Source organism: Acidovorax sp. 210-6 (assembly GCF_010020825.1).
Taxonomy (GTDB): domain Bacteria; phylum Pseudomonadota; class Gammaproteobacteria; order Burkholderiales; family Burkholderiaceae_C; genus Simplicispira; species Simplicispira sedimenti.
In genome coordinates, this window is sequence record NZ_JAACJE010000001.1 from 2,373,530 (window position 1) to 2,486,266 (window position 112,737).

At 64.5% G+C, this 112,737-nt stretch carries 107 protein-coding genes, 4 tRNA genes and 1 riboswitch (2 of these 112 only partly in view); of the genes, 51 read left to right on the forward strand and 60 right to left on the reverse strand.

The features are described from left to right. The 4 genes from kdsA to GWK50_RS10935 form a co-directional block, all read left to right on the forward strand. Positions 1–31 carry the end of a 3-deoxy-8-phosphooctulonate synthase gene (gene kdsA / locus GWK50_RS10920; protein WP_162016535.1) on the forward strand. It extends 827 nt beyond the left edge of the window, so only the last 31 of its 858 coding nucleotides appear in the window; its start codon lies off the left edge, out of view; the stop codon is at positions 29–31. A gap of 4 nt (positions 32–35) precedes the next feature. After that, on the forward strand, positions 36–326 hold the full coding sequence (locus GWK50_RS10925; protein WP_119965937.1) for a DUF1330 domain-containing protein: 291 nt from the start codon (positions 36–38) through the stop codon (positions 324–326). An 84-nt stretch (positions 327–410) separates the two neighbouring features. After that, positions 411–1,697: a phosphopyruvate hydratase gene (eno, locus tag GWK50_RS10930; protein WP_162016536.1), complete on the forward strand. Its 1,287-nt coding sequence runs from the start codon at positions 411–413 to the stop codon at positions 1,695–1,697. A 20-nt stretch (positions 1,698–1,717) separates the two neighbouring features. Next, positions 1,718–1,996 carry a septum formation initiator family protein gene (locus GWK50_RS10935; protein ID WP_162016537.1) on the forward strand — a complete coding sequence of 93 codons (279 nt, stop codon included), beginning with the start codon at positions 1,718–1,720 and terminating at the stop codon, positions 1,994–1,996. A gap of 161 nt (positions 1,997–2,157) precedes the next feature. Here the strand turns inward: GWK50_RS10935 and GWK50_RS10940 are convergent, their stop codons facing one another. Together GWK50_RS10940 and GWK50_RS10945 are read right to left on the reverse strand one after the other, a co-directional pair. Beyond that, positions 2,158–3,159 carry an Hsp33 family molecular chaperone HslO gene (locus GWK50_RS10940; RefSeq protein ID WP_162016538.1) on the reverse strand — a complete coding sequence of 334 codons (1,002 nt, stop codon included), beginning with the start codon at positions 3,157–3,159 and terminating at the stop codon, positions 2,158–2,160. A 19-nt stretch (positions 3,160–3,178) separates the two neighbouring features. Next, positions 3,179–3,703: a gamma carbonic anhydrase family protein gene (locus tag GWK50_RS10945; protein WP_162016539.1), complete on the reverse strand. Its 525-nt coding sequence runs from the start codon at positions 3,701–3,703 to the stop codon at positions 3,179–3,181. A gap of 206 nt (positions 3,704–3,909) precedes the next feature. On the opposite strand from GWK50_RS10945, the gene GWK50_RS10950 reads away from it, so the two are divergent. After that, entirely contained in the window at positions 3,910–5,178 is a 1,269-nt protein-coding gene (locus tag GWK50_RS10950; protein ID WP_162016540.1) for an HDOD domain-containing protein, read from the forward strand. Between the two features lie 38 nt (positions 5,179–5,216). After that, positions 5,217–6,488 (forward strand): HDOD domain-containing protein, encoded by a 1,272-nt coding sequence (locus GWK50_RS10955; RefSeq protein ID WP_162016541.1) that lies wholly within the window; start codon positions 5,217–5,219, stop codon positions 6,486–6,488. 11 nt (positions 6,489–6,499) lie between these two features. On the opposite strand, the gene xerD is transcribed toward GWK50_RS10955, so the two are convergent. Next, the gene (gene xerD / locus GWK50_RS10960; RefSeq protein WP_162016542.1) at positions 6,500–7,426 is read right to left on the reverse strand and encodes a site-specific tyrosine recombinase XerD; all 927 of its coding nucleotides are present in this window, start codon (positions 7,424–7,426) and stop codon (positions 6,500–6,502) included. A gap of 57 nt (positions 7,427–7,483) precedes the next feature. Here xerD and GWK50_RS10965 point away from each other — a divergent pair, with 57 nt between their 5' ends. The 5 genes from GWK50_RS10965 to GWK50_RS10985 all read left to right on the forward strand — a co-directional run bounded on the left by GWK50_RS10965 (position 7,484) and on the right by GWK50_RS10985 (position 12,604). Further along, the gene (locus tag GWK50_RS10965) at positions 7,484–8,443 is read left to right on the forward strand and encodes a TAXI family TRAP transporter solute-binding subunit (RefSeq protein WP_162016543.1); all 960 of its coding nucleotides are present in this window, start codon (positions 7,484–7,486) and stop codon (positions 8,441–8,443) included. A gap of 104 nt (positions 8,444–8,547) precedes the next feature. Further along, positions 8,548–10,593 (forward strand): TRAP transporter permease, encoded by a 2,046-nt coding sequence (locus GWK50_RS10970; RefSeq protein ID WP_162016544.1) that lies wholly within the window; start codon positions 8,548–8,550, stop codon positions 10,591–10,593. A gap of 8 nt (positions 10,594–10,601) precedes the next feature. Continuing rightward, entirely contained in the window at positions 10,602–11,012 is a 411-nt protein-coding gene (locus GWK50_RS10975; RefSeq protein ID WP_162016545.1) for a DUF1850 domain-containing protein, read from the forward strand. Between the two features lie 18 nt (positions 11,013–11,030). Then, on the forward strand, positions 11,031–11,936 hold the full coding sequence (locus GWK50_RS10980) for an AEC family transporter (protein ID WP_162016546.1): 906 nt from the start codon (positions 11,031–11,033) through the stop codon (positions 11,934–11,936). A gap of 59 nt (positions 11,937–11,995) precedes the next feature. Next, positions 11,996–12,604 (forward strand): GDSL-type esterase/lipase family protein, encoded by a 609-nt coding sequence (locus GWK50_RS10985; protein ID WP_207105602.1) that lies wholly within the window; start codon positions 11,996–11,998, stop codon positions 12,602–12,604. A gap of 56 nt (positions 12,605–12,660) precedes the next feature. On the opposite strand, the gene queG is transcribed toward GWK50_RS10985, so the two are convergent. Further along, positions 12,661–13,728, reverse strand: a complete 1,068-nt coding sequence (queG, locus tag GWK50_RS10990; RefSeq protein WP_162018088.1) for a tRNA epoxyqueuosine(34) reductase QueG — start codon at positions 13,726–13,728, stop codon at positions 12,661–12,663. 12 nt (positions 13,729–13,740) lie between these two features. Here queG and tsaE point away from each other — a divergent pair, with 12 nt between their 5' ends. Genes tsaE through GWK50_RS11005 form a run of 3 tightly spaced genes read left to right on the forward strand, consistent with a single transcriptional unit; the run spans position 13,741 to position 16,552 of the window. After that, complete coding sequence (gene tsaE, locus GWK50_RS10995; RefSeq protein WP_162016547.1) at positions 13,741–14,256, forward strand: tRNA (adenosine(37)-N6)-threonylcarbamoyltransferase complex ATPase subunit type 1 TsaE; 516 nt, start codon at positions 13,741–13,743, stop codon at positions 14,254–14,256. Then, entirely contained in the window at positions 14,253–15,677 is a 1,425-nt protein-coding gene (locus GWK50_RS11000) for an N-acetylmuramoyl-L-alanine amidase (protein WP_162016548.1), read from the forward strand. Before tsaE ends, GWK50_RS11000 begins: the two co-directional genes overlap by 4 nt. 32 nt (positions 15,678–15,709) lie before the next feature. Continuing rightward, positions 15,710–16,552 (forward strand): OmpA family protein, encoded by an 843-nt coding sequence (locus GWK50_RS11005; protein ID WP_162016549.1) that lies wholly within the window; start codon positions 15,710–15,712, stop codon positions 16,550–16,552. Between the two features lie 39 nt (positions 16,553–16,591). Here the strand turns inward: GWK50_RS11005 and GWK50_RS11010 are convergent, their stop codons facing one another. Then, the gene (locus GWK50_RS11010; protein ID WP_162016550.1) at positions 16,592–17,245 is read right to left on the reverse strand and encodes a DedA family protein; all 654 of its coding nucleotides are present in this window, start codon (positions 17,243–17,245) and stop codon (positions 16,592–16,594) included. A 58-nt stretch (positions 17,246–17,303) separates the two neighbouring features. Here GWK50_RS11010 and mutL point away from each other — a divergent pair, with 58 nt between their 5' ends. Beyond that, positions 17,304–19,235 (forward strand): DNA mismatch repair endonuclease MutL, encoded by a 1,932-nt coding sequence (mutL, locus tag GWK50_RS11015; RefSeq protein WP_242455355.1) that lies wholly within the window; start codon positions 17,304–17,306, stop codon positions 19,233–19,235. Positions 19,236–19,291: 56 nt separating this feature from the next. Here mutL and GWK50_RS11020 read toward each other — a convergent pair whose 3' ends face one another. Both GWK50_RS11020 and GWK50_RS11025 read right to left on the reverse strand, forming a co-directional pair. Then, positions 19,292–19,546 (reverse strand): hypothetical protein, encoded by a 255-nt coding sequence (locus GWK50_RS11020; protein WP_162016552.1) that lies wholly within the window; start codon positions 19,544–19,546, stop codon positions 19,292–19,294. 87 nt (positions 19,547–19,633) lie between these two features. Then, positions 19,634–20,803, reverse strand: a complete 1,170-nt coding sequence (locus tag GWK50_RS11025) for a glycerophosphodiester phosphodiesterase (protein ID WP_162016553.1) — start codon at positions 20,801–20,803, stop codon at positions 19,634–19,636. A gap of 239 nt (positions 20,804–21,042) precedes the next feature. Here GWK50_RS11025 and gdhA point away from each other — a divergent pair, with 239 nt between their 5' ends. The 4 genes from gdhA to GWK50_RS11045 all read left to right on the forward strand — a co-directional run bounded on the left by gdhA (position 21,043) and on the right by GWK50_RS11045 (position 25,360). Then, positions 21,043–22,386: an NADP-specific glutamate dehydrogenase gene (gene gdhA / locus GWK50_RS11030; RefSeq protein ID WP_162016554.1), complete on the forward strand. Its 1,344-nt coding sequence runs from the start codon at positions 21,043–21,045 to the stop codon at positions 22,384–22,386. 88 nt (positions 22,387–22,474) lie between these two features. Continuing rightward, on the forward strand, positions 22,475–23,728 hold the full coding sequence (locus GWK50_RS11035) for a multidrug effflux MFS transporter (RefSeq protein ID WP_162016555.1): 1,254 nt from the start codon (positions 22,475–22,477) through the stop codon (positions 23,726–23,728). Continuing rightward, entirely contained in the window at positions 23,706–24,713 is a 1,008-nt protein-coding gene (gene miaA / locus GWK50_RS11040; RefSeq protein ID WP_242455356.1) for a tRNA (adenosine(37)-N6)-dimethylallyltransferase MiaA, read from the forward strand. The genes GWK50_RS11035 and miaA overlap by 23 nt, the downstream gene beginning before the upstream one ends. Continuing rightward, positions 24,710–25,360, forward strand: a complete 651-nt coding sequence (locus tag GWK50_RS11045) for an ABC transporter ATP-binding protein (RefSeq protein ID WP_162016557.1) — start codon at positions 24,710–24,712, stop codon at positions 25,358–25,360. Before miaA ends, GWK50_RS11045 begins: the two co-directional genes overlap by 4 nt. A gap of 25 nt (positions 25,361–25,385) precedes the next feature. Here GWK50_RS11045 and GWK50_RS11050 read toward each other — a convergent pair whose 3' ends face one another. Further along, positions 25,386–25,814, reverse strand: coding sequence for an Hsp20/alpha crystallin family protein (locus GWK50_RS11050; RefSeq protein WP_162016558.1), 429 nt, complete (start codon positions 25,812–25,814; stop codon positions 25,386–25,388). Positions 25,815–25,958: 144 nt separating this feature from the next. Between GWK50_RS11050 and GWK50_RS11055 the strand changes: the two genes are divergently transcribed. The 5 genes from GWK50_RS11055 to GWK50_RS11075 all read left to right on the forward strand — a co-directional run bounded on the left by GWK50_RS11055 (position 25,959) and on the right by GWK50_RS11075 (position 33,162). Next, positions 25,959–28,556 carry an ABC transporter permease gene (locus GWK50_RS11055; RefSeq protein WP_162016559.1) on the forward strand — a complete coding sequence of 866 codons (2,598 nt, stop codon included), beginning with the start codon at positions 25,959–25,961 and terminating at the stop codon, positions 28,554–28,556. Between the two features lie 85 nt (positions 28,557–28,641). Further along, the gene (locus GWK50_RS11060) at positions 28,642–28,998 is read left to right on the forward strand and encodes a hypothetical protein (protein ID WP_162016560.1); all 357 of its coding nucleotides are present in this window, start codon (positions 28,642–28,644) and stop codon (positions 28,996–28,998) included. Between the two features lie 74 nt (positions 28,999–29,072). Next, entirely contained in the window at positions 29,073–30,170 is a 1,098-nt protein-coding gene (locus GWK50_RS11065; RefSeq protein ID WP_162016561.1) for a PLP-dependent cysteine synthase family protein, read from the forward strand. A 7-nt stretch (positions 30,171–30,177) separates the two neighbouring features. Continuing rightward, positions 30,178–31,296: a carotenoid 1,2-hydratase gene (locus GWK50_RS11070; RefSeq protein ID WP_162016562.1), complete on the forward strand. Its 1,119-nt coding sequence runs from the start codon at positions 30,178–30,180 to the stop codon at positions 31,294–31,296. A gap of 42 nt (positions 31,297–31,338) precedes the next feature. Further along, positions 31,339–33,162: an ABC transporter transmembrane domain-containing protein gene (locus GWK50_RS11075; RefSeq protein ID WP_162016563.1), complete on the forward strand. Its 1,824-nt coding sequence runs from the start codon at positions 31,339–31,341 to the stop codon at positions 33,160–33,162. Between the two features lie 28 nt (positions 33,163–33,190). Here the strand turns inward: GWK50_RS11075 and GWK50_RS11080 are convergent, their stop codons facing one another. From GWK50_RS11080 to rpsO, 22 genes are all read right to left on the reverse strand, one after another. Further along, positions 33,191–33,664 (reverse strand): DUF1178 family protein, encoded by a 474-nt coding sequence (locus tag GWK50_RS11080; protein ID WP_162016564.1) that lies wholly within the window; start codon positions 33,662–33,664, stop codon positions 33,191–33,193. Positions 33,665–33,688: 24 nt separating this feature from the next. Then, positions 33,689–33,988 (reverse strand): DUF2818 family protein, encoded by a 300-nt coding sequence (locus GWK50_RS11085; RefSeq protein ID WP_162016565.1) that lies wholly within the window; start codon positions 33,986–33,988, stop codon positions 33,689–33,691. Between the two features lie 16 nt (positions 33,989–34,004). Continuing rightward, a complete protein-coding gene (gene nuoN, locus GWK50_RS11090) occupies positions 34,005–35,498 on the reverse strand; it encodes an NADH-quinone oxidoreductase subunit NuoN (RefSeq protein WP_162016566.1) in 1,494 nt (497 codons plus the stop codon). 24 nt (positions 35,499–35,522) lie between these two features. Then, complete coding sequence (locus GWK50_RS11095) at positions 35,523–36,998, reverse strand: NADH-quinone oxidoreductase subunit M (protein ID WP_162016567.1); 1,476 nt, start codon at positions 36,996–36,998, stop codon at positions 35,523–35,525. A gap of 13 nt (positions 36,999–37,011) precedes the next feature. Next, positions 37,012–39,048, reverse strand: a complete 2,037-nt coding sequence (gene nuoL / locus GWK50_RS11100) for an NADH-quinone oxidoreductase subunit L (protein WP_162016568.1) — start codon at positions 39,046–39,048, stop codon at positions 37,012–37,014. Positions 39,049–39,074: 26 nt separating this feature from the next. Then, entirely contained in the window at positions 39,075–39,383 is a 309-nt protein-coding gene (gene nuoK / locus GWK50_RS11105) for an NADH-quinone oxidoreductase subunit NuoK (protein WP_162016569.1), read from the reverse strand. Next, positions 39,380–40,045, reverse strand: coding sequence for an NADH-quinone oxidoreductase subunit J (locus GWK50_RS11110; protein ID WP_162016570.1), 666 nt, complete (start codon positions 40,043–40,045; stop codon positions 39,380–39,382). The genes nuoK and GWK50_RS11110 overlap by 4 nt, the downstream gene beginning before the upstream one ends. Before the next feature lie 29 nt (positions 40,046–40,074). Further along, entirely contained in the window at positions 40,075–40,584 is a 510-nt protein-coding gene (gene nuoI / locus GWK50_RS11115) for an NADH-quinone oxidoreductase subunit NuoI (protein WP_162016571.1), read from the reverse strand. Between the two features lie 15 nt (positions 40,585–40,599). Beyond that, positions 40,600–41,676 (reverse strand): NADH-quinone oxidoreductase subunit NuoH, encoded by a 1,077-nt coding sequence (gene nuoH / locus GWK50_RS11120; protein ID WP_162016572.1) that lies wholly within the window; start codon positions 41,674–41,676, stop codon positions 40,600–40,602. Further along, complete coding sequence (nuoG, locus tag GWK50_RS11125; RefSeq protein WP_162016573.1) at positions 41,673–43,814, reverse strand: NADH-quinone oxidoreductase subunit NuoG; 2,142 nt, start codon at positions 43,812–43,814, stop codon at positions 41,673–41,675. Before nuoG ends, nuoH begins: the two co-directional genes overlap by 4 nt. Positions 43,815–43,829: 15 nt before the next feature. Beyond that, positions 43,830–45,185: an NADH-quinone oxidoreductase subunit NuoF gene (gene nuoF / locus GWK50_RS11130; protein ID WP_162016574.1), complete on the reverse strand. Its 1,356-nt coding sequence runs from the start codon at positions 45,183–45,185 to the stop codon at positions 43,830–43,832. Next, positions 45,185–45,673: an NADH-quinone oxidoreductase subunit NuoE gene (gene nuoE / locus GWK50_RS11135; protein ID WP_162016575.1), complete on the reverse strand. Its 489-nt coding sequence runs from the start codon at positions 45,671–45,673 to the stop codon at positions 45,185–45,187. Before nuoE ends, nuoF begins: the two co-directional genes overlap by 1 nt. Next, positions 45,670–46,923, reverse strand: a complete 1,254-nt coding sequence (locus GWK50_RS11140) for an NADH-quinone oxidoreductase subunit D (RefSeq protein ID WP_162016576.1) — start codon at positions 46,921–46,923, stop codon at positions 45,670–45,672. Before GWK50_RS11140 ends, nuoE begins: the two co-directional genes overlap by 4 nt. 27 nt (positions 46,924–46,950) lie before the next feature. After that, a complete protein-coding gene (locus GWK50_RS11145) occupies positions 46,951–47,559 on the reverse strand; it encodes an NADH-quinone oxidoreductase subunit C (protein WP_162016577.1) in 609 nt (202 codons plus the stop codon). A gap of 10 nt (positions 47,560–47,569) precedes the next feature. Then, a complete protein-coding gene (locus GWK50_RS11150; protein WP_005793239.1) occupies positions 47,570–48,049 on the reverse strand; it encodes an NADH-quinone oxidoreductase subunit B in 480 nt (159 codons plus the stop codon). Between the two features lie 24 nt (positions 48,050–48,073). Next, entirely contained in the window at positions 48,074–48,433 is a 360-nt protein-coding gene (locus tag GWK50_RS11155; RefSeq protein WP_162016578.1) for an NADH-quinone oxidoreductase subunit A, read from the reverse strand. An 81-nt stretch (positions 48,434–48,514) separates the two neighbouring features. Then, positions 48,515–48,599 (reverse strand) — tRNA-Leu (locus GWK50_RS11160). A 112-nt stretch (positions 48,600–48,711) separates the two neighbouring features. After that, positions 48,712–49,107 carry a preprotein translocase subunit SecG gene (gene secG, locus GWK50_RS11165; RefSeq protein ID WP_162016579.1) on the reverse strand — a complete coding sequence of 132 codons (396 nt, stop codon included), beginning with the start codon at positions 49,105–49,107 and terminating at the stop codon, positions 48,712–48,714. Positions 49,108–49,148: 41 nt separating this feature from the next. After that, positions 49,149–49,895 (reverse strand): triose-phosphate isomerase, encoded by a 747-nt coding sequence (gene tpiA, locus GWK50_RS11170; protein WP_162016580.1) that lies wholly within the window; start codon positions 49,893–49,895, stop codon positions 49,149–49,151. Between the two features lie 2 nt (positions 49,896–49,897). Next, positions 49,898–50,884, reverse strand: a complete 987-nt coding sequence (locus GWK50_RS11175) for an NAD(P)H-quinone oxidoreductase (RefSeq protein ID WP_162016581.1) — start codon at positions 50,882–50,884, stop codon at positions 49,898–49,900. 89 nt (positions 50,885–50,973) lie between these two features. After that, a complete protein-coding gene (gene pnp / locus GWK50_RS11180; protein ID WP_162016582.1) occupies positions 50,974–53,223 on the reverse strand; it encodes a polyribonucleotide nucleotidyltransferase in 2,250 nt (749 codons plus the stop codon). Between the two features lie 196 nt (positions 53,224–53,419). After that, positions 53,420–53,686, reverse strand: a complete 267-nt coding sequence (gene rpsO / locus GWK50_RS11185; protein ID WP_162016583.1) for a 30S ribosomal protein S15 — start codon at positions 53,684–53,686, stop codon at positions 53,420–53,422. A gap of 168 nt (positions 53,687–53,854) precedes the next feature. On the opposite strand from rpsO, the gene GWK50_RS11190 reads away from it, so the two are divergent. The 10 genes from GWK50_RS11190 (at position 53,855) to GWK50_RS11235 (ending at position 63,672) form a co-directional block, all read left to right on the forward strand. Beyond that, positions 53,855–54,124, forward strand: a complete 270-nt coding sequence (locus GWK50_RS11190) for a hypothetical protein (RefSeq protein WP_162014696.1) — start codon at positions 53,855–53,857, stop codon at positions 54,122–54,124. A 105-nt stretch (positions 54,125–54,229) separates the two neighbouring features. Continuing rightward, on the forward strand, positions 54,230–54,784 hold the full coding sequence (locus GWK50_RS11195; RefSeq protein ID WP_162016584.1) for a GspH/FimT family pseudopilin: 555 nt from the start codon (positions 54,230–54,232) through the stop codon (positions 54,782–54,784). 19 nt (positions 54,785–54,803) lie between these two features. Then, positions 54,804–55,382 carry a GspH/FimT family pseudopilin gene (locus GWK50_RS11200; protein WP_162016585.1) on the forward strand — a complete coding sequence of 193 codons (579 nt, stop codon included), beginning with the start codon at positions 54,804–54,806 and terminating at the stop codon, positions 55,380–55,382. Positions 55,383–55,387: 5 nt separating this feature from the next. Next, positions 55,388–56,041: a type IV pilus modification protein PilV gene (gene pilV / locus GWK50_RS11205; RefSeq protein ID WP_242455357.1), complete on the forward strand. Its 654-nt coding sequence runs from the start codon at positions 55,388–55,390 to the stop codon at positions 56,039–56,041. 58 nt (positions 56,042–56,099) lie between these two features. Next, on the forward strand, positions 56,100–56,954 hold the full coding sequence (locus tag GWK50_RS11210; protein ID WP_162018089.1) for a PilW family protein: 855 nt from the start codon (positions 56,100–56,102) through the stop codon (positions 56,952–56,954). A 30-nt stretch (positions 56,955–56,984) separates the two neighbouring features. Further along, the gene (locus GWK50_RS11215; RefSeq protein WP_162016587.1) at positions 56,985–57,746 is read left to right on the forward strand and encodes a PilX N-terminal domain-containing pilus assembly protein; all 762 of its coding nucleotides are present in this window, start codon (positions 56,985–56,987) and stop codon (positions 57,744–57,746) included. 84 nt (positions 57,747–57,830) lie between these two features. Next, a complete protein-coding gene (locus GWK50_RS11220; protein ID WP_162016588.1) occupies positions 57,831–61,403 on the forward strand; it encodes a PilC/PilY family type IV pilus protein in 3,573 nt (1,190 codons plus the stop codon). Positions 61,404–61,416: 13 nt separating this feature from the next. After that, entirely contained in the window at positions 61,417–61,857 is a 441-nt protein-coding gene (locus GWK50_RS11225) for a type IV pilin protein (protein ID WP_162016589.1), read from the forward strand. Between the two features lie 31 nt (positions 61,858–61,888). Next, positions 61,889–63,022 (forward strand): bifunctional diaminohydroxyphosphoribosylaminopyrimidine deaminase/5-amino-6-(5-phosphoribosylamino)uracil reductase RibD, encoded by a 1,134-nt coding sequence (ribD, locus tag GWK50_RS11230; protein ID WP_162016590.1) that lies wholly within the window; start codon positions 61,889–61,891, stop codon positions 63,020–63,022. A gap of 26 nt (positions 63,023–63,048) precedes the next feature. Then, positions 63,049–63,672 (forward strand): riboflavin synthase, encoded by a 624-nt coding sequence (locus tag GWK50_RS11235; RefSeq protein WP_162016591.1) that lies wholly within the window; start codon positions 63,049–63,051, stop codon positions 63,670–63,672. 123 nt (positions 63,673–63,795) lie between these two features. On the opposite strand, the gene GWK50_RS11240 is transcribed toward GWK50_RS11235, so the two are convergent. From GWK50_RS11240 to uvrC, 6 genes are all read right to left on the reverse strand, one after another. Beyond that, positions 63,796–63,871 (reverse strand) — tRNA-His (locus GWK50_RS11240). A 40-nt stretch (positions 63,872–63,911) separates the two neighbouring features. After that, positions 63,912–65,834, reverse strand: coding sequence for a SurA N-terminal domain-containing protein (locus tag GWK50_RS11245; RefSeq protein ID WP_162016592.1), 1,923 nt, complete (start codon positions 65,832–65,834; stop codon positions 63,912–63,914). 57 nt (positions 65,835–65,891) lie between these two features. Then, a tRNA-Val gene (locus GWK50_RS11250) sits at positions 65,892–65,967 on the reverse strand. Between the two features lie 16 nt (positions 65,968–65,983). Then, a complete protein-coding gene (locus GWK50_RS11255; protein WP_005793966.1) occupies positions 65,984–66,256 on the reverse strand; it encodes an HU family DNA-binding protein in 273 nt (90 codons plus the stop codon). A gap of 289 nt (positions 66,257–66,545) precedes the next feature. Further along, positions 66,546–67,115 carry a CDP-diacylglycerol--glycerol-3-phosphate 3-phosphatidyltransferase gene (gene pgsA, locus GWK50_RS11260; protein WP_162016593.1) on the reverse strand — a complete coding sequence of 190 codons (570 nt, stop codon included), beginning with the start codon at positions 67,113–67,115 and terminating at the stop codon, positions 66,546–66,548. Positions 67,116–67,174: 59 nt separating this feature from the next. Next, positions 67,175–69,115: an excinuclease ABC subunit UvrC gene (gene uvrC / locus GWK50_RS11265; RefSeq protein WP_162016594.1), complete on the reverse strand. Its 1,941-nt coding sequence runs from the start codon at positions 69,113–69,115 to the stop codon at positions 67,175–67,177. A gap of 29 nt (positions 69,116–69,144) precedes the next feature. Between uvrC and earP the strand changes: the two genes are divergently transcribed. Both earP and efp read left to right on the forward strand, forming a co-directional pair. Continuing rightward, positions 69,145–70,272 carry an elongation factor P maturation arginine rhamnosyltransferase EarP gene (gene earP, locus GWK50_RS11270; RefSeq protein ID WP_162016595.1) on the forward strand — a complete coding sequence of 376 codons (1,128 nt, stop codon included), beginning with the start codon at positions 69,145–69,147 and terminating at the stop codon, positions 70,270–70,272. A gap of 141 nt (positions 70,273–70,413) precedes the next feature. Next, the gene (gene efp / locus GWK50_RS11275) at positions 70,414–70,968 is read left to right on the forward strand and encodes an elongation factor P (protein WP_162016596.1); all 555 of its coding nucleotides are present in this window, start codon (positions 70,414–70,416) and stop codon (positions 70,966–70,968) included. A gap of 111 nt (positions 70,969–71,079) precedes the next feature. Here efp and rimO read toward each other — a convergent pair whose 3' ends face one another. Further along, the gene (gene rimO / locus GWK50_RS11280; protein WP_162016597.1) at positions 71,080–72,471 is read right to left on the reverse strand and encodes a 30S ribosomal protein S12 methylthiotransferase RimO; all 1,392 of its coding nucleotides are present in this window, start codon (positions 72,469–72,471) and stop codon (positions 71,080–71,082) included. 47 nt (positions 72,472–72,518) lie between these two features. Further along, a complete protein-coding gene (gene phaR, locus GWK50_RS11285) occupies positions 72,519–73,055 on the reverse strand; it encodes a polyhydroxyalkanoate synthesis repressor PhaR (RefSeq protein WP_162016598.1) in 537 nt (178 codons plus the stop codon). Between the two features lie 177 nt (positions 73,056–73,232). Between phaR and GWK50_RS11290 the strand changes: the two genes are divergently transcribed. Both GWK50_RS11290 and GWK50_RS11295 read left to right on the forward strand, forming a co-directional pair. Next, a complete protein-coding gene (locus GWK50_RS11290) occupies positions 73,233–74,654 on the forward strand; it encodes a bifunctional enoyl-CoA hydratase/phosphate acetyltransferase (protein WP_162016599.1) in 1,422 nt (473 codons plus the stop codon). Positions 74,655–74,665: 11 nt separating this feature from the next. After that, the gene (locus GWK50_RS11295) at positions 74,666–75,850 is read left to right on the forward strand and encodes an acetate/propionate family kinase (RefSeq protein ID WP_162016600.1); all 1,185 of its coding nucleotides are present in this window, start codon (positions 74,666–74,668) and stop codon (positions 75,848–75,850) included. 88 nt (positions 75,851–75,938) lie between these two features. On the opposite strand, the gene GWK50_RS11300 is transcribed toward GWK50_RS11295, so the two are convergent. From GWK50_RS11300 to GWK50_RS11310, 3 genes are all read right to left on the reverse strand, one after another. Then, positions 75,939–76,015 (reverse strand) — tRNA-Val (locus GWK50_RS11300). A 76-nt stretch (positions 76,016–76,091) separates the two neighbouring features. After that, entirely contained in the window at positions 76,092–78,323 is a 2,232-nt protein-coding gene (locus GWK50_RS11305) for a bifunctional (p)ppGpp synthetase/guanosine-3',5'-bis(diphosphate) 3'-pyrophosphohydrolase (protein WP_162016601.1), read from the reverse strand. Positions 78,324–78,337: 14 nt separating this feature from the next. Then, on the reverse strand, positions 78,338–79,264 hold the full coding sequence (locus GWK50_RS11310) for an alpha/beta hydrolase (protein WP_162016602.1): 927 nt from the start codon (positions 79,262–79,264) through the stop codon (positions 78,338–78,340). A gap of 71 nt (positions 79,265–79,335) precedes the next feature. On the opposite strand from GWK50_RS11310, the gene GWK50_RS11315 reads away from it, so the two are divergent. Further along, positions 79,336–80,124, forward strand: a complete 789-nt coding sequence (locus GWK50_RS11315) for a 3-hydroxybutyrate dehydrogenase (protein ID WP_162016603.1) — start codon at positions 79,336–79,338, stop codon at positions 80,122–80,124. Between the two features lie 69 nt (positions 80,125–80,193). On the opposite strand, the gene GWK50_RS11320 is transcribed toward GWK50_RS11315, so the two are convergent. Next, positions 80,194–80,907 (reverse strand): SIMPL domain-containing protein, encoded by a 714-nt coding sequence (locus GWK50_RS11320; RefSeq protein ID WP_162016604.1) that lies wholly within the window; start codon positions 80,905–80,907, stop codon positions 80,194–80,196. A 219-nt stretch (positions 80,908–81,126) separates the two neighbouring features. Here GWK50_RS11320 and ompR point away from each other — a divergent pair, with 219 nt between their 5' ends. Further along, entirely contained in the window at positions 81,127–81,921 is a 795-nt protein-coding gene (gene ompR / locus GWK50_RS11325) for a two-component system response regulator OmpR (protein WP_162016605.1), read from the forward strand. A gap of 28 nt (positions 81,922–81,949) precedes the next feature. After that, entirely contained in the window at positions 81,950–83,431 is a 1,482-nt protein-coding gene (locus GWK50_RS11330; protein WP_162016606.1) for an ATP-binding protein, read from the forward strand. Between the two features lie 183 nt (positions 83,432–83,614). Here GWK50_RS11330 and ispF read toward each other — a convergent pair whose 3' ends face one another. Together ispF and ispD are read right to left on the reverse strand one after the other, a co-directional pair. After that, a complete protein-coding gene (gene ispF, locus GWK50_RS11335; protein ID WP_162016607.1) occupies positions 83,615–84,094 on the reverse strand; it encodes a 2-C-methyl-D-erythritol 2,4-cyclodiphosphate synthase in 480 nt (159 codons plus the stop codon). Continuing rightward, complete coding sequence (gene ispD, locus GWK50_RS11340; RefSeq protein WP_162016608.1) at positions 84,091–84,924, reverse strand: 2-C-methyl-D-erythritol 4-phosphate cytidylyltransferase; 834 nt, start codon at positions 84,922–84,924, stop codon at positions 84,091–84,093. The genes ispF and ispD overlap by 4 nt, the downstream gene beginning before the upstream one ends. A 77-nt stretch (positions 84,925–85,001) precedes the next feature. Here ispD and mfd point away from each other — a divergent pair, with 77 nt between their 5' ends. Together mfd and GWK50_RS11350 are read left to right on the forward strand one after the other, a co-directional pair. After that, positions 85,002–88,478 carry a transcription-repair coupling factor gene (gene mfd / locus GWK50_RS11345; RefSeq protein WP_162016609.1) on the forward strand — a complete coding sequence of 1,159 codons (3,477 nt, stop codon included), beginning with the start codon at positions 85,002–85,004 and terminating at the stop codon, positions 88,476–88,478. A gap of 77 nt (positions 88,479–88,555) precedes the next feature. Next, on the forward strand, positions 88,556–89,221 hold the full coding sequence (locus GWK50_RS11350) for a hypothetical protein (RefSeq protein WP_162016610.1): 666 nt from the start codon (positions 88,556–88,558) through the stop codon (positions 89,219–89,221). A 14-nt stretch (positions 89,222–89,235) separates the two neighbouring features. Here GWK50_RS11350 and GWK50_RS11355 read toward each other — a convergent pair whose 3' ends face one another. Beyond that, positions 89,236–89,829, reverse strand: a complete 594-nt coding sequence (locus GWK50_RS11355) for a c-type cytochrome (RefSeq protein ID WP_162016611.1) — start codon at positions 89,827–89,829, stop codon at positions 89,236–89,238. A 117-nt stretch (positions 89,830–89,946) separates the two neighbouring features. After that, complete coding sequence (locus GWK50_RS11360; RefSeq protein WP_162016612.1) at positions 89,947–90,774, reverse strand: type IV pili methyl-accepting chemotaxis transducer N-terminal domain-containing protein; 828 nt, start codon at positions 90,772–90,774, stop codon at positions 89,947–89,949. 261 nt (positions 90,775–91,035) lie between these two features. On the opposite strand from GWK50_RS11360, the gene serB reads away from it, so the two are divergent. Next, positions 91,036–91,752 carry a phosphoserine phosphatase SerB gene (gene serB / locus GWK50_RS11365; protein WP_162016613.1) on the forward strand — a complete coding sequence of 239 codons (717 nt, stop codon included), beginning with the start codon at positions 91,036–91,038 and terminating at the stop codon, positions 91,750–91,752. 1 nt (position 91,753) lies between these two features. After that, positions 91,754–92,290: a redoxin domain-containing protein gene (locus tag GWK50_RS11370; RefSeq protein WP_162016614.1), complete on the forward strand. Its 537-nt coding sequence runs from the start codon at positions 91,754–91,756 to the stop codon at positions 92,288–92,290. Positions 92,291–92,318: 28 nt separating this feature from the next. Here the strand turns inward: GWK50_RS11370 and GWK50_RS11375 are convergent, their stop codons facing one another. After that, entirely contained in the window at positions 92,319–92,798 is a 480-nt protein-coding gene (locus GWK50_RS11375) for an Rrf2 family transcriptional regulator (protein WP_162016615.1), read from the reverse strand. Between the two features lie 94 nt (positions 92,799–92,892). Between GWK50_RS11375 and ytfE the strand changes: the two genes are divergently transcribed. Beyond that, complete coding sequence (gene ytfE / locus GWK50_RS11380; RefSeq protein ID WP_162016616.1) at positions 92,893–93,630, forward strand: iron-sulfur cluster repair protein YtfE; 738 nt, start codon at positions 92,893–92,895, stop codon at positions 93,628–93,630. 32 nt (positions 93,631–93,662) lie between these two features. Here the strand turns inward: ytfE and GWK50_RS11385 are convergent, their stop codons facing one another. Beyond that, positions 93,663–94,136, reverse strand: a complete 474-nt coding sequence (locus tag GWK50_RS11385; protein WP_162016617.1) for a DUF2721 domain-containing protein — start codon at positions 94,134–94,136, stop codon at positions 93,663–93,665. Between the two features lie 145 nt (positions 94,137–94,281). On the opposite strand from GWK50_RS11385, the gene GWK50_RS11390 reads away from it, so the two are divergent. After that, positions 94,282–95,532 (forward strand): GGDEF domain-containing protein, encoded by a 1,251-nt coding sequence (locus GWK50_RS11390; RefSeq protein ID WP_162016618.1) that lies wholly within the window; start codon positions 94,282–94,284, stop codon positions 95,530–95,532. A gap of 11 nt (positions 95,533–95,543) precedes the next feature. Here GWK50_RS11390 and GWK50_RS11395 read toward each other — a convergent pair whose 3' ends face one another. After that, positions 95,544–96,734, reverse strand: coding sequence for a PLP-dependent aminotransferase family protein (locus tag GWK50_RS11395; protein WP_162016619.1), 1,191 nt, complete (start codon positions 96,732–96,734; stop codon positions 95,544–95,546). Between the two features lie 113 nt (positions 96,735–96,847). Here GWK50_RS11395 and nth point away from each other — a divergent pair, with 113 nt between their 5' ends. From nth to GWK50_RS11410, 3 genes are all read left to right on the forward strand, one after another. Further along, positions 96,848–97,498, forward strand: a complete 651-nt coding sequence (nth, locus tag GWK50_RS11400; protein WP_162016620.1) for an endonuclease III — start codon at positions 96,848–96,850, stop codon at positions 97,496–97,498. A 132-nt stretch (positions 97,499–97,630) separates the two neighbouring features. Further along, positions 97,631–98,764: a GGDEF domain-containing protein gene (locus tag GWK50_RS11405; protein WP_242455358.1), complete on the forward strand. Its 1,134-nt coding sequence runs from the start codon at positions 97,631–97,633 to the stop codon at positions 98,762–98,764. A gap of 113 nt (positions 98,765–98,877) precedes the next feature. After that, positions 98,878–99,291, forward strand: a complete 414-nt coding sequence (locus GWK50_RS11410; protein ID WP_162016621.1) for a VOC family protein — start codon at positions 98,878–98,880, stop codon at positions 99,289–99,291. 258 nt (positions 99,292–99,549) lie between these two features. Here the strand turns inward: GWK50_RS11410 and GWK50_RS11415 are convergent, their stop codons facing one another. From GWK50_RS11415 to GWK50_RS11430, 4 genes are all read right to left on the reverse strand, one after another. After that, positions 99,550–100,542 (reverse strand): DUF4365 domain-containing protein, encoded by a 993-nt coding sequence (locus GWK50_RS11415; protein WP_162016622.1) that lies wholly within the window; start codon positions 100,540–100,542, stop codon positions 99,550–99,552. A 300-nt stretch (positions 100,543–100,842) separates the two neighbouring features. After that, positions 100,843–101,904 carry a nicotinate-nucleotide--dimethylbenzimidazole phosphoribosyltransferase gene (gene cobT, locus GWK50_RS11420; RefSeq protein WP_162016623.1) on the reverse strand — a complete coding sequence of 354 codons (1,062 nt, stop codon included), beginning with the start codon at positions 101,902–101,904 and terminating at the stop codon, positions 100,843–100,845. A gap of 97 nt (positions 101,905–102,001) precedes the next feature. Then, positions 102,002–102,763 carry a 5,6-dimethylbenzimidazole synthase gene (gene bluB / locus GWK50_RS11425; protein WP_162016624.1) on the reverse strand — a complete coding sequence of 254 codons (762 nt, stop codon included), beginning with the start codon at positions 102,761–102,763 and terminating at the stop codon, positions 102,002–102,004. A 45-nt stretch (positions 102,764–102,808) separates the two neighbouring features. After that, positions 102,809–102,999: riboswitch (cobalamin riboswitch) on the reverse strand. A gap of 21 nt (positions 103,000–103,020) precedes the next feature. Further along, positions 103,021–104,472: a cobyric acid synthase gene (locus tag GWK50_RS11430; protein WP_162018091.1), complete on the reverse strand. Its 1,452-nt coding sequence runs from the start codon at positions 104,470–104,472 to the stop codon at positions 103,021–103,023. A gap of 230 nt (positions 104,473–104,702) precedes the next feature. Between GWK50_RS11430 and GWK50_RS11435 the strand changes: the two genes are divergently transcribed. Beyond that, a complete protein-coding gene (locus GWK50_RS11435; RefSeq protein ID WP_162016625.1) occupies positions 104,703–105,011 on the forward strand; it encodes a cyclic-phosphate processing receiver domain-containing protein in 309 nt (102 codons plus the stop codon). An 87-nt stretch (positions 105,012–105,098) separates the two neighbouring features. Here the strand turns inward: GWK50_RS11435 and GWK50_RS11440 are convergent, their stop codons facing one another. The 7 genes from GWK50_RS11440 to cobN form a co-directional block, all read right to left on the reverse strand. Further along, positions 105,099–105,536, reverse strand: coding sequence for a hypothetical protein (locus tag GWK50_RS11440; RefSeq protein WP_162016626.1), 438 nt, complete (start codon positions 105,534–105,536; stop codon positions 105,099–105,101). Continuing rightward, positions 105,533–106,327 (reverse strand): protein phosphatase 2C domain-containing protein, encoded by a 795-nt coding sequence (locus tag GWK50_RS11445; RefSeq protein ID WP_162016627.1) that lies wholly within the window; start codon positions 106,325–106,327, stop codon positions 105,533–105,535. Before GWK50_RS11445 ends, GWK50_RS11440 begins: the two co-directional genes overlap by 4 nt. Positions 106,328–106,612: 285 nt before the next feature. Further along, positions 106,613–107,116 (reverse strand): DnaA/Hda family protein, encoded by a 504-nt coding sequence (locus tag GWK50_RS11450; protein ID WP_162016628.1) that lies wholly within the window; start codon positions 107,114–107,116, stop codon positions 106,613–106,615. Between the two features lie 61 nt (positions 107,117–107,177). Beyond that, positions 107,178–108,179 (reverse strand): aminotransferase class I/II-fold pyridoxal phosphate-dependent enzyme, encoded by a 1,002-nt coding sequence (locus GWK50_RS11455; protein WP_162016629.1) that lies wholly within the window; start codon positions 108,177–108,179, stop codon positions 107,178–107,180. After that, positions 108,172–109,257, reverse strand: coding sequence for an adenosylcobinamide-phosphate synthase CbiB (gene cbiB / locus GWK50_RS11460; protein WP_162016630.1), 1,086 nt, complete (start codon positions 109,255–109,257; stop codon positions 108,172–108,174). Before cbiB ends, GWK50_RS11455 begins: the two co-directional genes overlap by 8 nt. A gap of 18 nt (positions 109,258–109,275) precedes the next feature. Beyond that, positions 109,276–109,845, reverse strand: a complete 570-nt coding sequence (gene cobO / locus GWK50_RS11465) for a cob(I)yrinic acid a,c-diamide adenosyltransferase (RefSeq protein WP_162016631.1) — start codon at positions 109,843–109,845, stop codon at positions 109,276–109,278. 21 nt (positions 109,846–109,866) lie between these two features. Then, a protein-coding gene (gene cobN / locus GWK50_RS11470; RefSeq protein WP_162016632.1) for a cobaltochelatase subunit CobN crosses the window boundary here: on the reverse strand, positions 109,867–112,737 show its 3' portion. The gene runs 1,272 nt beyond the window's last position; 2,871 of the gene's 4,143 nt are visible here — the last part of the coding sequence; its start codon lies beyond the right edge, outside the window; it ends in the stop codon at positions 109,867–109,869.

Below are 112,737 nucleotides of genomic sequence, written 5' to 3' on the forward strand. Positions count from 1 at the left end.
CGGTTTTCTCGAAAACAACTTTGGAGCCTGAGAACATGCCCAGTGGCTACGTCATCGCCAACGTGCGCGTCACCAACCCCGCGCAGTACGAGGAATACAAGAAATGGTCCACCGCGGCCTTCCAGGCCCACAACGCCGAGATCTGCGTGCGCGGTGGCCAGGTCGAGGTGATGGAAGGCGACTGGACGCCCGAGCGCCTGGTGATCGCCAAGTTCCCCAGCTTCGAGGCGGCCAAGGCCTTCTACCATTCGCCCGAGTACGGCAAGGCCCGCGCCGCGCGCGAGGGTGCCGCCATCATGCGCCTGGTCTGCGTCGAAGGCCTTTGATACTCCCAATTTGATAGCTTCCAGCGCTCACCCGATAAGGGCTGGATGCCGATTTGATTTGAAACTCCCGCAAAAAGGAAACCCATGAGTGCCATCGTTGACATCGTAGGCCGCGAAGTGCTGGACAGCCGCGGCAACCCCACCGTCGAATGCGACGTGCTGCTGGAATCGGGCGTGATGGGCCGCGCCGCCGTGCCCTCGGGCGCCTCCACCGGCTCGCGCGAAGCCATCGAGCTGCGCGACGGCGACAAAGCCCGCTACTTGGGCAAGGGCGTGCTCAAGGCCGTGGAGCACATCAACACCGAAATCTCCGAGGCCGTGCTCGGCCTGGACGCCTCCGAGCAGGCCTTCCTCGACAAGACCCTGATCGACCTCGACGGCACCGACAACAAGAGCCGCCTGGGCGCCAATGCCATGCTGGCCGTCTCCATGGCAGTGGCCCGCGCCGCCGCCGAAGAGTCCGGCCTGCCGCTGTACCGCTACCTCGGCGGCATGGGCGGCATGCAGCTGCCCGTGCCGATGATGAACGTCATCAACGGCGGCGCGCACGCCAACAACAGTCTGGACCTGCAGGAGTTCATGATCATCCCCGTGGGCGCCCCCTCCTTCCGCGAGGCCGTGCGCTGGGGCGCCGAGGTGTTCCACGCCCTGAAGAAGATCATCCACGACAAGGGCATGAGCACCGCCGTGGGTGATGAAGGCGGCTTTGCGCCTTCCGTGGAGAACCACGAAGCCGCCATCCAACTCATCCTGCAAGCCATCGACGCCGCCGGCTACACCGCCGGTGAACAGATCGCCCTGGGCCTGGACTGCGCCGCCAGCGAGTTCTACAAGGACGGCATGTACGTGCTCGAAGGCGAAGGCGGCCTGCGCCTGACCGCCCAGCAGTGGACCGACATGCTCGCCACCTGGTGCGACAAGTACCCCATCATCTCCATCGAGGACGGCATGCACGAGGGCGACTGGGACGGCTGGAAGATCCTGACCGAGCGCCTGGGCAAGAACGTACAGCTGGTGGGCGACGACCTTTTCGTCACCAACACCAAGATCCTCAAGGAAGGCATCGACAAGCGCATCGCCAACTCGATCCTCATCAAGATCAACCAGATCGGCACGCTGACCGAAACCTTCTCCGCGATCGAGATGGCCAAGCGCGCGGGCTACACCGCCGTGATTTCGCACCGCTCGGGCGAAACCGAAGACAGCACCATCGCCGACATCGCCGTGGGCACCAACGCCGGCCAGATCAAGACCGGCTCGCTCTCGCGCTCGGACCGCATCGCCAAGTACAACCAGCTGCTGCGCATCGAGGAAGACCTGGGCGACATCGCGCACTACCCTGGCCGCGCTGCTTTCTACAACCTGCGCTGAGCGCGCTGTAGCGCTGTCCCATGGGCACACGATTGCTGCCATTGGTGCTGCTGGCCTTGCTGGTAGCCGTACACGCCCAGCTCTGGCTGGGCCGTGGCAGCCTTCCGCGCGTCCAGGAAATGCAGCGCCAGATCGACGCCCAAAAGGCCGCCAATGCCCAGGCCAGCCAGGCCAACGAGCGCCTGGCCTCTGAGGTGCAGGACCTCAAGGAGGGCCTGGACATGGTCGAGGAAAAAGCCCGCAGCGAGCTGGGCATGGTCAAGCAGGGAGAGGTGTACGTACAGTACACACAGAAATAAGGGTATCCCCCTGGGGCGCTTCGCGCCTTGCGCCTTCTCCCGAATGGCTGCGCCATTCGGGAAGAGGTACGCCACCAGCGCGGCGGGGGGCCCTTGCGCGGTGGCTGCTGGCCTGACCGCGCCCGCTTCACACAAGTCGGGCTGAACCTCGGTGTCAGTGGTCAGTGCAGCGTGGGAGAGGCCGGAGAATCCGACGGCTGCGCCACGGGCGCTGCCGTGAACAGGCTGGCAGCATCCACAGCGTCAAAGCGGTATTGCTGACCGCAGTATTCGCAACCCACTTCAATATGGCCTTGCTCGGCCACGATGCCTTCGGCTTCGGCCTGGCCCAGGCCCTGGAGCATGCGGCCCACGCGCTCGCGTGAGCAGGTGCACGCAAAGCGTGGGCCTTGCGCGCCCTGCAGGGGCTCGAAGCGCACCAGTTTTTCTTCCCAGAACAGCCGACGCAGGATGGTGTCGGCATCGAGCGTGAGGAGTTCCTCGCGCGTCAGGCTCGCGGCCAGGTGCGCAATCCGGTTGTAGTCCTCGTTGCGACCGATCTGGTCTTCGTTCTCGCTGTGGCTGAATGAGCCCGCCAGGTTGCCCTCGCCCTTGACCGGCATGCGCTGGATCAGCAGACCTGCGGCCACCTTGTCGTCGGCCGCCAGCACCAGCACGGTATCGAGCTGCTCGGACTGCAGCATGTAGTGCTGCAGCACGTCGGACAGGCGCTCAAGCTTTTCGTGCTGGTCGCCGTGCAGCGGCACCACGCCTTGGTAAGGCTGCTGGCCCGGCAGGCGGTCTTTGGGATCCAGCGTGATGGCGCAGCGCCCGCCGCCATGCAGGTTGACCATCTGGCTCAGGCGCGCATCCTCGGGCACCTCACCCAGCACCGTGGCCGTGGCACGCAGGCTCAGGTCGGGCTGCACCTCGGCCACCGCCAACTTGATCGGGCCGTCGCCAAACACCTGCAACACCAAAGCACCATTGAACTTGATGTTGGCCTCCATCAGCACGGCAGCAGCGGCCATTTCTCCCAGCAGCGCACGCACCGGCTCCGGGTACGGCCCAGTGGCCGTGTTGCCCGCGCGGCGTGCCAGGATCTCGCTCCAGGCATCGGTCAGGCGCACCAGCATGCCGCGCACGGGCAGGCCGTCGAAAAGAAACTTATGTAGTTCAGACACGAAGGGGTTCCAGAAAGGTTCAGCCGATCTTGCGCAGGCCGCTCTTGAAGCGGCGGGCGTTCTCGATGTAATGCAGCGCGCTCAGGCGCAGGCCCTCCATCTGCTCGGGCGTCAGTTGGCGCACCACCTTGGCAGGGCTGCCGATGATCATGGAGCCGTCGGGAAATTCCTTGCCCTCGGTCACCAGCGCACCAGCACCCACCAGGCAGTTCTTGCCGATCTTGGCACCATTGAGAATGACGGCACCAATGCCGATGAGCGATTCATCGCCGATGGTGCAGCCATGCAGCATGACCTGGTGGCCCACGGTCACGCGCTCGCCCACCACCAGGGGCTTGCCGTAGTCGGCGTGCAGCACACTGGCGTCCTGGATGTTGGAGCCCGCGCCGATGGTGATGCTCTCGGTATCCCCGCGCACCACGGTGCCAAACCACACGCTGGCGTCCTCGCCCAGCACCACCCGGCCCATGACCTGGGCGCTGTCCGCCACCCAGCTACTGGCAGCCATCTGGGGCGCCACACCGTCGAGTTCGTAGATTGCCATGTCCAGCACTCCCAAGCTGCCCTTGGTTACACAAAGCCCTGCCAACGGGCTTGGCAGCAGGGCCTAGAATTGTAAGGATCACGCGCAACCCCGGCTGCGGGCAGGTTATGCAGGGCACTTTCTCGGCGACAGTCCCTTGGTGCCCACCATCTTTACAATCTGCGCCCTCCCGCACGCATCGCACCTCCCTCTTGGAAAGCCTTTTCATGTCAAGCACCCCAGTTCCCGCCGGTCAAGCGACCACCTCGCAGGACGCCAGCCTGACATCCGTGGCGCTGATCGCGCGCCAGGCGATCGTGAACTCCCAGCACGTCGTCATCGGCTACGAGCTGTTCAACCGTTCGCGCTCAGGCCAGGCCCACACCGCCGCCAGCGATGTGGCGCTGGTGTTCACGGCCCTGTCGCACGCTGGTTCGGATGAGCTGGTCGGCAAGAAGCTCATCTTCGTCAATTGCACCCACGAGAGTCTGACCGGCGGCCACCTGGAGTTGGTCGACCCCGAGAAGGTGGTACTCGAAATCTCCCCGCTGGGCCATGCGGCCTCCGAGGAAGTGGCTGCGCGACTGCCCATCCTGCAAGGCCTGCGCGACCGCGGATTCCACCTGGCGTTCAACCATACGGTGCTGCAGTCGCCCTATGCAGCCTGGCTGCCCTTGGCCGACTACATCAAGTTCGATCTGTCGGTGCTGGCCCAGGACCAGCTGGCCGTACTCCTCAACTATGCCAACCGCCGCAGCCAAGCGGAGCTGATTGCCGAAAAGATCGAGAACGCGCAACAGTACGACTTTGCATCCAGCCAGGGCGTGCAGATGTTTCAGGGCTATTGGTTTGCGCGCCCTTCCCTGGTGCAGACCAAGCTGGTGGCGCCGTCACAGGCGGCCATTCTGGAACTCATCAATCTGGTGCGCAAACAGGCCAGCACGGACGAGATCGAAGAAGTGCTCAAAAAGGACGCCGGCCTGGCCTTCAACCTCATGCGTCTCATCAACTCTGCAGGTTTGGGCATCTCGCGTGAGATCACTTCGTTCCGCCAGGCCGTCATGCTGCTGGGCCTGAAAAAGCTGTTCCGCTGGGCCGCATTGCTGCTGACGGCCTCGCGCGCCAACGGCACGCCATCGTCTGTGGGGCAGACCGCCGTCGTGCGCGGCCGCCTGATGGAGCTGCTGGCCCTGGAAACCGTCTCCCAGGAAGAGGCCGACGAGGCCTTTGTGGTTGGTATCTTTTCGCTGCTGGACGTCATGCTTCGCATGCCCATGGAAGAAGCGCTCGCTCTGTTGAGCGTTCCGGAAGCAGTGCGCGCCGCATTGCTGCACCGGGAGGGCTTTCTGGGCGATCTGCTCAAGCTGGCCGAGGCCTGTGAGTCCAGCGATGACGACGCCTTCCACCATGCCGCCAGCACCTTGCACCTGAGCAGCGCACAGATCAATGGCGCCCACCTCCAAGCCCTGGCCTGGGCCGACCATGTGACCGACTGAAGCGCCTAGAATTGAAGGGTTCCATCGACCCAAGCACCATGTCCAGCACCCAAGAAGAATCCCCCTCCACGCCAGAGCTGCCGCCGGAAGACGGACTGGCCGCACTGATCGCCCGCCAGGCCATCGTGGATGAACACCGTGCCGTCTTTGGCTACGAGCTGTTTGACCGCACCACGGCGCTGGATTCGCACACCGCCGCCAGCGATGCCGCACTGCTGTTCAACGCCTTGTCGCATGGCGGCGCAGAGGCCTTGGTGGGCAAGAAGCTGGTGTTCATCAACTGCACCCACGAAAGCCTGGCCAGCGGCCACCTGGAACTGGTGCATCCGGACAAGGTGGTGCTGGAGATTCCCCCGCTGCCGGACGGTGCCACCCCCGAAGACATCGAAGCCTGCGTGGTCCAGTTCGAGGCCTTGAACAAGCGCGGGTTCAAGCTGGCGTTCAACCAGAATGTGCTGCGCAAAGCGTATGCGTGCTGGTTGCCGCGCGCCGCTTACATCAAGCTGGACATGAAGGCCTTCAAGCCCGAGCTGGCGGCTCCCCTGGTCAAATTTGCCAGCACCAACAGCCAGGCCAAACTGGTGGCCGAAAAGGTGGAAACGGCCGAGCAGTACCAGCTCATGGCAGACCTGGGTGTCAAGCTGTTCCAGGGCTTCTGGTTTGCGCAGCCCTCGCTGGTGCAGACCAAAACGCTGCGGCCATCGCAGGCCATCATCATCCAGTTGATCAACCTGATCCGCAAACAGGCCAGCTCTTCCGAAATCGAGGATCTGCTCAAAAAGGATCCGACACTCTCGTTCAACCTGCTGCGCTTCATCAATTCCTCGGGCTTTGGTCTGCAGTGCGAAATCACCTCCTTCAAACATGCGGTGATGATCCTGGGCCTCAAAAAGCTGTTCCGCTGGGCAGCCCTGCTGCTGACCACCTCGCGCAACAGCGGATCGGCACCGGCCATAGGCACCACGGCGGTGGTGCGCGGGCGCCTGATGGAACTGCTGGCGACCGAACTGCTGTCCCCCGAGGAATGCGACAACGCCTTTGTGGTCGGTGTGTTTTCGCTGCTCGACGCCATGCTGGGCATACCGCTGGACAAAGCCCTGGAATCCGTGGCGCTGCCCCAGCCCGTGATCGATGCCTTGCTGCACAACTCGGGCGTGTACGCCCCCTTCCTGGCATTGACCAAAGCCTGTGAGAGTGGCGACGAAGCCGCCTTTGCCCACAACACCGAGCTGCTGCACCTCTCCGGCCGCCAGGTCAACATGGCCCACCTGGAAGCGCTGGCCTGGGCCGACAGCCTGGAAGCCGCGTAATCACTGCACACTCACCCGCGTGGGTGGTGCTGCGCGTGCAACTGGCGCAGGCGCTCACGCGCCACATGGGTATAGATGGTGGTGGTGGAAATATCCGCATGCCCCAACAGCAACTGCACCACGCGCAGATCAGCCCCATGGTTGAGCAAATGGGTGGCAAAGGCATGGCGCAGCGTGTGGGGTGACAGCGGTGCGGTAATGCCCGCCAAGCCCGCGTACTTCTTGACCAGCATCCAGAACATCACGCGTGTCATGCCCGCCCCACGGGCAGTCACAAACAGGTCGTCAGTTTGCTGCCCGGCCAGTATGGCCGATCGCGCCTCCTGCAGATAGCGCTCCAGCCACTGGCGCGCCACCTCGCCAAAGGGCACCAGGCGCTCCTTGCTGCCCTTGCCCAGCACGCGCAGCACACCCTCGTTCATGCCCAGGTGCCAGGTCTTGAGCGCCACCAACTCCGACACCCGCAGTCCACTGGCGTACATCAGTTCCAGCATGGCACGGTCACGCAGGCCCAAGGGCGTGCCCACATCGGGCGCAGCCAGCAGGGCCTCCACCTGCGCTTGCGACAGCGTCTTGGGCACACGCAAGGGCTGGCGCGCTGCCTGCAAGCGCAGCGTAGGGTCTTGCGCCACAAGGCGCTCGCGCAGCGCCCAGCCAAAAAATCGCTTGAACACCGTGAGCCGCCGGTTGGCCGTGGTGGCCCGGGTCTGCGCATGGCGATAGGCAAAGTACGCCTGCAAATCGGTCTCCTGCACCTGCAGCAGGCCCTTGCCGTGCGGTGCCAGCCAGCGCACGAGCGCGATCAGGTCACGCCGGTAGGCATCCAACGTATTGCGTGCCAGGCCCTCTTCGAGCCACAGCGCATCGGCAAAGGCGTCGATCTGCGATCCGTCGGGAATGCCAGAAAGGGCGGAGTCAGCGTGGGGCGTGGGCGGCATACAAAAGCAAGTTGCGCTATTCTGCCTTTTTTCACTCAACAGACAGGAGACAAAACAATGCGCTGGATTCAGAAAATCAGCTTGTGTCTGGGACTGGGGGCCGTCGCCATGGCCTCGGTGACCCACGCCCAACAACAGCAGTTTGTCAACGTGCTCACGGGCGGCCAAAGCGGCGTGTACTACCCGCTCGGGGTAGCACTGTCGCAGGTGTATGCCAAGTCCATTCCCAATGCACGCGCCACTGCGCAGGTGACCAAGGCTTCGGCCGAGAACCTCAATCTGCTGCAGGCCGGGCGCGGTGAGCTGGCCTTCACCCTGGGCGATGCACTGTCCGATGCCTGGAAGGGCGACGCCGAGGCCGGTTTCCCCAAAAAGCTGGACAAGTTGCGGGGCCTTTCCGCCACCTACAACAACTACATCCAGATCGTGGCCAATGCCGACGCAGGCATCAAGACGCTGGCCGATCTCAAGGGCAAGCGCATTTCGGTGGGCGCGGCCAAGTCGGGCACAGAACTCAACGCGCGCGCCATTTTCAAGGCCGCCGGCATGAGCTACGCCGATCTGGCCAAGGTGGAATACCTGCCCTTTGGCGAGTCGGTGGAACTGATCAAGAACCGCCAGCTTGACGCCACGCTGCAGTCGGCGGGCCTGGGCGTGGCCTCCATCCGTGACCTGGCCACAGCCGTCAAGATCGTGGTGGTTCCGGTACCTGCCGATGTGGTGGCCAAGGTGGGTGATGCGGCCTACCAAGGCGCGGTGATTCCAGCCAATACCTACACGGGCCAGACGCAGGACGTACCCACGGCCGCCATTCCCAACTTTCTGGTGACGCACAGTGGTGTCTCCGACGAGCTGGCCTACCAGATGGCCAAGCAGATGTACGAGAACCTGGACACACTGCACGCCGCCCACAATGCCGCGAAGGCCATTGCACGCGACAACGCCATCAAGGGCATGCCCGTGCCGTTGCACCCAGGTGCGGAGCGCTATTACAAGGAAGTGGGGCTGATCAAGTAAGCAACCCCAGCGAGCCCCTCCCCCCGGCGCATCCCCCTGCCGGGGGGCTCCCATGGAAACGGCCCTGTCAGAGCCGTTCTTTGTCTTGACTTCAAGAGACGCCGATGACCGCTGCGCCCCCAACGCAACCCGACAGCCATGGCTCCCCACTGCGCGGTGCGCTGTTCGGGGTGGCCATCCTTTTTTCAAGCTATCAGCTCTGGATGGCAGCCTTCCATCCGCTGTCCAGCCAGGTGATCCGTGCCATCCATGTGGGCTTTGTGCTGCTCATGGTATTTGCGCTGTCGCCCCCCTTCAAAAACGCATCGCCCACCCTGGCACGCTGGGGCCGGATCCTGGGCTGGGTGCTGGGGATCACAGGCTTTGTTTTCAGCCTGTACCACTGGGTGTACGAGGCCAACCTGACGCAGCGCGCAGGTGAGCTCATCCCCATGGACTGGGTCGTTGGCGTAACGCTGGTGCTCCTGGTCTTCGAGGCCGCGCGCCGCGCCATGGGCTGGGGGCTGCCGCTGATCTGCGCGACGTTCCTGCTGTATGCGTTGTTCGGCCAACACCTGCCGGGCATGCTGGCACACAGGGGCTTTGGCATCGACCAGATCGTGAGCACGTTGGCCTTTGGCACCGAAGGCATCTACGGCACGCCCACGTATGTGTCATCCAGCTACATCTTCCTGTTCATCCTGTTCGGTGCCTTTCTGGAACAGGCGGGCATGATCCGCCTGTTCAACGACTTTGCGCTGGGCACCGTGGGCCACACGCGCGGCGGCCCGGCCAAGGTGTCGGTGATTTCATCGGCGCTGATGGGCACCATCAACGGCTCGGGCGTGGCCAACGTGGTCACCACCGGCCAGTTCACCATTCCGCTGATGAAGCGCTTTGGTTACAGCCCCGCGTTTGCGGGCGGCGTGGAAGCCACAGCGAGCATGGGCGGGCAGATCATGCCGCCGGTGATGGGCGCCGTCGCATTCATCATGGCAGAAACGATCAATGTGCCCTATGTGGACATCGTCAAGGCCGCCGTCATCCCAGCCATTCTGTACTTCTTCACCGCCTTCTGGATGGTGCACCTGGAAGCTGGGCGCAAGGGCCTGATGGGCCTGCCCAAGGACGAATGCCCCAACCCCTGGACGGCCGTGCGCGAGCGCTGGTACCTGCTGCTGCCGCTGGCCGGGCTGGTGGCGCTGCTGTTCTCCGGCTACACGCCCATGTTCTCGGGCACGGTGGGGCTGGCGCTCACGGTGGTGTTGATCTTTGGCGCGGCCGTCATCAGCGGGGTCAAGGGTCTCACGCTGCGTGGCTTGTTCTGGGTGCTGCTGGGCCTGGCCTGTGGGGGGTTCTTTCACTTTGGCGTGGGCACCTTCATGGTGGTCGTCGCGTTGCTGGTGGCATTGACCTACATCCGCCGCACCGGGCAGGATGCCCGCCAACTGGCCGTGACCGCCCTGGCCGACGGCGCCCGCCACGCGCTGCCCGTGGCCATTGCCTGCGCGCTGGTGGGGGTGATCATCGGTGTCATCAACCTCACCGGCGTGGCGGCCGAACTGGGCGGGCGCATCATCGCGGTGGGCGAGAAAAGCCTGTTCCTGGCGCTGTTCCTGACCATGGTCACCTGCCTGGTGCTGGGCATGGGCATTCCCACCATTCCCAACTACATCATCACCAGCTCGCTCGCCGCGCCGGTGCTGCTGCAACTGGGCGTGCCGCTGATCGTCTCGCACATGTTTGTCTTCTACTTCGGCATCATGGCCGACCTGACGCCGCCTGTGGCCCTGGCAGCCTTTGCCGCGGCGCCCATCGCACGCGAGTCCGGGCTCAAGATCGGGCTGCAGGCGGTGCGCATCGCCATTGCGGGCTTCATCGTTCCCTACATGGCCGTGTACAGCCCTGCACTCATGCTGCAGGGCGGCGACTGGCTGGCCACCGCCTGGGTGGTGTTCAAGGCGCTGGTGGCCATCGGCATGTGGGGCGCGGGTGCCATCGGCTTCCTGCTGGGGCCGCTGAACTGGCTGGAGCGCTGTGTGGCCATCGGTTCGGCCAGCTTCCTGGTGGTAGCCGTGCCGCTGACGGACGAAATCGGTCTGGCGGCGGTCTCCCTGTTCCTGGTCTGGCATGTCTGGCGCAAGCGCCAGCGGGCCGCGCAGCCGGCCTGACACAGCACATGCCAGCCCTGGGCCTGTGCCTCGCACTTGCGGCATCTGCGGCAGCGCCGGTGTTCGTGCCCGGCACGCAGTTCACCCTGGCCTGGACGCATTCCATCGAAAAAGTGCGCTGGGAGGAGGACTACGCCGTACTACCCGCCCCTGCGCCCGGCGCGGCGCCGGTACTGCAGGCCACGGCGGCGCGTGTGCAAGGCTCGGCCGCAGGCATGGAGCCGCCGCCCGGCGCACGCCTGCGCGGCGGCTGGTACCACTACCACCCTGCGCAGACCACCCACACCGAGCTGACCCTGACGCGCTCGGAGTTCACGGCCGACTACGAACTCTGCCCGCAAGGCGCCTGCCAGCCCCTGGGGTACTGGCTGACATCCGACGGCCACACCACGCGCCTGTGGGCCTGCGCGGCCTCCTGACCACTCTCTGCCCACACCTTGAACTACGCCCAACTGCTGCTGCCGGACTTCAGCATCATCCTTGCCGGTTACCTCATCTGCCGCTACACGGCGCTCAACCGCTCGGTGTGGCAGCCGGTGGAGAGCCTGGTGTACTTCCTGCTGTTCCCGGTGCTGCTGTTCCAGTCCATCGTCAAAAGCCCCATCCACCTGGGTGAGGCCTCGGGCCTGATGGCCGCCGGGCTGTTGTTGAGCCTGGGCGGCATTGCCCTGGCCTACGCCCTTCCCAGGCTGCCTGGCCTGCGCACGCACCTGGGCGCGCGCGAGCACGCAGCGGCTGCGCAGGTGGCCTTTCGCTTCAACTCCTTCATTGGCCTGGCGCTGGCCGAGCGTGTGGCGGGAAGCCAGGGGCTGCAGATGATTGCCGTGCTCATCGGCGTGTGCGTGCCGCTGCTCAACGTGGCCGCCGTGTGGCCCATGGCGCGCCAGGGCGAGCACCATTTTGTGCGCGAACTGCTGCGCAACCCCCTGATCCTGGCCACTGTGGCCGGCCTGGCCTGCAACCTGCTGGGGGTGCGGATTCCCGGCTGGATGGAGCCCACCGTGCAGCGCGTGGGCGCGGCCTCGCTGGTGCTGGGCCTGATGGCCGCCGGGGCAGGCATGCAACTGGGCCAGTTGCAGCAGGCGCGCATGCTGTCGGCTGCGGTGCTGGGCATTCGCCACCTGCTGCTGCCGTTGCTGGCCTGGGCACTGGCGCGCGCGCTGGGGCTGGATACCACGCAGACTGCCGTACTGCTGGCCTTCTCGGCCCTGCCCACCGCGTCGAGCTGCTACGTGCTGGCCGCACGCATGGGCTACAACGGGCCGTATGTGGCGGGCCTGGTCACGCTGTCCACCCTGCTGGGACTGGCGAGCCTGCCGCTGGCGCTGGGGGTGCTGCGGTGAGCCATGCCGCACGGCCAGCAATGGTGTCGCCGGGCCGACGCCGGGTCTGTGGCAGCCTGATGCTCCTTTCATTCCTGCCGCTGGCGGGCTGCGGCCGCAAGGCGCCGCGTGCGCAGGCCGTGCCGCGCGATGCCACGGTGCTGGCGCTGGGCGACTCGCTGACCTCGGGCGTGGGCGCATCTGCCGACACGGCCTACCCGGCCGTGCTGCAGCGCCTGACCGGCTGGAAGGTGGTGAATGCTGGCGTACCGGGCGACACCTCCACACAGGCACTGGCGCGATTGCCCGGTCTGCTGCAGCAGCACCAGCCGGCGCTGGTGGTCGTCAGCATCGGCGGCAACGATTTTTTGCGCCGCCAGGGCGCCAGCACCACCCGCGCACAGGTGCGCCAGATCTGCGAGCTGGTCCGCGCCAGTGGGGCCCAGGTGCTGCTGGTGGCCGTGCCCGAGCTGTCCTTGCTGGCCGCCGCAGGCCGACTGAGCGACCACGCACTGTATGCAGACATCGCCGACGAACTGAAGATTCCGCTGCACCGCAAAGGCTGGTCTGCCGTGCTGGCCGATGCCCGCCTGCGGTCCGACCAGATCCATGCCAATGCGACAGGCTACGCAGAATTTGCGCAGGGTCTGGTGAAAACGCTGCGGGACAGCGGCTTTCTCGTCCACTGATTTGCTATATTTTTGATAGCTTGCATCGCTTATAGATAAAGCGCTTGAAGCCATTTTCATTCAAATTTTCTTTGTTCCAATGCCCAGGCCACATGCTCGCGCACCAGGGCGCTGTCATGCGCTGCGCGTGTCTGCAGGGCTGCACGCAGCAGCGGGGCCTGCGTGGCGTCAGCACCGCGCAGTGCGTTGCCCAGCGCCACCGCAATGTTGCGCAGCCAGCGCTCGTGGCCGATGCGGCGGATGGGCCCGCCTTCGGTCTGGCGCAGAAAGGTGGCCTCGTCCCACGCGAACAGGTGCACCAGTTGCTGGCCCGTGAGCCCCGCGCGCGCGTCGAAGTCGGGCAACTGGCTGGGCCGGGCGTATTTGTTCCACGGACAGACGAGCTGGCAGTCGTCGCAGCCGTAGATGCGGTTGGCCAGCAAGGGCCGCAGCTCCAGCGGGATGGGGCCGGAATGCTCGATGGTGAGGTAGGAGATGCAGCGCCGCGCATCGAGCCGGTAGGGGGCAATGATGGCCTGCGTGGGGCACACGTCGATACAGGCCTGGCATGAGCCGCAGTGCGCCGTCACGGGCTCGCTCGGTTCCAGGGGCATGTCCACGTAGATCTCGCCCAGGAAGAACATCGAGCCCCCCTCGCGGTTGAGCACCAGCGTGTGCTTGCCGCGCCAACCCTGGCCGCTGCGCCGGGCCAGCTCGGCCTCCAGCACCGGGGCCGAGTCGGTGAACACGCGGTGACCCAGCGGCCCCACCGCCTCGGCAATGCGGTCGCACAGCTTTTGCAGCCGCGCGCGCAGCACCTTGTGGTAGTCCCGCCCCCGGGCATAGACCGAGACGATGGCTTCATCCGGGCGCCACAGCCGCTCGAACTCGATGGCCTGCCAGCCCGGCGGCACATCGATGGGCGTGTCGCGCGGCAGGTAGTCCATGCGCGCCGTGATCACGCTCACCGTGCCCGGCACCAGCTCGGCCGGGCGCGCGCGCTTGAGGCCGTGCGCTTCCATGTAATGCATCTCGCCATGGAACCCCTGGGCCAGCCATTGCATCAACCCCTCCTCCGCGGACGAGAGATCCACGCCGGCCACGCCGATTTGGGAGAATCCCAGCTCGCGCGCCCACTGCTGAATTTGAGGAACCCATTGACTGCTGCCGACCACCATCGCCCGATTGTAGAAAGCCCCCCCGCGCTGGCGACGCAACAAGCCACCTGGCACAGTGAGGACGATACGGCTGCGTTCGCGGGCCAGTTGGCCGCGCAGCCGCTGCTGGCCAACGCCTTCCTCACCCTGCACGGCGACCTGGGCGCGGGCAAGACCACGCTGGTACGCCACCTGCTGCGCGCGCTGGGCGTGCAGGGCCGCATCAAGAGCCCGACCTACGCCGTGGTCGAGCCGCACGAAGCGCCGGGCCTGAATATTTGGCACTTCGACTTCTACCGCTTCAACGACCCGCGCGAGTGGGAAGACGCCGGTTTTCGCGACGTGTTTGCCAGCCCCGGCCTCAAGCTGGCAGAATGGCCAGAAAAGGCCGCAGCGCTCATCCCTGCTGCGGATGTTGCTATCTTCATTGAAGCACTGGACGAAGAGGCGCGGCGCGTGACCCTGCACGCGCACACGCCCCTGGGCCAGCAACTGCTGCAAGGATTGCACCCATGACGCCTGCGCTGCACCACCGCCATGCCACGCAAACCGCCGCTGCCCCCACGCGGCGTGCGCTGCTGCGGGCGGGCACCCTGGTGCTGTTGCTGGGCACGCAGCACATTGCACGCGGCGCCACCATCGTGGCCGTGCGTGTGTGGCCTGCGCCAGAGTACTCGCGCGTCACGCTCGAATCGGACCAGCCGCTGCGCGTGCGCAAGCACTTTGTGAGCGACCCGCCGCGCCTGGCGGTGGACATCGAAGGCATTGACCTGAGCCCCGAACTGCGCGAACTGGTGGCCAAGGTGCGGCCCGACGACCCCAACATCGCAGGCATCCGCGTGGGCCAGAACACCCCCAACGTGGTGCGCCTGGTGGTGGATCTGAAGCAGGCCGCGCAGCCCCAGGTCTTTTCGCTCGACCCCGTGGCCGCCTATGGCCACCGGCTGGTGTTCGACCTGTATCCCGAGAAAGCCATCGATCCGCTCGAAGCGCTGATTGCCGAGCGCCTGCGCGACATGGGCGCAGACACCCCACCACCCAAAGCCTCGTCCCCCACCGGGCACGCCCTGGCCCTTCCCTCCACTGCCGAGCTGACCGACCCGCTGGGCGATCTCATCGCCCGCACCGAAACCGAGCGCAAGCCCCCAGCCCCCGCCATCGCCAGCGCACCGGCGGCACCGCCCCCCATCACCCCCCGGCCCACACCCCATACCGATCGCCTCATCATCATTGCCCTGGACCCCGGCCACGGCGGTGAAGACCCCGGCGCCGTGGGCCCCAGCGGCACGCGCGAGAAGGACGTGGTGCTGAAGGTGGCCCACATGCTGCGCGAGCGCATCAACGCCACCACCGTGGGCGGCAACCCCATGCGGGCCTACCTCACACGCGACGGCGACTATTTCGTGCCCCTGGCCACCCGCGTGCAGAAAGCCCGGCGCGTGCAGGCCGACCTGTTCGTGAGCATCCACGCCGATGCCTTCACCAACCCCGATGCACGCGGTGCCAGCGTGTTTGCACTGAGCCAGGGCGCGGCCTCCAGTTCAGCGGCCCGCTGGCTGGCCAACAAGGAAAACCAGGCCGACCTGGTGGGTGGCCTCAACGTGCGCGCCAAGGACCGCGAGGTGCAACGTGCCCTGCTGGATATGAGCACCACGGCACAAATCAAGGACAGCCTGCAACTGGGCGGCGTGCTGCTGGGCGAAATCGGCAACGTGGGCAAGCTGCACAAGCCGCGCGTGGAACAGGCCGGCTTTGCCGTGCTCAAGGCGCCCGACATTCCCAGCGTTCTGGTGGAAACCGCCTTCATCAGCAACCCGCAGGAAGAAGCCAAGCTGCGCACCAGCGCCTACCAGGAGCAACTGGCCGACGCGCTGATGCGCGGCATCGTGCGCTACTTTGCCAAGAACCCACCGCTGGCACGCAGCCGCACGGTGTAAATTCATCCTCCCGCCCCACAGGAAAACCTCCCATGAAAGCCCTGCTGCGCCTGCTGCTGCCCCTGCTGACCCTTGCCCTGCTGTGCACCGCCGCCCGCGCCGAGCCCGACGCCAAGGGCAGCAAGGACCCCTCGGTCTTCACCCGCATGCAGGGGTTTCACATCAACCGCTACGACGAGCTGGCCTTTGGCAAGCACGACTTCCCCATCGCCCAAGGCAAGACCGAAACGGTGGAAGGCCGCTACTTCAAGGTCATCTACTACGCCAACAGCGGCATCACCCAGCCCAGCGGCCTGCAAATTACACGCAACTACGTCAACGCCGCCAAGGCCCTGGGCGGCAAGGCGGTGTACGAGTTCGAAGACGGCGGCACGCAGTACGCCGTGGTGCACATTCCGCACAAGGACGCCGACATTTGGGCCGAAGTGTCCGGCGCCAACAACGGCATGTACCACGTGAACCTGATCGAGAAGCAGCGCATGGCCCAGGAAGTGCGCACCACCGCGCTGGTGCTGGGCAACGACATCAAGACCACCGGCCACGCCACGGTGTACGGCATTTACTTCGACACCGGCAAGGCCATCGTCAAGCCCGAATCCGACGCCGCCCTGGTGGAAATCGCCAAGATGCTCAAGGCAGACCCCACGCTCAAGCTCAACGTGGTGGGCCACACCGACAACGTGGGCGGCATGGACAGCAACATGAAGCTCTCCATGGCGCGCGGCGAAGCCGTGGTGCAGGCCCTGGTGGCACGCTACGGCATTGCGGCCGACCGGCTCAAGGGCTATGGCGTATCGTCGCTGGCCCCCGTGGCCAGCAATGACTCCGACGCAGGCCGCGCCAAGAACCGGCGGGTGGAACTGGTCAAGCAGTAAGCCACGGCGCGGGTGCTGCGCTCTGGCGCCACAGCAGCTTCAACCCGCTGCCACCTTGCCCTGCCGCCCCGCGCGCCAGGCGCCAAAAATGGCGATCAGGCCCGGCACGATGATCAGCGCCCAGATGATCTTGTCCAGGTGTTCGCGCACCCACGGCAGGTTGCCGAAGAAGTAACCTGCCGTGCAGATGCCCAGCACCCACAGCAGCGCGCCCCCCACGTTGTAGGCCGTGAACTTGCTGCGCCCCATGGCGGCCACACCCGCCACAAAGGGCGCAAAGGTGCGGATGAACGGCATGAAACGCGCCAGCACGATGGTGATGCCGCCGTAGCGCTCGTAAAAGTCGTGCGCCTGGTCGAAGGCACGGCGGTTGAACCAGCGCGAGTTCTCCCAGCCAAAAACCTTGGGGCCGAAGTAGCGGCCGATCGAGTAGTTGCACTGGTCCCCCAGAACGGCGGCCACCAACAGCACGGTGACGGCCAGCCCGTAGTCCATAAGCCCCGCGCCGCACAGCGCCCCCACGATGAACAGCAGCGAATCCCCCGGCAGGAAGGGCATGACGACCACGCCCGTTTCCACGAACACGATGATGAACAGCAGCGCATACACCCACACGCCATAGGCGGCCACGAAGGCTTCGAGGTGTTTGTCCACATGCAGGATGAAGTCGATCAGGAAGGCAATGATTTCCATGGGGCTCTCAGAGGATTGGGGCGCATTATCCCCAGCCACGGCCCCTAGAATCCGGCAGGTGACCCAAACCCCTGCAAACCCTCCGGCGCGCCGCCCCATCCGCGACCTGCCCGACGAACTCATCAGCCAGATCGCTGCCGGCGAAGTGGTGGAGCGCCCCGCCTCGGTGGTGCGCGAACTGGTGGACAACGCGCTCGATTCCGGCGCCAGCCAGATCACCGTGCGCCTGCTCGCCGGCGGCGTGCGCCTGATCGCCGTGGAGGACGACGGCTGCGGCATCCCCCAGGCCGAGCTGCCGGTCGCCCTGCGCCGCCACGCCACCAGCAAGATCACCAACCTGCACGACCTGGAAACCGTGGCCACCATGGGCTTTCGGGGCGAGGCGCTGGCAGCCATTGCATCGGTGTCCGAAACCGCCCTGCTCTCGCGCCCTGCCGACCAGCCCCACGCCTATCTGCTGGACGCGCGCAGCGGCGAACTGCGTCCTGTGGCGCGCAGCAGCGGCACCACCGTGGAGGTGAAGGAGCTGTTCTTCAGCACCCCCGCGCGGCGCAAGTTCCTCAAGACCGACGCCACCGAGCTGGCCCACTGCGTGGAGGCCGTGCGCCGCCACGCGCTGGCGCGGCCCGATGTGGGCTTTGCCATCTGGCACGAGGGCAAGCTGGTGGAGCAGTGGCGCGCCACCTTCCTGCCCGGCCAGGGGGATGTGCAGGACGCCCTGGCCCGCCGCCTGGCCGACGTGCTGGGCGAGGACTTTGTGGCCCAGTCACTGCCCGTGCAGCACACCGAAGGCGCCATCACCGTGACCGGCCGCGCGGGCCTGCCCGACGCCGCACGCTCGCGCGCGGACCAGCAGTACTGCTATGTCAACGGCCGCTTCGTGCGCGACAAGGTGGTCACACACGCCGCACGCAGCGCCTACGAGGACGTGCTGCACGGCCAGCGCCAGCCGGTGTATGCGCTCTACATCGAGATCGACCCGGCGCGCGTGGATGTGAACGTGCACCCCACCAAGATCGAGGTGCGCTTTCGCGACAGCCGCGAGGTGCACCAGGCCGTGCGCCACGCTGTGGAAAATGCCCTGGCCGCACCCCGTGCCCAGGCGCTGGCGGCGCCCGCCGAGGCGCCAGCGCAGCCTTCCACGGCCTCATTTTTAGAGCAAAAAGTGCCTGCAACGCCCATGTGGCAAGCGCAGGCAGCTATGAAATTTGATGATCGTCCAGGCCACCGCGTGGCCGACCTCGGGGCGCTGTGGGGCACGCCCAGCCCCGCCAGCGCCAGCCCGGCCCTGGAACCGGCACCCTGGATGCCGGCGGCAGCGGCCCTGGCCACGCCCGAGCCGACCGAAGCGTCGGCCATGGTCTCTGAAACCGCCTTGCCCAGCGCCCCCGCCGCCGAGCAGCCCTGGCCCCTGGGCCGCGCACTGGCGCAATTGCACGGCGTGTACATCCTGGCCGAGAACGCCCACGGCATGGTGCTGGTGGACATGCACGCGGCGCACGAGCGCATCGTCTATGAACGGCTCAAGGCCCAGGCCGACACCGGCCAGCACATCGCCAGCCAGCCGCTGCTGATCCCCGCCACCTTCGCCGCCACGCCCGAAGAGGTGGCCACGGCCGAGGCCCATGTCGACACCCTGCTGCACCTGGGCCTGGAGGTCTCGCCCTTCTCCCCGCGCACCCTGGCCGTGCGTGCCGTGCCTACCCAGCTCGCCCACGGCAACGCCGTGGAGCTGGCGCGCAGCGTGCTGGCCGACCTGGCCGCGCACGACGCCAGCACCGTGGTGCAGCGCGCCAAGAACGAAATCCTGGCCACCATGGCCTGCCACGGCGCCGTGCGCGCCCACCGCAAGCTCACGTTGGACGAAATGAACGCCCTGCTGCGCCAGATGGAGGTGACCGAGCGCAGCGACCAGTGCAACCACGGCCGGCCCACCTGGCGCCAGCTCACGATGAAAGAGCTGGACGGGTTGTTTTTGCGTGGGAGATAGCCAACTAGGATGCACTGGAGTGGCCAAGCAAACCCCACGTGATTGGCTATTCAGGGTCAGACCAAGCAACTCCAGCCGAGGATCGCCAAGGCTATCCCGCTGAAGAAAACTATGGCTCCTTGGCGGCACATCTTTTTACCAGTGTCGTTGTAGCGAGAAGCTTCCAAAAACCACCATAACGTCCAACCATACGTCCTGTCCGATTCGGTGGATTCATGCATGTGCTTCAACGCGGCAATGCCCAACATGCAGCCGTAGAGACCCGCAACCACTGACGCGGCTATCAATAACAAGCAGATCGCACTGTGCATGAAGTGCAGTATGAATCATCCGGTACCTGCATGAATGCAAAGGCCCGCAGTCGCGGGCCTTTGCACATGCACCTCGCCGACGGCCTCTCAGTTATCCCGCGCCGCCTTGGCGTGGTCCGGGAAGTCGCTGAACACGCCGTCCACCCCCAGGTCGTAGAACAGCTTGTATTCGGCCTTAGGGTCGCCCTTGAAATCCGAGGCCAGGCGACGTGCCTCGCTGCGGAAGGTGTAGGCGTGCACGAACAGGCCGGCGGCGTGGGCGTTTTTCACCACGGCGGTGGGGGGCAGCATCACGCGGTCGCGCTCGTCGATCTTGCCGTCGCCGTTCAGGTCGTCGGGCTTGCCGTCGTTGTTGGCGTCCACCTGCTTCGAGGGGATCAGGTAGGGCTTCCAGGGGCCGATGCCGTCGGCGTAGGTCTTCACCTCCTTCAACCCCTCCGGCGTGAGCAGGCTGGCGAAGGTGCGCGGGTCGCCCGCCACGGCGAAGTCGTAGGGCTTGTCGTAGGGCGCCACGAGCGACATGCTGCCGTCGGGCTTCACGTCGTCGGCATCCACCAGTTGCACCAGGCGCACCTGCGTCTTGGTGCGCAGGTACTTGAGGTTGGACACCTCGAACGACTGCACGATCACGGGCGAGGTCTTGCTGGTGTAGCCGTACTTGGCCAGCACGGCCAGCAGGCGGTTTTCGAGCTTGAGCCCCAGGTTCCCGTGGTAGGTGGGGTGCTTGGTTTCGGGGTACACACCCACGGTGCGACCCACGCGCGCGCCCTCGGTCTTGGCCAGGTCCAGCACTTCTTCGAGCGTGGGGATGGGGTACTTGCCGTTGTGGCTCTGGTCACGCTCGGCCAGCGGCTGAACGGCGCGCAGGGTCTTGATCTCTGCCAAGGTGAAGTCAGAAGCAAACCAGCCCTCCTCCTCGACGCCATCAACCACCTTCTTGGTCTTGCGCGCGGCAAATTCGGGGCGCTGGGCCACGTCGGTGGTGCTTGTGATGTTGGGCTCGTGGCGGGCGATCAGCGCGCCGTCCTTGGTGGCGACCAGGTCGGGCTCGATGAAGTCGGCCCCCAGTTCAATCGCCTTTTTGTAGCCTTCCAGCGTGTGGTCTGGCAGGTAGCCGCTGGCACCACGGTGGCCCAGCACCAGGGGCTTGTCGCCGGTGAGGGTGGGATACGCGTCGTCACCATCGCCGCCGCAGGCGGTCAGCAGCGCGATGGAGGCCAGCGCCAGCAGGCCGACCTTGGTATGGAATGGGGACATAGGGGGTTTTCCTCCGATCAAAATCGCCCACTCTGCCGCCGCCCCGTGACAGCGGCGTGACCCCGCGCCACCGCACCAAAACAGATCGCATACCCGTACCAACGCACATTTTTCGTGCATTCTTTGCACCGTATCAGGTATTCGTGCATAGCTTTGGTGCATTTTCCCATGTTCTTTTGGCATAATTTCGTGCTGCGGTGCCGCATTGCCCGCGTTTTTCCACCCACATAGGCCCTGATATGAAGTACGAGTCCGTAGGCAGCTTCCTGGAGCAGGTAGCACAGCGCAACCCCGGCCAGCCTGAATTCCTCCAGGCGGTCACCGAAGTGATGGAGAGCCTGTGGCCCTTCATCGAAAAGCATCCGCGCTATGCCGATCACGGCCTGCTGGAGCGCCTGGTGGAGCCCGAGCGCATCGTCATGTTCCGCGTGTCCTGGGTGGACGACCACGGCACGGTGCAGGTCAACCGTGGCTACCGCATCCAGCACAGCATGGCCATCGGCCCCTACAAGGGCGGCTTGCGCTTCCACCCCTCGGTCAACCTGTCGGTGCTGAAGTTCCTGGCCTTCGAGCAGACCTTCAAGAACGCGCTGACCACGCTGCCCATGGGCGGCGGCAAGGGCGGCTCGGACTTCGACCCCAAGGGCAAGAGCCCTGCTGAAATCATGCGCTTCTGCCAGGCCTTCGCCAGCGAGCTGTTCCGCCACGTGGGCGCCGACACCGACGTGCCCGCGGGCGACATCGGCGTGGGCGGTCGTGAGGTGGGCTTCATCGCCGGCATGGTCAAGAAGCTCAGCAACCGCGCCGATTGCGTGTTCACCGGCAAGGGCCTGTCGTTCGGCGGCTCGCTGATCCGCCCCGAAGCCACTGGCTACGGCACGGTCTATTTCGCTGACGAAATGCTCAAGACCCGCGGCCGCAGCTTTGACGGCCTGCGCGTGTCGGTCTCCGGCTCGGGCAACGTGGCGCAGTACGCCGTGGAAAAGGCCATGCAGCTGGGCGCCAAGGTCATCACCGTGTCGGATTCGAGCGGCACCATCATCGACGAGGACGGTTTCACCCCCGAGAAGCTGGCCGTCCTGATGGACGTGAAGAACCACCACTATGGCCGCGTGAGCGACTATGCCCAGCGCACCGGCGTGAAGTTCGAGGCCGGCGTGCGCCCCTGGCACGTCAAGGTGGACGTGGCCCTGCCCTGCGCCACGCAGAACGAACTGGACGAGAACGACGCCAAGACGCTCATCCAGAACGGCGTGCTGTGCGTGGCCGAAGGCGCCAACATGCCCTCGACCATCGAAGCCGCCAAGGCCTTCGAGGCCGCAGGCGTGCTGTATGCGCCCGGCAAGGCATCCAACGCCGGTGGCGTGGCCACCTCGGGCCTGGAAATGAGCCAGAACGCCATGCGCCTGAGCTGGACGGCTGAAGAAGTGGACAACCGCCTGCTGATGATCATGCAAGGCATCCATGCCGCCTGCCTGAAGTATGGCAAGCGTGCCGATGGCTCGGTCAGCTACATCGACGGTGCCAACGTGGCCGGTTTCGTGAAAGTGGCCGACGCCATGATCGCGCAGGGCGTGATCTGAGCGTCCCGCACGCACCAACGGCAAAGGGGCTTCGGCCCCTTTTTTTGCGCCCGGCTTGCGCGCCCGCATCTGGTACGCTCAAACGGATATGTCTGCCCGCTCCGATTCCGCCCCTCCCGCAGCCGCCCCGCCCGTGGCCGTGTCCCAGGGACTGGCCATCGTGGTGCTCGCGCTGCTGCTGTCCATCCAGCCCGTCACCACCGATCTGTACCTGCCCGCCCTGCCCGCGCTCACGCGCGACCTGGGCGCCAGCGTGGCGACGGGGCAGCTCACGCTCAGCGCGCTGCTGCTGGCGTTTGGCTGCTCGCAACTGGTGTGGGGGCCGCTGTCCGACCGCTTTGGCCGCCGCCCAGTGCTGCTGGCGGGGCTGTGCATCTACACCGCTGCGTCCCTCGCCAGCGCCTTCGCGCCGTCCATGGCGCTGCTGATCGCCTGGCGCGCCGCGCAGGGCGCGGCCATGGGCGCGGTGGTGATGTGCGCGCGCGCCATCGTCCGCGACCTGTACACCCCGCTGGCCGGGGCACGCGCCATGTCCAAGGCGCTCACCGGCCTGGGCCTGGTGGCCTGCCTGTGCGCCCCACTGGGCGGGCTGCTGACGGTATGGCTGGGCTGGCGCGCGGCGCTGCTGGCGCTCACCGCCTACGCCGTGGCCACGCTGGCCCTGGTGGCGCTGCGCATGCCCGAGACACTGGCCCGGCCCAACCCGCAGGCCCTGCAGCCCGGCATGCTGCTGCGCACCTGGGGCACCGTGCTTCGCCACCCCACGTTCTGGGCGTTCTCGCTGCTGACCACGGCGGCCTATGGCGGGCTGTTCACCTTCCTGGCGGCGTCCTCATTCGTGTTCATCGAGGTGCTGGGCCTGTCGCGCACGCAATACGGCTGGGTGCTGCTGTCCACCGCGCTGGCGTACTTTGTGGGCACCTTCGTTTGCCGCCGCCTGCTGGCACGCCACGGCCTGCGCCGCACGGTGGCACTGGCAGGTGGCCTGAGCCTGGGCGGCTGCACGTTGATGGCGCTGGTGGCCTGGATGGGCTGGCACCAGCCCTGGGCGTTGCTGGCGCCGTTCTACCTGTTCATGCTGGGGCACGGCATCCACCAGCCCTGTGGGCAGACGGGCGCCGTGGGGCCGTTTCCGCAGGCGGCGGGCGTGGCCTCTGCACTCAATGGTTTCATGATGATGCTGGCCGCCTTTGCCATTGGCGGCTGGGTAGGTACGCACCTGGACGGCACGGTGTGGCCGCTGGTGCATGGGGTGTGGTTCTGGTCCGTGCTGCTGGCCGCCATCGCCTGGACATTGGTACAGAAATTTGGAGAACCGCGTGAGCCGCGTGAACCCCGTTGATGCCCCGCAAGCCCTTGCCCTGGCAGGCCCCACGGCCTCGGGCAAGACCGCTGGGGCCCTGGCCCTGGCCGCCGTGATCGGCAAGCGCATGCCGGTGGAAATCATCAGCGTCGATTCCGCCCTGGTGTACCGGGGCATGGACATCGGCACCGCCAAACCCACAGCGCAGGAACTGGCCTGCGTGCCCCACCACCTGATCGACATCCACGACCCGCTGCAGGCCTACAGCGCCGCCGAGTTCGTGCAGGACGCCACCCGGCTCATTGCCGAGATCCGCGCGCGCGGCGCGCTGCCACTGTTGGTGGGCGGCACCATGCTGTACTTCAAGGCGCTGCTGGACGGCATCGACGACATGCCCGCTGCCGACCCCGCTGTGCGCGCCCAGCTCGAAGCCCAGGCCGCCGAGATCGGCTGGCCCGGCATGCACGCCGAGCTGGCGCGCGTGGACCCGGTCACCGCCGCCCGCCTGGCGCCCGGCGACAGCCAGCGCATCCAGCGCGCGCTGGAGGTGTGGCAGGTGTCGGGCCGCCCGCTGTCGAGCTTTCACACTATCAAAAAAATAGCTGACAGCGCAAGCCCCATAAGCGCTGGAGCCCTTTTTTCCTTGGAGCCCGACAACCGGGCCTGGCTGCATGAGCGCATCGCCCAGCGCTTTGACGCCATGCTGGCCTCGGGCTTTGTGGACGAGGTGCGTACCCTGCGCGCGCGCGGTGACCTGCACGCCGACCTGCCATCGATGCGCTGCGTGGGCTACCGCCAAGTGTGGGAGGAACTGGACTTTCAGGCCACGCGCCCCGAGGGCACACCATTGAACACCGCCCTGCTGCGCGAGCGCGGCATTGCCGCCACGCGGCAACTCGCCAAGCGCCAGATCACCTGGCTGCGCGGCATGCCCCAGCGCCACACCATCGCCTGCGACCGGCCCACCGCTGTGGCCGACCTGGTGCACGCCGTGCTGGCACGGCTGGATGGACGCACACCATGAGCCTGCTGGTGGTGGACGGCCTGGCCAAGCGCTATGGCGAGGCCACGGTGTTCGAGAACGTGCACCTCACCGTTGCGCCGGGTGAATTTGTCGCCATCGTGGGTGATTCGGGCGTGGGCAAGTCCACCCTGCTCAACTGCATGGCGGGGCTGGACCACTGGGATGCCGGGCGCATCGTGCACGGAGGCACCGACCTGGGCTTGCTGGACGACGCCCAACGCGCCCTGTGGCGCCGTGCGCAGGTGGGCTTTGTGTTCCAGGCCTTTCACGTGCTGCCGCACCTGGACGTGGCGCAGAACGTGGCCCTGCCGCTGATGCTGCTGGGCCGCCCCGACGCCGCACGGGTGCAAGCCATGCTGGACGCCGTGGGCCTGCAGGGCCTGGGCCCACGGCTGCCGCAGCAGCTCAGCGGCGGGCAGTTGCAGCGCGTGGCCATCGCCCGCGCCCTGGTGCACCGACCCGGCCTGCTGCTGGCCGACGAGCCCACCGGCAACCTCGACCCCACCACGGCGGCGCGCGCAATGGAGGTGCTGGTGGCGCAGACGCGCGAACAGGGCGCGGCGCTGGTGCTGGTCACCCACTCCGCCAGCGCCGCAGCACGCGCCGACCGGGTGCTGCACCTCACGGCCAGCGGCATCGTCGGCTGACAGGCCGGAGCCGCGGCGCGACAGCTCACTCGATGTTGAGCCGCTGTGAGCTGTTGTTCAACTTCTTGGGCAGGGTGAGTGTGAGGATGCCGTTGTCGTACTTGGCCTTGGCCTGGGCGGCGTCGATGTCGGCGGGCAGCTGGAAGCTGCGGGCCACCGAACCGTAGTAGCGCTCGGAGCGCAGCACCTTCTCGCCCTCGGTCTTCTGGTCGAGCTGGCGCACCTCGGCGCGCAGGCTCACCACATTGCCTTCGACGGACACATGGATGTCTTCCTTGGGCACGCCTGGCACCTCGGCCTGCACGGTGTAGCCGCCCTCGGTTTCCTTCACGTCCACCTTGATCTGCGAGGGCGCAGGCAGGCTGTCGCCATGCAGCGGGCGCACGTAGAAGCCGGGCGCAATGTCCTTGAAAAAGTCATCGAACAGGCTGCCGCGCGATACGAGAGAGTTCATGGTCAAGCTCCTTGTCACTACAGGTTGGGAGGGTTTGCGAAGGGGCCGCTGGTGCAGCGGCTTCTGGTTTCCAGTGTGGGATCGGGGGTGCCTGTTTTCAAGGGCCAACCCCACGGACTGCACAGGGCACATTCCGCCCGCACAATGCGCCCCATGTGGACCTTGCTGCGCACCTTCTCCTGGCAGGAACTGCGCCACCACCCCTGGCGCAGTGCGGCGGCCGTGGTGGCGGTGATGCTGGGCGTTGCGCTGGCGTTTGCCGTGCAGCTCATCAACAGCTCGGCGCTCGATGAATTTGCCCAGGCGGTGCGCAGCGTCAACGGCCAGCCCGACCTGGAGGTGCGCGCCATGCAGGGCGCGCTGGATGAGGCCCTGTACACCCCCTTGGCCACGCACCCCCAGGTGCGCCAGGCCAGCCCGGTGCTGGAGCTCACCGCCATGACGCGCAGCGCCAGCGGCGGCACCGCTACCCCGCTGCGCGTGCTGGGTGCCGACGCCCTGGTGCTGCCCGGCATGGCCCCCGCCCTCATGCCCCGGCCCTGGGATGGCAGCCAGCGGTTTGCGCTGTTCGAGCCCGCCACCGTGTTCCTCAACGCGGCGGCATTCCAGGCGCTGGGCCTGCCCACGCAGGCGGCACAGCCCGCCCCCACACTGGTGCTGCAGGCAGGCAGCCAGAGCCATGTGGTGCGCGTGGCTGGCAGCGTGGCAGCCGGCGGCAGCGCCCTGGCCGTGATGGACCTGGGCGCCGCGCAAGACCTGTTCGGGCGCGGCGGCGCGCTCAGCCGCATCGACCTGCGCCTGCAGCCCGGCACCGACCGCAGCGCCTTCGCGCAGGCGCTGCGCAGCCAGCCCTGGTGGCCCGCCCACGCCATGGCGGTGCAGCCGGGGGATGTCGCCGAGCGCATCAGCCTGCTGTCGCGCGCGTACCGCGTCAACCTCACGGTGCTGGCGCTGGTGGCCTTGTTCACAGGGGCGTTTCTGGTGTTTTCGGTGCTGGCGCTGAGCGTGGCACAGCGCGCGCCGCAGTTTGCGCTGCTGGCGGTGCTGGGTGCCACGCCAGGGCAGCGGCTGGCGCTGGTGCTGCTCGAATCGGGCCTGCTGGGGCTGGCGGGCAGCGTGGCAGGCATCGCCCTGGGCACGCTGCTGGCCCAGGCCGCGCTGCACCTGCTGGGCGGCGACCTGGGCGGAGGCTACTTTGCCGGTGTGCAGCCCGCGCTGCGCTGGAGCACCGCCACCGCCCTGCTGTACGGCAGCCTGGGCCTGGTGGCGGCGCTGGCGGGCGGCTGGTGGCCCGCACGCAACGCGCAAGCCCTGCCCCCAGCGCAAACCCTCAAGGGCCTGGGCCAGGCGGCCAGCGCCCCCAACCGGGCCACCGCTGGCCTGGCGCTGCTGGCCGCCGCTGCACTGCTGGCACTGGCCCCACCGATTGCGGGCGTGCCGATAGCAGCCTATGTGTCGGTGGGGCTGCTGCTGGTGGGTGGCATGGCGCTGCTGCCCTGGGCCGTGGCCCTGCTGCTGCGCTTGTTGCACCCGTTGGCGGCATCCCGCGCCTTGCCCCTGCTGGCACTGGAACGCGCGCGGCGCATGCGCGGCAGCGCCGCCATCGCCATTGGCGGCGTGGTGGCCAGCCTGAGCCTGGCCGTGGCGCTCACCGTGATGGTGGCCAGCTTTCGCGGCTCGGTCATGCAATGGCTGGATGCCGTGCTGCCCGCGCCGCTGTACCTGCGCTCGTCGCTACAAGCTGCCGGGGGCGATGCCGCCCTGCTGCCCGCCACACTGGCGCAAGACGTCGCCCGCCTGAGCGGCGTGCAGCGTGTGGAGCCCCTGCGCGCCAGCCCGGTGCAACTGGATCCGGCACGCCCCGCCCTCACGCTGCTGGCCCGCCCCCTGGGCAGCGACCCCGCCCAGCGCCTGCCGCTGGTGGACGCCGCGCTCCCCGTACCGCCGGGGCGCATGGGCATCTATATCAGCGAGGCGGTGGTGGATTTGTACGGCCTGCAGCCTGGCATGGACTGGCCTGCACTTTCAAGGTCTTTTAGGGCTCCAGGGCAAGATGGGCAAGCGCAAGACGCTCTCTTTTTCATAGCAGGCGTGTGGCGCGACTATGCCCGCCAAAGCGGCGCCGTGGCCCTGGACCTGGCCGACTACGAGCGCCTGACCGGCGACGCCCGCCCCAGCGACCTGGCTCTGTGGCCCCAGCCGGGCGCCGACAGCGCCACGCTGCGCCAGGCCATCGAGGCGCTGTTGCCACCCGGCACGGCGGACGGCGCGCCCCGGCTGGAGCTGGTGTCGGCCGACGCCATCCGCGCCCGCTCGCTGCGCATCTTCGACCGCAGCTTCGCCGTCACCTACTGGTTGCAGGCTGTGGCCATTGGCATAGGCCTCTTCGGCGTGGCGGCCAGCTTTGGCGCACAGGTGCTGGCGCGGCGCAAGGAATTCGGCCTGCTCGCCCACCTGGGCCTCACGCGCCGCCAGATTCTGGCCGTGGTCGCTGGCGAAGGCGCCGCCTGGACAGGAGTGGGCGCCGCCGCCGGCCTGCTGCTGGGCCTGGCCGTATCGGTGGTGCTGGTGCATGTGGTCAACCCACAGAGCTTTCACTGGACCATGGATATGCGGGTACCGCTGGGGCGGCTGCTGGCGCTGTGCGCTGCCGTGGTGCTGGCGGGCACGGTGACGGCCTGGGTGGCCGGGCGGGCGGCTGCGGGGCGGGATGCGGTGTTGGCGGTGAAGGAGGATTGGTAGGTCCAGACTGCCGGGGTCTTTCCGATTGACTGCTATTGACCAACCGGATAGCGTCCAACATTCATCAACAAAGAAAGGGTCAGCGATGTACCTCCACCGTGCTCTCCTCTGTGCTGCACTGCTCGCGAGCAGCAGCTACGCTGCAGATACTTCTGTGTCCAAGGATGAATTCGAAAAGATCATTGCTGCTCCCTTCAAGGTCACCAACATCAAGAGTGGCCTGGTTGTTGAAATCCATTTGAAGGCTGACGGTTACGCCACTGCCAGTCAAGGCTACAACGACGTCGGTCCCTGGCGCCGCCAAGGCGATGCCGGGTACTGCGTGCGTTGGAACAAACGCAGGCTGGACGATCGCTGTGTCAGCTTTGTCAAGCAGGATGGCAAATACGCCGTCACAGAACCCAATGGCGAAGTTGCCTGGTGGCTGGAAAGCGCTCAGTAACGGCACCCACCACTCCATCCAGTCGCCGATCCGTGGTGGGTCAAGGACTGCGACGGGCTGCGACAATCTGGCGCATGAAGCATCAGCCCCTCGCACCCTTTGCCCCATCTTCGGATGCGTGCACTTCTTCCCATTGGCTCCACGAAGCCATCGCCCGCATCGAAGCCGATTACCAACGCAGCGCCGATACCCACCTGATCCCGCTGCGCCTGCCCGCCTTTGAGCACAGCGGCATCGACCTGTACCTCAAGGACGAATCCACCCACCCCACGGGCAGCCTCAAGCACCGGCTGGCGCGCTCGCTGTTCCTCTATGCGCTGTGCAACGGCTGGGTGCGCGAGGGCTCGACCATCGTCGAGGCATCAAGCGGCTCCACGGCAGTGAGCGAGGCCTATTTCGCGCGCCTGCTGGGCCTGCCGTTCGTGGCGGTGATGCCGCGCAGCACCTCGCCCGAGAAGGTGGCGCAGATCGAGTTCCACGGCGGGCGCTGCCATTTCGTGGACAGCGCGGGCGCGGTGTACGACGCCGCCCGAGAAGTGGCTGCGCAGACCGGCGGGCACTACATGGACCAGTTCACCTACGCTGAGCGCGCCACCGACTGGCGTGGCAACAACAACATTGCCGAGAGCATGTTCACGCAAATGCAGCGCGAGCGGCACCCCGTGCCGCGCTGGATTGTGGTGGGCGCGGGCACGGGGGGCACCAGCGCCACCATAGGTCGCTATGTGCGCTACCAGCGCCACGCCACGCAGGTGTGCGTGGCCGACCCGGCGGGCTCGGTGTTCAGCGCCTACCACCGCACGGGCGACGCCACGCTCACGGCGCCGGGTTCGCGCATCGAGGGCATTGGCCGCCCGCGCGTGGAGCCGAGCTTCATCCGCACGCTGGTGGACCGCATGGTCGAGGTGCCCGACGTGGAGTCGGTGGCCGCCATGCGCGCGCTGTCGCAACTGCTGGGGCGGCGCGTGGGGCCGTCCACGGGTACCAACTTTGTCGCCATGCTGGCGCTGGCGCACGAGATGCGCGCGCGCGGCGAGCGGGGCTCCATCCTGTCGCTGCTGTGTGATGCGGGCGAGCGCTACCTGCCCACCTACTGCGACGCGGGCTGGGTGGAGCGCAGTTTTGGCGACTGCACGGCGGCGCAGCAGAAGATCGACGCCTTGCTGACCTGAACCTGCCATGCCCCCCACCCTGCCCCCCACCCTGCCCACCACGCCGCCCAGCCTGCGCCGCAGGACGCTGGCCCTGGGCTTGGGTGCGCTGGGGCTGTGGCCCGGCGCTGCGCCGGGCTTGAGCGCGCGACGGCTGGAGTTCCCGCGCGACCATGGCAGCCACCCCGAGTTGCGTACCGAGTGGTGGTACATGACCGGGCACGCCCAGACGGCGGGGCGGCTGTGGGGGTTTCAGGTCACGTTTTTTCGCTCGCGGGTGGATGGCACGCAGGGCCTGCGCTCGGCATTTGCGGCCAAGCAGTTGCTGTTTGCGCACGCGGCCATCACCGATGTGACCCATGCCAAGCTGCACCACGACCAGCGCATTGCCCGCGCCTGGCCGGGCCTGGCCGAAGCCAGCGAGGCCGATACCGGGCTGCGGCTGCAAGGCTGGTCGCTCACCCGCAGCGCACTGGGCCAGGGCAGCCGTTACACGGCAAGGGTAGAGGGCGACACGCTGGGCCTGCACCTGGACTGCGACACCACCCAGCCTGTGTTGTTGCAGGGCCGCGAGGGCCTCTCGCGCAAGGGCCCCGAGGCAGTGCAGGCCAGCCACTACTACAGCCAGCCCCAATTGGCCGTGCAGGGCGAGTTGGTGCTGGGCGGCCAGCGCTGGCGCATTGCCCCCGGCCAGGGCCGCGCCTGGCTGGACCACGAATGGAGCGAGGCCCTGATGCACCCCCAGGCCGTGGGCTGGGACTGGATCGGCATGAACCTGCACGACGGCGCGGCGCTCACGGCGTTTCGGCTGCGCCGGGCCGATGGATCGGCGCTGTGGGCGGGCGGCTCCTGGCGGCCTGGTGGGGGTGCGGTGCAGGTGTTTGACGAAGGCAGCGTGGCCTTCACCGCGGTGCGGCACTGGACCAGCCCGCACAGCGGCGCCCGCTACCCGGTGCAATGGAGGGTGGAGACGCCCGCCGGACGCTTTGAGGTGCGCGCGCTGGTGGACGACCAGGAGCTGGACAGCAGTGCATCGACGGGCGCCATTTATTGGGAGGGCCTGTCGGATCTGCACGACGCCTCGGGCCAGTCGGTGGGTCGGGGGTACCTGGAGATGACGGGCTACGCCCGCGCATTGCGGTTGTAGGAAGCCTGCACCGACGGCCCGAGCGGCCTACACTGGAAGGCTATGTCGTCTTCTCCGAACCCACGCGAGCTGCAGGGCAAGGCCCGCTCGCTCAGCGGCCTGCTGCCCTTTTTGCGCCCCTACCGCACGCGCATGCTGCTGGCCTTGGCTTTTTTGCTGCTGGCAGCGGCGGCCACGCTGGCGTTTCCGCTGGCGCTGCGCACCCTGATCGACGGCAGCCTGGCCGCCAGCGACCGGGGCGCCCAGGCCATGGCCTTGCGCGGTAACTTTGGTCTGCTGTTTGCCGTGGCCGTGGCCTTGGGGCTGTTCACCTCGGTGCGCTTTTACCTGGTGAGCTGGCTGGGAGAGCGCGTGACCGCCGATCTGCGCAACGCCGTGTACGCCCATGTGCTGCGCCAGAGTCCTCAGTTTTTCGAGACCACGCAGACGGGCGAGGTGCTTTCACGCCTGACCACCGACACCACGCTGGTGCAGACGGTGGTGGGCTCGTCACTGTCCATGGGCCTGCGCAATGCGGTGGTGGGTGGCGGGGCCGTCATCATGCTGGTGTGGACCAATCCACGCGTGATGGGCATAGTCATGCTCATGCTGGTGGCGGTGGTATTGCCCGCGCTGTGGATTGGCAGGCGGGTGCGCAAGCTCTCGCGGGCCAGCCAGGACCGGGTGGCCGACTCCAGCGCCATTGCGGGCGAAATCCTGAATGCCACCCCGGTGGTGCAAAGCTACACCGCCGAGGACCGCGAAGCGCAGCGCTTCACCCAGGCCACACAACATGCCTTTGACACGGCGGAACGGCGCTCACGCACCCGCGCGATGCTGGTGGCGTTCATCATCATTGCCAATGCGGGGCTGCTGCTGTGGGGCCTGTACCGTGGCACCCAGGCGGTGCTGGCGGACCAGATGAGCGCGGGCCACCTGGGGCAAACGGTGGTGTACGTGATGCTGCTGGCCGGTGCCGCCGCCGTGCTGGGAGAGGTGTATGGCGACCTGCTGCGCGCCGCAGGGGCCACCGAGCGGCTCATGGAACTGCTGGCCACCCAGTCGCCCGTGCACGAACCGTCCCAGCCGCTGGCCTTGCCCGACACCGGGCGGGGGCTGGCGGTGCGGTTTGAGCATGTGGATTTCCACTACCCCTCACGCCCCACGCAGGCAGCGCTGCAGGGCTTCGATCTGGAACTGCAGCCCGGCGAAACCGTGGCCCTGGTGGGCGCCAGCGGGGCGGGCAAGACGACGGTGTTCCAGTTGCTGCAGCGCTTTTACGATGTCGATGCTGTACCGCCCCAAGCGCCCGAGGGCAGTGGCCGCATCTGCGTTGAGGGCATTGATCTGCGCCACCTCTCTCTGCAGGCGCTGCGTAGCCGCATCGGCACGGTGCCCCAGGACCCGGTGATCTTTTCAGCCAGTGCCATGGACAACATCCGTTACGGCCGCCCGGACGCGAGCGACGACGAGGTGGTGGCCGCAACACGTGCGGCGTTTGCACACGACTTTCTCAGCGCGCTGCCCGACGGCTACAACACCTTTCTGGGCGAGCGCGGCGTGCGCCTGTCGGGCGGCCAGCGCCAGCGCATCGCCATTGCACGGGCATTGCTCAAGAACCCGCCATTGCTCTTGCTGGACGAGGCCACCAGCGCACTGGACGCCGAGAGCGAGCGCATGGTGCAGGCGGCGCTCGACAGCGCGCTGCACAGCCACAAGGGCCAGCGCACGACGCTGGTCATTGCGCACCGCCTGTCCACCGTGCAGAACGCCGACCGGATCGTGGTGATGGAGCACGGCCGGATCGTCGAACAAGGCACCCATGCCGAACTGCTGGCGCGCGGTGGAGTGTATGCGCGCCTGGCGGCGCTGCAGTTTGCGGCTTGAAAGGCCCCAGGGGCTGCTCGCCGCCCGCTCAGTGCAGCGTGTCGGTCGCCGTGGCAGGCAGCGCCAGCACGGGGATGCCCTCTTCCAGCAACTCCAGGGTCTGGGCCGGGCTGGCCTGGCCACGGATGGGCCGTTCGGGGCTGTCGCCACGGTGGATGCTGCGCGCTTCCTGGGCAAAGCGCTCGCCCACGTCCTCTGACTTCGCAACGACCTGGCGTGCCCATTGCAGCCAAGCAGCCTGCACGCTGGCAGGCAGCCCGTCGGGCACATCGGAGGCATGGGGGGCTGGGGCGGACTCTTGCGGTGTCACACCGGTGGGAGGACGCTCCTGCATCGCACTGCGCTGGATGCGGGGCGCACTCAAGGTCTTGCGGATCTGGCCATCCCCACAGACGGGGCACTGGAGCAAGCCGCGCACCAACTGCCCCTGAAAATCCTCTTCGTTGGCAAACCAGCCTTCAAAGGCATGGTCATGCGCACAACGCAAGTCCAGCACTTTCATGGGTGTGTTGCCCCAAAGATGCGATCAGCGCCTGCGAAGCAGGTAGCGGTACACGAAACCGGGAAATGCCAGCGTCAGGAAGAGTGCCGCCGTGATGGCAAAGAACTCCCAGCCCTGAGGGGCCACCTGCCCCACCCGTCCTTCCAGGACATAGGCCAGCCCGCCCACCGCGAAGTACAAGACCAGCAACTCGGCCAAACGCAGCCACAGTGGCTTGCCGGACACGCGCACCGGGCCCAAGGCCAGGACGCGCTGATTGAAGAAAGGCAGATTGGCGGCCACGCAGGCCGCCACGATCACAATCCAGATGAAGCTGTCTTGCATCTTCTGGCGGGCAAGCTCAGGAAGCCAGCGAACGCATGATGGCGTCTGCGCACAGCGACATCAGACCACCAGGCAAGATGCCCAGAATGAGCACCAGCGCACCGTTGAGCGTGAGAACCATCCGCACGTCCAGCGGCGCAGACACAGTGGTGGCGGTCAGTGGCTCATCAAAGTACATGACCTTGACCACACGCAGATAGTAGAAGGCGCCAATCAAGGACATCAGTACGGCAAACACGGCCATGGCGATATATGCCGTCTGGCCCGAGGCCAGCAGGGCCTGCAGGACCGCCAGCTTGGCATAGAAGCCCACCAGGGGCGGGATGCCGGCCAGCGAGAACAGGCACACCGCCAGCACGCCGGCATACAGCGGGCTGCGCCGGTTCAGGCCAGCCATGTCGGCAATCTCCTCGCTCTCGAAGCCCTCGCGCGCCAGCAACAGGATCACGCCGAAGGTGGCCAGCGTCGTCAGCACATAGGTGACGATGTAGAACATCGACGCGGCATAGGCGGCTTCAGCCGTGGAAGCGTCCACGTGCCCACTGACGACACCCGACATCAGGCCCAGCAGCACGAAACCCATTTGTGCAATGGTGGAGTAGGCCAGCATGCGCTTGAGATTGGTCTGTGCGATGGCCGCCAGGTTGCCCACCAGCAACGATCCAATGGCCAGCACCGCAAGCATCTGTTGCCAATCCCGGGCCAGCGGCAGCAGGCCATCGACCAACAGACGAATCACGATGGCAAAGGCGGCGAACTTGGGCGCACCAGCAATCATCAGCGTAACGGCCGTGGGGGCGCCCTGGTACACGTCAGGTACCCACATATGGAACGGCACTGCACCCAGCTTGAACGCAAGCCCGGCCACGATGAAGACCACGCCAAACACCAGCACCTGGTGACGCAGCTGGCCAGAATCGATGGCCTTGAAGACTTCGCCGATATCCAGCGAACCCGTCGCACCGTACAACATGGACAGGCCATACAGCAGGAAGCCGCTGGCCATGGCACCCAGCACAAAGTACTTCATGGCAGCCTCGGTGGCCACGGCATTGTCTCGGCGCATGCCCACCAGCGCATAGCCGGAGAGCGTGAGCAGCTCCAGACCCAGGTAAATAATCAGGAAGTTGTTGCCACCGATCATGATGAACATGCCCAGCAGCGAGAACATGGCCAGCACAAACATCTCGCCACCGCGCAGCATGCTGCGATCGGCGGCATAGGGGCGGCTGTACACCAGGGTCACCATCATGGCCACCGTGGCAAAGCACTTGAGCCAGTTGCCCATGGCATCGCTCACCACCATGTTGCCAAAGCCGTAGAAGGTGTTGCCACTGCTGGCATACACGCCCTGCAGCACGGCCACCACCGCCAGTGTGAGCATGCTCAGCACGTAGGTTGCCGTACGCTGCGGGCTCTTCACGCCCAGGTCCACCAGCGCGATCACGCAGGTCATGACCAGCAGAACGATCTCCGGGTAAATCGCCAGCCAACTGATGTTGTCAATCATCTCGGGTCTCTCTGTTCGGTCAGGTCAGTTCAGCTTGCTCAAGGCCACATGGCGCAGCAGTTCAGCCACGGATGCATCCATCACGTCCGTGAACGGGCGTGGGTACAGGCCCATGTACAGCACGGCAATGGCGAGCAGCGCCATGACGAAGAATTCACGGCTGCCGATGTCGAGCAAGGCTCGGACGTTGGCGTTGCTCACCGGGCCCAGGTACACGCGCTTGAACATCCACAGGCTGTAGGCAGCGCCCCAGATCAAGGCCGTGGCAGCGAGCAGGCCCACCCAGAAGTTGGCCTGCACGGCACCCAGGATCACCATCCACTCGCCCACGAAACCGGCCGTTCCCGGCAGGCCGCAGTTGGCCATGGTGAACAACAACACGTAGGCAGAGAACTTGGGCATGGTGTTGACCACGCCACCGTAGGCAGCAATGTCACGCGAATGCACGCGGTCGTAGAGCACGCCGATGGAAAGGAACATGGCCGCCGAGACAAAGCCGTGCGCAATCATCTGCACGATGCCGCCGGACACACCCAGGCCGTTGAAGATGAAGAAGCCCAGCGTCACAAAACCCATGTGCGCCACCGACGAGTAGGCCACCAGCTTCTTCATGTCCTTCTGGACCATGGCGACCAGGCCCACGTAGATCACGGCGATGAGCGACAGGGCAATCATCAGCCATGCCCATTCACGCGAGGCGTCGGGTGCAATGGGCAGCGAGAAGCGCAGGAAGCCGTAGGCACCCAGCTTCAGCATGATGGCCGCCAGCACCGCAGAACCACCTGTGGGCGCTTCGACGTGCACGTCGGGCAGCCACGTGTGCACAGGCCACATGGGCACCTTGACGGCAAAGGCCGCAAAGAAGGCAAAGAACAGCAGCGTTTGCGCCGTGCGGCTCAGTGGCAGTTGGTGCCAGGTGGCAATGTCGAAACTGCCGCTGGACTGGTTGTACAGGTAGATCAACGCCACCAGCATGAGCAGCGAGCCCAGCAAGGTGTAGAGGAAGAACTTGAAGGCGGCATAGATCTTGTTCGGCCCCCCCCAGATACCGATGATCAGGTACATGGGGATCAGGGTGGCCTCGAAGAACACGTAGAACAGCATGCCGTCGAGGGATGCGAACACACCGATCATCAGCCCCGACAGGATCAGGAAGGCGCCCATGTACTGGTACACGCGCTCGGTGATGGATTCCCATGACGCAATCACCACGATCACCGTGATAAATGCCGTGAGCGGCACGAACCAGAACGAGATGCCATCCACACCAAGGTGGTAGTGGATATTGAAGCCCTCAATCCACACGGCCTTCTCGACGAACTGCATCGCCGCAGTGCCCAGCTTGAAGCCTTCATATAGCGGCAAGGTCACAGCAAACCCGATCAGAGCACCGATCAGGGCCAGCCAGCGGACAGCGCCCGCATGCTTGTCACTGCCAAAGGCCAGCAACAGCGCACCGAACGCGATAGGCGTCCAGATAGCAAGACTCAACAAACCCATTTTTGTTGTTCTCCTACTTGTTGAGCAAGACGAAGTACGTCATGAGCACGAAGATGCCCAGGATCATCACCAGCGCGTAGTGGAAGACGTAGCCCGTCTGCACCTTGCGCACCAGACCGGCAACCCAGCCCACGATCTTCCAGGAACCATTGACCAGCGTGCCGTCGATCACGGCCTGGTCGCCACCCTTCCAGAGCCCCACGCCCAGCGCACGGGCACCACGGGCAATCACGTTCTCGTTGAACCAGTCCATGTAGTACTTGTTTTCAAGCAACGTGTGCAGCGGCTGGAACATGCGCTGGATAGCCGCAGGTAACGCTGGATTGACCATGTACATGTAGTACGAAGCAGCCACACCCGCGACCGCAAGCCAGAAAGGCAGCGTCTGCAGACCATGCAAGGCCATGGCCACCGGACCGTGGAAGATTTCTGCCAACTTGGCCATGGCCGGATGCCGCACCGCATCAACAAAGATCACGTCCTTGAAGAAATCACCAAACAGCATGGGCTGGATGGTCATGTAGCCGATCACGACCGAGGGAATGGCCAACAGGACCAGTGGCACTGTCACCACCCAGGGCGACTCATGCGGAGCATGGTGGTCATCATGGCCGTGGTGGCCATGGTCGTCATGGTGGTGCGCATCGGGGTTCTGGTCATAGCGCTCCTTGCCATGGAAGACCAGGAAGTACATGCGGAACGAATAGAAGGCGGTGATGAACACACCTGCCAGCACCGCAAAGTGCGCAAACCCGGCCGCCGGCAACTGGCTGAAATGCACAGCCTCGATGATGCTGTCCTTGGAGTAAAAGCCCGAGAACAGCGGCGTACCGATCAGGGCCAGCGAACCCAGCAGCGAGGTGATCCAGGTGATGGGCATGTATTTGCGCACCCCACCCATCCAACGGATGTCCTGGTTGTGGTGCATGCCCATGATCACCGAGCCAGCGCCCAGGAACAACAGCGCCTTGAAGAACGCGTGGGTCATCAGGTGGAACACTGCCACCGAGTAGGCCGACGCACCCAGAGCCACCGTCATGTAACCCAGCTGCGAGAGCGTGGAGTACGCCACCACGCGCTTGATGTCGTTCTGGATGATGCCCAGAAAGCCCATGAACAACGCGGTGATGGAACCAATGACCAGGATGAAGTTCAGAGCAGCATCCGACAGCTCAAACAGCGGCGACATGCGCGCCACCATGAAGATGCCGGCCGTCACCATGGTGGCGGCGTGGATCAGCGCGGAAATGGGCGTGGGGCCTTCCATCGAATCGGGCAGCCAGACATGCAGCGGGAACTGCGCCGACTTGCCCATGGCGCCGATGAACAGGCAGATGCAGATCACGGTGATGAGCATGACGTCCTGGCCCATCACGTACCAGGGGAACTCGATCGCCCCCAACTGCGTGGCCTTGGCAAAGACCTCGCCGTAGTTCAGCGTGCCAGTGTAGGCGGCAATCAAGCCGATGCCCAGGATGAAGCCGAAGTCACCCACACGGTTGACCAGAAAGGCCTTCATGTTGGCGAAGATGGCCGTGGGCTTGTTGAACCAGAAGCCGATCAGCAAATAGGACACCAGGCCCACTGCCTCCCAACCGAAGAACAACTGCAGCAGGTTGTTGCTCATGACGAGCATGAGCATGGAGAAGGTGAACAGAGAGATGTAGGCAAAGAAGCGGTTGTAGCCTTCGTCCTCTTCCATGTAGCCGATGGTGTAGATGTGCACCATGAGCGACACGAAGGTGACCACGCACATCATCATGGCGGTAAGGCTGTCGATCAAAAAGCCCACCTCCATCTTGAGTCCGCCGACCACCATCCAGGTGTAGATGGTCTCGTTGAAACGCGCGCCATCCACGGCGACGCTCTTGAGCGTCATTGCCGACAGGATGAAGGCGACCAGCACCCCGAGGATGGTAAGACTGTGGCTCAGGCGGCGACCGATCCAGTTGCCGCCGAAGGTCGTGCCGAAGATGCCCGCCAGCGCGGCGCCCACCAGTGGCGCGAGCGGAACGGCCAGGAGCGTTGAAGCAGAAAGGGTTTGACTCATTGTGGAGAACCTTGGCTTTCGGAGACTCAACCCTGGAGGGTGTCGAGGGATTCCGCGTCGATGTTGGCCTTGTTGCGGAACAGCAGCACCAGGATGGCCAGACCAATGGCCGACTCAGCCGCCGCCACGGTCAGGATGAAGAACACGAACACCTGTCCGTGCATATCACCCAGGTAATGCGAGAAGGCTACGAAGTTCATGTTGACGGCCAACAGCATCAGTTCAATGGCCATCAGCAACACAATGAGGTTGCGGCGATTCATGAAAATGCCGACCACGGCCAGGGCGAACAGCATGGCGCCCAGCGTCAGAAAATGTCCCAGTGTGGGCGTCATGCTTTCTTCTCCTCGGCATTGGCGGCTGGCTCAGGTACCGGAGCCTGGCGTGTGGCAGCCATCTTGACGACCGTCAGACGGTCCGCGGCACGCACATGCACCTGCTGCGACGGATTGATGGTCTTGGTGTCTTTGCGGGTACGCAGGGTCAGGGCAATGGCAGCAATCATGGCCACCAAAAGGATGACGGCAGCGATTTCCACCGGATAGAGGTACTTGGTGTACATCAGCTCACCCAGGGCCTTGGCATTGGAAACCACGACCGGTTGGCCCGCCGCATCCAGCACAGCGGCCACGGCCTTGGGCTCCTCCATGCCACGGAAGCCGCCCATGAGCACTGCCGCCATTTCCAGGGCAACGAGTGCACCAATGGTGGCGGCCAGCGGGAAATGCTTCCAGAAACCCTGGCGCATGCCCTCGACATCCACGTCAAGCATCATCACCACGAAGAGGAACAGCACCATCACCGCACCCAGGTACACCAGCACCAGGGCAATGGCAAGAAACTCTGCCTTGAGCAGCAGCCACAGGCCTGAAGCCTGGGAAAAAGCCAGCATGAGGTGCAGCACCGCGTGCACCGGGTTGCGGGCGCTGATGACCCGGAAGGCTGCGTACAGCAGCACGAACGAGAACAGATAGAAAAAACCAGTCTTGGCGTCCATGAATCGGTTCTTTGTAGTGGTCTGCCGCGTCAGCGGTACTGGGCGTCCGCAGCCTTGGCAGCAGCGATGTCGCCTTCGAAGCGGTCTCCCACGGCCAGCAGCATTTCCTTGGTGAAGTAAAGGTCGCCGCGCTTTTCGCCGTGGTATTCAAAGATGGAAGTCTCCACGATGGAGTCCACCGGGCAGCTTTCTTCGCAGAAACCGCAGAAGATGCACTTGGTCAGGTCGATGTCATAGCGCGTGGTGCGACGTGTGCCGTCCTCGCGCACATCCGACTCGATGGTGATGGCCATCGCGGGGCACACGGCCTCGCACAGCTTGCAGGCGATGCAACGCTCTTCGCCGTTTTCATAGCGGCGCAGGGCGTGCAACCCCCGAAAACGGGGCGACAGCGGTGTTTTTTCCTCAGGGTACTGGACGGTAACCTTGCGGCGCAGGGCGTAGCGCCCGGTCAGGGACATGCCCTTGACCAGCTCGACCAGCAGAAAGCTCTTGACGAAATCGCGGAGCGAAAAAGAAGCAGCAGCAACGGAAGCCATGGGTATGTCCCCGCCTTATTTCCAGATATTCCACGGCGAGAGCAACCAGCCCCCGACGATCAGCAGCCACACCAGGGTGACCGGAATGAAGATCTTCCAGCCCAGACGCATGATCTGGTCATAGCGGAACCGGGGGAAGGTGGCCCGGATCCAGATGAACATGGAGATCATCACAAAGGTCTTGATGCCCAGCCAGATCCAGCCTGGGATGAAGTCCAGTGCAGCGACAGGAGCCTGCCAGCCACCAAAGAACATCAGCACGGCCAGAATCGACACCAGCCACATGCTGGCGTACTCGGCCAGGAAGAAGATGGCAAAGCCCATGCCCGAATACTCGACCATGTGACCGGCGACGATCTCGGCCTCGCCTTCCACCACGTCGAAGGGATGGCGGTTGGTCTCCGCCACTGCCGAAATCATGTACACCACGCAGATGGGCAGCAGCGGCAGCCAGTTCCAGGACAGGAAGGACAGCCCCATGTTGGCAGCCATGCCACGCGTCTGGCTCAGCACAATCTCGGTCAGGTTCATGCTGCCCGTGACCATGATGACCACCAGGAAGCAGAAGCCCATGGCGATTTCATAGCTCACCATCTGGGCCGAAGCACGCAGCGCACCCAGGAAGGCGTACTTGGAGTTGGAGGCCCAACCTGCAATGATCACACCATAGACCTCGATCGAGGTGATGGCCATCAACAGCAGCAGACCCGCATTGACGTTGGCCAGTGCCAGCTCAGGGCCGAAGGGGATGACCACCCAGGCCGCCAGAGCGGGCATGATGGCCATGACGGGCCCGAGAATGAACAGGCCCTTGGAGGCTGCACTGGGCTGGATGATTTCCTTGGTCAGCAGCTTGAGCGCATCGGCAATGGGCTGCAGCAGACCGAACGGGCCAACGCGGTTGGGGCCATGGCGCACCTGCATGAAGCCCAGAAGCTTGCGCTCCCACAGCGTGATGTAAGCCACGGCACCCATCAGGGGCAGAAGCACCACCACAATCTTGATGAGGTTCCAGATGACCGGCCAGGCCGCGCCCGTCCACCATCCCTGGGCCAGCAGATTGAGGCCGAAGTTGTAGATTGCATCGATCACGCTGCTACTCCTTCACGGGCCAGGCGGGCATCGGTGGTCAATTGCAGAGAGGTCGCACGGCGCACCAGACCATCGAGCTGGTAGAGGGAGGCGACCGCCGGAGCGGGAACATCCACCACTTGCACGGACTGGGGCATGTCGGCCACGGCATTGCTCAGCAGCTCTTGGGGAACATGGGATACCGAGCCGACAGCCGCACCGGTGGCGCGCCCCAGCACGTCTTGCGAAGTCTCGAAATCGAAACCCTGCAGACCCAGGAGATTGCCCAGCACACGCAGCACCTTCCAACCCGGGCGGGTCTCGCCCAGTGGACGAACCACAGCGTGGAAGCTTTGCAGACGCCCTTCGGCATTCACGAAGCTGCCCGATGTTTCGGTGAACGGTGCAATGGGCAACAGCACATCGCTGAATTCGAGGTTGGTCTTGAAGGGACTCAGTGTCACCACCATTTCCACCTTGCCCAACGCAGCAACTGCCTGTGCACCAGCAGCACTGTCAAACTCCGGCTCGTTGTTCAACAGGAACAGACCCTTGAGCTTGCCTTGCAACATTTGCGCAGCGTCCATTCCGCCTTCGCCAGGCAATGCTTGCATCCATTGTGCGCCCACCGTGTTGGCCGCCTCGGTCAGGTAGCCCACGGTGGCATCGGCCTGCTGTGCAATCCAACCGGCCAAGGCCAGCAGCTCGCTGGCCTGGGCATGGTGAGCGGCTGCATTACCGAGCAACACGGCCTTGTGTTCGCCGCGTAGCAGCGCCTGGGCGATGGCACGGGCTGTGGGCTCGTCGGCACGACCTTGCGCCACAGGTGCGCTCACATCCTTTTCCTGCGCCAAGGCAGCCGCGACGTCGGCCAATGCTTGCAGCCATGCACCATGATTGGCCACCAGGGTCTGTGCCACAGGCATGGCCCAGTCACGTACCGCGTTGTCGATGGACAGCACCGTGCAACCCTTGCGCGCCGCCTGGCGGATACGCTGGGCAAACAGCGGATGGTCCTTGCGCAGGTTCGAGCCCACGACCAGCACCGATTGCAGCTGCGACAGCGAGGACACCGATCGGCCCAGCCAGCGCACGCCTTGCGGCTTGCGCAGATCGGCATGGCGCAGGCGGTAATCCAGGTTGGGGCTGCCCAGGCCGCGCATCAGCGCGCCGGCAAGATACAACTCTTCGACCGTGCTGTGCGGGCTGACCAACGCACCCAGAGCACCGGCACCGTTTTCCTTGGTGATGCATTGCACACCATTGGCGATGTACTCCAGAGCGGTCTGCCAATCGACCTCGACCCACTGGCCACCCTGCTTGAGCATGGGCTTTGTCAGTCGCTCGGCACTGTCCAGGGCCTCGTAGGAAAAACGGTCACGGTCGGCAATCCAGCATTCGTTGACGTCGTCATTCTCGAACGGCAGCACGCGCATGACCTTGTGGTTTTTGACGTGCACGATCAGGTTGGCACCCGTGGAGTCGTGCGGGCTGACCGACTTGCGGCGCGACAACTCCCAGGTACGGGCGCTGTAGCGGAAGGGCTTGCTGGTGAGCGCGCCGACCGGACAGATGTCGATCATGTTGCCCGACAGCTCCGAGTCGATCGTGTCGTCCTTGACGGTGGTGATTTCGGCATGCTCGCCGCGATGCACCATGCCCAGTTCCATGACACCGGCAATTTCCTGACCGAAGCGCACACAACGGGTGCAATGGATGCAGCGGGTCATTTCCTGCATGGAAATGAGCGGGCTCACATCCTTGGGCTTGACCACGCGCTTTTCTTCTTCATAGCGTGTGGACGAAGCACCGTAACCCACCGCAAGGTCCTGCAGCTGACACTCACCACCTTGGTCGCAAATGGGGCAGTCCAGCGGGTGATTGATGAGCAGGAATTCCATGACCGACTTCTGGGCATGGATGGCCTTGTCGCTCTTGGTGCGCACGATCATGCCTTGCGTCACGGGTGTGGCGCAGGCCGGCATGGGCTTGGGGGCTTTTTCAACCTCCACCAGGCACATGCGGCAGCTGGCGGCGATAGAAAGTTTCTTGTGGTAGCAGAAGTGCGGAATGTAGGTGCCCGCCTTTTCGGCCGCATGCATCACCATGCTGCCTTCGGCAACCTCCACCTTCTGCCCGTCCAGTTCGATTTCAACCATATGCTTTTCTCGCGATCAGGCAGAAGTGGTGGCCTGAGGACTCGTGGTGCGGATCATTGCCGCAAATTCGTGCCGGTAATGCTTGAGCATCGCACGCACCGGCATGGCCGCTGCATCACCCAGGGCGCAGATGGTGCGGCCCATGATGTTGCTGGCCACGTTGTCGAGCAGGTCCATGTCGGCAGGACGCCCCTCACCACGGTGGATGCGGTCCACCAGGCGCCAGAGCCAGCCTGTGCCTTCACGGCAAGGCGTGCACTGGCCACAGGACTCGTGCATGTAGAAGTACGACAGGCGCTTGAGCGACTCCACCATGCAGCGGCTGTCGTCCATGACGATTACAGCGCCCGAACCCAGCATGGAACCTGCCTTGGCGATGGAGTCATAGTCCATGGTGCACTCCATGATCACGGAGGCAGGCAGCACGGGCGAAGAAGAACCGCCAGGAATCACGGCCTTGAGTTGGCGCCCCTTGCGCACGCCACCGGCAAGTTCCAACAGCTTGGCAAACGGGGTGCCCAAGGGAATTTCGTAGTTGCCTGGACGCTCGACATCGCCGCTGACCGAGAAGATCTTGGTGCCACCGTTGTTGGGCTTGCCACAGGCCAAGTAGGCTGCGCCACCGTTGCGGATGATCCAGGGCACCGCAGCAAAGGTCTCGGTGTTGTTGATGGTGGTGGGCTTGCCATACAAACCGAAGCTGGCAGGGAATGGCGGCTTGAAGCGCGGCTGGCCCTTTTTGCCTTCCAGCGATTCGAGCAGAGCGGTTTCCTCGCCGCAGATGTAGGCACCGAAACCATGGTGGGCATGCAACTGGAAGCTGAAGTTGCTGCCCAGGATGTTGCTGCCCAGGTAGCCCGCTGCGCGCGCCTCTTCCAACGCCGCCTCAAAGCGCTCGTACACTTGGAAAATCTCGCCGTGGATGTAGTTGTAACCCACGCTGATGCCCATCGCAAAGCCGGCAATGATCATGCCTTCAATCACGATGTGGGGGTTGAACATCAGGATGTCGCGGTCCTTGCAGGTCCCCGGCTCTCCCTCGTCGGAGTTGCACACCAGGTACTTCTGACCCGGGAACTGGCGCGGCATGAAGCTCCACTTCAGCCCGGTGGGAAAACCAGCGCCCCCCCGACCGCGCAGGCCGGACTCCTTGACGGTGGCAATCACCTGATCCTGATTGAGGCCTTCGCCCCCATCCTTGCCCAGAATTTTCTTCAGTGCCTGGTAGCCACCGCGCGCCTCATAGTCCTGCAGACGCCAGTTGGAGCCATTCAGGCCAGCGTAAATTTGCGGATCAATGTGCCGATCGTGGAAGCAGGTTTCCACACCGGTGGCCTGAAACTGGGAGAGCACCTGTGCTGCCGTGGTCATTATTTGCCCTCCGCAGTACGCAGGTTGTCGACCAACTGGTCGAGCTTTTCGCCACTCATGAAACTGCACATGCTGCGGTCATTGACGAGCATGACGGGCGCATCGGCGCAGGCGCCCAGGCACTCGCACTCTTGCAGGGTGAACATGCCGTCGGCGGTGGTCTCGCCTGCCGCAATGCCGAGCTTGTGTTCCAGATGTTCCAGGGCCTTGCCACCATCGCGCAGCAGACAAGGCAGGTTGGTACAGACGTTGAGCTTGTACTTGCCCACCGGCTGCTGGTTGTACATGTTGTAGAAGGTCGTCACTTCGTGGACGGCGATCTCGGGCATGCCCAGGTACTCGGCAATGCCCGCTTCGCTCTCCTGGCTCACATAGCCCTGCTCTTGCTGCACGATGGCCAGGCAGGCCATCACGGCAGACTGCTTCTGCTCTGCCGGGTACTTGGCCACTTCACGCGCAAAGCGCGCCTTGGTCGCTTCAGAAATCATCGGTCAATCTCCCCGAACACGATATCCATGGTGCCGATGATGGCGATCACGTCGGCCAGCATGTGGCCGCGCGCCATTTCGTCCATGGTGGCCAGGTGTGCGAAACCGGGGGCGCGGATCTTCATGCGGTAAGGCTTGTTCGCACCGTCACTGACCAGATAAATACCAAACTCACCCTTGGGGTGCTCCACGGCAGCGTAAGCCTCGCCCTCGGGCACATGGAAACCTTCGGAGAACAGCTTGAAGTGGTGGATCAGGTCTTCCATGCCGAACTTCATGCGATCCCGTGCGGGTGGCGCCACCTTGTGGTTGTCGGTGATGACCGGACCGGGATTGGCACGCAGCCAGTCCACGCACTGCTTGATGATGCGGTTGGACTCGCGCATTTCCTGCACACGCACCAGGTAACGGTCGTAGCAGTCACCCGTCTTGCCCAGGGGGATGTCGAAATCGACACGGTCGTAAACCTCGTAGGGCTGGGTCTTGCGCAGGTCCCAGGCAATGCCGGAGCCGCGCAGCATGGGGCCGGTCATGCCCAGGTTCAGGGCGCGCTCGGGGGTGACCACGCCAATGCCCACGGTTCGCTGCTTCCAGATGCGGTTGTCGGTGAGCAGGGTTTCATACTCATCCACATAGCCGGGGAAGCGGCGGGTGAAATCCTCGATGAAGTCCAGCAGCGAACCCTGGCGGTTGGCGTTGCGCTCCTGCACTGCTTTGGCACTGCGGATACGGCTTTCCTGGTGCTGGGGCATGGAATCGGGAAGATCGCGGTACACGCCGCCCGGCCGGAAATACGCTGCGTGCATGCGCGCGCCCGACACGGCTTCGTACATGTCGAACAGGTCTTCACGCTCGCGGAAGGTGTAAATCAGGATGGTGGAACTGCCGCAGTCGTTGCCGTGCGAACCCAGCCACATCAGGTGGTTGAGCAAGCGCGTGATCTCCGAGAACATCACACGGATGTACTGCGCACGCAGCGGTACCTCTATGCCCAGCAACTTTTCAATGGCCAGGCAGTAGGCATGCTCGTTGCACATCATGGACACGTAGTCCAAACGGTCCATGTAAGGCAGCGATTGCAGGAAAGTCTTGTGCTCGGCCAGCTTTTCGGTGCCGCGGTGCAGCAGACCGATGTGCGGGTCGGCGCGCTGGACGACCTCGCCGTCGAGTTCCAGCACCAAGCGCAGCACGCCGTGGGCTGCAGGGTGCTGCGGACCGAGGTTGAGAGAGTAGTTCTTGATTTCAGCCATGATGGATCACTGAAAAGCACTCAGGCCTCAGTGCAGGCCTCCGTAGTTTTCTTCGCGGATGATGCGTGGCGTGATCTCACGCGGCTCGATGCTGACTGGCTCATACATCACGCGGCGTTGATCGGCGTCGTAGCGCATTTCCACATGACCCGACAGCGGGAAGTCCTTGCGGAACGGGTGGCCGATGAAACCATAGTCCGTGAGGATACGGCGCAGGTCGTTGTGCCCTTCGAACACGACACCGAACAGGTCGAACGCCTCGCGCTCAAACCATGCTGCAGAAGCCCACAGGCCCGTGACCGACGCCACCACCGGCATATCGTCCTGAGGACAGAACACACGCACACGCACACGCTGGTTGAGGGAGACAGACAACAGGTGCGATACCACGGCGTAGCGCGGACCCTCGTTCACGCGATCCGCATACGCAGAATAGTCGAGGCCGCACAGGTCAATGAGCTGTTCGAAGCGGCAGGTGGGCGCATCGCGCAGCAACTGCATGGCTTGCAAATACTGGTCGGCGGCAACCACCACGGTGACTTCACCACGGGCCAGGGTCACAGAACGGGCCAGCGCACCCAGCGCCTGGGCAATGTGATCCCTGAGTTCCTCGGGTCGAATGGCAACAGATGTCATGGCCCTCCCCTCAGGCGCGTGCAATGGTGTTGGTGCGGCGGATCTTCTGCTGCAGCTGGATGATGCCGTAGATCAGCGCCTCGGCCGTGGGCGGGCAGCCCGGCACGTACACGTCCACCGGCACGATGCGATCGCAGCCACGCACCACGGAATAGCTGTAGTGGTAGTAGCCACCACCGTTGGCGCAAGAGCCCATGGAGAGCACCCAGCGCGGCTCGCTCATCTGGTCGTACACCTTGCGCAGTGCAGGCGCCATCTTGTTGCACAGCGTGCCCGCCACGATCATCAGATCGGACTGGCGAGGGCTGGCACGGAACACCTCGGCACCAAAGCGGCCGATGTCGTAGCGCGCTGCAGCGGCATGCATCATCTCGACCGCACAGCACGCCAAGCCAAACGTCATGGGCCAGAGCGAACCCGTCTTGGCCCAGTTCACCACGGAGTCATAGCTCGTGGTGATGAAGCCTTCCTTCATCACGCCTTCAATCATTGCGTCGTTCCTCGTGCTAGCCGATCATTCCCAGTCCAGGGCGCCCTTTTTCCACTCGTAGGCAAAACCCACGACCAGAACGGCCAGAAAAATCACCACGGCCACAAAGCCGGTCACGCCCACCTCCTGCAGCGAGACCGCCCAGGGGAACAGGAAGGCAATTTCCAGATCGAAAAGAATGAAAAGAATAGCGACGAGGTAGTAGCGCACATCGAATTTCATGCGCGCATCTTCGAAGGCTTCGAAGCCACACTCGTAGGGGGAGTTTTTGGCAGGATCAGGGCGGTTGGGTCCGAGGATGTACCCCAGAACCAGGGGCACGATACCCACCGCAATGCCAATCAAGATGAACAGGAGGACGGGGAGATATTGATCGAGGTTCATCTTGTGGATGCGCTCACCGTGGAGCCTCGCCCGTCATGTCCGCAGGACGGAACACGCGGACAGGCCTGTTTGTATGTTGTTTGGTGCCGTCGGCGAGACTCGAACTCGCACAGCTTTCGCCACTACCCCCTCAAGATAGCGTGTCTACCAATTTCACCACGACGGCTTGTCGTGTCTGGGTGGCATGAGGAACCACTTGGTTTTGGCTTCCCAGACAGACTCAAATTCTACTCCGGAAAAACCCTGTTACGGTGTCCGGCGTCGCATTTCTTGTGTTTTTATTTCACAGGAATTTGACCTGCACCAGAAGCCGGAACCACAGGTGCGGTAGCTGGTGCTGCGGCACCTGGAATGGCCGCCGCAGAGCCCGCGTCGGGCGCCGCCGCAGGAGCAACGGCAGCCGGCGTCTCCAGCACACTTCCCGTGCTGGCCGGACGTGCATTGCCAAAGTAGGCCAGCATCAGCGTGCAGACAAAAAACACCGCCGCCAACACCCCCGTGGTGCGCGACAGGAAGTTGGCACCACCCGACGCACCGAACAGACTGCCCGAGCTGCCGCTGCCAAACGCAGCACCCATATCGGCACCTTTGCCGTGCTGAACGAGGATCAGCCCAATCATGCCCAAAGCGGCCAGGATCTGGACCGTCAACAACAAGTTCACTAGCAAGTTCATTCTTGAAATACTCCTGATTGAATAGCGTGTACCGTCCGCCGTTATTGGGCTGCGGCAATAATTTGCAAAAAGTCTGCAGCCTTGAGCGAAGCACCGCCCACCAGACCGCCGTCGATATCGGGCTGGGCCAGCAACTGCGCCGCATTCGCGGCATTCATGCTGCCGCCGTACAGCAAGCGAATCTTGGCCGCATGGGGGCTGGCCGCTGCAAGCTGCGCACGCAACACGGCATGCACCTGCTGCGCCTGCTCAGGCGTGGCGGTCTTGCCCGTGCCAATGGCCCAGACCGGCTCGTAGGCCACCACCACCTCGCTGATGCAATGGCCGTTGAGGTGAATCACCGCCGCCAGTTGGCGACGCACCACCGCTTCGGTTTGCCCTGCTTCGCGTTCTTCCAGCGTTTCACCCACACACACAATGGGGGTGATACCCGCGGCCAGGGCGCGCTGGGCCTTCACGGCCACATGCACATCGGTCTCGCCATGGTACTGGCGGCGCTCCGAATGCCCCACCAACACATAACGTACCGCAAAGTCGCGCAGCATGGCTGCCGAGAACTCGCCCGTGTAGGCGCCGGACTCGTGTTGCGACACGTCCTGTGCCGCCAACGCCAGACAGGAGCCCGCCGCCAGCGCCTGCACCTGCGCCAGGTAGGGCGCAGGCACGGCCAGCGCCACATCACAGGCGGGGGCTGCGCCCACGCCATCGCGCAGCGCATGCACCAGCGCCTCGTTGGCAGCCAGGCTGCCGTTCATCTTCCAGTTGCCTGCAATGAGTTTTTTCATCATGGTCACCAGGTCAAAACAATCTTGCCGATGTGCCGGTTGGACTCCATCAGCGCATGGGCCTGTGCCGCCTCATGGGCAGCAAAGCTGCGGTACACCACCGGACGCACGGCGCCCGATGCAAGCAAGGGCCACACGCGCTCGCGCAAGGCGCGGGCGATGGCACCCTTGAACGCCGTGGAGCGCGCCCGCAGCGTGGAGCCGGTTATGGTCAGACGCCTGCGCAGCAGCTTGCCTGCATCAAATGCGGCCTGCACCCCGCCCTGCACCGCGATGATGGCAATGCGCCCGTCTTCGGCAAGGCAATCGACCTCGCGCGCTACGTAATCGCCCGCCACCATGTCCAGCACCACATCAGCCCCCCTGCCCTGCGTGATGCGCATCACCTCGGCCACGAAGTCCTGGCTGCGGTAAACGATGGCGTGATGCGCCCCCAAGGCCAGACAGGCAGCGCATTTGTCCTCGCTCCCCGCCGTCGCGATGACGGTGGCACCGAATGCACGCCCGAGCTGGATGGCCGCCACGCCAATGCCGCTGCTCCCACCCTGCACCAGCAAGGTTTCGCCCGTCTGCAAACGCGCGCGGTCAAAAACATTGCTCCAGACAGTGAAGAAGGTTTCAGGCAACGAGGCCGCCTCGGCATCGGTCAAGCCCGCAGGGACCGGAAGGCACTGCTCCACCGGCGCCACGCACCACTGGGCATAGCCACCACCGGCCAACAGGGCACAGACACGATCCCCCGGCTGCAAGCCGTGGGCCGCCATGGCCTGCACATCCCCGGACTCGATCACACCCGCCACCTCCAGTCCCGGCAGATCGCTCGCGCCCGGCGGGGCGGGATAGTGGCCCTTGCGTTGCAGCACATCGGGGCGGTTCACCCCGCTGGCCGCCACGCGGATCAGCACCTCGCCCACGCCCGGCACGGGCTGCGCGCGTTCGCACACGCGCAGCACCTCAGGGGCGCCAAAGGCGGAGATTTCGATGGCCTGCATGGAGGGCTCAGACTTGATGCTATTTTTGCCACTAGCGCCCGTGGATAGAGCGCAAACAGCTATCAAAATAATAGCATTCCATCAATGGATCAGGACTGCATCTGGTCCTGGTTGCCGACCGTTTGCTGCTGTTGCTGCTGATCGGCACCCGGATCGCGGGGCTCGCGGGGCTCGCGGGGCTCGCGCGGGGCTCGCGGCTCGCGCTCACGGCGCTCTGCGGGGGCCGGGCGGTCGCTGAAGCCTGCAGGGCGCTCGGCCAGAGCCTTCATGGACAGCTTGACACGGCCCTTCTCGTCGGTCTCCAGCACCTTGACCTTGACGATCTGGCCTTCGGTCAGATAGTCGGTGACCTTCTCCACGCGCTCGTGGGCGATCTGGCTGATGTGCAGCAGACCATCCTTGCCGGGCAGCAGATTGATGAGGGCGCCGAAGTCCAGGATCTTGGTGACCGGGCCTTCATAGACCTTGCCGATTTCCACTTCGGCCGTGATCTGCTCGATGCGGCGCTTGGCTTCATCGGCCTTGGCGGCTTCGGTGGCGGCGATGGTGATGGTGCCGTCTTCCTCGATGTTGATCTGGCAGCCGGTCTCTTCGGTAAGCGCGCGGATCACGGCGCCACCCTTGCCGATCACGTCGCGGATCTTCTCGGGGTTGATCTTCATGGTGTAGAGCTTGGGCGCGAAGTTGGACACTTCGGTCTTGGCTTCGCCCATGGCTTCTTGCATCTTGCCCAGGATGTGCATGCGCGCTTCCTTGGCCTGGGCCAGTGCCACCTGCATGATTTCCTTGGTGATGCCCTGGATCTTGATGTCCATCTGCAGTGCGGTGATGCCGTTGGTCGTGCCGGCCACCTTGAAGTCCATGTCACCCAGGTGGTCCTCATCGCCCAGGATGTCGGTCAGCACGGCAAAACGGTTGCCGTCCTTGATCAGGCCCATGGCGATGCCGGCCACGTGCGCCTTCATGGGCACGCCGGCGTCCATCAGCGACAGGCAGCCGCCGCAGACGGAAGCCATCGACGAGGAGCCGTTGGATTCGGTGATTTCCGACACCACGCGCATGGTGTAGGGGAATTCTTCCTTGCTCGGCAGGCAGGCCACCAGAGCGCGCTTGGCCAAGCGGCCGTGACCGATCTCGCGGCGCTTGGTGCTGCCCATGCGGCCCACTTCGCCAGTGGCAAAGGGAGGCATGTTGTAGTGCAGCATGAAGCGGTCTTCGTACTCGCCGGCCAGCGCATCGATGCGCTGCGCATCGCGCTCGGTGCCCAGCGTGGTCACTACCAGCGCCTGGGTTTCACCGCGGGTGAACAGCGAGGAGCCGTGTGCGCGCGGCAGCACACTGCCACGGATTTCGATGGGGCGCACGGTGCGCGTGTCGCGGCCGTCGATGCGGGGTTCGCCCGCCAGAATCTGGCTGCGCACGATGCGCGCTTCGATGTCGAACAGCATGCCTTCGACCTTGACGGCGTCGAACTCGACACCGGCTTCCTTCAGGTCAGCCATGACCACGGCATAGGCTTCGCGGCAAGCGTGCGTGCGGGCCTGCTTGTTGCGGATCTGGTAGGCGGCGCGCAGCTTGTCCTCGGCCAGTTGGGTGACCTTGGCGATCAGCGCCTCGTCCTTGGCAGGGGCTTGCCACTCCCAGGCGGGCTTGCCAGCGTCACGCACCAGCTCGTGGATGGCGTTGATGGCGATCTTGCCCTGCTCGTGGCCAAACACCACGGCGCCCAGCATCACGTCCTCGGGCAGCTGCTGCGCTTCGGATTCGACCATCAGCACGGCGGCCTCGGTGCCTGCCACGACCAGATCCATCTGGCTGTTCTTGCGCGCCGTCTGGCCAGGGTTGAGCACGTATTCCCCATTGATGTAACCCACGCGGGCCGCGCCGATGGGACCGCTGAAGGGAATGCCGGAGACCGCCAGGGCAGCGCTCGAAGCGATCATGGCGGCAATGTCGGCATCGACCTCAGGGTTGAGCGACAGGGTGTGGATGACCACATGCACTTCGTTGAAGAAGCCTTCGGGGAACAGCGGACGGATCGGACGGTCGATCAGGCGGCTGGTCAGCGTTTCCAGTTCGCTGGGCTTGGCTTCACGCTTGAAGAAGCTGCCAGGGATCTTGCCGGCGGCGTAGGTCTTCTCGATGTAGTCCACCGTCAGCGGGAAGAAATCCTGGCCCGGCTTGGCCGACTTGGAGGCCACCACGGTGGCCAGCACCACGGTGTCGTCGATGTTCACCAGCACGGCGCCGGAGGCCTGGCGGGCGATTTCACCCGTTTCCATGACGACGGTCTTGTCGCCCCACTGGAAAGACTTGGTAACTTTGTTGAAAATGCTCATAGTTGCTCCTGATTTAATAGCTGGTTACGCAATACCAGCGGGCTCTGGCGGCCAATTCAGCAAACGATGCCATTCCAGTGAAACCGCCCGCGGAGTTCATTGGAATGACACAGCTTCGATCTGCTCGGCACACCAGCAAAAGTAAAAAACGCCTGAGCTAGCGTGCTAACCCAGGCGTTCATGCGTGCAATGCGGCTTACTTGCGCAGACCCAGTTTGGCGATCAGCGCGGTGTAACGGTCGGCGTCCTTGGCCTTGAGGTAATCCAGCAGCTTGCGGCGACGGCTCACCATGCGCAGCAGGCCACGGCGACCATGGTGGTCCTTGGCGTGCTCCTTGAAGTGAGGCATCAGTTCGTTGATGCGGGCAGTCAGCAGCGCCACCTGGACTTCGGGGCTGCCGGTATCATTGGCAGCACGTTGGTTGGCCTTGACGACTTCGGCCTTGACAGAAGAGGCGATCATTGGAAATGTCCTTGAATGAACGGCGGGCCCACTCTTGAAAAAAGCGTGCACACCTTGGTTTTACTTGCGCCAGGAGCCGGAACAAGCCCTGACGTGCGTCTTGCACCATGCAAAACAGGTGGATTATAACTGCACAAGGCAACCCGCCCCTCACCCACCCCGCACGCCATGACCACACCACGCAGAAACCACCACCCCTTGTTCGCCTGCACCCTTGTCGTTTGCCTGGCATTGGTCACCTATCCGGCAGACACCTGGGCCAAGCGCAAGGCCAATGACCAGAACAGCACCCAGACAGAAAAACCCCGCAAGGGTGTCAGCAAGATCACCTACCACCGCAGCCCCTCGGAAGAAACACCCGCCCAGCGCGACAAACGCCTGAAACGGGAATGCAAGGGCATGCACAATGCGGGCGCCTGCCTGGGATACACACGCTGATCGATAGATCAAGTCAATCACCGGGGATTGACCGCTTGTCAGCACCAACATGCCATTCGTCGGCACCGCTCGGCCGCCCTCCTTTACAGCACCTAGGATGATCCTATGCGACCCTTGACCCCATTGCGCACGCTCCCACTCCTGGCTACCACCCGGGTTGCTGGTGCGCACCAAAGTGGTTTTACTGCCATTGAATTAATGGTGGTGGTGTCCATTGTGGCCATCCTGGCGGCACTGGCTGCACCCAGCTTCACTCCACTGATTGAACGCTGGCGCGTGCGACAGACCGCAGAAAACCTCACATCCAGCCTCTACTTTGCACGCTCTGAGGCTATCAAGCGCGGAGGCGGTGTGGCGCTCGACGCTACAGGGGGATGGGATCAAGGATGGAAAATTACCCACACTCAGAATGGCGCGACCACCGACCTACAAGTCAATCTGACGCCAAATAAAACGGCCATGACCCAGAACAACGGCACAACAATGTTGTTTATTGATCGTTGGGGAATGATCTCGGAAACCAATGGCGGAGTCCCCGCCGCCATGAGTTTCCCGATTTTCCCTACAGGCAAGACAGACACTCACAGTAGCGCTATCCGACTTTGCGTGACCAGCGGCGGTCGAATCACGCAGATGAAGCAAGGTGCCGCTTGCCCCTAAGTACATTGGAAGCGATGCCATGTCTTTTCAATCAAACAGCACCGTCGCTCTCCCAGCTCACCGGGCAGGTGGATTCACGGCGATCGAGTTGTTGGTTACGGTTTCCATCGTAGCCATATTGGCAGCCTTGGCGGCACCCAGCTTTACCCCTCTGATTGAAAGCTGGAGAGTCCGCCAAGCTACAGAGCAACTCAGTTCAAGTTTGTACTTCGCCCGATCTGAGGCAATTAAACGTGGTGGACAAATCGCAATCCAAAAATTACCCAACAACACCAACGGCTGTACCACTGCCACAGGAAACCGTGATTGGGATTGCGGATGGTTTGTCTGCCATGACACCAACAACAACGGCACATGCAATGTAAATGAGCCGGTGCTACAAAGGGCAGATGCTCCGGCACGTGTGCAGATAACGCGTACTAGTGGCGGTGCGAGTATCAAACTCAATCGCTGGGGCCTTGTCGATGGTACTTGGCTAGGCTTCAGCTTAGTGCCACTAGACAAAACTACGACCCACTACGGCGCACGCGGCGTCTGCGTCAGCTCCGGTGGTCGCATCCGCGTGATCCCTCCCCAAGACATTCCATGCACCGGTTAAACACCATGACCACGATCTACGCAAACACTCTCCCTTTGAGGCGACAACGCGGCATCTCGCTAATCGAATCACTGATCGCCATCGTCGTCACTGCCCTGGGCATCCTCGGCATCCTGGGCGTGCAAATGCGCACACTCAGTGACACATCCACCACAGTGCGCCGAGCGCAAGCGATCCGACTGATCGAAGATTTGGGAGAGCGCATGAAAGCCAACCCCAACGCGCTCGCCAACATCAACGCCTACACCACCACCTTTTCGGACGCACCAGCACCTGGCAGTTGCACCACTGGCTGCAACCACTCACAGTTGGCCACGTATGACATGCAGGTCTGGAAGAAGGCCGTTCGAGACAACCTTCCCATCGGGAAGGCCGCCATTTTCGTTCCCCCTGCAGAAGCAGGACTGCCCCCTGGCCAAGGTCGGCAACTTGGCATCATGGTGGCTTGGCGCGAAAACGAACGAGACACCAGTGCAGCATACAAAGACGACATCGACGCCACCAAAGTACGCGCCAATGACGGCTCATTGAGCGCGGGCGCCGCCTTGGCCTGCCCTGCTGACCATATTTGTCATTTGCAGTACATCCCCGTGACGGGCCGTTGTGCACCCTACGCACCCGGCGCATCCTCAACAACCTACTATTGCCCGGGAGCCTGATATGCGCTCTATGCACATCACTGGAGGCTGTCGCCACCACATCGGCATCAACCGACTGATGCGGACAAACCAACTCCGTCAGCGCGGTGTGACCCTGATTGAGTTGATGGTTGGCATTGCCATCGGCCTTCTCGTCATTGCAGTGGCCATGGGGGCCCTCATGGTGTCGCGCGGAGTATCCGGCACCGTCACGGACGCCAGCGGCATCCAACAACAGGCCTCCTATGCAATGCGTGTGATTGGTCAGCAATTGCGGCAATCCGGATCGCTTCGCCTGAACCTGAATCCTGGAACAGTAGCCACTGCCGAGCCCCACTTGGCTCCAGTTGCTTTCGAAGTCAAATCAGGCGATATGGACATGACCAAGCCTGAATGGAAAGTTATCGAAGGCAAAGACAACCCGGGAAGTAGTGAATACAAATTGAGCACACGGTTCAGTAACTATGCAGAGCCCGTTTTTACCAGTGCATCTGAACAATCCCAGGCACGCGATTGTCTTGGAGCCAATCCCAGCGCCACCCTGATCGAAAGCCATTTTAGGCTTGAAAGCAATGAATTACGGTGCGCAAGTTTCGGTGGAGGAGCTGCGCAAGCCATCGTGCAAAACGTAGCAAATTTTCAAGTTAACTATCTAACTCAAGACATTACCACCACACCGGGCATACCCACCATCAAGTCTGTGAACGCCGCAGGCGTTACCAACTGGGGCCAGGTGCAGGCTGTAGAGGTGTGCCTGGTGATCTACGGCTCAGAACCCATCGATCTGCCAGCGGGAAGCAACTATACCGACTGCGACGGTGCCACCTTGGTGGACATGAGCACCCTGACCGGTACGCGTGCAAAACGCATGCACATGGTCTTCCGCAACGTCTTTCAACTTCGCAGTCAGGGCCTCATTGGCACTGTGCTCTAACCACTTGCCGAGCAAATCATCATGCAAAGCATGTCAATTTCATCCCACCACCGCTCAGGCAGTCGGCAGCAAGGCGTCGCGCTGTTTGTCGTGATTGTGTTTGTCATGTTGTCCATGCTGCTCGCACTGTGGGCTTCTCGCACCTCGCTGTTCAACGAGATGATCGTCGGCAACGATGCGGACTACCAGCGCGCATTCGAAGCAGCACAGGCACTGCTGCAAGATGCGGAGCTCGATATTCGACGAGAAAACCCCGACGGCTCCTCCTGTACCGCAGCCAATTGCCGTGACAGCATTCCCTCGGCCTTTCAGATACCTATTGATGCTCAAGAGGTAACACCGCTGCTGGCCAAACTTGACCAGCACACCACCAAATGCGCGAATGGTCTGTGCCTCAAACGTGCTGGCCGCCAGGACTTTTGGAACACCACCAGTTCCACCACCCTGCAGCCAGGGGAAGTGAAGCTTGAAGACATGACCAAGACGAACGTGGGTGCACGTTACGGACAGTACTCCGGTGCAATCGTAGGCGGTGCCGGCACGGCCAACCCCATCTTGGCCGACACAAGCGCAGACAACCGCGGCGGCTGGTATTGGATCGAAGTCTTGCGTTACGACGAAAGCAGCAAAAATTCGGGCGTGATCGTCGGTGGAACCAACACAGACCACCTCCTGCGCCTCAACCTCAAGCCAAACCTAGCCTATCGCATTACCGCGCTCGCATTTGGTCGCAAGCCAGGAACCGTGGCGGTGCTGCAACAGACCTATGTTCGTCAGACCCGCAAAGACTGACCCTCAAAAAATACTGCACTTGTTGCTTTGCTATTCAGCCATCAAGGCCTATTAACCCAAAACTTTTCAGCCAAGGAGCATCCCATGGCCCGCAAGACCAATCCCCGTTTTCGCAAATCTCTGCTTGCCTTGGCCGCAAGCACAGCCCTTGCGCCTTACTCTTCATGGGCCTTGGATTTGGCTGAATCCCCTCCCGGCACCGTAGAACCCTACGTCCGACCTAACGTCATCATTTCGGTGGACGATTCAGGTAGTATGGACTGGCAGGTCACCAACACCAGCACAGGCAGTTCGACCATTACCGAACCAAATGCCGACGGAAGCTGGCCCACCAATGCCAAGCGCATCAATATTCTGAAATACGCGCTCAGATCAATCTTTGACACCACACATCCCAAATACGACCCCAGCTTGATGCCTGACAAGAAGGTGCGCATTGCCTGGCAAACCATGTGGAATAACGGCGGTGCGCCAGACGCGAAAAACGTCAACAGTGCCACCATGAAGACCAATTCGATGCGCATTTTGCAGGGTAGCCACCGCACGAATTTTCTGAATTTTGTCAACAGCCTGAAGGCAAATAATGGCACACCATCCCACTTGATGTTCAGTCAGGCCGATGCCTATATGCGCCAGCCACTGGGGACCAGCAGTGCGTGGGCCAGCGATCCCGGCACCACCGGATCTCCCTATTTGGCCTGCAGACGCAGTTACCACATCTTCATGTCGGACGGTCGCTGGAACGGCACCGATTCGGGTGGCGCACAGGACAATGCCACCAATAAGACCCTGCCCGACGGCATGGTGTACGGCGGCGCCACCGCAGCGGATCGCGCGAAAACAGCGCTCTACCGCGATACAGACCCGAACAATTTGGCCGACTGGGCCTTCTACAGTTGGTCGACGGCCATGCAAACCAGTGGCATGACCGGAACCATGCAACCTGCTGCCGACTACCGCGCGGCACCTGCGACCGAGAACTTTGGCAAGGACAGCGCCAACAAGGACGCCATCCTGGAACGGTACTGGAACCCACGCTACAACCCGGCGACATGGCCCCACATGGTGACCTATACCATCGGTTTCAGTAACGATGCCGTCACCTGGCCATACGGTGCTGGCGCCAGCATCGAGCCGCCTACCCAACAACTGCCGTTTGGCTATGACAACAGTTTTCTCAACTTTGTCACCGGCAACCAGACTTGGCCCACGCTGGATGACGGCGACCATAACCAGAACAACAACCATGCCCTGGATCTCTGGCACTCTGCCCTCAACGGTCGCGGTCGGTTCTATGCCGTGAGGAAGGGCGATGACCTTGAAAAAGCCTTCCGTGAAATTTTTGGTCAAATCAATACAGGTTCAGACCCCGACTTGAGTGCCAGCGCCACCAGTGGCTCTAACGTATCTCGAAGCGAAGTCGGCAAATACACTGCAGGCTATGAACCAGAAAATTTCTGGAAGGGATATGTTTCGGCGGACAAGGTCAAGAAAGATGGCACAACTTACCCCGATCCAGGTTGGGGTGGAAAGAATACTGCCGACAAATTGGACGCATTGACCAGCATATCGAGCCGCTTGGTGCTGGGCTGGAGCGATACATGGGAAAGCACAAAGTACAAGGGCGGCATATCGTTCAAGTGGACTTCCGACCTGAGTAGCACACAGAAAGTTTGGCTGCAAAAAAATGTGCTGGGAACAGACGAAGGGCCAACAAAAGGCGAGCAACGGCTTAACTACATCCGCGGAGACAAGAGCCTAGAGGGTGTTGCCCCGAGCAACTACCCCCCTGCAACACCTTTCCGTCAGCGCAAAAGTCGCCAAGGGGACATCATCAACTCTGATGTCTGGTACACAGGCGCACCTTCTGCAGACTATTTACTCAAGGGTTATACCTCTTTCGTTCTAAGTAACGCGTCCCGCCCTGGCATGCTTTACGTAGGCGGGAACGATGGCATGCTCCACGGCTTTGCCGCGGCTGATGGCGAGGAGAAGCTGGCGTATGTCCCGCGTGGTGTCGTTCCGAACCTCACTTTGCTGACCGACCCTCAGTACAACAACAAACACAAGTATTTTGTGGATGGTTCGCCGATGACTGGCGATGTGGACATGAACGGGGGTATTCAGGACCCTACCGATCCCAACTACGGCACCTACACCCCCGACTGGCGTACCATGCTTGTAGGCACCCTTGGACTGGGCGGCAAAGGCTACTTCGTCCTGGATGTGACCAACCCCAGCGCGACCACCACGCCCAGCGGTGTACTGGGTTTTGCAGAAGGCAACGCGCAGCATTTGGTCAAACTGGATCGTACCCGCGGCCCGTCTGAGCCTGCGCCCAACTGCGCTGCAATGACTGGCGCAGAGCAAACCACTTGCATCAAGGTTGTTGACGAAGACAAAGACATCGGCCATATCACCGCTCGCCCTGTGCGTGATGACAACGATGCCATGCGTAGCACGCAAATCACTCGGATGAACAACAACCGCTGGGCTGTAGTTCTGGGCAATGGTTACAACAGTGCCAATCAACGGCCTGTGTTGCTGGTGCAGTACTTGGATGGCACTAAGGAGTTGGTGCGCCTTCCGGTCACGACTGATGCGCCAGGCACCGGCAATGCCAAGGACAATGGTCTTGGCGCTCCACGGGTTGTGGATATCAATGGCGATGGTATGACTGATGTGGTCTATGCAGGCGACAACCTAGGCAACATGTGGAAGTTTGACCTGACCGACTCCAACGCCAGCAATTGGAAGGTGGCTTTCAACGGTACGCCACTGTTCACAGCACAAGGCCCTGCTGCGCTGGGTTCGTCTTCGCGCACCAAGATTCAGCCCATTTCAACAGCGCCAACCGTGCGTGCAAATGACCGCACCATGACTATAGGCAGTGGCCCTACCGCCAAGACTGTGCGGGTAGGTGGAATGATGGTCGCCTTTGGTACGGGCCGTAACGTCACCAAAGACGACCCATCCAGTATTGACGTCCAAACAATTTACTCCGTATTGGACAATACCCGATATCGTACAGTCGCATCTGCCTTGGGCGCTAGATTGGAAGTTCATCCAGGTGGCGGCACATGCCCCGGCGGAGCCGATTGTGTGCCAGCGCCAGCAGCTTTGGGAACTGGCGTTGCGTCTGCCAAGCTGGCGCAGCAAAAATTCACCGAACTGAGCGGTGGGGATTTTGCAACTGTGGATATCGTTGATGAATTGAAAAAGGAAACGTGGGCCAACTTCAACGGTTGGTACCTTGATTTGCCCTCAGTGGGCGAGCGTTTGCTCAAGCCGATGGATTTTTATGATGCCAGCAACCTGTTGACCGTTTGGTCACAAGTGCCCGCAAAGGGTTCCGATGTTGACCCGAATGTGGAAAGCTGCGAATCCACATCAGTGGATGGAGAGCGCCAATACCGAACCTTTGTCAATATCATGGATGGAAAACGCCCCTCAGTGCAGATTGTGGACATGAACAACGATGATAAGTACACAGCTCTTGATGCTGGCGTATCTCGAAGAAAAGTAGCCAAAGGTCCGCACAGCATCATCAAGAAGGATAAGTTCCAGAATGTCGATATTGATGCCAAGAACAACAAGGAAAACCTAGCCGCAATGCCTGAAGAGTCCTTGCGCCCAAGTTGGAGGCAGATCCAGTAAGTGAGGAACCACGATGCATTCGAAGAAACACAACCACCATCCGCAGCAGCACGGTTTCACCCTGATCGAATTGATGATCGTGGTGGCCATTGTTGGCATTCTTTCTGCCATTGCATACCCCAGCTACACCGAATACATTCGCCGGGGGCATCGGGCCGATGCACGCGCTGGATTGCTGCAGGCCCAGCAGTGGATGGAGCGCTCAGCAACGGCAACGGGCGTTTACCCCACAACCCTTTCTCCCGCACTTACTTGGTCTGCAGACACCAATAAGCGATACACCATTGGTTTTTTTGGAGTGAATTCCAACGCCGCTTTCACTTTGGTGGCTACACGAAAGGCAGGCCCTCAGGCCAGCGACAAATGTGGTGACTACACCATTACCAACACCGGGCAACGTGGAAACAACAATCTGTCAGGTGGAGCAACAGTCGCTGATTGCTGGGGCAAATAGCCCTCAACCATCCGTTACCATCCAGGGCGCCATGACAACACCAGCGCCTCCCATGATCCAAGCGCTTGGGCTAGCCGCCCAGGCGCTTTTTCTTTCCAACCCCAACCCCCGTGTAGGCTGCGTCATCACCGCGCCCGATGGGCAGGTGCTGGGTGAAGGATTTACCCAGCAGGCTGGCGGCCCGCATGCCGAGGTGATGGCGCTGCGTGATGCCGAAGCACGGGGCAACAATGTACGAGGTGCCACGGCCTGGGTCACGCTGGAGCCGTGCGCTCACCAGGGGCGCACCGGGCCATGTTGCGATGCGCTGATTGCCGCAGGCATTGGCAAGGTCATGGCCAGCCTGGAAGATCCCAACCCCCTGGTAGCGGGCCAGGGCTTTGCCCGGCTGCGTGCTGCGGGGGTAACCGTGGAGGTTGGCCAGGGTGCTGCACAGTCGCGCGAGCTGAACCTGGGTTTTTTCAGCCGCATGGTGCGCGGCACGCCCTGGGTGCGGCTCAAGGTGGCAGCGTCGCTGGACGGCACCACAGCGCTGCACAACGGCGCCAGCCAATGGATTACATCAGATGCGGCACGGGCCGATGGACATGCCTGGCGCGCCCGTGCATGTGCTGTGTTGACGGGTGTAGGCACGGTGCTGGCAGACCACCCACGACTGGATGTGCGCGCTGTGTCCACGCCACGCCAGCCCCATGTGGTGGTGCTGGATAGTCACTTGCAGACGCCGCCAGATGCTCCTATTTTTATAGCTGGACGCGCTTGCTGGATATACGCTGCAGGCCAATTTGATACCGAAGCAGACCGTTCCGCCTTTGCCACCCGCCGCCAGACCCTGGAGGCACGCGGCGCCGCGGTGGCACTGCTGCCTGGTGCCGATGGACGGGCGGACCTGAAGGCCGTTTTACACGACCTGGCTCGCCGTGGCGTGAACGAGCTGCATGTGGAGGCAGGGCACACGCTCAATGGCGCCTTGCTCGACGCCGGGCTGGTGGACGAACTATTGCTGTACCTGGCGCCTACCCTGCTCGGCCCAGGGCGCGGCATGGCGGACCGTGCGCCATTGGCCGATCTGGCCCAGGGCATCCCCCTGGAATTTGGGGCCGTGCAAGCCGTAGGGCCTGACCTGCGCGTGCTGGCCCGCGTCAACGGACGCGACCGGTTTTGATCGAAAAGCCTGCCACAATCCACACCATGTTTACTGGAATCATCACCGGCACGGGGCATATTGCCGCCGTGCAACCCTTGGGCGAATCTGCCACCCACGGCAAGCGGCTGAGCGTGGTCCCACCCGCTGGCTACCTGGACGATGTGGGTTTGGGCGATAGCATCGCCCTCAACGGCGCCTGCATGACAGTGACTGGCATGGACACGGCACGCACCACCTTCACCGTGGACATTTCCGCCGAGTCGCTGGACAAGACGACCGGGCTGGATCAGTGTGGCCCCATCAACCTGGAAAAAGCCCTGCGCGCCAATGACCGCCTGGGCGGGCATCTGGTGTCTGGCCATGTGGACGGTATCGGCGAGGTGACCCACTTCGCGCAGGTAGGTGAGAGCTGGGAGTTGCGTGTGCTGGCCCCGCAAGCCCTGGCACGCTTCCTGGCGACCAAAGGCTCCGTCACAGTCAACGGCGCGAGCCTGACCGTCAACCGCGTGGCTGATTTGCCCGAGGGCTGCGAGGTGAGCATCAACCTCATTCCCCATACGGTGCAGAACACCGCGCTGGGTCACCTACGCAACGGTTCCAAAGTGAATCTGGAGATCGACCTGATCGCGCGCTATTGCGAACGGATGCTGCATTTGGAGCCGCGCTAGCCAACACGCTGAGCCAGCACCCCAAAACAAAAGTCCCTTGAAACAGAAAGGCCCCCGTGATTTCCCACGGAGGCCTTTTATTTTTCATTGCTATTTTTTAGATAGCCAATGTTCTAGTGTTTATGGGGTGGCTGATGGGACTCGAACCCACGACGACAGGAATCACAATCCTGGACTCTACCAACTGAGCTACAGCCACCGTAGAGCCTGAAATTATAACTCGAATTTCAGGCCTTGCTTCAATTTTCCGAACTTGTTTGTGATGATGGGCGAGGAACCTTGATCTGCGCCTGGTAGCGGGATTTCAGGGTTTCATAGTAGGCCAGCCCTTCTGCGCTGGACCACCACTGGGTGTATTGCTGACGCATCTGCGAAATGAGTTGCTGATCGATGCCGTCACTGGGCATGATGCGAATGACCTTGAGCACAGCGTAGCCCGCCGACCCCAGATCCACGCCCGTCCACAAGGGCAGCGCATCCGGTTTGGCGGAAAGTACGGCATCAACGATGGCCCGCGATTGGCCTTGCGCTTGGTCACGCGAGAGCACGATGGGTGCAGCAAGCCCCGTTGCCTGTGCAGGCTTTTCTGCCCATGCATCACGCTTGGCCTGCCCTTCCTGGCGGGCAAGCTCCGCAGCCTTGTCGGCCACAAAACGTTGACGGACCTGCGCCTTGACTTCGTCATAGGCCTGGACTCGTGCACTTTGGTGCTCGATGACGCGGGCAGCGGCCATCTGGTTGGAGCCCAGTTCCACCGCCTCGGTATTGCGTTTGCTCTGCAAAGATTCCGACGCAAACAGTGCCTCCAGTAATTTGGGGTTGGCCAACGCGCCCACCACATTCGGCTGAGGAATACGGGTCACCCCTTGTGCCGTCTGGATCTTGAGCTTGAGCTTGTCGGCCACAGGCTGCAGGCTGTCGGCTTGTTCATACACGGTGTTGGCAAAAATCTCTGCCGTTTCAGCGTATTTGCGCTGTGCTTGCTGCTGCTTGAGCTCGGCTTCCAGCTTGGGGCGCAGTTCCTCGAAGCTGGGCTCACGAGCCGCTTTGATATCTGCCAATTGGATGATGTGGTAGCCAAAATCGGTTTCCACCACATCACTGATGGCGCCCTTGGCCAGCCCAAATGCAGCTTCCTCAAAGGGCTTGACCATGGCTCCCCGGGCAAAGAACCCCAGGTCTCCCCCTTGCGGCGCGGAGCCTGGATCCTGCGAGTGCTTCTTGGCAAGCGCAGCAAATTCGGCAGGGCTCTTGCGCAACTGCTCCAACAGTTCCGCAGCGCGGGCCTTGGCCTTCTCACGCTCTGCAGCCGGTGCGTCCTTGGCAGCGGCAATCAGGATGTGGCTCGCACGACGCTCTTCCTTGCCCATGTGGCGCGAGAGATTTTCCTTGTAGTAGGTCCGCAGATCGTCTTCGTTGAGGGTGATGCCTGCTCGCACCGAGTCGATATCAAACACCACGTATTCGATGCTGACCTGCTCGGGCAGCTGGAAAGAGCTGCTGTGCTTCTGGTAGTAGGCCTGAAGCTCTTCGTCGGTGGGACGCACCTTGGCTTCGTAATCTGCCGCCTTGAAGAGCGCCACCTGCACTTCACGTCGTTGGAACAGCGGATCGATCGCGGCCATTCCTTGCGAGGAAGTGGCAAAGCTGCTGCCCACCACGCCGCCGAGCACCTGGTTCAAGGACAGGTTGCGCCGCATCGAGGCCTCAAAGCCTTCGGGCGTCATGCCCTGGGTGGCCACCAGTGCACGGTAGCCTTCCGCATCAAGACTGCCATCGGGCTTGCGCAAGGCTGCGACCTGTGGAATCTCCTGCAGGCTGCGGGCGAGGCGAGCATCGGTGGTCACCAGGTGCATCTTTTGTGCGGCCACCTGAAGCACCCGATCACGCACCAGTTTTTCCAGCGTGGCGTAGCGGGCCTGGGGCGTATCCAACAGCTTGGCATCCATCTGGGGCTGCTCGCTGCGCTGGCGATCCGATTCAACCTTGTGGGCATTGTCCCAATCGTTTTGCGTGATGTCCTGGCCATCCACCCGCGCCACCACGGGGCTGCTGCCTGAGAAGTAGCTGGAATCAATGCCCACCAGCACGAACGAGGGGATGATCAGCAAGAACAGCAAGATCATTGCGATCTTGGTGTGCTTGCGGATGGATTCGAACATGGTCAATCTTTCTGAGACATAAAACAAAAGGCGAACTTTTGTTCGCCTTTGCATCAGTGGTGGGTGCTGACGGGGTCGAACCGCCGACCTACGCCTTGTAAGGGCGCCGCTCTACCAACTGAGCTAAGCACCCACTGAATATCCGATGGTCAGTTCAGGGCGTCTTTGAGGGCTTTGCCCGGGCGGAACTTGGGCACCTTGGCAGCCTTGATTTTAATCGCAGCGCCCGTGCGGGGGTTGCGGCCAGTGCGTGCAGCGCGCTTGCCCACAGCAAACGTACCAAAACCGACGAGCGACACCGTGCCGCCTTTTTTCAGTGTCTTCTTGACCGCTTCGATCGTGGACTCCAGTGCTCGCGCAGCGGCTGCCTTGGAGATATCGGCATTGTTTGCAATGTGCTCAATCAGTTCGGTTTTGTTCACAAGAAGCCTCTCGGGAATGTGGTTGGGTTGTCTCTGTGCTTATTCAACTCGCCCAGCCCGGCATGCGCTGGGGGCGGGTGGCTGGCGCTGGCAGCTGGCACTGCCACTCTCGATTAAAGCCATCGACTCTCCGGGTGTCAATACAACACGCCGGATTGCAACGGCGCGACAGGCGATTCTAGTCGCATTTGCGCCTGCATACGAACCAAACAGCCGCATTTTTGCCATTGCAGACCTTACGCATCTTTACCGATTGACAGGCACCCGCAAAGACGCACCAACAACCCACTCAGTCTTTGACGCGCGCACGGATTTCCGGCAGCGCCTTTTGCAGGTAGTACACCATGGACCACACCGTGAGCACAGCTGCAAGCCAGATCAGCCAAGTGCCCCACACCCCTGTATCGACGAGCCCCCATACGTGCCCGTCGTACAACAGGAAGGGGATGGCCACCATCTGGACCGTGGTCTTGACTTTGCCCAGCATGTGCACGGCCACGCTCTTGCTGGCACCGATCTGCGCCATCCATTCACGCAGGGCCGAAATGGCGATTTCGCGGCCGATGATGATGAGCGCCACGAACACATCGGCGCGCTGCAAGTGCACCAACACCAGCAGCGATGCACAAACCAGAAACTTGTCGGCCACAGGGTCCAGAAATGCACCAAACGACGAGGTCTGGTTGAGCTTGCGCGCCAGGAACCCGTCGAGCCAGTCCGTTGCCGCAAACACAATGAACATCAGCGCGGCGACGAGGTTTCGCGTGGGTTCGTCCAGCGGAGCGTAGAACACCCCGACGATCAAGGGGATCGCGACAATGCGCGTCCAGGTCATGAGGGTGGGAATGGTCCAGAACATGGCGCGATTGTGTCATGCCCTGGATGCGGCAGACACCTGCGGACCTCCTCCATCCACACTCAGCGCAAAGCGCGGTAGATTTCCTCGGCCAGTTCGCGCGAGATGCCTTCCACACTGGCCAAGTCCTCCACGCTGGCGTCCTGCACGCCACGCACGCCGCCAAAGCGCTGTAGCAAGCGCGCGCGTTTTATCGGGCCGATACCGGGGATGTCTTCCAGCCGACTGCCGCCCACGCGTACCTTGGCGCGCGCTGCGCGCATGCCGGTGATGGCGAAGCGGTGCGCCTCGTCGCGGATCTGCGCCACCAGCATGAGTGCGGCCGAATCCCGGCCCAGATAGACCTTCTCGCGCCCATCGGCAAACACCAACTCCTCCAGCCCCACCTTGCGCCCCTCGCCCTTCTCCACACCGACGATGCGCGCCAGGTCCAGACCCAGTTCGGTAAACACGTCGCGCGCCATGGCGACCTGGCCCTTGCCACCATCGACCAGCACCAGGTCGGGGAGCCGCGCCTGGCCGGCAGCGGGCTCGGCGCCACCAGCCTCGCGCAGGGCCTGCGCCACCTTGGCGTAGCGACGCTGCAGCACCTGGCGCATGGCGGCATAGTCGTCGCCGCCGGTGATGCCTTCGATCTTGTACCGACGGTACTCGCTGCCCTGCATCTTGTGGTGGTGAAACACCACACAGGAGGCCTGCGTGGCCTCGCCCGCCGTGTGCGAAATGTCGAAGCACTCGATCGTCAGGGTATCGAGGTCTTCCTGCGGCAGATCCAGCGCCTCGGCCAAGGCGCGCGTGCGCGCCTGTTGCGAGCCCTCCTCGGCCAGCAGGCGTGCCAGCTGCAGGTCGGCATTCTGGCGCGCCATGTCGAGCCAGGTGCGGTGCTGACCACGCGGCTGGTGCACCACGCCCACGCGCTGTCCGGCCTGCTCCGTCAGCGCCTGCGCCAGCACCTTGTCCACCGGCTCGCTGGCGATCAGCAGGGGCGGCACGGGCACGCCGATGTAGTGCTGCGCGATGAAGGCCTCCAGCACCTGCTGCTCCACCGCCGGGGGCGCAGCCGCAGCATCCTCGGCGGCATAGACACCGGCGGCATCCTCCACATGCACCGGGAAGTAGGCCCGGTCGCCCAGGTGGCGGCCGCCGCGCACCATGGCCAGGTTCACGCAGGCGCGGCCACCCTGCACGCGCACGGCAAGAATGTCCACGTCCTTGTCCGAGGTGGTTTCCACCGCCTGCTGGTGCAGCACGCGCGAGAGCGCCGTGATCTGGTTGCGCAGCTCGGCCGCCTGCTCGAACTCCAGCTGCTGCGCATGCGCCATCATGCGCGACTCCAGCTCCTGCAAGAGCGCCTGGGTTTCGCCGCGCAACAGCGCCTCGGCGTGCGCCACGTCGCGGGCATAGGCCTCGGGGGCGATCAGGCCCACACAGGGCGCGGTGCAGCGCTTGATCTGGTAAAGCAGGCACGGCCGCGTGCGGTTGGCGAACACCGTGTCCTCGCAGGTGCGCAGGCGGAACACCTTCTGCAGCAGCTGGATGGTCTCCTTCACGGCCCAACTGTTCGGGTAAGGCCCGAAGTAGCGGTGGCGCTTGTCAATGCTGCCCCGGTAGTAGGCCATGCGCGGAAAGCGCTGGAGTGCCGCCTCGCCCTGCCCGTCCTTGGCAGCCACGCCGGTAATCTTGAGGAAAGGGTAGCTCTTGTCGTCGCGGAACAGGATGTTGTACCTGGGGTTCTGCGACTTGATGAGGTTGTTTTCCAGCAGCAACGCCTCGGCCTCGGAGCGCACCACCGTGGTCTCCAGGCGCGCGATCTTGCCCACCATGTGGCCGATGCGCGTGCCCCCGTGCTGCTTGGTGAAATAGCTCGAAACGCGCTTCTTGAGGTTGCGCGCCTTGCCCACGTAAAGCAGCGCGCCTTCGGCGTCGAAATAGCGGTACACGCCCGGCAGGGGTGGCAGCGCGGCCACCTGCGCCAGCAGTTCTTCGGAATGCCCTTCTTGCATGGCGCTATTGTGCGCAGACAATGCGGGCCATGCGCTTGCAAACCTTTCCCACCCCGCTGCAATGGGACATCTTCTGCCGCGTGATCGACAACTTTGGCGACATCGGCGTGTGCTGGCGCCTGTCCGCCGACTTGGCGGCGCGCGGCCAGCAGGTGCGCCTGTGGGTGGACGACGCTTCGGCCCTGGCCTGGCTGGCGCCGCAAGGCCACCCCGACGTGCAGGTGCGCGCCTGGGGCAGCCTGCCCGCCGTGCACGAAGCCCCCACACAGGTGCTGGTGGAAGCCTTCGGTTGCGATATTGCTCCTGAATTCATAGCTAACAGCGCCTGTATTTCAAGCGCCACAGGCGAAAAATACCTTTGGATCAACCTCGAATACCTCTCGGCCGAAGCCTATGTGGAGCGCTGCCACCGCCTGCCCTCGCCCGTGCGCGAGGGCGCGGCGCTGGGCGCAGTCAAATGGTTTTTCTACCCTGGCTTCACCCCGGCCACTGGCGGCTTGCTGCGCGAGACCGGGCTGATGGAGCGCCAGGCACGCTTTGACGCCGCCGCCTGGCGCGCGGCCCAGGGGCCCGGCACGCCCGACGATGCACCCGACGCCTGCTGGATCTCGCTGTTCTGCTACGAGCCCACCGCCCTGCCCGCGCTGCTGCAGCAGTGCATGCAGCGCCACACGCGGCTGCTCGTCACACCGGGCCGGGCCACGGCCGCCACGCAGGCCGCGTTGAAAACTTTGGATCAAAATGACCCGCAGGGCTCACCAGATAAGCGCGGGCAGCTATCGATTTCATACCGCAACACCTGCCCCCAAGCGGCCTTTGACGAGATGCTCTGGGCCTGCGACCTGAACCTGGTGCGCGGTGAAGATTCGCTGGTGCGCGCGCTGTGGGCCGGCCGGCCGCTGGTCTGGCAGATTTACCCGCAGCACGACAACGCGCACCACGACAAGTTGCACGCCTTTCTGGACTGGCTGCAGGCGCCCGAATCGCTGCGCCGCTTCCACGCCACCTGGAACGGCCTGGACAACGCGCCCCTGGTGCTGCCCGACAAAACCCTGCTCGCACAATGGGCAGCCTGCGTGCAGGCTGCGCGCGCGCGCCTGCTGGCACAGGACGACCTGGTGACACAAATTTTGGGGTTCGTGCAGGAAAAACGGTAAAATCCAAGGCTTTGCGCAAATCGGCAGGCGCTTTTACAGCGGCCGCCACAGCGCATTCCCGCCGCGGAACATGCATCGGCACGGCAGCCCCCTGGGCTACAGGCCCGCGCATTGAGCGGCCCCAACCCCAGGCAACATGCTATGAAAATCGCTCAAGAAATCCGCGCCGGCAACGTCATCATGCACGGCAAGGATCCCATGGTCGTGCTCAAGACCGAATACGCACGCGGTGGCCGCAACGCCGCCACCGTGCGCATGAAGCTCAAGAGCCTGATCGCCAACTTCGGTACCGAAGTGGTGTTCAAGGCCGACGACAAGATGGACCAGATCATTCTGGACAAGAAGGAGTGCACTTACTCCTACTTCGCCGACCCCCTGTACGTCTGGATGGACGCCGACTACAACCAGTACGAAGTCGAAGCCGAGAACATGGGCGACGCCCTGAACTACCTCGAAGACGGCATGGCCGCCGAAGTGGTGTTCTACGACGGCAAGGCCATCTCGGTCGAACTGCCCACCAGCGTCGAGCGCGAAATCACCTGGACCGAACCCGCCGTCAAGGGCGACACGTCCGGCAAGGTGATGAAGCCCGCCAAGATCGCCACCGGCTTCGAAGTGCCCGTGCCCCTGTTCGTGGACCAGGGCGACAAGATCGAAATCGACACCCGCACCGGCGAGTACCGCAAGCGTGTCTGAAGCAGCTTGGCCCCAGCAAAAAGGCTTCCCTCGGGAAGCCTTTTTGTTTTTGAGCCTTTTGCGGCTCTGGCGCCCGTCCAGCGGGCGTCATAAGCTATCAATTCAATAGCATCAAATGGGCTGCGCCACCAGATCGTGGCCCTGCACGCCAACGATGCGCGCCTTGGTGAATTCGCCCACCTTCAGCTGCTTGCTGATCTTCTCGGGCGGCAGCAACTGCACGGTGCCGTCGATCTCGGGCGCATCGGCATAGCTGCGGCCCACGCCGCCCTTGCGGCCCATGGCGGGGGCATGGTCCACCAGCACCTGCATGGTCGCGCCCACGCGGCCCTGCAGCTTGGCCACCGACACCTCCTCGGCCACGGCCATGAAGCGCGCGCGGCGCTCCTCGCGTTCCTCCAGCGGCAGCATGCCGGGCAGGTTGTTGGCCTCGGCGCCGGTCACATCGCTGTAGGCGAAGCAGCCGGCGCGGTCGATCTGCGCCTCGCGCATGAAGTCGAGCAGGTGCAGGAACTCTTCTTCGGTCTCGCCGGGGAAGCCGGCGATGAAGGTGCTGCGGATCACGATGTCGGGGCAGGCCTCACGCCAGCGCTGGATGCGCTCCAGGTTCTTCTCGCCGCTGGCCGGGCGCTTCATGCGCTTGAGCACGTCCGGGTGGCTGTGCTGGAAGGGCACGTCCAGGTACGGCAGCACCAGCCCCTGCGCCATCAGTGGAATGATCTCGTCCACGCTGGGGTAGGGGTACACGTAGTGCAGGCGCACCCAGGCACCGTAGGGCGCTGCCATTTCGCCCAGCGACTGCACCAGCTCCAGCAAGCGCGTCTTGACGGGCTTGCCGTCCCAGAAGCCCGTGCGGTACTTCACGTCCACGCCATAGGCCGAGGTGTCCTGGCTGATGACCAGCAGTTCCTTCACGCCGCCCTCGAACAAGGCCTTGGCCTCTTTCAGCACGTCGCCGATGGGGCGCGACACGAGGTCGCCGCGCATCGAGGGGATGATGCAGAAGGTGCAGCGGTGGTTGCAGCCCTCGCTGATCTTGAGGTAGGCATAGTGGCGCGGCGTGAGCTTGATGCCCGCCTCGCCGAAGGCGCCGGGCACCAGGTCGATGAAAGGATCGTGCGGCTTGGGCAGGTGGCGGTGCACGGCATCCATCACGTCCTGCGTGGCCTGCGGGCCGGTCACGGCCAGCACGCTGGGGTGCATCTGCTGCACGAAATTGCCGCCGCCATCGCCCGAACGCGCGCCCAGGCAGCCGGTGACAATGACTTTGCCGTTTTCGGCCAGCGCGTCACCGATGGTGTCCAGGCTTTCCTTGACGGCGTCGTCGATGAAACCGCAGGTGTTGACGATGACCAGGTCAGCGCCCTCGAAGGACTTGGCGGTCTGGTAGCCCTCGGCGCTGAGTTGCGTGAGGATGAGTTCGGAGTCGGTCAGATTCTTCGGGCAGCCGAGGCTGACGAAGCCGACCTTGGGAGGTTGGGTGGGGGAGAGTGCTTCGCTCATCCCCCGTATTGTCCCAGCATTGGGACTTCGGGGTGCCGCCCCTGATTTCAGCGCTTGAGGCCGAAGGCGCCGAGCATCTGCTCGGTCTGTTTCTGCATCTGCTCCTGCATCTGCGTGAAAAGGGTGCGCGACTGCTCGGTGTAGTTGCCCATCAGCCCCTGCACCATGGGCGACTGCGCCCCCATGAACTTGGCCCAGGCCTCGGGCGTCATGCCCGGCGACTGCTCGGCCAGGCGCGCCTGCATGTCGGTGAACATCTGGATGTTCTTCTCCAGGTAGCTGCCCATGAAGCCCTGCATGGCATGGCCGTAAAAACGGATGATGTTGGCCAGCACCGCCTCGCTGAACATGGGCGCGCCGCCCGCCTCTTCTTCCAGGATGATCTGCAGCAGGATGCTGCGCGTGATGTCCTCGCCCGTCTTGGCGTCGCGCACCACCAGGTTCTCGCTCGCCATCACCAGTTGCTTGACCTCGGCCAGTGTGATGTAGGTGGACGTGGTGGTGTCGTAGAGGCGCCGGTTGGGGTATTTCTTGATCACGCGCTGCGCCGACTTGGCGGCGGATGCGGCTTGGGTTTCTGGCACGGAAGAGGCTCCTCGGGGATGACTGGGCAGCAGTGTTTTGCAGTGCAGCAGATTTTAGAGGGAGCACTCAAGGCTCCATGCAGAGGAATACCCTGAGAACCCTTGCTGCAACGCAGCATCAGTGCAGCCATATCGTGCTACCGTTGGGTCTGTTTATTGCTCACAACGCACCTGAACATGACACCCACCACCGAATGGCTTGAGAACATCACTTACGACGAGCTGCAGGTAGGCCAGAGCGCAAGACTCTTGCGCACCCTGAGCATGGCCGACATCCAGGCCTTTGCAGCCGTTTCTGGCGACACCAACCCCGCCCACCTCAACAGCGACTACGCCAACGACACCTTGTTCCACGGGGTGATTGCGCACGGCATGTGGGGTGGCGCACTGATCTCCGCCCTGCTGGGCACACAGTTTCCCGGGCCGGGCACCATCTATGTGTCGCAGGACCTGCATTTCACCCGCCCGGTGCGCGTGGGCGACACCCTGACCGTGACCGCCACCGTGCTGCGCAAAATCGAAGAGCGCAAGCAAGTGGAACTCGATTGCAAGGCCGTGAACCAGAAAGGCGAACCCGTGCTGCACGGCTTGGCCCGGGTGCTGGCGCCGCAGAAGAAAGTGCGCCTGCCCCAATCGCACGCGCCGCAGATCCAGCTCTTCGACCCGCAGGCGCGACTGCGCGACCTGCTGGCCATGGGCCAGGGACTGGCGCCAGAGCGCTGTGCAGTGGTGCACCCCTGCGACCCCGAGTCCCTGCGCGGCGCCATGGATGCGGCAGCCCACGGCCTGATCGCACCGGTGTTGATCGCCCCCGAAGCCCGCCTGCGCGCCATAGCCGAACAGGCAGGCATCAACCTGCACGGCGCCGAGATCCTGGCCGTAGAGCACAGCCACGCCGCAGCCGCCAAGGCCGCCGAGCTGGCGGCACTGGGACAGGTGGGCATGTTGATGAAAGGCAGCCTGCACACCGATGAGTTGATGCAGGCAGTGCTCGCGCAGCGCGCATTGCGCACCGGGCGCCGCATGTCGCATGTGTTCCGGTTTGACGTTCCGCTGTATCCCAAGCAGCTGCTGATCACCGACGCTGCACTCAACATCCGCCCCACCCTCGCGGAAAAAGCCGACATCATCAGCAACGCGATCGACTTTGCCCGCATCCTGGGCGTGGAAGTACCGCGCGTGGCCATCCTCTCTGCGGTGGAGACCGTCAATCCCAGCATTCCCTCGACCCTGGATGCTGCAGCCCTGTGCAAGATGGCCGACCGGCGCCAGATCTCAGGCGGCATCCTCGACGGCCCACTGGCCTTCGACAACGCCATCTCGATGCAGGCCGCACAGATCAAGGACATCAACTCACCGGTGGCGGGTCAGGCAGACATTCTGGCCGTACCCGACCTGGAGAGCGGCAACATGTTGGCCAAGCAACTGGACTACCTGGCTGGCGCTTCGAGTTCCGGCATCGTGCTGGGCGCCCGCGTACCCATTGCCCTGACGAGCCGCGCCGAAGGCCCCCAGGCCAGAGTGGCGTCTGCACTGCTGTCGCGGCTGGTGGCACACCACCGCTCCCGCACGGCGGCCAGTGAATCCTCGGTGGGCTGAAGGGCAGCAGCATGGCCATTCTCGCAGTCAACGCCGGCTCTTCCACGCTCAAGTTTTCGGTTCACCCCTTGCAGAACCAGGGGGTCCTCGACCCCGTTCTGATCGGCAACATCCAGGGTCTGGAACCCGCAGGCCAGCCCCGCATGGACTGGACCTGGCAGGGCCAACGCCACCAACGCGCGCTGCCCACCGTGGAAGGAACCCCCTTCGAGAGAGCGCTGCACGCGCTGCACGGTTTGCTGGCCGAACTGCCCGCCCTGCCCCCGCTGCGCGCCGTGGCGCACCGCGTGGTGCATGGCGGCCACCAGTACCAGCACAGCGTACGCATCACACCCGAGGTACTGCGTGCACTGGAGCAGCTCAACTCGCTGGCTCCGCTGCACCAGCCGCACAATCTGGCCGGCATCCGGGCCTTCACCGCGGCCTTTCCGGAACTGCCCCAGGTGGCCTGCTTTGACACGGCCTTTCACGCCACGCTGCCGCGCGAGGAATCCCACTACGCACTGCCCCAGACACTGGCGGACCAGGGCGTGCGCAGGTACGGCTTCCATGGGTTGTCGTACCAGTCCATCATGGGCACGCTGCAATCGTGCAGCGCACGGGCCCACGGGCGCACCCTCATGGCCCACTTGGGTAACGGCGCCAGCCTGTGCGCCACACTGCAAGGGCGCAGCCAGGCAACGACCATGGGGTTCTCGGCACTCGACGGGCTGGTGATGGGCACACGCTGCGGATCCATTGACCCCGGCGTACTGCTGTACCTGCTGGAGCAAGGCTGGGACCACGACCGCATCCAGGCCCTGCTGTACCGCCAGAGCGGCCTGCTGGGCGTTTCCGGCATTGCCGCCGACATGCGCACCCTGCGCGCCAGCACCGCGCCTGCAGCGCAGTTCGCCATTGAACTGTTCACACGACGCGTGGTGCGTGCCACGGGTGAACTCAGCGCCTGCATTGGCGGACTGGATGTACTGGCCTTCAGTGGCGGCATTGGCGAAAACGACAGCCTGCTGCGCGCCGACGTGGCCCAGCGCCTGGCCTACCTGGGCGTGCGGGTGGATGCCACACTGAACGCACGGCCCGCGCATGGCCATGCAGCCTGGGCCATCCACGCACCGGACAGCGCCGTGGAAGTCTGGGTTGTACCCACCGACGAAGGCCGCGTGGCCGCAGCCGAAGCGGCTGCGCTGGTGCTGTGATGCGGTGATTCAGGGCCTGTGGGTGTGAACAGGCCCACCCCAAAAGCCCAAACAAAAACGGGGTCTGCACGAATGCAGACCCCGATGTTGGTAGGCGCGATTGGACTCGAACCAACGACCCCCACCATGTCAAGGTGGTGCTCTAACCAGCTGAGCTACGCGCCTGTGTTTGTTCGAGAGATGGGATTGTAGCAGCAAATTTGGCCCGTCTTGGCCAAATTGCAAAAAACCCGATTTCTGATCAACGCCTGCGCGCCGAGCGCACACCGGCCACGCTGGCCACGGTGCCCAGCACCTTGTTCAGACGGCCAGAATCGGCCACCTCGACGGTGAAGGTCATCCAGGCCGTGCCCTTGACCGATTGCGTCTGCACGCCGATCACGTTCATCTTTTCCTTGGCGAACACTTCCGAAATGTCGCGCAGCAGGCCCTGGCGGTCGGCCGCCTCGATGGCCACATCCACCGGGTACACCGAACCCACGGCGCCCTTGGGCACGCCCCACTCCACGTCAATGACACGCTCGACGCTGCGTGCAGCCATTTCGCGGAAGTTGCTGCAATCCGCACGGTGGATGCTGACGCCCTTGCCGCGTGTGACAAAGCCCCGGATATCGTCGGGCGGTGCAGGCTTGCAGCACTTGGCCAGCTGCGTCATGAGCGATTCAACGCCCACCACCAGAACCCCCCCCTTGGGGATGCTGCCGGTATTGCGCGACTTCTTGAGCAGCAGGTAGTCGTCGGGCGGCAGCGAGGGCTCGGGCGGACGCAGCAGGTTTTCGATGTTGCGCAGCGAGAACTCGTCCTTGCCCACCACCTCGAACAGCGCATCGGCCGACTTGAAGCCGAGCTGGCTGGCCAGGTCTTCCAGGCGCATGGCGGTCTTGCCTTCGCGCTGCAGGAGTTTTTCCACTGCCTCGCGGCCGCGCGCAATGGTTTCGTGCTGTTGCTGCGCATTGAACCAGGCACGCACCTTGGCACGCGCACGGTGGCTGCCCAGGTAGCCCAGCTCGGTGTTGAGCCAGTCGCGCGAGGGGCCGCCTTCCTTGGCCGTGGTGATTTCCACCGTCTGGCCGTTTTGCAACGGGGTGTTGAGCGGAACCATGGCGCCGTCGATGCGCGCACCACGGCAGCGGTGGCCCACGCTGGTGTGCACGGTGTAGGCAAAGTCCACGGGCGTGGAGCCCTTGGGCAGTTCGACGATGGCGGCGTTGGGGGTCAGTACATAGATGCGGTCGTCGAACAGACCGGCATGCTGGGGCGCACCCGCCAGGTCACGCTCCCAGGCCAACAACTGGCGCAGCACGGCGATCTTGGAGTCGTAGTCGCCGCCGGCCGTTACCCCCGCATAGCCCTTGCTTCCGGCCTCCTTGTAGGCCCAGTGCGCAGCCACGCCGTGCTCGGCGTGGTCGTGCATGGCCTGGGTGCGGATCTGGATTTCCACCGGGCGACCCGAGTCATCGCGCACGATGGTGTGCAGCGACTGGTAGCCGTTGGGCTTGGGCTTGGCAATGTAGTCGTCGAACTCCTCCACCAGCGGCGTGAAGCGCGAATGCACCCAGCTCAGCGCCGAGTAGCAATCCTTGACGCTGGGCACGATGACACGCAGCGCGCGCACATCAAACACCTGATCGAAGTTGAGCGACTTGCCGCGCATCTTCTTGACGATGCTGTAGATGTGTTTGGGCCGCCCCGTGACCGTGGCACTGATGCTCTGGGCACGCAACTGCGATTCCACGCGCTCACGCAGTTGCGCCATGTTGACTTCGCGCTCGGTGCGCTTTTCGTCCAGCAGGCGGGCCACCTCGCGGTAGGTGTCGGGCTCCAGAAAGCGGAAGGAGAGGTCCTCCATCTCCCACTTGATCTGCCAGATGCCCAGGCGGTTGGCCAGGGGTGCAAACACGTGCAGCGACTCACGCGCCAGCGCTGGCGGCACAGGCTTTTTGCTGGCCGCGTAGTAACGCAAGGTTTGCAGGCGCGAAGCCAGGCGCAGCATGACCACGCGCAGATCGCGCGAGAACGCGAGCAGCATCTTGCGCACGGTTTCGGTCTGCGCGGCCACATCGTCCACCTGCTGGCCCGCGGCCTGGGCCATGCGCGTCTGGTACTGCACGCGCATGAGCTGTGTGGTCTCCACCGCCAGCGTGGCGAAGTTGTCGCCAAAGGCCTTGGCGATCACCTCCTGCGGCTTGTTCAGGTGCTCACAGGCGTGCACCAGGTAGCTGGCAGCCTGCATGGCCTCGGAGCCGCCAATGGACTTGAGGATGGTCGCCACCGCATCGGCATGGGCCAGGGTGTTTTCACCGGAATCCAGGCACTCGCCCCCGATCAATGGCTCGGCAAAGCTGCGCGCGCGCTCCAGTGCGTGGCGCTGCTCGGGCAGGGTGTGCGCGGTGGCGGCGATCAGTTGGGGCACGCTCTCCATACCGGGCCCACCGGAGGGCGGTGCCACCGGGAGCATCGTCTGACTTTTCATGCAGCAGTCCCGGCTCAGCTCAACAAAAAGGACGTGACCGCCGCCACCTGGTCGTCCGCTACCAGCGTGGGCGCATGGCCCACCCCCTCGAACTCCACCAGCATCGCACGCGGCCCGCGCTGGCCCATGGCCTGTGCCGTGGCACGCGAGAGCAGGTCGGACTGCGCGCCACGCAACAGCAGCGTGCGCGCCTGGATCTGGTCGTACCACTGCCACAGCGCGGATTCGCCCGCAGCGGCAGCCTCCTGGGTGAGCGCACGAAAAGGCACAGCGATGGCCGGGTCATAGTGCAGCCCCCAGCCCCCCTCGGGCAGCGCACGCAACAGGGGACGGGTGAGATCCATCCACTGCTGAGGCGTGTGCGGCCCGAAGCCGGTGGACAGCGTCCACAGCATGTCGGCCGCCTGCTGCTCCGACGCAAACCGCACCGGCTGCCCCAGGTACTGGCCAATGCGCACCAGTGCCTCCCACTGGATGGCCGGCCCCACATCGTTGAGCACCAAGCGGCGCACAGGCACCGGCAACGGCAGACCTGGCTGACCGCACAGGGCCATGCCGATGAGACCGCCCATGCTGGTGCCGACCCAGTCCAGCGTGTCCAACGGGGACTGCTGGTGCAGGTGTTGCAACAAGGCCCGCATGTCGGCAGCGTACTGGCCCACGTGGTAGCCCATGGGGTCGGCCAGCCAATCGCTGTGGCCGCGGCCCACCACGTCGGGGCAGACCACCCGCACGCGGTGGCACAGGGCCCGGGCCAGGGTATCGAAGTCGCGCCCCTGGCGCGACAGGCCGTGTGCGCAGACCACCACATGCGGGTGCTGCGGGTTGCCGGTGGCATTCCACTCCCACCAGGCCATGCGGTGTTCCTGCGTGGGACTCTGGCCTTGGCGCACAGCGGCGGGGCCGGGGCAGGATACGTAGTTCAGCCTAGGTTCAATCATGGATGCGCCTTGCAATATCGGTGCTCGATAATTCTTGTTTGTCGCATCGTAATTCATTCGGAGATTGACTCATGCTCAAAGGCAAGACGGCCCTCGTTACCGGTTCCACCAGCGGCATCGGCCTGGGAATCGCCAAGGGACTGGCACGCCAGGGCGCCCATGTGGTGCTCAATGGCTTTGGCGATGCACAAGGCCCCTGCGCCGAAGTGCGCGCTGCCGCAGCCCAGGCCGGGCATGAGGTGCGCGTGGAGTACCACGGCGCCGACATGAGCCGCCCTGCGGACATCGAGGAAATGATGGCCTTTGCCGCCCGCGAACTGGGCCGTGTGGACATTCTGGTCAACAACGCAGGTATCCAGCATGTGGCCAGCACCGAGGACTTCCCGGTCGAGCGCTGGGACAGCATCTTGGCCATCAACCTGTCCAGCGCCTTCCACACCACGCGCCTGGCCCTGCCCGCCATGAAGGCAGCCAACTGGGGGCGCATCATCAACGTGGCCTCGGTGCACGGGCTCGTGGCGTCCGCGCAAAAGGCCGCCTATGTGGCCGCCAAGCACGGAGTGGTCGGCCTGACCAAGGTGGTGGCACTGGAGACGGCCACCACCGGCGTGACCTGCAACGCCATCTGCCCCGGCTGGGTGCTCACACCGCTGGTGCAAAAGCAAGTGGACGCCAAGGCGGCGGCCCAGGGTATCTCGATCGAGGCGGCCACGCGGCAACTGCTGGGCGAAAAGGAGCCGTCGATGCAGTTCACCACACCCGAAGAACTGGCCGAGCTGGCAGTGTTCTTCTGCTCCAGCGCCGCCAACAACGTGCGTGGTGTGGCCTGGAACATGGATGGCGGCTGGATGGCGCAGTAAGAACTTGTCCGGAAATTATTTGGTGCCACCAAGTAATTTACGGACAAGTTCCAAGCCTTCAGCAGGGCTTCAACGCATCTGCACCGAGCCGGACACCGTCACCTCCACCGTGCTCTTGCCCGCTTCCACTGGCAGCGGGCTGTCGGCCATGGACGCCATCTTGGCTTCCATGGCCATCATGCGCGGCCGGGGCACAGGCATCTGCCCCTGGCTGCTGACCGACACCTCGCGCAACGTGTAGCCCGCAAAGCCAAAGGCCTGGGTCAGCGTGGCCGCGCGCACCTTGAAGGCTTCAATCGCCTGTGATTGGGCCTCGCGCTCGGCACGCTCGCTTTCGCTGCGACTCAGGCCAAAACCCACCTGGGCGATGGGCATGCCCTGGATGCGCGCCGCCGTCGCGGTGATGCGGGCAAAGTCCCGCCCGTGCAGCACCAGTTCGGCGCGGCCCTGCCAGCCGGTGATCTCACCGTTCTTTCCGTGGCGCGGGTACAGGCTGAACTGGCCGGTGCGTACCTCCATCTGCGGCGCGGCCACCTGGCTGCGCGCCACCGTCAGCGCAGCATCGACCACCTGGCGCAACTGTGCCTGCACCGAGCTGGCATCTCTGCCGTCGGCACTGGCCCCAAGGGTGAGGATCAGCTCATCCTGCTGAACTTCCACGGCCCCACTGGCCGACAGTTGCACCACGTTGCGCGGATCGGCGGCAGGTGCATTTTGAGAAAAAACCGGCAAAGCGCTTACCAATAAAGCGCTAGTAGCTATTATTTTTATAGCATTTTGCATGTTTGGTGTTCCTGGAGTGGATGGAAAACAGGCCCAACATAGCGCATAGCGGCGCACTGCGCATGTCAGCCAAGGCCGCAAGTGCGGCTGAGCCCCGGCGCCAACCTGCCAACAGTCCGCAAAACTTGTAACCATTGGTCAAGCCACAGGCCTTGCCCCGGTTTTTTGCCCGCAAAGTGGTAACAATGGCGCCTGTTACAAATTGGACCGAGGATTGACATGGCCACCCTGACCGCCCCTCCCCCGCCCGGCAGCCCCACCGACACCGAGGTACCTGCACCCAAGCGCCCGGTGGGCAGCCGTCCGGACAAGATCCTGATCGTGGACGACGATGCCCGCATCCGCGACCTGCTGCGCCGCTACCTCACCCAAGAGGGACTGGAAGTCATCCTGGCCGAAGACGGCAAGGCGCTCAACCGCATCCTGCTGCGCGACACGGTCGATCTGATCGTGCTGGACCTGATGATGCCCGGCGAAGACGGCCTCTCGATCTGCCGCCGCCTGCGTGCCGCCAACGACCGCACACCCATCGTCATGCTCACCGCCAAGGGCGAGGACGTGGACCGCATCGTGGGCCTGGAAGTGGGCGCAGACGACTACCTGGGCAAGCCCTTCAACCCACGCGAACTGCTGGCCCGCATCAACGCCGTGCTGCGCCGTCGTCCGCCGCAAGAAGCCCCCGGCGCCCCCTCGGGCGAGAACGAGGTGGTGAGCTTTGGCCCCTTCACTTTCGACCTCGGCACGCGCGTGCTGCAGAAGAACGGCGAAGAACTGCCGCTGACCACGGGCGAGTTCGCCATGCTCAAGGCCCTGGTGCGCCACCCGCGCCAACCGCTGTCGCGCGAAAAACTCGCGCTGCTGGCCCGCGGGCGCGAGTTCGAGCCCTTCGACCGCAGCCTGGACGTGCAGGTATCGCGCCTGCGCAAGCTGATCGAGGACGACGCTGCTTCGCCACGCTACATCCAGACCGTGTGGGGTGTGGGCTACGTCTTCGTGCCGGACGGCACGAGCTGAGACGCCGGCACCTGTGGTAGCCCTTTCCATGCCGAAGCCGCGTCGCGCGGATCCCGACGCCACCAGCCCCGCGCCGCTGGAAGCCACCGAGCGGCGGCGCGAGCCACGCAAGCGCGTGGGCCTGAACCTGTTCTGGCGCACCTTCTTCCTGCTGGGCGTGCTGCTGGTGGGCAGCATCCTGGCCTGGTTGCAGACGCTGCGGGCGCTGGAGTTCGAGCCGCGTGCACTGCACACGGCGCAGCAGATCGCCTCGCTCGTCAACCTCAGCCGCGCGGCGCTGCTGCACGCCGATGGCATTGCCCGCGTCTCGCTCATCAAGACCATGGCCGACCAGGAAGGCGTGCGCATCGTGCCGCGCGAGCCCGGTGACCGCTACGAGCCGCTGGAGCGCTCGGCCCTGGGCCTGCGCCTGGCCGAGCAGCTCACCCAACGCCTGGGGCCCGACACCATCGTGGCGCAGAGCGTGAACGGCGAGAAAGGCCTGTGGGTGGGTTTCTCGATCAACGGCGACCCCAACTGGCTGCTGATGGACCGCTCGCGCTTCAGCCCGGCAGGCGGCAAGACCTGGCTGATCTGGCTGGTCACCGCAGGCGCCCTGTCGCTGGCAGGCGCTGCCGTCATCGCACGGCTCATCAACCAGCCGCTCAAGCAACTCTCCTACGCCGCCAACCGCGTGCGCGACGGCGACTTTGCCGCCAGCCACCTGGACGAGGAAGTGGTCACCAGCGAGATCCGCGAGGTGAACATCGGCTTCAACCGCATGGCACAAAAACTCGCCAAGCTGGAACAGGACCGCGCCGTGATGCTGGCCGGCATCTCGCACGACCTGCGTACCCCGCTGGCCCGCCTGCGCCTGGAAACCGAAATGAGCGTAAACGATGAAGTCGCGCGCGAGCACATGGTGGCCGACATCGTGCAGCTGGACGCCACCATCGACAAGTTTCTGGACTACGCACGCCCCGACCACGTGACGCTCACCCCGGTGAACCTGCACGCCGTCATCTCCTCGTGCGTGTACGCCGTGCAGGACCACCGCGAACTGCAGATCACCATGCAGGTGCCCGAAGACCTGAACGTGCTGGCCGACGAGGTGGAACTGGCGCGCGTGATCTCCAACCTGCTGGAAAACGCACGCCGCTATGGCAAAACCCCCGACACCGCCAGCACCCGCGTGGAGATTGCCGCCAAGGCGCGCGAGGACTGGGTGCTCATCAAGCTGCGCGACCACGGCACCGGCGTGCCCCCCGAGCAATTGGCCAACCTGACCAAGCCCTTCTTCCGGGGCGACGCCGCCCGCACCGCCGCGGCGGGCGCGGGCCTGGGGTTGTCCATCGTGGACAAGACCATCCAGCGCATGGGCGGCATCTTCGCACTGGCCAACTCCAGCTCAGGCGGCCTGGTGGCCCATGTGCAGTTGCAGCGCACCAGCAACCAGCCCCCCGGCACCGAAGCGCCACAACGCCTGCAGCGCCCACAGGTCAAGCGCAACCTGCCCCGAAAAATGGGGTGACATCCCCCTGTGCGGCTGCGCCGCTTCCCCCTTCTCTCTTCTCGCTACGCGAGCCGGGAAGGGGGACGCCGCCGGTGCGGCGGGGCGGCCCTTGCACGGCGGCCCTGGCCTGGGAGGCGCCAGTTTCAAAGACCAAGAACAGTGCAAAGCCCCCCTTGGCCACCAAGAGCCCACGGGCCGGAATCAGGCCTTGAGCAACAAGGCCACGGCCCGCGCCTCGATGGCCAGGCACTGGCCCACGGGGCCCAGGCGTTCGGCGGTCTTGGCCTTGATGTTCACCTGCTCGGGCGCCAGGTCCAGCACCTGGGCGATGCGTGCGCGCATGGCGGGAATGTGCGCTGCCAGGCGCGGGGCCTGGGCCACCACGGTGGTGTCGATGTTGCCCAGCGCCCAGCCCTGCGCACGCACACGGCGCGCAGCCTCCTGCAGCAACACGGCAGAGTCGGCGCCGCGGAACTGCGCGTCCGTGTCGGGGAAATGCGTGCCGATGTCGCCCAGCCCGGCCGCACCCAGCAGCGCGTCGGTGATGGCGTGCAGCAGCACGTCAGCATCCGAATGGCCCAGCAGCCCCAGGGTGTGGGGAATCACCACCCCACCAATCACCAAGCGCCGCCCCGGCACCAGCGCATGCACGTCCCAGCCTTCTCCGATCCTGAAATTCATGTGTCCTGTTCCTTTGCAGGGTCGGTGTGCAGGCGCACACCCCCAAAACGTTCCAGCGTGGCGCCGTGCCCGCGTTGCGCCAACACGGCCTGTGCCAGCGCGAAGTCTTCGGGGTAGGTCACCTTGAAATTGAGTGCACTGCCCGCCACCAGACGCGGATGCAGGCCCATGGCCTCCATGGCGCTGGCCTCGTCGGTCACGGCGCTGCCCACATGCTCCAGTGCAGCCATCAGCGCGCCAATGCGGAACATCTGCGGCGTCTGCGCCAGCCATTTGTCGCTGCGGTCCACCGTGGACGCCACGCGCACGCCACCCGGCCCGGCGGTGGCGGTCTTGAGCGTATCGGCCAACTTGTGGGCCAGCAGGCCACCCACGCTGTCGTGCGCACAGGCGTCGATCAGCGCATCGATCTGCTCGGGCGTGACCAGGCAGCGCGCGGCGTCGTGCACCAGCACCCAGTCCTGCGCGCGCGCTCCACGGGCCTGCAGGGCACGCAAACCGCCCAGCACCGTGTCAGCCCGTGTGGGGCCGCCACAATCGACCGTGAAGTAGGCAGCACTGGGGTAGGCGTCCAGAAAATGGTCGCCCGGCGCCACCGCCACCAGCGTGCCGCGCAGGCGCGACACCCCGGCAAACGCCGCCAGCGTGTGCAGCACCATGGGATGGCCCGCCACGCTCTGGTACTGCTTGGGCAGCGCAGCCACCGTGGCCGGCCCCACCACGGCGCGCGACCCCATGCCCGCACAGGGCAGCAGCGCCCAGTAGTTGCCAGGCGTGGCAGGCGACAGGCCCAGGGCCGAGGCCAGGGGGGGAATCTGTGGGTCGGTCATGGGGGCATTCTAGAATCCCACCCCTGCGCCACTTCCGCTTGGCGCATGATGGGCAGCCCCTTGCCCTCCCTTTGCGCATGGATCTCCCCAAACTCTCCCCCGGCAAACGTTTCACCCTGCCCCGCCCCCCTGGTAGCGCCGATGCGCTGCTGCTCGCCCGCCTGGCCGAGCGTGAAAAGGCCGGGCAGCGCCGCACCGCCATCGTCACCGCCGACGCGAGCGACGCGCAGCGCCTGATCGACGAGATGGCCTTATTTGCGCCCGAGCTGCGCTGCGCGCTGTTTCCCGACTGGGAAACGCTGCCCTACGACCAGTTCTCGCCGCACCAGGATCTGATCAGCGAGCGCCTGGCCACGCTGTGGCGCATTGGCCAGAAGGATGCCGCCCAAAGCGCCGACGTGGTGCTGGTGCCCGCCACCACGGCGCTGTACCGCCTGGCGCCGCCCGCCTTTCTGGCGGGCTACACCTTTCACTTCAAGGTCAAGCAAAAGCTGGACGAGGCGCAATTGCGTGCCCAGCTCACGCTGGCGGGCTACCAGCATGTGACGCAGGTGGTGAGCCCTGGCGAGTACGCGGTGCGTGGCGGGCTGATCGACCTCTTCCCCATGGGCTCGCTGCAGCCCTACCGCGTGGATTTGTTCGACGACGAGATCGACAGCATCCGCACCTTCGACCCCGACAGCCAGCGCAGCCTCTACCCCGTGCCCGAGGTGCGCCTGCTGCCGGGCCGCGAGTTTCCCATGGACGACGCGGCGCGTGCGCGCTTTCGCAGCCGCTGGCGCGAACTGCTCGAAGGCGACCCCACGCGCAGCCGCATATACAAGGACATGGGCAACGGCGTGGCCACCGCGGGCATCGAGTACTACCTGCCCCTGTTCTTTGAAGACACCGCCACGGTGTTCGACTACCTGGGGAGCGACGCCACGGTGGTGCTGCACGGCGACCTGGAGGCCGTGTTCCAGCGCTTCTGGCAGGACACGCGCGAGCGCCACCGCCTGCTGCAGGGCGACCCAGACCGCCCGATCCTGCCGCCCGAAGCGCTGTTCCTGAGCGCCGAGCAGTTCTACACCCTGGGCAAGCCGCACGCCCAGCTCGCGCTGCGCTCGGGGGTGGAGGATGTGCCCGACAGTGCGCTGTTCCAGCCCCTGGCCGACCTGGCGGTGGTGCGCGGTGCAGAAGACCCGCTGGCCCGACTGCACGCGCACATCCGCAGCACCGCCCAGCGCGTGCTGCTGCTGGCCGAAAGCGATGGCCGGCGCGAAAGCCTGCTGGACTTTCTGCGCGCCTCGCAGCTCAATCCGCCCGCCTTCGATTCGCTGGCCGAGTTCCAGGCCAGCACGGAGGAAAAGGTCGGCATCGCCACCGCCGCGCTTGCCACGGGCTTTCGGTGGGTGGAAGAAGGCCTGGACTTCGTCACCGAGACCGAGCTGTTCGCCGCAGGCCCCACCACGCGCAGGCGCAAGAAGCAGGAACAGGTCAGCGATGTCGAAGCGCTGATCAAGGACCTGGCCGAACTCAACGTGGGCGACCCGGTGGTGCACAGCCAGCACGGCATTGGCCGCTACCGGGGCCTGGTGAACATGGACGTGGGCAACCTCAACGCCGACGGCACGCCCGCGCTGCAGGAATTCCTGCACCTGGAGTACGCGGGCGAAGCGGCGCTCTACGTGCCCGTGAGCCAGTTGCAGCTCATCAGCCGCTACACCGGCGTGAGTGCCGACGAGGCGCCGCTGCACAAGCTGGGCAGCGGCCAGTGGGAAAAGGCCAAGCGCAAGGCCGCCGAGCAGGTGCGCGACAGCGCGGCCGAGCTGCTCAACATCTACGCCCGCCGCGCCGCGCGCGAGGGCCATGCCTTCCGCTTTCAACCTCAGGACTACGAGCAGTTCGCCAACGACTTCGGCTTCGAGGAGACGGCCGACCAGAACGCCGCCATCCACGCCGTCATCCAGGACATGATCTCGCCCCGCCCCATGGACCGCCTGGTCTGCGGCGACGTCGGTTTTGGCAAGACCGAGGTCGCCCTGCGCGCGGCCTTCGTGGCCGTCACGGGCGGCAAGCAGGTCGCCTTTCTCGCACCCACCACGCTGCTGGCCGAGCAGCACTACCAGACGCTGGTGGACCGCTTCAGCAAGTGGCCGGTGAAGATTGCCGAAGTCTCGCGCTTTCGCTCAGGCAAGGAGATCACCGCCGCCATCAAGGGCATTGCCGATGGCACGGTGGACATCGTGGTCGGCACGCACAAGCTGCTGTCCGAGTCCACCAAATTCCACAACCTGGGCCTGCTCATCATCGACGAGGAACACCGCTTCGGCGTGCGCCACAAGGAGCAGATGAAGCAGCTGCGCGCCGAGGTGGACGTGCTCACGCTCACCGCCACCCCCATCCCGCGCACGCTGGGCATGGCGCTGGAAGGGTTGCGCGACCTGTCGGTCATCGCCACCGCACCGCAGCGGCGCCTGGCGATCAAGACCTTTGTGCGCAACGAGGGCACAGGCGTGATCCGCGAGGCCGTGCTGCGTGAATTGAAGCGCGGCGGCCAGTGCTACTTTCTGCACAACGAGGTCGAGACCATCGAGAACCGCCGCCAGAAGCTCGAAGAGATATTGCCCGAAGCCCGCATCGCCGTGGCCCACGGCCAGATGCCCGAGCGCGAGCTGGAGCGCGTGATGCGCGACTTCGTGGCCCAGCGCTTCAACATCCTGCTGTGCTCGACCATCATCGAGACCGGCATCGACGTGCCCACGGCCAACACCATCATCATGAGCCGCGCCGACAAGTTTGGCCTGGCGCAGTTGCACCAGCTGCGCGGGCGCGTGGGCCGCAGCCACCACCAGGCGTACGCCTACCTCATGGTGCCCGACATCGAAGGCCTGACCAAGCAGGCCCAGCAGCGGCTCGAAGCCATCCAGCAGATGGAAGAGCTGGGCAGCGGCTTCTACCTGGCCATGCACGACCTGGAGATCCGGGGTGCGGGCGAGGTGCTGGGCGAGAACCAGAGCGGCAACATGATGGAGATCGGCTTCCAGCTCTACAACGAGATGCTGAGCGAGGCGGTGCGCTGCCTCAAGGCGGGCAAGGAGCCCGACCTGCTGGCACCGCTGTCCGTCACCACCGACATCAACCTGCACGCCCCCGCCCTGCTGCCCGACGACTACTGCGGTGACGTGCACCTGCGCCTCTCGTTCTACAAAAAGCTGGCCACGGCCCGCACCAGTGAGCAGATCGACGGGCTGCTGGAGGAAATCGTGGACCGCTTCGGCAAGCTGCCGCCGCAGGCGCAAACACTCATCGACGTGCACCGCCTGCGCACCCTGAGCCAGCCCTACGGCGTGGTCAAGGTGGACGCGGCGCCCGGTGTCATCCACATCACCTTCAAGCCCCAGCCGCCGGTGGAGCCCATGGCCATCATCCAGCTGATCCAGAAGAACAAACACATCAAGCTGGCGGGCAACGAAAAGCTGCGCATCGAGCGCGAGCTGCCCGACCCCCAGGCCCGCGCGCAAATGGTGCGCGACGTGCTGCGCAGCCTGGGGCAACCGATGGCTGCGGCATGAGCAGAGCTTCAAGCAAAATTGGCAGATAGCGCTTATCCAGCAAGCGCCATTAGCTATAAAAATAATAGCAAATAACCATGTGGCTCGAACTTGCCTTCCTCCTGGTGGCCCTGGGTGCTGCCCTGGCGGCCCAGCCCTGGCGCCTGCTGGCCAGCCGCAAGCCGCTGGTGCACGAGAGTCACGGCACCCCCTCTGCACTGTGGACGCCGCTGCTGGCCACGCTGGTGTTGCTGCCCTGGCTGTGGGCGCTGCCCTCATTGCATGCCATGCCGCTGCAACTGCAATGGTCTGGCGCCTGCCTGGTGGTGCTGATGCTGGGCTGGCCGCTGGCGGTGCCGGTGTTGCTGGCCGTGGGCGCGCTGGCAGGCCTGATCGCTGGCATGGGCTGGGACGAAGCCCTGGCGCTCACCGTGTGGCTGGGGCTGGCACCGGCCACCCTGGCGCTGCTGCTGGGCGCCTTGCTGCGCCGCCTCACCGGCGAGCGCATGTTTGTGTACATCCTGGGCCGCGCCTTCATGGGCACGGCGCTGTGCGGCTTTGCCGCCTCGGTGCTGGCGCAGGCCCTGGGGCAGAGCCTGCCCGGCGTGGGCTCGGGCCTGTCGCTGGTGGCGCACTGGCTCATGGCCTGGGGCGATGCCATCGTCACCGGCATGCTGGCGGCGGTGTTCGTGGCCTTCAAGCCTGAATGGCTGGCCACCTGGTCCGACCGGCTGTACCTGCGCTCGCCTCCCCACGGGCGCTGAGCGCAGCGCCGGGTTCAGGGCAGTTGGGACAGATAGTCCGCCACGGCCTTGGTTTCCAGCTCCGTCAGGCGCGAGGCCACCAGGTGCATGGCTTCGTTGTCGTTGTTGCGGGTGCGCAGGTTGAAGTCCTTGAGCTGGGACATCAGGTAGCGCGCGTTCTGACCCGCCAGGCGCGGCAATGTGGCCGTGCCGGCCGCATTCTCGCCATGGCAGCTGGCGCAGGCCGGCACGCCGGACCAACTGTTGCCCTTGGTGAAGATGTAGCGCCCCACCGGAATCAGATCGGCATCGGACACACGGTGCGTGCGCGGCTTCTTGGCGGCATAGAAGTCGGCCAGTGCAGCAATGGTCTCATCGGACAGGTCCGCCACCTGCGGCGCCATGGTTTCGCTCACCCGCTTTTTCGAGCGGAAGTCCTGCAACTGCTTGATCAGATACTGGCGATTCTGGCCCGCGAGGGACGGGAAAATCGGCGACGTGGCGTGGCCCTCCGCGCCGTGGCAGGTGGCGCAGCGGCTGCTGATCAGGCTATCGACCGCTGTATCGGCGGCCCAGACGGTAGAGGAAGCAAGGAAGGCGCCGACAAGCGCCAGGGTGCGCAGTTTCATGGGATGGGGCGGCTGTGCGTGGTTTTGGATCTGCGTATTTTTCCTGCAATTTCCCAAGCGTGCTGGCATGGGTTTTTCTTGACCTACGTCATGCCGCAATCCAGGACGCAAGGAAGGCTACCCTTGCTGCCGTCGGGCCTGCGCCACGAGCAAGGCCACCACCTCTTCCGTGGCCGCCAGCACACGCTCGCTGTCCCCGGCCACGCGTTCGGCACGCAGGCGCAGTTGGGCCGGCGTGCCCTCGGCAAACAGGGCTTCCTCGCAAGGCTTCCAGACGCTTCGCAAGCGCGTGGCCGCACTGCGCACCTGCGGGTCCAGCAGGCGGGCGCCCTCCAGCTGCTTCAACACGGCCGTGAAATGCGCGCGGCTCAGGTGCAGCTCCATGCCCGCCGCGCTGTCGTGGATGTCCCAGGTGCGAAAAAGATAGAACTTGGCCATGCGCTGCGACAGCATGCGCTGGCGCCCGGCAATGCCTATCCACTGGTTGAATGGCGAGCTGGTCAGGTGCTCGTAGGCCAGCGTGGTCCGGTGAGCGGCCGTTTGCAGCAACTCGCTGGCGTCGTAGAGCGCCATCGCACCGTGGCGGTGGGGCTCCCCCGCGAGCAGCAGGGATTGGAAGTCGCTCCAGCGCACCTCCAGGGCCGCAAGCCGTTCCTGCACCACCACCTGGGGCGCAAAGCCCTTGAGCGCCGCAAGGTGCGAAGCAAAACGCGCCACGGAATCATGCAACAAATGGCGGGCCTCCTCCGCCGCGATCGACTGGCCCCACTGCAGATAGGCTTTGGTGGTGCGCTGCGTGAGCATGCGCAGACGGCCGGACAAGTCCACGGCCGCAGGCACATCCAGCTTGGCGGCACCCGCCACCTGGGCGTGGGCCGTGCTTGCGAGCAAGGGGGGGCCCAATGCGCCGCCCAGGAGCCACATGCAGAAGTCGAATCTGTCCATGAAACACCTTTCAGAATGGGCGGCGACGCCTCCAGCGCTCAGGGGAAAGCGCTCCTCCCGCATTACAGCAATGTATCGGAACGGCTGGCGTAGGCTACCCCCGTCTTCGCGCGCAGCAACCCCGATACACTCACGTTGTCAGTGCCGGGCGCGCCGCCGATCCGACCGCGCCCGAGCCCAACCCACCAAAGCAACGCCCACAATCACGATCCAGCGCTTGTCCATCGAGCGTTGATCGCTATTGAATACATAGCAGTCATCATGACCCCCCCCAGAGAACTCTCGCCCGGCCTGGTTGTTCAGCATCTGCCCACGGCCCGCAAGCTGACCGACTACAAGCTCATTGCGTTTGACATGGACTCCACGCTCATCAACATCGAGTGCGTGGACGAGATTGCCGACGCCGCCGGCCGCAAGGCCGAGGTGGCCGCCATCACCGAAGCGGCCATGCAGGGCGTGATCACCGACTACAAGGAGAGTCTGCGCCAGCGTGTGGCATTGCTGCGCGGCGTGCCGGTATCGCACATGGAGCAGGTGGTGCTGCACCGCATGCGCTTCAACCCCGGCGTGCGCGAGCTGATCCATGCCTGCCGCAATGCCGGGCTGGCCACGCTGCTGGTCTCCGGGGGCTTTACCTTTTTTGCCGACCGCGTGAAGGCGCAGCTGGGCATCCAGTTCGCACGCGCCAACGTGCTGGACATCGAGAACGGCCTTCTCACCGGCCGCATGGTGGATCAGGTGTGGGGAGACATCTGCGACGGCGCGGAAAAACGCCGCACCCTGCTGGAGGTGGCCTCCCTGCTGGGCCTGGCGCCGGAGCAAACCATTGCCGTGGGCGATGGCGCCAACGACCTGCCCATGATGGAGGCCGCCGGCCTGTCGGTCGCCTTCCATGCCAAGCCTTCGGTGCGCGCACAGGCCCAGGTGGCCATCAACAGCGGCGGGCTGGACCGCCTGCTCGAAGTCCTGCAGCCTTGACATGCCCACCGCCCTGCGCTGGCTGGGCCAGCACCTGCGCAAGCGCTGGCGCGCGCACGCGCTCAACCTGCTGATGCTGTTGGGCGTGTTTGCAGGAACCCACTGGTGGCAAACACGCAACCTGCCCTCCGGCCCGCTGCCCGCGTTGCCATTGGAGTTGGCCAGCGGCGAGCGCCTCAGCCTGGAGCAGTGGCGCTCGCGCCATCCAGGCCAGGCCACTGCGCTGTACGTCTGGGCCCAATGGTGCCCCATCTGCCGCGTTCAGGAACCCACCATCACGGGCCTGCAGCAAGACCACCCGGTGCTGACCGTGGCCATGCAATCGGGCCAGACTGCGCAGGTCGCCCGCCTGCTGCAGGAACGCCGCCTGCCCTGGACCACCGCCGTGGACCCCGATGGGAATATTGCTGGCGCCCTGGGCGTGCATGCCGTTCCCACCATCCTGGTGATGGATGCACAAGGCAACGTGACCGGTTCGTCGGTCGGCTACACCAGCGCCTGGGGTATGCGCTTGCGGCTGTGGTGGGCGAACTGGTAGTCACCCACCCACACAGGCACTCAGTCTCTCAGTCCACCGGCCGTGGCAAGCCAGGCACCAGGGCGATGGGAATCACACCGGCCGATGGTGCCGCCTGCCCCACGGGCGCCATCAGGTCTTCCAGCGTCAGCGCGTCCAGCACCGCAAAGAAGGCCAGCATGGCCTGCCCCAGCACGCTTTGCAAGCGGCAGTGGCTGCTCAGGCGGCACTGGTTGTTCTCGGGGTCAAAGCATTCCACCACCACAAAATCGGATTCCGTGGCACGCACGACCGCGCCCACGTTGATCTCCTTGGCGGGGCGCATCAGGCGCATGCCACCGCCACGCCCCCTGGTGGTTTCCAGATAACCGCGCGCAGACAGGTCCTGCACGATCTTGGTCAGGTGACTGCGTGAGATGCCATACGCCTCAGCCACTTCGGTGATGGTGACGGGAAGCGCCCGCTCATAGCAGGCCGCGCAGTACATCAGTACCCGCAGTGTGAAGTCGGTCCATTGGGTCAGTCGCATGGCAACAGCCGCTCATAGATAAAAACAGGCATGTAACTTGCATTTTATTAGATAAAATGAGAAGTAGAAATACCCATTTTCTAGGACATACCCCATGAGTACCACCTCCCCCGAAATCCAGGCCCTGAATCCCGCCATGTCGATCGGGCAAATCGCCGTGGACTTGCCCGGCGCCACCGCAGTGTTCCGCCGCCTGAAGCTGGATTTTTGCTGCGGCGGCCACCTGAGCCTGACCAGCGCCACGGCCGAGAAAGGCCTGGACTTGCAGGCCGTGCTGGCCGAGCTGGCACAGTTGCAGCGCCCCAGCACCCCGACGGGTATCACCGAGCCCAACCCGCTCATCGACCATATCGTGGCGCGCTACCACCAGGTTCACAAGGCCCAGTTGCCCGAGCTGATCCGCATGGCGCAACGCGTGGAATCGGTGCACCGCGCCAACCCGAACGTCCCCGCGGGCCTTGCCAGCCTGCTTGAAGCGGTGCAGCAAGACCTGCTCTCGCACATGCACAAAGAAGAGGCCATCCTGTTCCCCATGCTCAAATCCGGCGGCAACCCGTTTGTGAACCAACCCATCAGCGTGATGCGCGCCGAGCACGTGGACCACATCGCCACACTGGAAAAGCTGGCATCCATGACCAACGATGCTACGCCACCCGAAGGCGCCTGCAACACCTGGCGCGCGCTGTACGCCGGCATCGGCCAGCTCTGCGACGACCTCTACAACCACATCCACCTGGAAAACAACGTGCTCTTCCCGCAGTTTGAGGCCAAGGCCCGCCAGGCCATGGGCGGCGGTGGCTGCGGTGGGTCGGGCGGCTGCTCCTGCAGCTGATCCTGCGGCCGGCAGGCAAGGCACCCAGAGCGTCAAGCCTGGGTGCTTTTTTTCGTCTTTTCGAGTTCCAGCAGCAGATGGAAGTTGAACAACCGGGTCGCCAGCACCGTCTCGGTCATGAAGCAGGTCAGCGCGAGCAGAAACGAGCCCACCCCCAGCAAGAACCCGGCCACAGCCATGCGGCTGGCCTGCAGCCCCGCCGTTTCGCCCAGAAACAGCAGGATGATGGTGATGCCGATGAAGAAGGCACATGCCGTCAGCAGCGCAATCGCCGCATTGGCCAGGTAGCCCCTGCGGCGCAGCGTCAGCAATTCCTGCACTGCCTGTTCTGACGAATCGGGATCGCGCCGAGCCCTTTCTTCCACAACCCGCGCGCGGTCGATGATGCGGGCCAGTCGCCCCGCCACCACGCCGATCATGCCGGACACCGCCGTGAGCAGAAACACCGGCGCCACCGCCAGTTGAATGCCATGGGTGATGGCAGAGGTATCAAGCGCAAGAGGCATGGGCAAGGCAATGAGTGGGCAAGCGCTGCATTATCGTTGCGGCACCCACATCGGGAAATCCCTGCCCTTCTGAAGGCATGCGCCCACCCCAACACCAGACATGCGATGCCACAATGAAGGCGCACACTCTTACCACCGTTGCGCCATGGACATCACCCACAACCCGCTGTGGCACATGCTGCCAGTCGCCGTGATGGTGGTGCGCGATGGCGTGATCCGGCATGTCAACCTGGCATGCCAGGTGCTGTTCGAAGCCGACACTGCGGAGCAGATGGTGGGCCACCCGACCACCGAGTTCGTCCACCCGGTCGATCAGCAGCGCTCCAGCGGGCGCATCCAGAGGGTGGCCAGCGCACCCGAGAGCGGCATTCCCAACAAGTCCACCGAAATCCGCATCCGCACCTGCAAGGGTCAGTTGCGCATGGCGCTGTTCACCAGCGTGGCGGCGGAGGTGGACGGCCTGCCCTCGGTACTGATCTGCGGCACCGACATGACGCACCAGAGCGAAATCCAGGCCCAGTTGCGCGAGAGCGAGCAGCATTTCCGGCGCCTGTTCGAGAACATGCGAGACGTGTACTACCGCACCAACGCCCAGGGTGTGGTGCTGCATGTGGGCCCTGGCGTGCGCCAGGTGCTGGGCTACGACCCGCAAGAGATCATTGGCCGCACAGCCGAGTCCTACTACCCACAAAGCTCGGACCGCGACGCGTTCAAGGCCGCCATCCAGGCACATGGTGCCGTGTCCGATTTTCCTGGCCAGATGGTGCGCAAGGATGGGCGCGTCATCGACATTTCCATCAGCAGCCAGGCGGTGTTCGATGACGACGGGAATTTCGCAGGTGTCGAGGGCATTTACCGCGACATCACCCAGCGCAAGAACCTGGAGCGCGAATTGCACCGTATGGCCAGCACCGACACCCTGACGGGCATGGCCAACCGCCGCGTCTTCCTGGAGCGCGCCGAAGCCGCCTTTGCGCATGCCCGCACCGAGAACCAGCCGCTGGCCCTGCTGATGCTGGATCTGGACCATTTCAAGCAGATCAACGACCACCTGGGCCACCTCGAAGGCGACCGTGTGCTGATAGCGTTTGCGCAGGCGGTACAGTTGCTGCTGCGCGCCGACGACACCGTGGGCCGCCTCGGGGGCGAGGAGTTCGGGGTGTTGTTGCCGGGTTCAGGCCATGACGGCGCGCTGGCCATTGCCGAGCGCATCCTGCAACACATCCGCGATCTGTCCCTGCCCGGCCCGCAAGGCCAGCCAGTGCAGGTCACCACCAGCATCGGGCTGGCCTGCCAACTGCCCACAGACCGCAGCCTGCGCGACCTGCTGGACCGCGCAGACCAGGCGCTCTACCAGGCCAAACGCCAGGGGCGCGACCGCTGCGCCTGCGCCTGAGCCCAGGCGATTTACAAAGCTTGCGCCAGGCGCGCCACGCCCTCGCGAATCTTGTCCACGCCGACCGTGGCGAACGACAGGCGCAGCGTGGCGTGGTCGGGCTGGGCGCAGAAGAACGGCGTGCCGGGCACGAAGGCCACGCCCTTGTCGATGGCGGCCTTGGCAAACACATTGCCGTCCGCCACCTTGCCACCCGCGCCCGTGAGGCGCGCCCACACGAACAAACCGCCCTGGGGTTGCACGAACGCGATCGCGTCGCCCAAATCCTTGCGTAGCGCGTCGCCCATGGCCTGGGCACGCTCGGCGTACACCTTGCGCACATGGGCCAGCGTGGCGGGCATGCGGCCGGCCTTGAGGTACTGCGCGGCCGTGGCCTGGGCGAAGGTGCTGGTGTGCGCGTCGCTGAACTGCTTGCACATGGTGGCCTTGGCCAGTAGCTCGGCCGGGGCGATCATCCAGCCCACGCGCAGGCCGGGCGACAGCACCTTGCTCAGGCTGCCGCAGTGCACCAGCAGCTCGCGGCTGCCCGGCACGGTGGCCGAGAGGGCCAGCAGGCTGGGCGGCGGCGCCTCGCCAAAATACAGGTCGCCGTAGGGGTCGTCCTCGACCACCAGGGTCTGGTACTTCACAGCCAGCTCCAGCACCTTCTTGCGGCGTTCCAGGCTCAGCATGGCGCCACTGGGGTTGCCGAAGGTGGGGATGAGGTACACGAACTTGGGCCGGTGCTCGACGATGAGCTTTTCCAGCTCGTCGGTCTTCACGCCGTTGCCGTCGATGGGCGCGCTGATGAGCTGCGCGCCATACAAGCGGAAGCACTGGATGGTGGCCAGGAAGGTCGGGCCTTCGACGATCACCTTGTCGCCGGGGCTGATGAGCGTCTTGCCCAGCAGGTCCAGCGCCTGCTGGCTGCCGGTGGTGACGATGAGGTTCTCGGGCGCCACGCCCTGCGCGCCCTTGCTGGCCATGAACGCGCTGAGCTGCTCGCGCAGCGGCTGGTAGCCCTCGGTGGCGCCGTACTGCAGCGCGGCACCGGGTTCCTCGGCCAGTGCCTGGTTCACGGCGGCCTGGATGCCGTCCACGTCGAACATGGCGCTGTCGGGGAAGCCCCCAGCAAAGCTGATGATGCCGGGCTTGCCCAGCAGCTTGAAGAGTTCGCGGATGGCGGAGGTTTCGACGTTGTTCAGGCGGTCGGCGAATTGCATGGCGTGGATATCTGGTTGGCGGGAGACTGCACATTGTCGCCAATCGGAATGCAGGTTTCCTGCATCCGGGCGCCAATGCCCCCGGCAGGCGCTCTGCCCCTACACTGCGCGGCATGAAAACCGCGCTGATCGAACCCTTCTTCGCCACCCTCAAGGCCGCCAACCCGCAACCCAACACCGAGCTGGAATACACCAGCGTGTTCGAGCTGCTTACCGCCGTGCTGCTGTCGGCCCAGGCCACCGACGTGGGTGTGAACAAGGCCACGCGCAAGCTGTTCCCGGTGGCGAACACGCCGCAGGCCATCCTGGACCTCGGGCTCGAAGGGCTGGAGGGCTACATCAAGACCATCGGCCTGTACAAAAGCAAGGCCCGTCACCTGATGGAAACCTGCCGCATCCTGGTGCAGCAGCATGGCGGCGAGGTGCCGCGCACGCGCGAGGCGCTCGAAGCCCTGCCCGGCGTGGGCCGCAAGACGGCCAACGTGGTGCTCAACGTGGCCTTCGGCCAGCCCACCATGGCGGTGGACACGCACATCTTCCGCGTCAGCAACCGCACCGGCCTGGCGCCAGGCAAGAACCCGCTGGAAGTCGAGAAGCAGTTGCTCGCGCGCGTGCCCCCCGCCTACGCGGTGGATTCGCACCACTGGCTCATCCTGCTGGGCCGCTACGTGTGCCAGGCGCGCAAGCCGCGCTGCTGGGAGTGCCGCGTGGCGCCGTTCTGCGACTTCCAGCCCAAGACGCCAGCCCCACCGGTGCGCTATTGAATCCATACCTTGTGGCGCCCGCGATACGGGCACCACAAGCCAGAATGGCTCCAATAGCCCTGCGCAGCGGCCAGCGGCGGCGCTGGCTATACTGGGATCGCAACGCCGCACGAAGCGCACCGATCCCGCCTGATGACGAACCTCGACCCGCGCTCGCTGATCGCCATGGCGGGCCTCATGGCCTCCCTGATGGCCGTGGTGCTGTATTTCATGCGGCGCTACTACCCACCCAGCATCCAGGGCATAGGCTACTGGGCCAGCGCCCCCATGACATGGCTCTTGGCCACCGTGATGTTCAGCGGGCGCGGCGTGTTCCCCGACCTGTTCTCCATGGTGATCGCCAACACCCTGCTGCTGCTGGGCACCACGGCCTTCTACGTCGGCTGCCGCCGCTTCCTCGGCCACGACGGTGGCTGGCGCCTGTGGGGCACCGTGGCGGCGCTCGCGGCACTGCTGTTCACCTGGCTCACCTATGGCCACCCCAGTTACCCCCTGCGGCTCGGGAGCTTCACCGCGCTGATGATCTGCATCTATGCCGCCAACCTGCGCTTTCTGCTGCGCCATGGCGGCAAACGCTTTCCGGTGCGGCTGGTGGAGGTGGTGCTGGCGCTGCACATCGCGGTGCTGGCCGTACGGCTCTCCACCACCTTGGTTGGCCGTGCCGGCAGCGACCTGATGGAGCCTTCGCTCTACCAAACCCTGTACATCGGCGCCTATGTGCTGACCGTGCTGATGCTGTCCATTGGTGCCGTGCTGATGGCCACCGACCGCCTGACCACCGAGCTGAATCACCTGGCCACGCACGACGCCCTGACCCACACGCTCAACCGCCGCGCCCTGCTCGAGCGCTTCGAGGAAGAACTGGCGCGCAGCCTGCGCACCGGCCGGGGTCCGGCCATCATGATGCTAGACCTGGACCACTTCAAGACCGTGAACGACACCCTGGGCCACCAGCACGGCGACGCGGTGCTGGTGCACTTCGTCCAGTGCACCCAGGCCGTGCTGCGCCGCGGCGACCGGCTGGGCCGCTACGGCGGCGAGGAATTCATGGTGCTGCTGCCCGAAACCGACATCGACGCCGCCCGCAGCGTGGCCCAGCGCATCCACACCGCCGCCGCCTCGGGCCACGCACTGGACTGCCAGCTCAGCATCGGCGTGACCACCTGGCACGGCCCCGGCGACACGCTTGACGCCATGCTGGCCCGCGCCGACAAGGCCCTTTACCAGGCCAAGGCGCAGGGACGCAACCAGACCTGCACGGCCTGAGGCGGCCTACGGCGCCAGCCCGAGGCCACAAGCCGCTTGTCAACCAATACTGTATGCAATTACAGTATTGGTTGTGCGAATCGCGCACGCCCACCCCACACAGAAGCCACCCCATGCTTGACCACATGACCTTCCGCGTCACCGACATCCAGCGCGCCAAGGCGTTCTACAGCGCGGCCCTCGCGCCCCTGGGCTACAGCGTTTGCCTTGAGGGCAACTACGGCATGAACATCCTCGGCTTCGCCTACCCCGACCCCGCCGAGCCCGACGGCAAGAAGGCCGACGTGTGGTTCATCGACGGCCCCTCCCCCTACGGCGGCCCGCCGTCCACCACGGGCTGCCACCTGGCCTGGAAGGCCCAGACCCGCGCCCAGGTAGACGCCTTCTACGCCGCCGCGATCGCCGCCGGCGGCAAGGACAACGGCGCCCCCGGCCTGCGCCCGGACTACCACCCGCACTACTACGGCGCTTTCGTTATCGATCCGGAAGGCAACAACATCGAGGCGGTGTGCCATTTAGCGGAGTAAGCGGGGCGCGGTGCTTCGGCGGCAATGGGCGGGTAGATTTCGAGTCGAATTGGCCCGTAGCATCCGCCCTCATTGCGCTGGAAGCTATTGATTTCATAGCTACTTGCGCATTTCATTTCCGTAGGCAGTGGCCTCCGACGCGTTTGGTGCCTCTCCTCACGCAATAGCAAGGACTGAGCTGGGCATGGGGGTCTGCAAGCGACCCTGAGCAGTCATACAACAACCTATAAATCGAATGCCATCTACACAAATGAAATTTTATTTGCTAGCTGCTAGAGCAGCTTGAAATTGCTCGATACGTGGAAATCTCTGGTAATAAGATTCCACCTGCATTCCAAAAAAGCCTTCCTGTGCGACGTGCAGTAAGCCTGCGTCAAGCATTTTCCCTGCTTTGACAAGTTCCGCTTCTTTTTGGTGAATTAACTTTACAAGGGCTCTGCCACGAGCAGTGAGCGGCGCAACGAAATGGGGTTGCATTTCTCGATCTTCCCAATCAATAAGGCAATCTGCAAAGTCAATTTGAGCCAATCCCTGAGCAAGAAGAAATTTGACATAATTAAATAAAAAATGGTGCTCTTGATAGCCCATCCCCATTCCAAATTCTGATCTCTTGACTAGTAGGTTAAATTCCACAGCGTTGCAAACCATATCCATGCCGTAATAGATGCTGCGGCAAATATTTGTCAATCCGTGTGTAAATAGATCGAAATAACTCAGAGGAAATCCTGCATCTCTAGAGCAAGTGCTTAGTAGTACCTTCAAGACTTCCTCTAGGTCGACTATGAATGGTTCGGCCTGAACGCCGGCAGTAGCAAAAAGTTGTGTGGGCTCAGTGCTCTGCAGTAGGTTGTACTGCGGGACTTCGATAAAACTTTTCTCAGTTCTTGCTGGAGTTCTCAGAGCCTGTCTCACGTCAGCCCAGTAAGAATGATTTGTCGTGGGGTCATGCAACACAAGAATTACAGGCAGTGGAAATGACTCCCAATAAGCTCGATGCTTTTCCTCTGGGTAAAACTTCCATCCCTCTGTTGATTCATGCTTGAAGTATGAAGGGCCGGATTTGACCTGGACTGCAATGACTTTCCCCGTCGCAAAACCATCAGGATTTACAAACTCCAAATTTCCATCAATGCCAACGTCACCTGTTGAAGTCTCTCTCCAAATTTGTGAATTGTTTGCTGCGTAGTTTTGCAGTGCATTAATTCCTAAACGTTCTTGAGCGTATGACAAGCCAACCTTTGGGAGTTGCATGATTTTATCTTTTGAAACCAATTAAATGTAGAGAAAGAAGGTTTAAAGCTTTCCCGCAGGGTGGCAACCAAATTGTGGGGGGCATCTGGTTGTTTGATCTTATCAACGCAATGACCGGAGTTGGCCGAAAGCTGCCCCATAAACGACGCCGCTTCACTCCTGCTCAGGCTCAAACACATCGCCCAGATCAAGAGTCAAATCGCCCTGCAGGGCATATCCAACAAGCGCTAGCAGCTATTGATTCAATAGCTGCTAGCGGATTCCGTTGCCTCCACTTGGGGGCAACGCCGGGGCTACCCATCACGCTGCGGTTTGCCCCGACACCCCCGCCGCCTCAAAGCTCGCCATCTCGCGCAGGATGCCGCAGGCCGATGGCAGCAGCGGCCAGGCCAGCGCGGCGCCGGAGCCTTCGCCCAGGCGCAGGCCCAGGTCGAGCAGGGGCTCGGCCTGCATTTGCGCGAGCATGAGCTGGTGGCCGCGCTCGCCCGAGCGGTGGGCGAAGACGCAGCGTTGCAGCACATGGGGCTGCAGGCGGCTGGCGACGAGCACGGCGGCGCTGGTGATGAAGCCGTCCACCAGGATCACACGGCGCTCGGCCGCGGCCTGCAGCACGGCGCCCACCATGGTGGCGACTTCGTAGCCGCCGAGCGCTGCCAGCGCATCAAGCGGTGCGGTAGCGGCGACGTTCACGTCCAGCGCCTGTTGCAGCACGGCGCGTTTGCGCTCGATACCGGCAGCGTCCAGCCCGGTGCCCGCGCCGGTGCATTCGGCCAGTGAGAGGCCGCACAGGCGCGCCAGCAGCAGCGAGGCGACCGATGTGTTGGCGATGCCCATTTCACCCAGCAACAGCGCGTTGCCCGGCAGGTCGCGCACCAGTTCGGCGCCGTTGTTCAGCGCCTGGGCGCATTGCGCGGCGCTCATGGCCGGGCCTTGGCTGGCGTCTTGCGTGCCAGGCGCCACCTTGCGCAGCAGCAGGCGAGGCTGGCCGGGGGCGGCTTCGCGCGGGGCGATGTTGCGCGCCACGCCGCAGTCCACCACGGTGAGCGCCAGGCCGTGCTGGCGCGCCAGCACGCTGACGGCGGCGCCGCCGGCGAGGAAGTTTTCCACCATCTGCCAGGTCACGTCGCTCGGGAAGGCCGAGACGCCGCGCGCGGCCAGGCCGTGGTCGCCCGCGAAGACGACCATTTGCGGCTGCTCCAGCGCCGGGGTTTCGGTGCCCAGAATCTGCCCCAGCGTGAGCGCCAGGCTTTCCAGGCGGCCCAGCGAGCCCAGGGGTTTGGTTTTGTGGTCCAGCTTGTGCTGCAGGGCCTGGGCGAGCTGCTCGTTGGCGATGTCGGCAATCAGGGGCAGGTGGGCATTCATGGCTTGTTCAATTTTCAATCGGGGTGGGGCGCGGCCCGCACACGCAGGCCCGCGCGATCAATGGCGGTGCGCGCCGGGTCGGCGCGTGGTGGCGGGGTCAGGCGATGGCTTCGCGGCCGCGCTGGGCCGCAGCCTGGTCGCGCTGCAGGTGGGCGATGAGGGGCTGCTGGTCGCCCTGCTGGCCCCATTGGTCGAAGTACACGAGGTCTTCCATGGGCAGGCGCGGCAGCCAGCCAGCGGTTTCCAGTTCGGGCTTGGCATGGAAGTGGCTCACGTAGCCCACGCACAGGTAGGCAATGGGGGTAATGCCCTTGGGAATGCCCAGCGCCTCTTGCAAGTCCGCCTGGTGGAAGATGCTGACCCAGCCCACGCCCAGCCCTTCGGCGCGCGCGGCCAGCCACAGGTTTTGCACGGCGCAAACGCTGCTGTACAGGTCCATGGTCTTCATGTGGGTGCGCCCCACCACCACGGGGCCGGTGCGCTCGCGGTCGCAGGTGATGCAGATGCCGACAGGCGACTCAACGATGCCTTCGAGCTTGAGCTTTTGGTAGGTGGCGCGCTTGTCACCCTCGAACATGCCGGCGGCTTCGGCGTGGGCCTTGGCGAAGGCAGCGTGCACGCGGCGCTTGGTGTCGGGCGAGCGCACCACGAGGAAGTTCCAAGGCTGCATGAAGCCCACCGAGGGTGCATGGTGCGCGGCGGTGAGGATGCGGCTGAGCACCTCGTCGGGCACGGGCGTGGGCAAAAACTGCCCGCGCACGTCGCGGCGTGAAAAGATGGCGTGGTAGATGGCGTCGCGCGCTTCTTGCGTGAAGGCGTGCGCGCTGGGCGTGGCTTGCGCCACTGCGCTGGTATTCATGGCAGTCCCCTGTGCGTGAATAGTGGCAGCGCTGCCCGGCCTTGCAGCGCCAAAAATGGCTCAGGCCGGTCTTCTGGCTTGGAGTCGTCTGCCTTGGCACACCTTCCCGGCTGGGCAGCCAGTGGCATTTGTGCGCGGCATCGTCCTTACAGCGTTGGGCACGCGGCGGATTTGCACCGCCTTCCCGATTCTCCCGTTGCGTCATCGCATTGGGCACCTGAGGGGCGGGATCATAGCAGCGGCAGGCCGCGTATTTCTTACGCGATGAGCGCGTCCAACACGCCCGGGTCGAAGTGCCGGGCCACGCCATCGGCCAGGCCGTCAAACACGGCATCGAGCGTGGGTGCCTGGGCGCCAAACAGGGCGTGCAGCACGGCGGCGTCCTCGAACAAACCGTGCAGGTACACGCCCAGCACATTGCCCGCCGGGTTCTGCCAGGCGATGCCGGGCATGACCTCGCGCGCCACGTCGCCCTTGGCGGCCATGGCGGGGTGCTGGGCGGTCTGGCCGTGGTGGATTTCGTAGCCCTCAGCACGCACGCCCGAGAGAGGCGCCCAGGCGCCGGTAAGCTGCCCGAAGGCCGCGCTGGTGCGCTGCACGGTCTTGGCAGGCTCGAACACGGTGACCAGCGGCAGCAGGCCCAGGCCGGGGCCGTTGCCGTCGATGCCCTCGGGGTCGATCAGTGCCTCGCCCAGCATCTGCAGGCCGCCGCACACGCCGAGCACGGTGCCACCCTGCCCCGCGTGCGCGGCGATGGATTGGTCCAGCCCCTGCGCGCGCAGCCAGGCCAGGTCGGCGGCGGTGGCCTTGGAGCCGGGCAGCACGATCCAGTCGCTGGGCCGCAGGCCCGCCACGTCGGCCGGGCTGCGCACCCATTGCAGGCGCAGGCCGGGTACGTTCTTTAGTGGCTGGAATTCGTCGAGGTTGCTGATGCGCGGGTAGGCCACCACGGCCACGGTGGTGTGCACGGCGCCGGGGGTGGTGCTGCGGTCGTCGAACACGCCATCCTCCTCGGGCAGGCCGTGGTGCCACTGCATGGGGATGGTGGCCACGGTGGGCACGCCGGTGCGCTCCTGCAGGTGCTGCGGCGCGGGCGCGAGCAGGCTGGCGTCGCCCCGGAACTTGTTGAGCACGAAGCCGTGGATCAGCGCGCGCTCGTCCTCGGGCAGCAGCGCCCAGGTGCCGTAAAGGTGGGCAAAAGCGCCGCCCCGGTCGATGTCGGTGACCAGCAGGCAGCGCGCACCGGCATGGCGCGCCACGCGCATGTTCACGATGTCGCTGGCGTGCAGGTTGGTCTCGGCAGGCGAACCCGCACCTTCGATCACCACCACGTCGTTCTCGGCGCGCAGTTCGTCCAGCGCGGCGGCAATCTGCGGCCACACCACGGCGCTGCGGCCACGCCAAGGCAGCGCGGTGAGCTCGGCATTCACCTGCCCCAGCAGCACGACCTGGCTGTGCGTGTCGGCCTCGGGCTTGAGCAAGAGCGGGTTCATGCGCACGCCGGGCACGGCGCGCGCGGCCAGGGCCTGGAAGTACTGCGCGCTGCCGATCTCGCCCCAGGCGCCGTCGATGCCCTCGACCACGCGCGCGTTGTTGCTCATGTTCTGCGCCTTGAACGGCGCCACCTTCAGGCCCTGGTTGCTGTAGTAGCGGCACAGCGCGGTGGTGAGCCAGCTTTTGCCGGCGCCGCTGGTGGTGCCCAGCACCATCACGCAGCGGGCCCGTCGTGTGTTTGCAGTGGAGTTGGTGATTGTTGCCATGGGCGCAACGATACCCGCTGCGCACAAGGTTCTTTCGCCATCAGGCTCTCTGTTACGTTGCGGCGCAGCCATGGTAACGACACCTTTTGTCGCAGCACTGAAGAAAATGTTTCCTGCATTCCCCTTCCACGCTGGAGCCAGCCCAGTCCAGACTGGGCCCAGCAGAAACGGAGCGAACCATGTGGCTACTGATTGACGACGCGCGCGACCTCAACACCGACGCCATTGCCCGCACACCAGAAGCGGGGCAGCGCCTGCTGGCCAGTGGCCCCTGGGCCTGCCTGTGCCTGGACCATGACCTGGGCACTGAACAAACGGGCCTGGACGTGCTGCACTGGGCCATAGGGCATGACTGCTTGCCTCAACGTGTGCAGCTTGTCACGACCAACCTGACGGCCCGCAGCAAAATGTCCTCCGCGCTGCATGCTGCCGGATACACCAGTGCAGACGGCCTGAACTTCAAATACACCGATGCGGTGAACTCTTGACCCCTTCAAGAGAGCACAGATTCGTATGTGGTGCGAGGTGCAAAAATGCTGGGATTGCTCTACGTCACTGCGACAGCAGCTTGGCAGTCAAGTCATCTTCTGAAGGGCAAGACCGACGGCCGTCAATCTTGCGCAGACATCACCAGATTCAAAATTCCAACCATCAGGCATCGATGTTTTGTATTTTTCATTGACAAGAGCAACCTGCGCTGGTTTTTCTATCTTGGCTATCCACAAATACTTGTCCAAAAATTCCGCCACCCTCTCCACAGTCCACCCTTGCCGAAAGCGTTCGGTGCATTCATCGCGCAAATACACGCAGGGAACGAGATGCTCATGGTAGGAAGCAATGTCGCTTGTCTGTCCTTTGATCGCGTAGCTGTTGTGAATGTAGGGATGCTTGAAAAAGCGCGTATCCAAGCTCGCCCCTTCTTCCCAAAGATCGTGAATCAATTGCGCAAGCCGATACAGCCTGCGCTTGCGCCCTTCGTTTACTGGATGGGGATTGGAGTGCGAATAGCTCATGGTGCAAAGAATGGTCGGTTTGAAGACGATTGTGACTGACAAAAAATCAACGAGAAGTTGTCGGGCGCCCCGGCCCTGAGCACCGCCCTGCGCAGTATCTGGGCTTGCGCCAGCGCAGAGGTGCCCGGCACGATCAGTTGCTGCAGCGATGCACTGTCCAAGGTGTCGTGCACGCCATCGGTACACAGCAGCAAGGCATCACCCGGCAAAAAGGGGGTAGCGCAGTGGTGGATGTCAAAGTCCGTGTCCTCGTTGTCCGCCGCCATGCAAGAGTCCAGAGTGTTGTAGACGGTGGCGTATTCCTCGTCTTCTTCGGCCTCACCACGCGCAATCATGCCGTTGAGGACGGTGTGGTCGCGTGACAGTTGCTGCCACTCGCCCTGTGAGGAAAGGCGGTACACCCGGCTGTCACCCACGTTCATGACCGAGCATTGCTCACCCTGGATTTGTACCGCCGCCAGCGTGGTAGCTGATCCGATGGTTTCGCCAAAGGCTAGCCGATCACACAGGCGGCCGTGCATGCGCCGCACCAGGCCTTGATCAATCGTTACGCCGCCTTGTATGGCTGCGGCCAACTCCTCCAACACCGTGCGACTGGCACGCTCTGCGTGGGGGGTACCACCTAAGCCATCGGCCACGGCCAGGGTAACCATGTCGGCATCCATCTGGTGGCAGGCGGGGTGCAGGTTGCGTGCCTGGAAGATGGCCACACCGTTCCAAAGCGTGTCCTGTTGCATGGGGTAGCGCCAGTCTGTGCCTTGGTGCTGGGTGTAGGCAATGTCCAGAATCATCGCAATCCTTTCTGTGGTGGCGACCGGAAACGGCCCGAGGGTCGCTCGTTGCCATTATTACGATGGGTACGACAAAATGTGTCGCACAAAGGCAGCCACTGGCAAAGCGCGCAAAGGTTTATCCCTGCCTACGACAGGCTGCTCGTGATGGCGCGCACCTCTGGCGATGTGCAACCGGCCTGCGCTTTGGTGTCCATGGCACCCGAATCTGCCTCGGTGTTCGAAATCAAGAGGGGCTCATGGACCGCCTTGCCACCATCTGCATCCGCCTGAGAAGCCAAGCCATCAATGCAGGCGCACAGCAGTTTGCTGGGCCAGCAGGTCGCACAGCGGCTGCGGGTTGCGGGGCGATGCCGGGTACAGCGTGGCGGTCAGCAAGGTGCGCAAGCCTAGTGCCTGGCGCTCGCGCAACAGCTCGGCAAAAGCCTGCCGTGCTTGGGGCAAGCCCCACAGGCGGTCGGCGTCGTCCAGTGCAAGCAAGTCCTGACCGGCAAAGTGCTGCAGTACGCGGCCCATGTCTGCAAAGTGCAGCCCGGCGGCCACTTCCTGCGCCCATTGCGTGGCCGACAGGCAGGCAATGCTGTCAATGGCCCCGTTGCAACGCGCATGCTGCGCCAGGGCATGGAGCAAGTGGGTTTTGCCGCTGCCCGGCGGCCCTGCCAACACCAGGGTGCGGAGTGCGGGGCGCTCTTGCGCCACAAAGCGGATGCCTGCCGCACGCGCATGCTGGCTGCTACGCCGGGGTACAAAGCTGGCCAGCGTCCACTGGCGCCGGGGGTGGTAAAGCATGGTGCGATCCTCCTGCTGCTCAAATGCGCAGCTTAGGCGCGGCCTGCGACAAATTGCGCCGCTAAGCAGCCACTGCGGCGAATCGCTCCCAGGCCTGGTGCAGCGCATCCTGCGACTCCGGCGCCAGCACGCCCATACGCACCACGCCCGGTAGGCCGAACGAGGCGCAGTCGCGCAGTTTGATGCCCTGCACTCGCAGGGCGTGCAGCAGCGCGGGCAGATCGGCCACCGGGGGCCGCGCGCAGAAGTAGTTGGCCTGGCTGCCGGGCAGCACCTGCCAGCCCAGCGCGGTGCACAGGGCGATCTGGCGGTGTTTCCATTCGCGCAGGCGGGGCAGGCCATCGGCCAGCCATTGCTGCGTCGTGGGTTGTACCCAGGCCTGCAACAGCGCCACGCCGTGTGCGCCGGTGGGCCACGAAGGGGCCAGGGCGGCCAGATCGGCGGCGTCGGCATCAGCGCCTTGGGGGGCAATGGCGTAGGCCGCGCGCACCCCCGTCAGGCCCAGGGCCTTGTTGGGCGACCAGAGTTGCCAGCAGATGGGTGGCGGCGCGGGGTGGGTGTGCAGGCGCAGCGGCTGGTAGGCGCAGTCGAGCACGCGCAGGGTCTGGGCCGGATCGCCTGCCGCTGGCCACGCGGCCAGCGCCGCGTCGGCCTGGCCCAGGGGGCTGGAGGGCTCGCAGGCCCAGTGCAGCCCTGCCGTGGCATGGGGCTCAGTGTGCACAGCCAGACTCCGGGCGCGTGCAGCCTGGGCGTAGTCGCCGTAGCCATGCGGGGGCACCGCCACGGCGCGCACGCCTCGCTGTGCGGCCAGTGCGGTGATGCGGTGGATGAATTCACTCGCACTGCCCGCCAGCACGATGCGCGCGGCCTCCACGCCATGGAAGGCGGCGAGCTGCGCGCGCAGGTCGGTGTAGGCAGGGTCGGGGTAGCGCGTGGCGTCGGCCTGTTGCACGGCAGCCAGCGCCAGGGGGCACGGGCCGCAGGCGTTGCTGTTGGTGGAAAAGTCGTGCGGCGCGGCGCCCAGTGCGTCTGTGCCGCCATGCACGGGGAGCAGGTCAGCCATACCAACGCCCCATCGTGCAGCCCAGCACCAGGCCCAGCACGGCCAGCGCCACCAGGCGCTGAACCATTCGGCCCGCCAGGCGCCGTGCGCGGCGGGCGTCCAGCGGCGTGGGGCTTCGGCCTGCGCTGTGCAGGCGGTACACGCCGGGTTTGGTCAGGCGTACGTTCAGCGCCAACGCCATGGCGGCCATGGGCCAGCCGCTGTTGGGCGAGGGGGTCTTGCGCGCCTCGCGCAGCAGGGCAGACAGGCGCTGGGCCGGGGCGGGCAGTACCAGCAGCAAGGCGGTGATGCGCGCGGGCAGCCAGGAGAGCACGTCGTCGGCCCGCGCCGCCCATTTGCCGGCCCAGTGCCAGTAGCGCCCGCCGCGCATGCCGCGGTAGCCCCACATGGCGTCGGCGGTGTTGGCCATGCGGTAGAGCGCGGCGCCGGGCAGGCCCGCCACGGCAAACCAGAACAGCGGTGCCACGACCGAGTCGTTGAGGTTTTCGGCGAGCGATTCGATGGCGCTCTCGCGCACCTCGCTGGCGCTGAGCTGCGCCACGTCGCGGCTGACGAGGAAGGACAGGCGCTCGCGCCCGGCCTCCAGCGATTGGTCCAGCGCTGCGTTCACCGCGCGCACCTCCTGGACCAGAAATCCAAAGGACAGCAACGGCTTGAGCAGCACGCCCAGCAGCAGCGCCGCCATGAGCAGGCGCAGCGTGGCAATGACGACCGAGGTCTCGCCCAGCGCCAGCCCCGGCATATCGACCACCGCCGTGCACACCGTGACAGGGGCGCCCCACACCGCCAGCACCAGCGCCTGGAGCACGGCATATGCTACAAAAACAATAGCTGCCAGCGCACACCAGGCAAGCGCTCCAAGCCAAAATTGCTTTGAATTTTGTGTATTTGGCGTGCTGGGCGCGACCCGTTCCCCCAGCAACTTGAGAGCCGAGCCCATCCACACCACCGGGTGCCAGCGCAAGGGCGGTTCGCCCCACAGGCGGTCCACCGCCAGCGCCACCAGCACGGCCAGCGCCAGCAACACAGTGCCCTGCCCTGCATGGGCGGCGAAGGGATGAAACCAGTGCCAATGCATGGTGGTCCGCCCGGTGTGTCAGTCCTCGATGCCGCGCTGCGCGGGAATGCCCGCTTGAAAGGCGTGCTTGATGAGCTTCATCTCCGTCACCGTGTCGGCAATGGCAATGATTTCCTCCGGGCAGCGCCGGCCTGTGAGGCACACATGCACGTCCTTGGGCCGCGCTGCCAGGGTGTCGAGCACGTCCTGCAGCGGCAGCCAGCCGTAGATCAGCGGGTAGGTGATTTCGTCAAGCACCACCAGAAAGCGCTCGCCACTGAGGATGTCGGCACGCGCCTTGGCCCAGCCGTCGCGTGCGAGCTGGGCGGAGTGCTCCAGGTCCTTGCTCTTCCAGCTGAAGCCATCGCCCAGGCCCTCGATCGGCAGGCCGATCTGCTCGAACATGCGGTGCTCGCCAAAGCGCGCGCTGGGCACTTTCATGAACTGGTACACCTTGACCGCCTTGCCGCGCCCATGCGCGCGCAGCGCCAGGCCGAAGGCGGCCGTGCTCTTGCCCTTGCCATCGCCGGTGTTGACGATGACCAGGCCGCGGCGCTCGCCCTCAGCCTTGTCGTAGCGTTTCTCGGTGGGTGGGGTTTCGATTTGCATGGCAAAGGTCTTTCAAAAGGATCAGTGGACGGCCGCCGCCAGCACCGGGCCGCGCTGGCGCACCCACTGGCGCAGCGCACCGGCCAACACCACGGCCAGCAGGACCAGCAGCACAAGAAGCTGCGTCTTGCGCTCTGCAGCGCTGGGGTGGGTGAGTGATGGCGGCTGCACCGCTTGCAGCAGCATACCGGTCACCGGCTGCGCCATGCCAGACGCCACCGGGGGCGCCGCCGGGGGGGTGGCCTGGGGCACAGACGGCAACGGCGGTAATGCTGGCGCACGCGCAGGTGCCTCCAGCCCGGCGCCGCGCTCTGGGCGCAGCGCCTGGCGCGGCTCCAGCGCTGGGCCCGCACCGGTTTGCTGCCGCACCCATTGGCGCACCTCGCGCAGCTCCAGGGCCAGGGGAGCGGCCTGGGTCAGTTCGGCATAGGTGCGGGCCAGTTCGGTGCGCGTGGCGGCGTCTGGCTGCCAATGGCCCAGGCGGCTGGCCTGCACCAGGCGTTCCAGCGCCTGCGCGTAGGCCTGCGGGTGCTGGCGCAGCCACTGGGGGGTGCCCAGTTGGTGGCGGTCTTTCACCAGCACGTCAAAAAAACTCTGCCAGTGGTCGGGCCGGATGGTGTCGGGCGCCACGGCCTGCCAACCCCAGGCGAACTGCACGGCCTTGAGTACCTGCAGCGTGCCCGCGTAGCCCTCGGCCTGCTGGGCCTGCAACCAGCCGGGGTGCAGGTAGCGGGACTGCATCTCGCGGGCGATGTTGCGCTGCGCGCTTTCGGTGTGCACCTCGCTGCTGTCGTGCAGCTCGCTCACGTACAGCGCCAGCGCATCCTTCTTTCCCGCCGCCCTGGCGGCCGCCGCCAGGCCACCCAGGTACTGGAAGGGGTCGTCCGAGCTGACCATGGCATACAGGTGCGAGCTGCGCGAGAGCACCGCCGCATCGGCCTGGCGCAGGTGCGCGCCCAGTGCCTGCACCGCATGGGTGCGGGCGACGGCGGGTACAGGCTCGCCGTGGAGGAAAGGTTGGCTCATGCGCTGCAAAAACAGCTCGCCCAGCCGCGGATCGTCGCGGCGCAGGCCACCGTCCTGCACGGCATCGGACAGGCCTGTGCCGTAGTCGCCATCCTGGTTGCCAAAGCTGCGGGCCTGGGCCAGGGCCAGGGCCTGGGCGGCGGGCACGCCCGCGCGGCGCAGCGCACTTTGCACCGCAGCCGTGTTGCGCGCCACGGCGTTGGCGGGCTCGGCGCCTGCGGCCAGGGCGACGGCCTGGTCGATCAGCGCCATGAGGGCCGGAAACTGGTCGCGGTAGGAGCCGGTGACGCTGAGCAGCACATCGACCCGCTCGCGCCCCAGTTGGGCGTGCGGGATCAGTTCCACCCGCTGGGGGCGGCCACTGCTGTCCCACACCGGCCGCACCCCCAGGGCCACCAGTGCCTGCGATTCCATCACGCCCTGATGGCGCAGTGTCTCCCCCGCCCAGAGCGACAGCGCCAGGCGCTGCGGCATGCTGCCGCCATGGGCAGCACGCCAGTCGTCCAGCCACTGCTGGAACAGACGCTGCGCCACTTCGTAGGCCTGGCGCGTGGGCAGGCGGCTGGGGTCCAGGCCGGTGAGGTTGCGGCCCGTGGGCAGGCTGTCGGGGTTGCGGATCGGGTCGCCCCCATAGGCGGCGGTGAGGTAGCGCCCGTCCAGCGCGGCCAGCAGGCCCGGAATCTCGCCTTCGGTGGCCAGCAGGCGCTCAAGCTCCTGCGCACGCAGGGCCAGCGCGTGCAGCGCGGCGGTGTCTATGGGTTGGCGCGCTGCGCGGTTGGGCACAAAGTCCTCGCCGCGCAGCGCGCTGGCACCGTCGCCCGCAGGCGCCGAGGCGGGCTGCGCCGGGCGCAGGTCGAGGCGGCTGGCGGCGTCGGCGTCGCGCAGCGCCACGTCCAGCCAGCGCGCCGGCCGCGCCGTGGCCACGGTGCGGTGGTCGATGAGAAAGGCCTCGTCAATGTCCTCTCCCAGCGCCTCGATCAGGGGCTGGCGCAGCGCCTGCAGAATGGTCTGGCGCCTGCGCGCCTGGCTGGGCACCTCGCCCAGCACGGCCAGGCCCTGCGGCTGGCTGCTTTGCGCCAGGCGATCCAGGTAGGGGTGGAGCTGCTCCAGGTACCCCTCGAAGTCCCGCGCAATCGCATCGGCAGTCCAGCCCAGGTCGCGGTGCAGCTGGTGCTCCACAAACTGTGCAATCAGGCGCCGCTCCAGCTCCTGGCGCGTGGGGCCCGCATCCACGGTTTCCCACTCGTGCATCAATTCATGCATGTGGGCCATGCGGGCATTGAAGCCCGCCGGTGCAAACGCAGGCGTGCGGTGGCTGACCAGTACCGCGCGGCCGCGCCGCTTGGCGGTCAGGGCCTCGCCCAGGTTGTCCACGATGTAGGGGTACACCACCGGAATGTGGCCCGCCGCTGCGCCCAGCGGCAGCCACACGTCGTCCCACACATCAGGGCTGCGGGCCTTGCCGCTGGCCCATTCCTGCGTGCCATGGGTGCCAAAGTGCAGCAGCGCATCCGCCTGCCCCGCCCACAGGTACACGGCGAGGTAGTGGTGCGACAGCGGCGCCTTGCTTTTGTGCATGAAGGGGTTCTGGCCCAGGCGCAGGGTTTCCTCGCGCGGGGGCTGGGGCAGCACCGCGAGCGTACCCACCCGCATGCGCGGAATGACAAAGACCGGCTCCCCTTGCCAATCCAGCACATAGCGGCTGCGCTCAGGCGGGCCCCAGTGGGCCTGGATGCGGGCGCGCACCTCTTGCGGCAAGGCATCAAAGAACTGACGGTAGCGCGCCAAGGGCAGCGCCTCGGCGCGGTCCTGCTCCAGCAGGCTGCGCAACGCGGCGTCGGGGTAGTAAGCCGCCAGCAGGGGTTG

Coding starts and splice junctions, on each gene's coding strand:
- GWK50_RS10955 (WP_162016541.1), top strand. CDS start 5,217: ATGTCCAGCACCCAAGAAGAATCCCCCTCCACGCCAGAGCTGCCGCCG.
- ispF (WP_162016607.1), bottom strand. CDS start 84,094: ATGAATTTCAGGATCGGAGAAGGCTGGGACGTGCATGCGCTGGTGCCG.
- bluB (WP_162016624.1), bottom strand. CDS start 102,763: ATGAATACCAGCGCAGTGGCGCAAGCCACGCCCAGCGCGCACGCCTTC.
- GWK50_RS11405 (WP_242455358.1), top strand. CDS start 97,631: ATGACGAACCTCGACCCGCGCTCGCTGATCGCCATGGCGGGCCTCATG.
- ribD (WP_162016590.1), top strand. CDS start 61,889: ATGACAACACCAGCGCCTCCCATGATCCAAGCGCTTGGGCTAGCCGCC.
- GWK50_RS11415 (WP_162016622.1), bottom strand. CDS start 100,542: ATGCAACTCCCAAAGGTTGGCTTGTCATACGCTCAAGAACGTTTAGGA.
- GWK50_RS11320 (WP_162016604.1), bottom strand. CDS start 80,907: ATGCAAAATGCTATAAAAATAATAGCTACTAGCGCTTTATTGGTAAGC.
- GWK50_RS11355 (WP_162016611.1), bottom strand. CDS start 89,829: ATGAAACTGCGCACCCTGGCGCTTGTCGGCGCCTTCCTTGCTTCCTCT.
- serB (WP_162016613.1), top strand. CDS start 91,036: ATGACCCCCCCCAGAGAACTCTCGCCCGGCCTGGTTGTTCAGCATCTG.
- GWK50_RS10965 (WP_162016543.1), top strand. CDS start 7,484: ATGCGCTGGATTCAGAAAATCAGCTTGTGTCTGGGACTGGGGGCCGTC.
- GWK50_RS11370 (WP_162016614.1), top strand. CDS start 91,754: ATGCCCACCGCCCTGCGCTGGCTGGGCCAGCACCTGCGCAAGCGCTGG.
- nuoL (WP_162016568.1), bottom strand. CDS start 39,048: ATGAGTCAAACCCTTTCTGCTTCAACGCTCCTGGCCGTTCCGCTCGCG.
- GWK50_RS11190 (WP_162014696.1), top strand. CDS start 53,855: ATGACCACACCACGCAGAAACCACCACCCCTTGTTCGCCTGCACCCTT.
- GWK50_RS11450 (WP_162016628.1), bottom strand. CDS start 107,116: ATGCTTTACCACCCCCGGCGCCAGTGGACGCTGGCCAGCTTTGTACCC.
- efp (WP_162016596.1), top strand. CDS start 70,414: ATGAAAATCGCTCAAGAAATCCGCGCCGGCAACGTCATCATGCACGGC.
- GWK50_RS11035 (WP_162016555.1), top strand. CDS start 22,475: ATGTCTGCCCGCTCCGATTCCGCCCCTCCCGCAGCCGCCCCGCCCGTG.
- GWK50_RS11095 (WP_162016567.1), bottom strand. CDS start 36,998: ATGGGTTTGTTGAGTCTTGCTATCTGGACGCCTATCGCGTTCGGTGCG.
- GWK50_RS11225 (WP_162016589.1), top strand. CDS start 61,417: ATGCATTCGAAGAAACACAACCACCATCCGCAGCAGCACGGTTTCACC.
- GWK50_RS11085 (WP_162016565.1), bottom strand. CDS start 33,988: ATGCAAGACAGCTTCATCTGGATTGTGATCGTGGCGGCCTGCGTGGCC.
- GWK50_RS10945 (WP_162016539.1), bottom strand. CDS start 3,703: ATGGCAATCTACGAACTCGACGGTGTGGCGCCCCAGATGGCTGCCAGT.
- GWK50_RS11005 (WP_162016549.1), top strand. CDS start 15,710: ATGAAAGCCCTGCTGCGCCTGCTGCTGCCCCTGCTGACCCTTGCCCTG.
- cobO (WP_162016631.1), bottom strand. CDS start 109,845: ATGCAAATCGAAACCCCACCCACCGAGAAACGCTACGACAAGGCTGAG.
- GWK50_RS11070 (WP_162016562.1), top strand. CDS start 30,178: ATGCCCCCCACCCTGCCCCCCACCCTGCCCACCACGCCGCCCAGCCTG.
- cbiB (WP_162016630.1), bottom strand. CDS start 109,257: ATGCATTGGCACTGGTTTCATCCCTTCGCCGCCCATGCAGGGCAGGGC.
- GWK50_RS11390 (WP_162016618.1), top strand. CDS start 94,282: ATGGACATCACCCACAACCCGCTGTGGCACATGCTGCCAGTCGCCGTG.
- GWK50_RS11155 (WP_162016578.1), bottom strand. CDS start 48,433: ATGAACCTCGATCAATATCTCCCCGTCCTCCTGTTCATCTTGATTGGC.
- GWK50_RS11360 (WP_162016612.1), bottom strand. CDS start 90,774: ATGGACAGATTCGACTTCTGCATGTGGCTCCTGGGCGGCGCATTGGGC.
- eno (WP_162016536.1), top strand. CDS start 411: ATGAGTGCCATCGTTGACATCGTAGGCCGCGAAGTGCTGGACAGCCGC.
- GWK50_RS11395 (WP_162016619.1), bottom strand. CDS start 96,734: ATGCAATTCGCCGACCGCCTGAACAACGTCGAAACCTCCGCCATCCGC.
- GWK50_RS10935 (WP_162016537.1), top strand. CDS start 1,718: ATGGGCACACGATTGCTGCCATTGGTGCTGCTGGCCTTGCTGGTAGCC.
- GWK50_RS11440 (WP_162016626.1), bottom strand. CDS start 105,536: ATGAGCTATTCGCACTCCAATCCCCATCCAGTAAACGAAGGGCGCAAG.
- GWK50_RS11060 (WP_162016560.1), top strand. CDS start 28,642: ATGTACCTCCACCGTGCTCTCCTCTGTGCTGCACTGCTCGCGAGCAGC.
- GWK50_RS11375 (WP_162016615.1), bottom strand. CDS start 92,798: ATGCGACTGACCCAATGGACCGACTTCACACTGCGGGTACTGATGTAC.
- nuoG (WP_162016573.1), bottom strand. CDS start 43,814: ATGGTTGAAATCGAACTGGACGGGCAGAAGGTGGAGGTTGCCGAAGGC.
- GWK50_RS11315 (WP_162016603.1), top strand. CDS start 79,336: ATGCTCAAAGGCAAGACGGCCCTCGTTACCGGTTCCACCAGCGGCATC.
- nuoE (WP_162016575.1), bottom strand. CDS start 45,673: ATGATTTCTGAAGCGACCAAGGCGCGCTTTGCGCGTGAAGTGGCCAAG.
- GWK50_RS11150 (WP_005793239.1), bottom strand. CDS start 48,049: ATGATTGAAGGCGTGATGAAGGAAGGCTTCATCACCACGAGCTATGAC.
- GWK50_RS11310 (WP_162016602.1), bottom strand. CDS start 79,264: ATGATTGAACCTAGGCTGAACTACGTATCCTGCCCCGGCCCCGCCGCT.
- GWK50_RS11330 (WP_162016606.1), top strand. CDS start 81,950: ATGCCGAAGCCGCGTCGCGCGGATCCCGACGCCACCAGCCCCGCGCCG.
- GWK50_RS11055 (WP_162016559.1), top strand. CDS start 25,959: ATGCGCCCCATGTGGACCTTGCTGCGCACCTTCTCCTGGCAGGAACTG.
- secG (WP_162016579.1), bottom strand. CDS start 49,107: ATGAACTTGCTAGTGAACTTGTTGTTGACGGTCCAGATCCTGGCCGCT.
- ompR (WP_162016605.1), top strand. CDS start 81,127: ATGGCCACCCTGACCGCCCCTCCCCCGCCCGGCAGCCCCACCGACACC.
- GWK50_RS11410 (WP_162016621.1), top strand. CDS start 98,878: ATGCTTGACCACATGACCTTCCGCGTCACCGACATCCAGCGCGCCAAG.
- GWK50_RS11075 (WP_162016563.1), top strand. CDS start 31,339: ATGTCGTCTTCTCCGAACCCACGCGAGCTGCAGGGCAAGGCCCGCTCG.
- gdhA (WP_162016554.1), top strand. CDS start 21,043: ATGAAGTACGAGTCCGTAGGCAGCTTCCTGGAGCAGGTAGCACAGCGC.
- GWK50_RS11200 (WP_162016585.1), top strand. CDS start 54,804: ATGTCTTTTCAATCAAACAGCACCGTCGCTCTCCCAGCTCACCGGGCA.
- tpiA (WP_162016580.1), bottom strand. CDS start 49,895: ATGATGAAAAAACTCATTGCAGGCAACTGGAAGATGAACGGCAGCCTG.
- GWK50_RS11045 (WP_162016557.1), top strand. CDS start 24,710: ATGAGCCTGCTGGTGGTGGACGGCCTGGCCAAGCGCTATGGCGAGGCC.
- GWK50_RS11000 (WP_162016548.1), top strand. CDS start 14,253: ATGACGCCTGCGCTGCACCACCGCCATGCCACGCAAACCGCCGCTGCC.
- GWK50_RS10970 (WP_162016544.1), top strand. CDS start 8,548: ATGACCGCTGCGCCCCCAACGCAACCCGACAGCCATGGCTCCCCACTG.
- GWK50_RS11305 (WP_162016601.1), bottom strand. CDS start 78,323: ATGAAAAGTCAGACGATGCTCCCGGTGGCACCGCCCTCCGGTGGGCCC.
- ispD (WP_162016608.1), bottom strand. CDS start 84,924: ATGACCGACCCACAGATTCCCCCCCTGGCCTCGGCCCTGGGCCTGTCG.
- GWK50_RS10950 (WP_162016540.1), top strand. CDS start 3,910: ATGTCAAGCACCCCAGTTCCCGCCGGTCAAGCGACCACCTCGCAGGAC.
- mfd (WP_162016609.1), top strand. CDS start 85,002: ATGGATCTCCCCAAACTCTCCCCCGGCAAACGTTTCACCCTGCCCCGC.
- GWK50_RS11290 (WP_162016599.1), top strand. CDS start 73,233: ATGACACCCACCACCGAATGGCTTGAGAACATCACTTACGACGAGCTG.
- GWK50_RS11385 (WP_162016617.1), bottom strand. CDS start 94,136: ATGCCTCTTGCGCTTGATACCTCTGCCATCACCCATGGCATTCAACTG.
- GWK50_RS11235 (WP_162016591.1), top strand. CDS start 63,049: ATGTTTACTGGAATCATCACCGGCACGGGGCATATTGCCGCCGTGCAA.
- GWK50_RS11025 (WP_162016553.1), bottom strand. CDS start 20,803: ATGTCCCCATTCCATACCAAGGTCGGCCTGCTGGCGCTGGCCTCCATC.
- GWK50_RS10925 (WP_119965937.1), top strand. CDS start 36: ATGCCCAGTGGCTACGTCATCGCCAACGTGCGCGTCACCAACCCCGCG.
- rimO (WP_162016597.1), bottom strand. CDS start 72,471: ATGAGCGAAGCACTCTCCCCCACCCAACCTCCCAAGGTCGGCTTCGTC.
- GWK50_RS11220 (WP_162016588.1), top strand. CDS start 57,831: ATGGCCCGCAAGACCAATCCCCGTTTTCGCAAATCTCTGCTTGCCTTG.
- nth (WP_162016620.1), top strand. CDS start 96,848: ATGAAAACCGCGCTGATCGAACCCTTCTTCGCCACCCTCAAGGCCGCC.
- GWK50_RS11245 (WP_162016592.1), bottom strand. CDS start 65,834: ATGTTCGAATCCATCCGCAAGCACACCAAGATCGCAATGATCTTGCTG.
- pgsA (WP_162016593.1), bottom strand. CDS start 67,115: ATGTTCTGGACCATTCCCACCCTCATGACCTGGACGCGCATTGTCGCG.
- nuoF (WP_162016574.1), bottom strand. CDS start 45,185: ATGACCACGGCAGCACAGGTGCTCTCCCAGTTTCAGGCCACCGGTGTG.
- GWK50_RS11435 (WP_162016625.1), top strand. CDS start 104,703: ATGTGGCTACTGATTGACGACGCGCGCGACCTCAACACCGACGCCATT.
- GWK50_RS11195 (WP_162016584.1), top strand. CDS start 54,230: ATGCGACCCTTGACCCCATTGCGCACGCTCCCACTCCTGGCTACCACC.
- GWK50_RS11430 (WP_162018091.1), bottom strand. CDS start 104,472: ATGGTGCTGGGCACCACCAGCGGCGCCGGCAAAAGCTGGCTCACCACC.
- GWK50_RS11210 (WP_162018089.1), top strand. CDS start 56,100: ATGCGGACAAACCAACTCCGTCAGCGCGGTGTGACCCTGATTGAGTTG.
- GWK50_RS11175 (WP_162016581.1), bottom strand. CDS start 50,884: ATGCAGGCCATCGAAATCTCCGCCTTTGGCGCCCCTGAGGTGCTGCGC.
- GWK50_RS11455 (WP_162016629.1), bottom strand. CDS start 108,179: ATGGCTGACCTGCTCCCCGTGCATGGCGGCACAGACGCACTGGGCGCC.
- pilV (WP_242455357.1), top strand. CDS start 55,388: ATGACCACGATCTACGCAAACACTCTCCCTTTGAGGCGACAACGCGGC.
- nuoI (WP_162016571.1), bottom strand. CDS start 40,584: ATGGCTTCCGTTGCTGCTGCTTCTTTTTCGCTCCGCGATTTCGTCAAG.
- GWK50_RS10985 (WP_207105602.1), top strand. CDS start 11,996: ATGCTCCTTTCATTCCTGCCGCTGGCGGGCTGCGGCCGCAAGGCGCCG.
- GWK50_RS11295 (WP_162016600.1), top strand. CDS start 74,666: ATGGCCATTCTCGCAGTCAACGCCGGCTCTTCCACGCTCAAGTTTTCG.
- ytfE (WP_162016616.1), top strand. CDS start 92,893: ATGAGTACCACCTCCCCCGAAATCCAGGCCCTGAATCCCGCCATGTCG.
- GWK50_RS11350 (WP_162016610.1), top strand. CDS start 88,556: ATGTGGCTCGAACTTGCCTTCCTCCTGGTGGCCCTGGGTGCTGCCCTG.
- GWK50_RS10975 (WP_162016545.1), top strand. CDS start 10,602: ATGCCAGCCCTGGGCCTGTGCCTCGCACTTGCGGCATCTGCGGCAGCG.
- GWK50_RS11020 (WP_162016552.1), bottom strand. CDS start 19,546: ATGCACAGTGCGATCTGCTTGTTATTGATAGCCGCGTCAGTGGTTGCG.
- rpsO (WP_162016583.1), bottom strand. CDS start 53,686: ATGATCGCCTCTTCTGTCAAGGCCGAAGTCGTCAAGGCCAACCAACGT.
- GWK50_RS11140 (WP_162016576.1), bottom strand. CDS start 46,923: ATGGCTGAAATCAAGAACTACTCTCTCAACCTCGGTCCGCAGCACCCT.
- earP (WP_162016595.1), top strand. CDS start 69,145: ATGCGCTTGCAAACCTTTCCCACCCCGCTGCAATGGGACATCTTCTGC.
- uvrC (WP_162016594.1), bottom strand. CDS start 69,115: ATGCAAGAAGGGCATTCCGAAGAACTGCTGGCGCAGGTGGCCGCGCTG.
- cobT (WP_162016623.1), bottom strand. CDS start 101,904: ATGAATGCCCACCTGCCCCTGATTGCCGACATCGCCAACGAGCAGCTC.
- GWK50_RS11145 (WP_162016577.1), bottom strand. CDS start 47,559: ATGACATCTGTTGCCATTCGACCCGAGGAACTCAGGGATCACATTGCC.
- GWK50_RS11445 (WP_162016627.1), bottom strand. CDS start 106,327: ATGATTCTGGACATTGCCTACACCCAGCACCAAGGCACAGACTGGCGC.
- GWK50_RS11110 (WP_162016570.1), bottom strand. CDS start 40,045: ATGGACGCCAAGACTGGTTTTTTCTATCTGTTCTCGTTCGTGCTGCTG.
- xerD (WP_162016542.1), bottom strand. CDS start 7,426: ATGCCGCCCACGCCCCACGCTGACTCCGCCCTTTCTGGCATTCCCGAC.
- nuoN (WP_162016566.1), bottom strand. CDS start 35,498: ATGATTGACAACATCAGTTGGCTGGCGATTTACCCGGAGATCGTTCTG.
- GWK50_RS11050 (WP_162016558.1), bottom strand. CDS start 25,814: ATGAACTCTCTCGTATCGCGCGGCAGCCTGTTCGATGACTTTTTCAAG.
- GWK50_RS11080 (WP_162016564.1), bottom strand. CDS start 33,664: ATGAAAGTGCTGGACTTGCGTTGTGCGCATGACCATGCCTTTGAAGGC.
- nuoK (WP_162016569.1), bottom strand. CDS start 39,383: ATGACGCCCACACTGGGACATTTTCTGACGCTGGGCGCCATGCTGTTC.
- GWK50_RS11010 (WP_162016550.1), bottom strand. CDS start 17,245: ATGGAAATCATTGCCTTCCTGATCGACTTCATCCTGCATGTGGACAAA.
- GWK50_RS11215 (WP_162016587.1), top strand. CDS start 56,985: ATGTCAATTTCATCCCACCACCGCTCAGGCAGTCGGCAGCAAGGCGTC.
- GWK50_RS11065 (WP_162016561.1), top strand. CDS start 29,073: ATGAAGCATCAGCCCCTCGCACCCTTTGCCCCATCTTCGGATGCGTGC.
- pnp (WP_162016582.1), bottom strand. CDS start 53,223: ATGAGCATTTTCAACAAAGTTACCAAGTCTTTCCAGTGGGGCGACAAG.